Genomic DNA, 113,401 nt, shown 5'->3' with positions numbered 1-113,401 from the left:
CTGTGCGATCATGTCCGCATCGATTCGACGTCGGAAATACGTGAGGGAAGAGACATCAAATGGACAGGTCTCCTGATATTCCGCCAGACCAAGAAAGTACTGCAGGTAGGGGTTTTCTGCGATCTGCTGGACCGTTTCCTGATCGCTTGTTCCCAGCAGTTCTTTGATGACAAGTGCCCCAAGCGCCATCCGGACCGAATAGGCATGCGCTCCCTGCGTGACATCTTTCAGCTTCTGTTTGTACATGCTTTCCGCTCGGTCTCATGGGATCAGTTGGGCCAGATGAACCCATCGGTTATCCGGGTTCAGGGAACCTTCGAAAGGAAGAAAGAAGTCACCAGACAGTAACAGCTGATTTTCCGAGTGATTGTACATGGATCATCGCCTTCAGATGCAAGGATTTTTGAACGCGGACGGTTTTTTCCTTGCATCTCTTTTCGATTAAAACGTCCAAAACCCTTGTGGCATAAGAAATTAACCGTTATTCAGTAGCCCCTAATTAGAATCGCTTCGGTGAAAGTCAGAGGGTTCTGCTATTTTTCTGGATAGAAGAAACTCTAACTAAAAGCTTATATTGATGTCATTCCTAAAACTAAATAACGCCTGGCTTTGGCCAATCGATACATCGATCGGTTATTTCTTTCTCGAGGAGTAAAATATATAAAGACAAGAAAGTATGTAAAACCTCCTTTAAACCAATGTTATGCCAATAGCCATTCACATTTAGTATAGAGAAGGTTGATGGGAAACTGTAAAAGGTGCAGAACCTCAACAAAACGTCTTAAAATAGGCTGAGTATTCAATGAATTGATGGCATCTAAAAAACATCTTAAATCCCTTGCATTAATTGTTGAAATTCCAAGATTTATATTCACTTAGGTCTTTACATGACTTCACGAACGTACTTAAATAGTCTCAACAAGTGTTTCTTGTTATCCAATCTCCATAAAAAGCCGTGATCTCTTACTTTATCGTTCTTTTTATGGATAGCAAAATCAACACCTATTTGGTTTTCTTTAATTAGATTTATAAATTCTTTAAATTGGACCTCTCTACAGTGGACTACTGTATCATAATGGAATCTCTCAATTCCATCAGGATCTTTTTTTGAATGAGCGGTAATAAATACTGTTTCCCCATGCTTTTGTTCTAAAGTGTTTTTTAGATCACTCATATCATAATTCACCACTCTCTCACCGTTGTTACATAAGAAAATCTTCTGTTGAATCTCATCAATCTCCAATTTCCAACCATAACTGTTCTCAGTTACTTTGATGGTGCAATATAGACCCTTTCTATTTCGATTTGGGTCGTTATGTCCATATATTTCCACAAGCTCTCTTCTATTTGAAAGCCTTCCCCAGTTCGGAACTAGTGCAAACAATGTTTGTTTTCCTTTAGAGATTTTTCTTCTTTCTTTTACTTGTTTGGACCGACCACATTTAATTTCAATCCCCTTATAGTCTGGATTTTTATTGCTATTAGACTGAATACCCAATTCTTCTTCAAATGTAAAACCAATAGCAGTATCTCCTTGTTTCGATGACTTAATATACCCTTTCGAATTAACTTTCTGGATCATGAACATTAATTCTTCAAAGACTTGTTTACCAGAAGGAACATCAATAACTTCCTCAAAAGGAAGTAGAGCTGAACCCACTACTTGGCTATTAAGGAAATTCAAACTGAACTTTTCAATAACACGATAATAGTCTTTGTCCTCGGGAGAAAATACATGACACTCATACTCGAATACTTCTTTGTATTTTCCAAATACAAGAATAGTGCCTTCCATCTTGTTATTTAGAAGTTCTGGAGATAAACTTGTCATCCTCCTCTCTGGGTATCGATGGTAGTGCTTCCATTTACTATTCTTTTTTTTCCATCCAGTTGATTCATTCCAATAAGTAACTATTGATTCTTCATAGTTTTCTTTTTTATCGGGTCTGAAATCAACAAAATCAGGAAATAAGTGATATGCATATACAGGAATTAAAACCCCATGCCTACCACTGTCATCATTCTTCGTTAGCACTTTACAAAAAACATCCTCAATTAAATTTTCATTTGAAAATTTCATTTTATCACTCCTGGAATTTAATCTGTGTCTAACAGATCTTTTGGAAGTATTCTTAAACCACTTGCGAGTGCTTGTATTGTTGATATTTTAGAGTTAGCTTTTCCATGTTCGATTCGGACGATTGTTGTTCTGTCAATTTCTGTAATTCCTGCAAGGTCCTCTTGAGACATTCCTAACTCTAAGCGCCTGTTATAAACATTCAAGCCAAAATCTTTAGATAGCGAATTCACCATTTTGTTCCTCCTTATTCTTTTCTAAATAGTAACAACAAAAAAACCATTATAAAGTAGCGTACATACAACATTTTAATGGTGTAATTCAACTATGTATTTCATTCGTAGAAGATTAATGATTCTGGGAGTATCGAACATCAAAAATCTCCTTAACTGTCTAATATATTAGTAGTCAAGGAGATTTTTATTGTGATCTTTTCACATGTATAGACACATTGTAACCCTCAAGTAGTAGAGGCTCTTACGGAGTTTTGGGAAGACTATTTTTCATCATTATCTGGAAATTGAAACAAAAAGGAGTTTTTCATGGTGGACATCCTACTGTAACCGTCAAGTAGAAGAGGCTCTTACATGGTTTTGGGGAGACTGTTTTTTATCATTATCGGGAAATAGAAAAGAAAAGGGGTTTTTTATGATGGACACCCTACCTCCTTTCTACCAACCAATCGAAGGCATGGACGTTGTTTCTTGGCAGGAAAGCCCAGAAGAAATCGAAGTGGTTGCTGTTTCATCAAAGAAAACGGGGAGGTGTCCTCACTGCGATTCGATCAGCTGCAAAAAACACAGCCGCTACGTCCGCTCGTTACGAGACCTTCCGGTCTCTGGAAAACGAGTCACCCTTGTTCTTCAAACGAATAAATGGTTCTGCTTCCAACCAACATGCCATGTCAAAGTGTTTACGGAACGACTTTCCGGCATTTCTTCATCTAAACGATATACGGATCGTCTGCATTTGGTGCTGCAAGAACTCGCTTTTTCGATGAGTGCCAAAGCGGCTGAGCGATGTAGCAAAGCTATAGGTGCCCCACTTAGTCATGATGCTTTCCTATATTTGATACGTGCGATGCCGGAAAGTCCACCGAAAGAGACTCCCTTTCGTCGCCATAGATGACTTTGCCCTGCGAAAAAGATTTCACTACGGGACGATCGTCGTTGATTTACTGACGCATAGACCGATCGATCTGTTTCCGGGGCGGACAGAAGAGCAGGTCAAGCATTGGTTGATGCAGCATCCATCGATTCACACGATCAGCCGAGACGGATCGAGAGCCTATGAAACGGCCATTGCATCCATACCACCCTTCATCATTCAAGTGACCGACCGCTGGCATATTTTAAAAGGGTTGATGGAAGCAACGAAAGAAGAAGTGTATGACCGCTTCCCTGCGAAATTGAAGCATCCACCGGTCGTACACCACCCCTCTGTTCCTTCCTCGAAGAGGAAAAGCGATCAGCAACGAGAAGAAAACGAAAAGAAAACGAAAAGAAGCATTGGCAGACGATCCAGCAGGTTCAGCGACGTCATCAACAAGGGGAGTCAATCTCTGCTTTAGCTCGTGCCTTTCATCTATCTCGCGGAACGATCTATCGTTATGTACAAGTGCAACAACCTCCAAGTCATCAACGGTCCTCTCCTTATGATGGGTATCGTTCGTTCTCTTATTCATACCCTCCTTCTGCAAGGCAAGAAAGGAGATGACATTGAAACCGGTTGTAGACAAGCCGGTTATCAAGGGTCCCGTTCTACCTTGAATACGATGATTGCTCAGGAAAGAAAACAATGCCTCCAGCCCTCTTCTGTTATTAAACCGAAAGAGGTGCTCAGCGCGCTCTGGAAGATGTCTCATCCGAACCGGCCCAGCGGAGAAATAGAAAAAGAGTGGGAGGCCTCATGGCCTCCGATTCAAAAGCTTCTAACCTTACTAGTGACTTTTCGTCAAATGTTTGTGAAAAAAGACGACACCTTGTTTGATTCTTTTCTTCAGATAGAAACCTGGGCTGGATTCCCTCGAATCCAGCGCTTTCTGCGAAGACTCAACCATGATGCTGTTGCGATTCGTCATGCCGTTCTTCTTCCGTGGAGCAACGGTGTAGCGGAGGGCCATGTGCATCGATTAAAAGTACAAAAGGCCATCATGTATGGAAGAGGTTCCTTCGACTTATTACGGAAACGTGTATTCCATCGATCTATTATGTCATAAGATGTCGTCATATAATTATCGTAAAAGAAGAATGACAGACATTATTACTAGAAGAGGTATCTGTTCCCCAAAACCACGTAAGAGCCTCTACTACTTAATGGTTACAACTGTCGGATCGCTGAATCTATCGCGGTTTTTTTCGTGTGAAAGTTAGGGCACGCTGCATGACTGAATGGATATCACTGCTTGGAGACTTAGATAAATTTTTATTTCGACTAGTTAGACCTAAGCGAAGCAATAGAGAGGAAAGCCTCGAAATCCTTATTATTATTATTAATATGCAGATTTTTGACACTTACTTTTAATAATATTAAGTTATATTGGCTTTTGAATACTTGAAAAGTAAGGTTATATAATTGTATGGTTGGTTAAATATACTATTATTATCTATAAATAAAGATGATAAGAGGAGTTGTTGTAAATTTATGAATCATTTTGAGGTCCACAAGCGGAATATTAATGAAGTTTTCAACTATACTTATAATGTACCATTTTACCAAAGAGGATATTCTTGGAAAAAAGAAGAGGTTAGTCAGTTTTGGGATGACATAATTATGGCATTTAATGAAAATCATCAAGAATACTTTTTAGGCTCAGTGGTTTTAAAAAATGGGATTAATACATTTGAAATTATAGATGGTCAACAAAGAATATCAACCTTAACAATTTTTTTATGTGCGGCTCGAGATTGTTTCTTTAATTACGGTTATGAAGATAATGCGATGAATATCCATACAACCTATATCTCCGAGAGAGACTTGCGTTTGCAAGAGACTTTCCGGCTAACACTATCAGAAGTTAACAAAGAGGTGTTCCAAAAATATATTCAGCACCCCTTAGACTCAACTGAAAGAAAAACAATTGAAGATTTTAATGAGAAACCCGCTTCATCCAAGCATATGTCTAATATTAATCTGATTACGGCTTATCAAATTTTCAAAGAAGAAATAGAAGATTTTTTGAAACAAAGAGAGGACAAGAAAAAAAATCTATTAGATTTAGTTGAAATAGTACTAAATCGTTTTTTAATAGTAAATATAACCGTGACAAATGATGTCGACGCTTATATTATTTTTGAAACATTAAATGATAGAGGAATGGAACTTTCAACTTCAGATCTTCTCAAAAACCATATTTTCTCTAAAGCTTCAAGTTTTCAATTGGAAGAAGTAAGAAAGAAATGGAGTAACTTGAATGACGAATTAACACAAATGAATTTGACAGTATTTTTAAGACATTATTGGTTAGCTAATCATCAAAGAGTTACCGAAAAAAAACTCTATGAAAAACTAAAGCAACACTTAAATAAAAGCGATGTAAATGTAAATGAGTTTATGGACGATCTATTATTTATGGCTGATATTTATGTGAATATTATTGAACCAAAGAAAAATTATTGGGGAGACTATGAAGTAGTTGACAGCATATCAAATATGGTCAAATTGGGTTATAGAGCTTCTTATAGTATAATCTTAATAGGAAAAAAAGAGTTAAATCAAGAGAACTTTTTAAGACTTGTTAAGACATGTGAGAATTTCTTGTTTAGGTATTTAACAATTGGAAGCAATAATCCTAGTGATATTGAAAAGTTTTTTGATCTTATTGCAAGCAAAATACGAAACAAAGGAAATGCTGCTATAGAAGAATTAGTTTCTATGTTTGTTAACCAAGCTGCTAGTGATGAAAAATTCAAAGCTGATTTTGAGAATACATCTATAAAAAAGGGGAATCTTCAAAGATATATTTTAGAAAAAATTAATAATAGTATGGGTACCAAAGAAAATGTTATTAATAACGCTCAACAAGTTCATGTAGAGCACATCATGCCGAAAAAACCTAATAATATAGAGTGGGAAAATATTATTAATGCAAGCGATGAAGATTTTGAACAATATATAAACAAAATTGGCAACCTAACTTTACTTCAGAAAAAGCTAAATCAGAACGCTTCCAATAAAAACTTTCAAGAAAAGAAAAACAACTACTATATATATTCAGAAATAAAAATAACTAAAGATTTATGTGATTATACTCATTGGGATTTTAATCAAATAAACGCGAGACAAAAATATTTAGCAGAAAAGGCTGTTAAAGTTTGGAAATTCTAAATACTCGTTTTGCGAGTTTTAAATAATGGTTTATAGAAGATATAGATTCTTGCAACTTCATATTTATCTTCAAATCAAGAAACTCTCTGTTTAATGTACAAACGAAAGTTATTAAGTGCTGTATTCAATCTCTAAAGATAGTAAAAGCGGTTTGTCCGCTTGTACTAGAGAATGAAATCACCGATGAAAAAAATCGAGCAACTAATGAAGAAAACATAGTAGTGTTAAGTTAATCTTAAAGGATATTACTTTTGAAAATTTCATGCCCTGCTGCCGATGTGCGGGGTTGAAACGTGCTTCTATAAGATGGCTTTTCCCTGCAGGGCTGAGCCATCTTCTTTGTTGTTAATTAGGTTTGTTTCACTATTTCTTCTCGTATTTCCTCTCAAAATATGTCTCCAGTCGATACCGGCTGATCTGCTCGGTCCAGTCGTACAGGATATCGGCGGAGGTGTCGTCTGGCTGGATATCGATGGTCAGCGTCGTGCCATCGAAGGTGGTCGGGCCGCCGAGTTTCGGGAAGGGCATGGTTTTCAGAGTGCGTTCGACAGCTGGCAGGTCCTCGGTGGTCCAGTCTTTGTTCGATTTATCCTGCAGGTCCTGTTTCCGGTAGGGCGTGGCCGTAAGGTAATCGAGGAAGAAGGGTGCTGCTTCTTCCGGTGTGATCGGATCGAGCCAGTGGCTGCTGCCTCGCTGGAGGAGGCTCTGGATGACGACCATTTTGTAGCTTTTGCTCATGCTCGTCTGCTCCACCATGCGGATCCAGTCTTCGCCTTCCTCTAGGGCCGCGCGTTCCGCTTCGTTAAGTTCGCCGGCCCAGAGGAGGAAGTGCGGGTAGGACGGGAACGAGGGACGGATCGTGAAGCTGCCCTGGAAGCGGAGGCGGTACAGCTCCAGGTATGTCGGACGACGGCCAAGTTCTTCTTTCAAGTCCCGGTATAAGTGGAGCATCCGCTCCTTTTTTGGCTGCAGGCGGCGCTTCATTTCCTGGATCATGTCGATGACCTGCGTATCGAGCTGCACGCTGCAGGCGTCCGGCACGGTCGGGATAACCTGCTTCGGGCTGCTGCTGCCGCCTGTTGGGTCCAGCGCCTGCAGCTTCGTGTCGGCGTTTTTGTAGTTCCCGATCAAGTCGATGACGTGGCAGTGCTCTTTCTTGTCTGCGAGCCGGAGCCCGCGGCCGATCTGCTGGGTGAATACCGTCAGCGATTCGGTCGGTCGCGTGAAGAGGAGCGTATCGACTTTCGGAATGTCCGTTCCTTCATTGAACAGATCCACGGTGAAGACGATATCGAGCCGGCCGTCCTGCAGGAACTGGACGGCGTCGTGGCGGTCCATGCTGTCCGCCCCGGAGTGGAGCGCTTCAGCACGAATGCCCTGGTTCCGGAAATGGTCGGCTAAAAAGACGGCCTGCCGGATCGAGGAGCAAAAGGCGAGCGTGCGCGTCTGTCGGTGTCGCTCCCAGGCAGCATAAACCTGCTCGGCAACAGAAGTTTTCAGCTGGACGGCGGCGAGTTCGTCCTCATCGTAGCGGCTGCCGAGCCACGTCACCTGCGAATAGTCCGTGTCGTCGTAGATACCGTAGTAGCGGAACGGCGTTAAGGCGCCGATGCGGATCGCTTCGGTGAAATCCATCTCGAACGCGACGTTCCCGTCACAGAGGGCGAAGACGTCGCTGCCGTCGAGCCGGTACGGCGTTGCGGTGAGGCCGATGAGAAAGGACGGCTCGAAATAGTCGAGCATACGCTGGTAGGATGCAGCTGCGGCGTGATGGAACTCGTCGACGATAATCAGATCGAAGGCGTCCGGATCGAACTGGTGCAGCAGCTTTTCGTTGGCGAGCGTGAACACCGAGGCGAACACGCTGTCCGCGTCCATTTCCTTCTGCCGACCGTTCACGATGCCAGTCCGCTTCTCCGGCATCACCTCGTTAAACGACGCAGCGGCTTGATGGAGAATTTCTTCGCGGTGAGCGACGAACAGGATGCGCGAATACTGACGGGCGAAGAAGGCGGCGAGGTACGTTTTGCCGAGACCGGTGGCCATGACGACGAGGGCCCGGAGGTAGCCTTCCTCCACAGTCGTCTCGAGCGCCTCCAGGGCATCGAGCTGCGGCCCGCGCGGTGATAGGGTCGTTGTATAAGCCGAGGCTGGCTCTACCGACGGCAGCGGCTGACTCGTCGCCTCGCTCCCGTACATCAGCTGCTGTTCTTTTTCTTCTGTATGTTCCTTGGCCCACGGCGGAAGCGTGGCGCGGTGCTGTTCGTAGAGCGCTTCGTAGCGTTTGAATGTCTCCTGGTTGAGCGGAATCGTCTGCTCATCATAGAACAGGCGGAGGAAGCTCTCCGAGGCTTCTTCCACGGCCGCTTCCGCTTCCGGACCGGAGACGCCGAGGTTCCATTCGATCCCGCCGGACAGGGCGGAGCGGGACAGATTTGAGGAGCCGACGTACAGCGTCCGTTCTCCGTCGTCGTCAAAGAAGTACATCTTCGGATGAAACGACGTTCCGCGGCTTTCCCAGAGACGCAGTTCGGCATGGTCCTCCAACTCCAGCAGCAGTGCGAGCGCGTCCGGCTGTGTGACATAAAGGTAGTCCCCGGTGCAGATTTTGATGTCTGCGCCTTTTTTGGCGGCTTCTTCGAGTGCGGGCAGGAGCATCTTCACACCGGAAGTCATCGCGAAGGAGACCATGATGTAGATGGTATCGGCTTTCTCTGTTTCATGCCGGAGCGTATCGATGAACCGGTCCTGAATGAGTGCAATGCGTGTCATGGTCGTCCTCCTAATACTTCTGCTTCTCCGGGATGACGCCGCGCACGCCACCGGCCGGATCGTCCATGTCGCCGGAGCGACGGGGAATCAAATGCATGTGGACGTGAAAGATCGTCTGACCGGCGGCCCTGCCGCAGTTGATGCCGACGTTGAACCCGTCCGGGCGGAATTGGAACAGCAGGCGCATCCGCATTGCTTCCAGCAGCCGCTGCATGCTTTCTTGTTCCATAGGGGTTAAATCGAAATAATCCGCCGTGTGCCGCTTCGGAATGATCAGAACGTGGCCTTCTGTGACCGGGTACTTGTCGAAAATCGCCACCGCGTGATCATTCTCCATCTCATATGTATCCAGTTCACAGAATGCGCACATGGACTTCCGCTCCCTTCCTTTTCTCTCTATATTGTCCAATGCCAGCGCCAAAAGTGCAAGCACTGCTTTCCCAGTCCACCTATCCCGATCGGAAAAGAAAAGGAGAAAGAAAAGTACTAGAAAGAAAAGCGGGAAAGCGGTTCATCGGTGAAGCGAATGTGTGCTATGCTTACACGTATATAAGTCGAAGGGAGCACGCCCAAAGGTGCTTCGATGAGGGAGGGGTCTCAAGATGAAGTGGTACGACAAGTTATCGAATCGGATACTCGGGATGGCGGTGGCGATGATTGTTCTGGCCGTCGCCGTGCTCGGTGTCGTGAGCTACCTGATGGCGGATCGGACGCTCACCGAAGCGGGGGAGCGCGACCTGCAGGCCCGGGTGCAGAGCGCCGGCGAGATGATGGAAGCGCTCGATGAACGCGTCGAAGCCGGCGACATGGAGCTCGACGAGGCACAGGAAGAAGCGCGCGTACGGCTGTCCGGCGAGGTGACCGGCGAGTCGGACGGCGGCAATCCGATCCGCGATTATGAAGCCAGCCCGTTCACCTATGGCGCGGAAGGCTACTTTTACGCCTTCGAAGACGACGGCATGACGGTGCTGCACCCGGTCGGGATCGAAGGCGACGAAGTCTACGATCTGCAGGACGAAGACGGGGAGTACATGATCCAGGGCCTCATTGCTGCGGCGAATCAGGACGATCCCGATGACCGCTACTACACGTACATGTGGACGAACGAAGGCGAGACCAACGCACGCGAGAAATATGCCTACATGGAACACTTCGAGCCGTGGGGCTGGAATTATGGGCTCGCGGCCTATACGGAAGAGTTCAACGCTGCGGCCTCCTATATCGGGGGCATGGCGGTACTGATCGGCGGACTGTCCGCGGGGGCAGCAGGGACGACGTTCTTCTTCCTGATGCGCCGGGTGAACCGGCAGATCGCCCACGTGACGACCGCGTCGGAAGAAATCGCCGCCGGGGATCTGCGCGGCGAGGCGCTGCCGGAGACGGGGCGGACGGAGCTCGCGGTCCAGGCAGCGGCGGTGAACCGGATGAAGGCGCGGCTCACGTCGATGATCCACCGCATCCACGATACATCGAACCACGTCGCAGCCTCCTCGGAGGAGCTGACGGCGAGTGCACAGGAGAACACGTCGTCGAGTGAACAGACGGCGCACGAGATCCAGGGCGTGGCGGAGAAAGCGGAAGCGATGCGCCAGCAGAGCGACAAGAGCCTCGAAGCGGTCGAAGCGCAGGAACAGGGGCTTGAGCAGATGCGGGGAACGTCGGCGGAGCTGCGGCAGACGTCCGAGTCGTCGCTGGACGTGAGCCGCCAGGGCGCAGAGGAAGTCGAAGCGACGTCCGGCCGCATCGCTTCGATCGAAGCCTCGGTGGAAGAGACGATGGCCGTCATGAAGCGGCTCGAAGGACGCTCGCGAGAAATCAACGAGATCGTGCAGACGATGACCGACATCAGCGAGCAGACGAACCTGCTTGCCTTGAACGCCTCGATTGAAGCGGCGCGTGCCGGCGAGGCGGGCAAAGGCTTCGCCGTCGTCGCCGACGAGGTGCGCAAGCTCGCCGAACAGTCCGGTACGTCCGCCGAGAAAATCACCGGCATGATCCACGACGTGCAGCATGACACCGACACCTCGGTCGATGCGATGACGAAGGTCCAGGAGGAAGTGCAGGCCGGCGTCTCGTCGATGCAGTCGGTGCGCGGACAGTTCGAAGAGATGAAGACGCTGAACGAAGACGTCGACGGCCGCATCGTGGAACTCGATGGCATCGTCGGCCGTATGAACGAACAGGCCGCGTCCCTCAAAGAGACGATGGAGACGTTCGGCAGCTGGACAGACGACATGACCGACAGCACGAGCACGGTCGCCGCGACGTCCGAGCAGTCGCTCGCGGCGATGAACGAGATCGCGGACACGTCCGAACAGCTGAGTGCGACTGCCGTCGAACTGCAGGAACAGATACAGGAGTTCCGTCTGCGTGACGCCTAAAGGAAATCGACAGCAGATTCCGGTATAATGAGAACCGGAAGGAGAGATGCCGCATGCGGTGGCTGCTGCTGCTTGGTTTGCTTATAGGATGCCAGTCCGACGAGGTGGATGAGATCGACGGGGTGAGCCTCGGCACGGCGGGGGAGGGGCGTCCGCTGGTGGTGTTCGTGGAGGATGATCTGCACGGGGAAACGGTCGATGCGCGCCAGGATAGTGCGGGGGACTGGTCGGACTATGAGGTGGAGGCGTATCAGGTAGTTATCGATGAGGAGACGCGTGTGGTGACGGCGTCCGGGGAGGAGCTGGCGTTTGCGGACAGCGGCCTGGAGCGTTACATGGAGCAGGAGGTGCTGGTGCGCACGTCGGAGCCGTTCGAGCGGGAGGTGCGGTCGGACCGGGATGGCTACATCATGCGGGATCAGTCGCTGCTGCCGGCGGTGCGTGCAGAAGAGCTGGTGGTGGAGGAGCTTGGGATGGAGCATTTTCATGCGTTCGTCACGGCGAACCTGCTGCCGTCCGGGGAGTCGCCGCTGCTCGGTTTGATTACGGCAGAGGCGGGGAGCGGCCTGGATCGTAACTATGGCGTGAACCGGTCGCATTTCCACCGGGAGATTGCGGCTGCTGCGTCGGATGATACGGCGCGCGCGTCGCTGCTGCTGGAGGATAGTGTGGCGTTTTTCCAGGTGGAAGAGGAGCTCGATCCGCTGCCGCAGTTCCTGCTGTATGATGCGGATGGCTTTATCGAAGCCTACGGCAACTGGGAGGACCTGCTGGAGGCGGTCGCGGCGCGCTGATGTTTGCTTTCAGGGATTCGCGGGGAATGGAAAGGATAGATAAACCATTCCTGAAGGAGGAATTCCAATGAATACGAAGATTATCGGAGTCTACGGACAGAAAGCAGACGCCGTGGAGAAGGTGCATCACCTCGACAAGCAGCATCAGGAACCGGCGAAGATCACGATCATCGTGGATAAGGATCATTATCCGGAAGTGGATACGCGGACGTTCAAGTACGGCGTGAACGTAGAGCGCTTCAGCACGAAGCCGACGGAAGGCGACGGCCTGTTTTCATCGCTGAAGACGAAGCTCAATCTGGACGACAAGGATGAGCAGAAGGACCACCGCATGGCGATCATGAATCAGCTCGGTGTCTCGAAGGAGAAAGCGGAGGAGCTGATTGATGATGTGGCCGACCAGAAGTTCGTCGTGCTCGTACACGACGATGCGCCGCATCCGGAGAAGAAGCTCGACCAGGACGGCCGTCCGGTGGAGGACAAGCCGGTCGAAGAGATGACGCCGCAGGAAGAGATGCAGATCGTCCAGCAGGAGCAGCAGTACATCCGCGATCCGGAAGAAAACGAACGGGCGAAAGCGTACCGCGATGACAAAATTGTACGAAAAGACAACCAGTAAGAGGAGAGGAGCATGCCGATCGGGCGTGCTTCTTTTTAGCTGCTGAGCATGTGTGCTTTTTTATACGAGGTGACGGCGTGGCTGTCATCTAACAAGAAGAGGCTGCCGGCATGGCAGCCTCTTTACGTTTCTTTGAAGGACGAAGGTTCTGTTTTTTTCGAGCGTCTGATAAGAGGAAGGACAAGGATCAGCACGAGTGCCAGCGAAAAGAGAACGGCAAGCATCGTATTGCCGCCGAAGACCGTCGTGAGTAAAGCGTCAAAACCCGGGATGCCGAGGGCGGATCGCAGGGGAGCTAGAAGGAATAGGGTGAGGAGCACTGCTCCGAGAAACCAGAGCCATTTTTTTCTTTTATCCATCGTAACCTCCTTTGTGGGGCGTGACGTTTTCCTATGCCGCCTTGGCGGACGATTTCCGCGAGAACGGTAGTTTCTCCGAAGAGGGTTTCGATCGTCTCTAAACTCGGTATTTCGAGCAGAGAGAGGAGAGGGGAAACGATGACGCTGCTGAGGAGCAGGGCACCGAAAATCATCAGCGATCGTTTGATGGTAGTCTTCCTGTGCCCCTCTTGACTTGGTCTTTTCGGAAAAACGTCTTGCCTTTCGTGGTTTTACTGTATCATAGGTTTTTCCAAATGGGAATGGATTTCCTTTTCGTTGTCAGTATTTTGGCAAAATAGCTGCTGGGGTTGGTTGTGGAATGTGGACCATAGGGAGGGCTGCGTGGAGATGTCCTTGGTGGGGGGCGACGCTCGGACGTTCAGGGAGGGAAAGCGGCGGTTCAGCGGCTGGGAGCGGACGTTCAGCGGGCCTGGGCGGTCACTCAGCGACGAGCAGCGGTCATTCAGGCGCTGGGCGGACGTTCAGCAAGGCGCAGCGGACGTTCAGCGGGGCAGAGCGGTCACTCAGAACCTTGCAGCGGACACTCCGCTTCGCGCGAGCACAAGCACAGGGAACGGCCCCTATGAACGAAAAAAAGCACCCGACCCCTTTTCAGGGCGGGTGCTTCAAGGCGTGCGGGTTACTTCACTGCTTCTGGACGGCGTCTCATGAGCATCACACCGCCGGCTGCTGCTGCGAGCAGGCCGAAGAGTGCTGCTGTCGGATAGGATGTGGCTGTATCCGCCATCGCATTGCCGTCATCGTTGTGGTTGTTGTCGGCATAGCCGTTGTTATCGTTGTGGTCAGCGTCGTTGTTATTGTTGTTGTTGTTGTTATGATTATCGTTATTGTTGTTGTTTGCGTCGTTGCCAGCATTGGCTTCAGCTTCTGCGCCGCCGGTCATTTCATCGTCGTGTGCAAGAAACTGTCCTTCCAGGCCAGCATCCAGCGTCAAGCCTTCACAAGGGACACCGTCGCTGTCGCCATCAAGGCCGTTCGGGTCGTTTTCGGAGCTATACCCGTTCTCTTCCCAGAATTCCCAGACTTCTTGACCTGTGTCAAAATCATCACAGTTGTACGTGTCTGCCTGAACAGCGGTCATACCTCATTTAAATAATGGAGTATTAGAATCTGGTTCACATCTGGGTTTTGAAACTTTCAACGTAAGTGGTTGTTTAACATCAATAGAAGATAGAATAACTTCTCCTTGGCCTAACTCGGGTAAGGAATTTATAATATCTTGATTTGATACTGGTAATGAATTTTGTATTATCTCTTTATCCCTTTGGTTAATAAGTCGATGCACAATAAATGTACCTATTTGACTTAAAGTTCGAAAAGGAATGTCTCTCGGTAATTGAGTAGTTAAACACAGGAATAATCCATATTTCCTGCCTTCTTTTGCAATGATATCGAAGCCTTCTAGCTTAAAATTATCAAAATCATTAGATACAGATTTATTCATGAACTGGTGAGCTTCATCTACAATCAGCAAACATGGCCTTTCTTTCATCCGTCCTTGTCTTGCTATAGATAATGTTTTTTGAGCTAGTGTGTCTGCTACAACTTCTCTAAGATCAAAAGAAAAAGGGACATTTTGAATGTTGACGTAAAGTAAGTTTTCATCATTATCTAAAAAACCATCAAATTTTTCGAATAAATCACTCAAATTGTCATCCTCGATAAAATTGAATATTTTCTTGAAATATTGATTATTAAGCAATGCATTGATTCTTGTGATTAATGTTGTACAAAATCCAAGACTATTATTATCTATACTTCCGAAAAATTCTCGACGATGAAGGTCAGTATCGTAAACGCATTCATTTTCCATTTGTTCTGGCAGAGCTCTTATATCAAAATTTAAATCGTTTAATTCTAAGCGATCGGCATATCTATATTCTATTTTATTCAAGGCCTCTTTCTGTTTACCGCGCTTAATTATAATTTTACGGCCATCTGCTGTTTCTTCTACGTAATTTTCAGCATTTAATTCGTTTTCAGCCATTCTTAACAATTTTAAACTTTTCACAGCGGCTTTTAATTTAGGGAATTGTACACTTGCCGAAGGTTTCACTAAATAAAATAGATCTTCTAAAGTTAGTTTTTTATAATCGATGTAATGGTCTTGCCCCAGTTCTGCAGCAATAGTAGTGTTATTATGAAATTGATTCGCTATATTATCGTATTCACCGGTAGCATCTAATAAAATGATCTTTTGACTATTAGCTATCAGATTTTCAACTAGAGTAGCAGTTGTCCAGCTTTTTCCGCTCCCTGTAGTACCAACGATAGCAGCATGACGACTAAATATATTCTGCAAAGAAAAATCTACTGCACTATTTTCATTACTAATAAGAGTAGAGAAATTACTTGTTCTTAAATCGTATTTTTTGAATTCTACCTGTTCGAGATAAAGATTTATTACTTCTTCACGGGCAATGTAAACTTTTGCTCCGACATTTGGATGGTCACTTAAAGACTTTATAAAGTTTAAATTATTGTAACTGAACATACTTTGTACTTCCAGTTTTAATAAGGGATGAAAATCTTGCTGTTTAAGAGCTTCGGTTGAGATTTCTAATCTTTCTTTCTCAGGGATCTCAATACCAAGAACTCTACAAATAAAGCCATACTGTTCTCCCTCTACCACAACAAAACTATTAATAAGACCCCCATGAAATTCATCTCCAAGATCAATAAATTTACTGATATATTTTGAAGATGGAATATGTGCTGTAATCATAGTCGTAGAAACTTTAGTAACGAATCCTAAGAATAATTTTTGTTCGAAAATATACTTACTCATTCTTGTCACCATCTTTGATGAATAGATCATTGCTATAAGCTTCTTGTTTGTGAAAGCAATCAACAAAATCTTCAAACGTTTTATTCACTAGCATTACATTGTTATAAGACTCTGCTCTTCTGATAAATTCATTGTACCCATCTGTTTCTATAGACGGATTCACAATTAGAATACTAAGCTCAGAGTTAGTAATAACGGCGTTTTCAACTATGGATTTTATATGTTTATCGGCAAAACTAAAACCAATTACTATTAATAGAGTTTTTGATTTTCTGAGCTCCACTTGAAATCGTGCAAACAAGTCGAAATAAGGAGACTCGTACGATTGTTCAAATTTTGCTCGTCTAGGATAGATCATTAACGATTCATCGTTTTGTGTATCTTCTTCTTTAACTATTTGGTCTTTCTCATTTTGCTTCCAATCGATGGACCCATGTATTTTATAAAGATGGACTACCTTGTCGACAAAATTCGGTTCGTCAATAACTTTATTATCACCTCTAATAACGAAGTCATAGTCATAGTATTTCGAATTAAATGTCCGTGGAAATTCATATGAGAATCCATCTACAAGAATAAATCCTTCTTCTTTTAGGGCTTGTTCAAATAGAGTATCATAATTAGTAGTGAAAATTTTAGCTCTACTATGTGAATTCTTTTTGGCTATTAATTTGTTAGCAAATTCTCCATGTTTGTGATGTTTTGACAATTCTATTTGACACAATTGTTTAATGTTTTTCTGTATTTCATCTACAGTCCTATCAAATTTGTCCTTTTTTTCATCAGGGATAAAATCTCTTGCTTGAGATACTTTTGATAATAAATCTTCGATATTAATCCCATATTGATCGGGAGAATACTTGGCCAATTCTGCTATTTCATTTAAATCATAAACTTTTGGTTCGAAGTCTAAACAAGCTTCTATAGTTTTTCTAATTTCATAGACCGTTTTACCAGAATTTTTTTCAAGATTTAATTCTTGTTTAGAATCATCTTTAGATAAAATAGAGCTCCCTGCACCAGTTAAAACTAGTGTATTCTCATATTGTTTTCCTAGAAACCTGTTTACAATCTCACTGATTTTATTTTCAGCTTCCATATTCTTCTGTTCTCTTTCTTTATCATTTGAATCTAATGCTTTACCATTGAAATAATATTCATTTTCAGCTTCGCTATACTCTACGATATCTGAGTTCGAAATTAATAATTTTTTTGTCAACAGTTTTCCTCCTAAAAAAGTACATGCGCATATTTTACCAAACAATTGTTTTTTTACCAAATATGAACTGTAGAACAAAACATTATTACATGAGTAGTAACGGAAGGTAAGTTAAACCCAGAAATTTCAGTTCACTCTATTCATGCTTTATATGAATCGGTATATGAATTTAGTGGGATGTTAGAATATACAGTTGCTTTAACCGCTTATTCATGAGAACATCAGCGACTTACAGAGGGTGATCTTGAGGTTACGCGAACCAAAGCCTGCCAGGGACTTCTTCCACTGACAGGCTGTTCTTTATTATTTCATATGGTAGTGCCTTGTTTGAGATAGCTACTGATATTGAATAAGGTGTCTCGGAGACCGTTATTCTTTGTCGTACTTCCACTTCACGGTCTGGCCGCCGCTGTATTCGACGTCGACGTCGATGTCTTCGATGTCGTCCGGATCGAGGTCGAGCGCTTCGGTGATCTCCTGCTTCATGTCGGAGATAGTGCGGTCTGTCGTGATGGAGATGTTCTCCAGCAGGGCTTCGATTTCTTCGACGGCGCTGCTGCCTTCGACTTCGGATCCGTCGCGGCGCTCGATTTCTGCTTCGCTGCCTTCGTACTCAAATTCAAGGTCGTCGCCGCTGAAGAAGTCGATGTCGAGGTCGAATTCCTGAATGTCTCCGCCGCTGTCCTGGTGCCGGCCTTCGTGATCGATGACGATTTCTTCTCCGCTCGTATACTGGATCTCGATGTCGACGTCTTCCACGTCATCCAACGGAGCTTCAGCCGCTTCGAGTACGTCCGTGATGATGTCTTCCAGCGGACGCTCCGTCGTGATGGAGACCCCGGCGAGCATCTCTTCTATTTCCGCCTGCGCGGCTTCGCCTGTGGTTGTCTCTCCAGCTTTGTCGATCTCCATGTCCTCGAGATCATCCCGTTCAAATTCGAATTCCCACTCGGTATCGTCGGTGAATTCGATGTGCAGATCGAACTCATGGACGTCGTCAACGCTTCCCGCGTCTGCATCATCCGAGGCGGTGTCGTTCGTCTCTTCCCCCTCGTTCGCCGGATCCTCGTTGTTTTCTTCTGCTGGTTCTTCATTCGTTTCTTCCTCATCGGTCTCGTTCGCGTTCTCGTTCACGTCCTCATTCGTGGTATCCGCTGCCGTTGACGTCTCTGTATTCTCTTCCGGATCGACTTGCTCCAGTCCACCGCAGGCGGCGAGGAGCGTGACGACCGTAAGTCCAGTAATAACTTTCTTCATGATATACATCCTTTCTTGTGTTGGGATAGTTTCATTGTATGCCGCGGAAATAAGAAAATCATGAACGCAGTATGAGAATTCAATGAGAACTTTTTTGAGGGAAATGGCGATGCCGCTCTTCCATCAAAGGAAGAGTGAGGTTTGTATGGATTTATTTAGGGGAAGAACAATAATTAGTTATGAAAACGCAACTAGATATCAGCGAGGCTCCGGATGGAGGGGGCATCGAACAGAAAGGCGTGTCGACGATTAGAAAAGCAGGCATCTCCGCAGCAGTGCTGCTTGCCCTGGCCGCCTGCGGCAATGAGAATACGAATGAAAACGACAACGGCACAGGGAATGACGGAGTCGAGGATCTGCCGTCGGCGGAGACGGTCGTCGACGAAGCGGCTGCGCTGTATGAAGAGATCGACGGCTTCTATGTGGAGAGGGAAACGGTGCATGAACGGGAGGAAGACATGGAAGATATGAATGGGGTCCAGAGTGCAGAAGGCATGCCGGAAGGAGGGACGGACCTCATGATTGAAGAACGTGTGTGGATGATCGAGGAGGACGGGGAGGTCTGGGAACGGCTGGAGGTTCAGGACACGATCTATGGTGAAGAAGACGGGGAACCGGTGGAAATCGAAGGGCCCGAAGCCGTCCGCTTTACGGACCAGGAGGATCCTGCCTATCAAATCAGCTATAACCGGGGCGAAGCGGAAGCGAGTCGCGGGGAACCCTTCGCGCAAGGGGACGTGGCCTCGGAAGCTGACACGTACGACAGGCTGCTGGACGAAGCCGACTTGACGCTCGACGGCGAAGAGGAAATCAACGGCGTGGACACCTATCGCATCGACGTGGAAGAAGAGGACCTCGTCTCGACGTACTGGTTCGACGCGGACACCTTTTTCGAGGTGAAGCGGGAGTCAGCGGAAGAAGAAGGCGGAACCGGTATGGGCGGCGACCCTGGCAGTCGGGAGGTGCTCGACTATGACCTTGATCCGGCCTGGGAAGAAGATCTATTCGAGCCTCCGGAGGACGTGGAAGTCATAGAAGAAGAGGACGCACTGGACGACTAGTCGGTGCATACGTAACAAACAACGAAAATGAAGGAGCTGGACAGCATGAAAAAAATGGGAATATCCGCAGTGGCACTGCTTGCCCTGGCTGCGTGCAGCAATGAGAATACGAATGACGAGAACGAAGGCACGGTAAATGATGGTGTCGAGGTGAATGAAGAGAATGAAGAGAACGGAGAAGATGAGGAAAACGAGCAGGAGAACGACCCGGAAAATGAGGACGAAGAGGAGAACGAGGCAGAGAACGGCGGCAACATGAACGAGGAAGAGAATGACGAAGCTGCTAGCGACGCCGGAGGAGATGAGATGCTCAACGCCGAGGAGATCGTCGAAGAGGCGATCGCGCTGTACGACGACCTGGACAGCATCTATTTTGAAATCGAAGGGGAAATCGATCAGGAGCTGGAAGCAGAGGACATGCCGGACGGGGAAATCGAGATGACGACGTGGGAGCGTCAGTGGGATTTCATCGAGGATGGAGACTTCTATAACCGGCTGGAATTGGAGATGCGTTCGGAAGGCGAGGAAGAGGGCGAGGACTTTGAGACGGAGGAGCCTCGTTCGTATACGTTCACGGATGCAGACGACCCGGATCATCAGATTTCCTATGAGGAAGGGGATGAGGAAGCCATCCGCTATGAGCAGCCGATCGAGGGAGATCAGGAAGATCTGTCTGCCGGGGCTGTTCAGTACGAGATGCTGCTGGACGAAGCGGATTTGACGCTTGACGGCGAGCAGGAAGTGAACGGCTTCGAGGCATACCGGATTGAGGCGGAGACGGACGGTGCGGTGACGACGTACTGGTTCGACGTGGAGACGTTTTACGAGGTGAAGCGCGAATCCGAGGAGGAAAGTGATGCCGAGGATCTCGATGCGGAAGTCGGTGCCGGCATGGGGAACACGGTGGTGATTGAGTACGAGCTCAACCCGGACTTTGATGAGGAGCTGTTCGAGGCTCCGGACGACATCGAGGTTGTGGATGGTACATTTGAAGATACGCTCGATACCGGGGACATGGAAGACGAGGAGATCGACAACTAAAAGGAGGCGGATGCAATGAGCAGCTATTCAATGGAGGAATTTTTACAGAAAACGCGACAGGAGGAGCAGCCGGCGGACGTGATGGGGCTGCAGTCGGAGCGGATTCTCGAGGTGAACCTGGACGGGCAGATCTGGGCGAAGATGGGGAGCATGATCGGCTACCAGGGTGACATTCGCTTTGAGCGGGAGCGTGCGTTCGAGCACGGCGTGGAGCGGGCGTTCAAGAAGACGTTCACGAGCGAAGGCGGCGAGCTGATGAAAGCGAACGGGAACGGCCGTCTGTTCATGGCAGACCAGGGGAAGCGCGTGACGATTCTCGATCTCGGTGGCCGCGCGATTACGGTGAACGGCAATGACCTGCTGGCGTTCGAGCCGTCGGTGGACTGGGATATTGAGTTCATGCGTAAGATCGCCGGCATGATGTCGGGCGGCCTGTTCAACATTACGCTCCGCGGCGAAGGAAAAGTGGCGATCACGACGTACTTTGAGCCGTTGACGCTGCCGGTCAGCGAAGGAGCGCCGGTCTACACCGATCCGACGGCGACGGTCGCCTGGTCCGGGGAGCTTTCGCCGGAATTCCATACAGATGTAAATTACAGGACATTCCTCGGGCGCGGCAGCGGGGAGTCGGTGCAGATGAAGTTTGAAGGCGATGGCTTTGTCATTGTGCAGCCGGGATTTGAAACAGAATAGGTAGTCTTTATGCTCTGTGTCTAAAGTCTTGCATTGTGGTTTCTTTTTGAGTCAGAAGGGGTATATACTTCATAGATCACCAATCAACCAGGAAAAAGGGGATGCGCCGATATGAGTGTATATGACTACAAAGTGAAGACATCAAGTGGATTGACCGCCAAGCTGGAGCGGTACAAAGGGCAGGTGCTGATTCTCGTCAATACGGCGACGAAATGCGGTTTCACGCCGCAGCTGGATGATCTGCAGAAGCTGCAGGACAAGTATGGCGAGCAGGGGCTGCAGGTGCTCGGCTTTCCGTCGAATCAGTTCGACGGTCAGGAACCGCTCGGCGACGGAGAGATTACCGAATTCTGTTCGCTGAATCACGGCGTCAACTTCCCGCTGTTCAAGAAAATGGACGTCCGCGGCGACGAGGCGCATCCGCTGTACCGCTATTTGACGAGCGAGCAGCCGTTCCGCGGGTTCGACATGCATCACCCGACGGCGAAGCTGATGGTGTCGATCATTGAAGACAAGCACCCGGAATACCTGCACGACAACGGCATCAAGTGGAATTTCACGAAGTTTCTCGTCGACCGGGAAGGGCAAGTGACGGCGCGGTTTGAGCCGACGTCCGAGCCGCTCGACATGGAAAGCGACATTCAGGCGCTGCTGGAACATAAAGCGGCTGTCACTGAATAGCAGATGGTTATGCCCGCACCGGGATTCCTGGTGCGGGCATGTTTTGCGTCGTCGTTTCCGTCGGGCGCTGTTTCGTATCCGGATGGAGGTCGGAGGGGTGTGGGGAGCAAGTGCGGACAATTGGCGGAGGTTGTGACCATGCGGGAGGAAAGTGCGGACAATTGGAGCCGATTGTGACCAAGTGCGGCGAAAGTGCGGACAATTGCCTGTTCCGAGGGGAAGGCAGCCGCCCGATTATCAAGAGGTTGTGCAGCAGCCAAGTGCGGCCAATTGGCGGAGATTGTGACCAAGCGGGAGAAAAGTGCGGACAATTGGAGCTAATTGTGACCAAGCGCAGCGAAAGTGCGGACAATTGCCTGTTCCGAGGGGAAGGCAGCCGCCCGATCATCAAGAGGTTGGGCAGCAGCCAAGTGCGGCCAATTGGCGGAGATTGTGACCAAGCGGGAGGAAAGTGCGGACAATTGGGGCCAATTGTGACCAAGCGCGGCGAAAGTGCGGACAATTCCCGGCTCCGCGCCTCCCGGCTTGGTTTCCGTAGGGCGGCCGCTCTCGCTCATCAAGAGGTGGACTGCTGTTCGAGAGCCTCTTCGATCGCCTCGATGTTTTCCATCATGAGGGAAGGGTAATCCACGCCGGCTTCCTGCTGCTCTTCGGAAATCGTCTCCATGTTATGAAGCGGCCGCTCTTCGATCCCGGCATCTTCCAGGATGGTTTCCGCCGCTGGGACGGTATACGTGTTTTCCACGAACAGATACGCCGCTCCGGCTGCCTCGATGTCGGCAAAGACGTCCTCGAGCTGCTGGATCGACGGCTCCTGTTCCGGGGAGTAGCCGGTCACTGGATACTGCTCCAGGCCGTAAGCATCTTCCCAGTAATCATAGCCGGCGTGGGCAGTGAAGATCCCTTCGCCTTCATGTGTCTCCATGACTCTGCGGAAGGCGTCATCAACCTCATCCAGGGAAGCCTGATATGCTTCGGCATTGTCGGTGAAAACGTCGTCGAGTTCCGGCTCCAGTTCGGCTAACGCGTCGGCGATTGTGTCCGTCATGATTTTCATGCGGTTCGGATCGATGAAGACATGCGGATTGTCTGCATGAGCATGGCCGTGATCGTGGTCATCGTCATGATCATGGCTGTGATCGTGCCCGTGGGAATGAGCGCCGCCGGCAAGAAACGGGACGTCCTCGGAAGCTTCCACGAGCAGGATGTCTTCCTTGGTGAGGACGTCGACGGCATCTTCGACAAAGCCTTCCATCCCACCGCCGCTGTAGATAAATGCATCACTTTCGTTGATGTCGAGCAGCGCGCGCATCGACGGTTCGTATGTATGAGCATCGACGTCAGGCGGGATGATGTTCTGGACAGTGACGGCGTCTCCACCGACGGCGCGCACGGCATCTTCCAGCGCAAAAATGGTCGTGACGACGTGGAGGGTGTCTTCCTCCGGTGCTTCCTCCGCAGCAGGCTTGGCCTGCAGCTGCTGGGACTCTCTACCTTCTTCCTCCGATTGACAAGCGGCGAGCAGAAGCGCTGGGATAATAAATAGCAGGATTCTCATAAGGGCCTCCATGAACGTTGATGGTTGAAACGAATACAAAATTGAAAAGAACCGATGGAAAATTTGATATCGTTTTCAGCTTTACATTAGCACAGAATGTTGTAAAATGAAACTACTGAGATGTTTTAAAATACAACAGGAGGTGGTCCTGTGCATATACTGGTGATTGCGCCTTATACCGGCATGGCGGACGTATTCCGGCAGGTGCAGAAGAAAACCAACGCCTCGGTGGACGTCGTCATCGGGGACCTGGAGCAGGGAGTGGCCCAGGCAGCGGAAGCGGAAGTGCGTGGATACGATGCGATTATCAGCCGGGGAGCAACGGCGAAGCTGATCCGGGAGCAGAGCAGCCTGCCGGTCGTGAACGTCCGCATCACCGGCTATGACATTCTCCGGACTCTCGCGCTCATGCGGGGATACCGCGGAAAAGTCGGCATCATGAGCTACTTCAACGTCATACAGGGCGCCGATTCCATCGGGAAACTGCTGGACTTTGACTTGACGTTTTATCAAATTGACAGCCAGCAGGACATTGAAGGTGAGCTCAAGAAAGCGATGGCCGATGATGTGCAGGTGATCATCGGGGACGTTATTTCCACGAAGGAAGCGGAGAAGCGCGGCATGCACGGCATTCTCATCAACAGCGGGGAAGAGGCGTGCATGGAGGCGATCGAGGAAGCTCAGCAGGTGCTCTACCATAAGAAGCGCGAAGCCGTGAAGATCGAGACGCTGATTGCCCTCGTGGAGGAGCCGGCGGCGGTGATTAACGCGCTCGGACGATTCGAAGAACAAAACGACCGCTTCGCCGAGCTCGTCCGGCAGATGAACCCGACGAATCCCCCTTCGGCGCTGCAGGATCTCGACGACACGTTTTACCAAAAACTGCTCACCGACGGAGCGCCGGAGGAGCGGTCGCTGCTTCACGTACAGGGGCGCCCGTATGAACTCGACGTCGAGCCGTTTCAGACCGGGGAGGAAGGGGGCTTTATCCTCCGCCTGAAAAAGCGCAGCCGTCCCGTGGAGGGAGACCGGTCCAATCTGGTGCTTCAGCCGAAAAGCCGTGTTTTCTTCAATCAGCTCGTGACCCATTCTGAAGCGATGAGAAAAGCTGTCGATGAAGCAGCGAAGCTTGGGGAGACGAGCTCCTCGGTGCTGCTGCAGGGGCCGCCCGGCGTCGGCAAGACGTCCCTTGCTCATGCGATGCATTATGAATCAGGCAAAACGCCGGCGCAGTTTTTCTATATTTACTGTGATTCGAGAAAAAACTACTTTTCCGAAGCCCTGCAGGAAACCCGCATGGAGCTCGGCAGAAGCGGAGCGGCGGCCGGGACCCTGCTCCTGGATGAAGTCGGGAATCTGGAATCGGCGGATCAGCAGGTGCTGCGGCGGTTTCTGGAGGAGTGGCTGCGCCAGGGGGATGTGGAGCTGAAGCTGATCGCGACGCATTCCGGCGTGCTGGAGCACCTCGTGCAGGAGGAAGGGTTTGACGAGAAATTGTACAAACTGATCAGCACGTATGTCATCCATTGTCCGGAGCTGCGGGAACGCCGCGAGGACATGGAGGATTTGATCCGCTGGTTCATCGTGGCAGCGAACACCGTGCTCGGCAAGCAGATCACCGGGCTGTCGGAAGAACTGCGGGAGTACTTTTACCAGTATTCCTGGCCGGGCAACTTGACGCAGCTGAAGAACACGGTGCACCAGATCTGCATCGCCAGCCATGGGCCGATCATCCATATGCACGAGGTGCAGGATGTGCTCAAGCAGCTGGATGTGCTGGAACAGCGTGAAAAGAAGCGGCCGGCCGATGATCAGATGATGGTAGAGATCCGGAACCGGTCGCTGCCGGAAATCGAAGAAGAAGTGATACGGAAAGTGATGGAGCTCGAGGATCACAACCAGTCCCGGGTGGCTGATAAGCTCGGCATGAACCGGACGACGCTGTGGAGAAAGCTGAAGGCGATGTATCAACAGTCGTAAGGCATAGCTTCTTTCGCGCTTGGACCCTTTTCTTGAAAGAAATAGCGGAAAACAGGAGAAGGGAAGAGAATCCCACTCCGGACCATGTGTGCCGGGGTGGGATACTTTTTGGAAGCATAAGCATGTATACGTGTTCATATAGGGTGACGGCCCAGCTGCTCGGGAAGCAGGAAGAACGATGCTTCCCTCAAAGAACCTGCGGTACACGCCGTTCCGACCAAAAAGCGCTGCCCGCTTTTGTTCAGCATAAAGAAGCATACAATGTTGAAGCGGGCAGACGGCGGCTGTCCGCTTTTTTCGATGACGAAAAGGCGGTGCCGGGGTGGAACGTTTTCGTTTCTGCTCGCTGGCGCAATTGACGAAGCAGACGTCGCCCTTTCAGGCTGAAGCGGCGCAATGTCGTGGCGAGGTGGCTCAAAAAAAGCCATTTGTCTCTAAAATATCGGGAAGAGACCCGCATCCGGACGCAAGGCGCCCGCCGGCGAGATCGAAGGAACGCAAAAAGCGCGCAGACTGTCCCGCTTTTCCTCCTTCTGCTGGCAGCACGCAAATCAGGCCCCTGGAGCCACCGGCGACATGGGGAGGATGGCTCAGCGCCTCCCTTTGAATCGGAGTGCTTTCTGTTCGAAACGTCCTCCTTACAGGAGCAAGGCCACGATCCTTGTCTCGGCGGTGGAGATTCCCGCCATCGACCCCACTGCCGGCGGGTGGGGAAAGGGCCTCCAGGTTTCTGCTTGTGAAAAATGAAACACAAGCTGACCGTTCAGCAGATTAGTTGTTGCATATATGTTTCCATTTAAAACATTTATATGACAAATTTGAATGAAATGCGGAATAATTCTCAATTTGTTTCAAAATGAAACAAAATATTTTTAAAAAGGGATTGTATAATGAAACATGCCTCGGCTATACTAAGAATCACATTGACAGCCGAGGAGGTGAATCAGATTACAAAAGTAAATATCATCGCGGACGATTTAACTGGAGCGAACGACACTGCATTGCAGTTCTACAGACATGACTTTCCGACGCAGATTGTTGCACAGTGCAGCGGAGAGGACGTGCCGGAAGAACATGTAACCGTATTCAATGCAGAGACGCGGTCCATTTCTTCTTCCGAAGCTATGAAAACGGTCACATCTCTAGGCAGGCAGCTTGGAAACGGATCGACGATTTTGTATAAAAAGATCGATTCGACGATGCGGGGTCATATTGGAGGCGAAATTGATGCATTACTAGATCATTCCAATTATGATATCGCTTTCGTGGCGCCGTCCTACCCCCAAAACGGACGGACAACGGAAGCGGCGGTGCAGTATATTGACGCCGTGCCGCTGGCAGAGACACAGTTTGCCCGCGATCCCCGGTTTCCGATCCGGACGTCTCGGCTCGATGAGCTGCTCCGCTCGCAGTCGTCCAAGCTGGTCCACCATATCAGCAGGCAGGATGGTCTTTCCCCCTTGACCATCACGCAGGCGGTGGATGCTGCCGCAGCAAAGGGTGTCCGTATTTTCAGTTTTGACGCGGTGACGGAAGAAGACATGCAGGCCGTCGTGGATGCAGGATTGACGGCCTCTCACCAGATCATGTTCGTCGGTTCGGCCGGACTTGCCGGTGCACTCAGCTCCAGACTGCGGAATGATTCACCTCCTGCTGCCAATCGCAGCGCGGCAGCACCGCCTCCTGCGGAGAAAACCTTGTCTCTTGTCGGCAGCCGCAGCGAGAAAACGGCGGCGCAGCTGACGCATTTTATGAAGCAGGCGGACGGCAACGCGGTGAAACTGCAGGCAGATGAACTGCTCGACTTTTATGAAAGCGGCAGGGTGCCGCCCAAGATGGAAAAGGCAGAGGATGCGTGGTTTGAAGTGTATTATGTAAGCGGTGACAGTCCGGATCCCGATCGGCTGACGGCCGTGCACGCACAGGATCCAGGCACGGCGATAGCCGAGAGCCTCGGCCGGCTTGGGAAAAAGCTGGTGGAAGCGAAGCGCCCGGGCACTCTCTTTTTGACCGGAGGGGATATCGCCTATGCGGTCTGCCGGGCATGCGGCATCGATATGCTGCAGGTTACCGGTTATTTGGAAGAAGGCATTCCGGTCTGTACGGTGAAAAGCGGGCCCTGGCAGGGCATGCAGGTCATTACGAAAGCGGGCGGATTTGGATCAGAAGCAGTTCTGACGTCCCTTTATCATATGAACGATAATAATAGGAGGGTTTACGAATGAAAAAAGCACTGATGATCAGCGGAATTTCAGCAATGGCGGTAGCACTCGCGGCATGCGGCAACGACGACAACAACGGCGAAGCCAATGCAGGCGGCGACAACAACGGCAATAATGGAAACAATGGCAGCAACGAAGCATCCGGTGATGACGGCGAAACGTACACACTCAGCATCGGCCATACATTAGCAGAAGCGTCCCACTACCAGGAAGGCCTGGAAGAATTCAAGGAAATCGTCGAAGAACGCAGCGACGGACGCCTGCAGATCGATATTTTCGCAGACGGCGCCCTCGGCGGGGAGCGGGAAATGATCGAGAGTCTGCAGATGGGCGACCAGGAGATGGTGCTCACGTCGACCGGACCGATGAGCGGGTTTGCGGAAGAAGTGACCGTCGTCGACCTGCCGTTCCTGTTTGAGAACCACGACCACGCGCACACCGTGCTGGATGGCGACATCGGGCAGGGGCTATTGGATGAACTCGAGCCGCACGATCTGCACGGCCTTGCATGGTGGGAAAACGGCTTCCGTCACGTGACGAACAACAACCACCCGGTTGAAGGACCAGAAGACATCGACGGCCTGTCGCTGCGTACGATGGAGAACGACATCCACATGGCAGCCTTTGAAGAAATGGGCGGCGATCCAACACCGATGTCCTTCACGGAACTCTTTACGTCCCTGCAGCAGGGTGTTGTAGACGGGCAGGAGAACCCGATTCCGGTCATCCACAGTTCCCGTTTCTACGAAGTGCAGGATCACTTGAGCCTGACGAATCACGTGTACAACCCGTCCATCATGATGATTTCGCAGGAAGTGTACGATGAGCTGCCGGAAGACCTGCAGGAGATTCTTCGTGAAGAAGCGCAGGCAGGTGCCGAGAACGAGCGTGAAATCGTGCAGCGGATGGAAGAAGAATTCATCGGTGACCTCGAAGACGAAGGCATGGAAGTCGTCCAGGATGTGGATCTCGATCCATTCATCGATGCGGTGCAGCCGGTGTACGAGGAGTATGAAGACACGTTCGGCGCTGACTTGATTGAAGAGATCCAGAACTACGACTACTAAATAGAAGAGAGAGTCTAGGCGGGCCGAGTATTTTACAATGCTCGGCCTTTTGCAGAACAGGAGGAGAAGTGTATTGGATGCTATCGTCCGCAGCATAGATACCGTCAACCGTTTTCTCCGGTACACGATCGCCATCATTCTCGGAGTGATGGCTGTGGTCATCGCGTATCAGATTTTTTCGCGCTTCATTCTGGGGACGTCCCTCGGATGGTCGGAGGAATTGACCCGGTACTTGATGATCTGGCTCGTGTTTCTCGGAGCAGCGGTCGCGCTGAGAGATAAAAGTTTAATAGGGATTGATATGTTCGTCGATAAACTGCCAGGGAAAGCGCAGCAGATCGTCCGCAACTTCACGTATGGACTGATGCTCGTCTTTTTCGGGTTTCTCATGTGGAGAAGTATCGGCGTCATTGAAGGAGTGACAGGACAATTGTCGCCATCCATGAGGGTATCGATGGCCTATACGTATGCGGCTATTCCGGTCGGCGCCTTTTTTATGATGATGAATGCGGTCGTCGTCCTGATTGAAATGAACCGGAAGGAGGAGGAAGGCTGATATGCTCACTATTCTTGTTATTACACTCATACTGCTTTTCGCCCTGGGCCTTCCGATCGCTTTCGCGTTAGGTATCTCCTCAACGATAGCCGTTTGGCTCAGCGGTGCGATGCCGCTCGAAACCATCATCACACGGATGGTGACGGCAATCGACTTGTTTCCGCTGATGGCGATTCCGTTCTTTATTCTGGCGGGGAGCCTGATGGAAACCGGCGGTATTTCGCGCCGGCTTATCAACCTGGCAAGCGCTATCGTTGGGGAAATGAAAGGTGGACTGGCGGCCGTGGCGGTGGTCACGTCCATGTTCTTCGCTGCGATTTCCGGTTCCAGTCCAGCAACAGTAGCCGCAATCGGATCGATTCTGATACCGGCGATGATTGCGCGCGGGTACGACAAAGACTTCGCAGGTTCCGTGCAGGCGGTCTCCGGCGGGATCGGGGTCATCATCCCTCCGAGTATTCCGCTCATTCTTTACGGGGTGGTCGCCCAAGTGTCGATCGGCAGTCTCTTTATTGCCGGGATTCTACCGGGGATTCTGATCGGGTTCGTCCTGCTGCTGACGGTCTACATCATTTCGAAGATCCGCGGCTATTCCGGCGGCACGAAGTCGACGTGGAGGGAAAAGCTCACGTCCTTAAAGGAAGCGGGACTTGCCCTCATGATGCCGGTGATCATTCTCGGTGGTATTTACGGCGGGATCTTTACGCCGACAGAAGCCGCGGGTGTGGCGGTCGTGTACGCCTTTGTCGTTGGATTCTTCGTATATAAGGAAATCAACCTGAAAAACATGATGAATATTTTCACACGTTCGGCGATCACGACGTCGATCATCATGATCATCATTGCCAACGCCGGTGTGTTCGCCTACATTCTGACTCGTCAGCGCGTACCGCAGCTCGCCGCGGAAGCATTTACGAACTTCACGGACAGTCCGCTCGTCTTCCTCTTGATCGTCAACGTCTTCCTGCTGCTCGTCGGCATGATTTTTGAGACGTCGGCTGCTATCATCATTCTCGCACCGATTCTCGTGCCGATTGCCATGACGATGGGGATTGATCCGGTTCACTTCGGTATTATCATGACCGTGAACCTGGCTGTCGGGATGGTGACACCGCCGGTCGGCGTCAACTTGTTCGTGGCAGCGCAGATTGCCGATACGAAACTGGAGAAGATAGCCTGGGCGGTGCTGCCGTTCCTTGCCGTCATGATCATCAGCGTGCTCGTGATCAGCTACGTGCCGGCTATTTCCACATTCCTGCCATCACTGGCGGATTAAGGAGAGGGTACTATGTCGAGTCCATTTCGCACAGCGAAAATCAGACAGCATTTTCCGGATGAAAAGATTGAAGATATTCAGGCGGAGGTGCACAAACAAATCGCTCAGCCGTTCGTGCGGGACGTGATCAAGCCGGGAGACCATATTGCGATCACCGCCGGCAGCCGCGGCATAGCCAACATCGCTGCGATCATCAAGTACACCGCAGAGGAATTGAAGCAGCTCGGGGCCAACCCGTTCATCGTTCCTGCGATGGGAAGCCATGGCGGAGCGACCGCGGAAGGGCAGATCAAGGTCCTCAACAGTCTCGGGATTACCGAAGATTACTGCGGAGCACCGATCCTGTCTTCGATGGAGACGGTCACGATCGGCGAAACCAAAGAAGGACTGGCCGTGTATATGGACCGGACCGCCTACGAAGCAGACGGGGTCCTCGTCATGGGGCGGATCAAGCCGCATACGGATTTCAAAGCAGAGATCGAAAGCGGCATCTGCAAAATGGCGAGCATCGGTCTCGGAAAACACGACCAGGCGCTGGCGCTGCATACGCTCGGGATCAAAGGGATCCGTGATGTCATGCCCGAAGCGGCCCGCATCATTTTTGACAGTGGGAAGGTCAAGCTGGGCGTCGGGATTGTCGAAAACGCCTACGAACATACGGCGGTGATTGAAGCGATCCCGACGGAACAGATCATGGACCGGGAGAAGGAACTCCTCGCCGAAGCACGGAGCTACATGCCGTCACTGCCCGTCGAGAACGTGGATATTGTGCACGTGGATGAAATCGGCAAAAACTTCAGCGGGACCGGGATGGATACGAACATCATCGGCCGGATCCGGATCCTCGGGGTGGAGGAGCCGGCTTCCCCGGACATCAAATACATCATCGTCGGCGATATCAGTGCCCCGTCCCACGGCAATGCCCTCGGAATCGGGCTGGCGGATTTGACGACGCGCCACGTGCTGGATCAGATCAATTACCAGGCGATGAATGAGAACGTCGTCACGAGTACGTTCCTCTCGCGGGCGGCGGTCCCGATTGTCCTAGATAACGACAAGAAGGCGCTCGAAGCGGCCATGCGGAGCAACTGGGAAGTCGATGATGCCGATACGCGGTTCATCCAGATCCCGAATACGCTGGACGTGGCAGAGATGTACGTGTCGGAAACCATCCTGAATGAGATTCAAGATAACGAGCATATCGAAGTAATCGAAGCGCTGCAGCCGATCACCTATGATGAGCACGGCCGCCTGGAAAAAATCGGCGCTTCCCACGAATAGGAGGAGAACCAACGTGACAGACGTGATGACCCATTACCCGCATGTGATCCATGGAGAAAAAAGAGAATCGGAAGAAACGATTGATGTGATGCATAAGTTTGACCAGACGGTGTTTGCCCGGGTCGGACGCGGCACGGAGAGCGACGTGGATGCCGCTGTCGTTTCTGCGAGGCAGGCGTTCAAAGAAACCTCTTGGAGTGCCGAAGACCGTGCGCGCATCCTGCGGCGGGCCGCAGAGCTCTTTCTGGAAAGAAAGGACGAGATCGCCCGCGTGATTACGGCGGAGGTCGGCAAAGTGTACCGCGACGCTGCGCTCGAAGTGCAGCGCGGCATCGACACGCTGCTTGTCTCGGCCGATGAAGCCGGTCAGCTCACCGGACACACGATTCCGATCAACGCGAAAAGCGGACAGGAGAATCGTCTTGCGTTTACCGTCCGGGAGCCGGTCGGTGTCATCGGGGCGATCACGCCGTTCAACTTCCCGTTCAATTTGACCGCGCATAAGCTCGGTCCTGCGATTGCGTCAGGGAATGCGGTCGTCCTGAAACCAGCGGAAAAAACGCCGGTGACAGCCATGCTGATGGCGGAAGTACTCGAAGAAGCAGGGCTGCCGGACGGCATGCTGAACGTCGTCAACGGCTACGGCCATGAAGTCGGCAGCGCCATGCTCGCGCACGACGGGATCGACATGTTCACGTTCACCGGCAGTCCCGATGTCGGCCGCCGCATCAAGGCGGACAGCGGGATCCGCAAGGTGACGCTCGAACTCGGCAGCAACGCGCCGAACATCGTCTACAAAGATGCGAAAGGGCTGCAGCAAGTAGCGGAAGCCTGTGTCGGCAAAGGGGTCATGCACAATGGGCAGGCCTGTATTTCCGTCCAGCGGGTGTACGTCCATGAAGAGATCTACGACACTTTCGCAGCCCATGCAAAAGCCGCGGCAGAAAACCTGAAAGCCGGTGACCCGATGGATCCGAAGACGAGCGTCGGTCCGATGATTGACGAAGCGAGCGCCGCCCGTGCCGAAAGCTGGATCCAGGAAGCCGTGGCTGCCGGGGCGGAGATCATCGCCGGCGGCACGAGGGAAGGCGCACTGCTGCAGCCGACGGTCGTCGGCCGGGTGGAGAATGACATGAAGCTTTCCTGTGAGGAGGTCTTTGCGCCCGTCATCGTGCTGCAGACGTTCAGCAGCATCGAGGAAGCTGTCGAGAAGGCGAACGATTCCCGCTACGGCCTGCAGGCTGGGCTTTTTATCAGCGACATGGACCTTGCTTTCCGCTCGGCACGCGCGCTGGCGTACGGCGGCGTGATTTTAAACGATGTGTCCACGTTCCGGGCCGACATGATGCCGTACGGCGGTATCAAGGACAGCGGCATCGGCAAAGAAGGACCGAAATATGCGATGGAAGAAATGACGAATGAGAAGGTCATCGTCATGAATATACAGTAGGAGGGTCAGCATGAGAACATCATGGTCAGTGAATAGTACCGAGGAGATCCGCTTCGGCGCCGGAGCCGTGCAGGAGCTGCCGGATCTGTGCCGCAAGTTCGACGCGGAGAATATTGTCATCGTCACCGATCAGGGGATCGTGAATGCCGGCATTCTGGAAAAAGTCGAAGCCGTGATGGCGGAGTTTAAGGTCTTCGTCTATGACAAAGCCCTTCCGGAACCGCCGGTGGAGAGTGCGGTCGAATGCCTCGAGGCAGCGAAGAGCGAGATGCATCCGGACCTCATTATCGGTCTCGGCGGCGGCAGCAGTATCGACCTGGCGAAAGTCGTCGCGCTGCTGCTGGAACACGGCGGGGCGCCGGAAGATTATTACGGGGAGCATCAAGTACCGGGACCGGTTGCGCCGCTGATTGCCATTCCAACGACAGCTGGCACCGGCTCGGAAGTGACGTCGGTCACCGTGCTGACAGATAAAAAGAAGCAGATCAAAACGGGCATCTCTGCGAATGAACTTCGTCCGAAAGCGGCTCTGCTCGATCCGGAGCTGACGCTCAAGCTGCCGGCGTACGTCACGGCCTGCTCCGGCATTGACGCCCTGTCGCATGCGGTTGAAGCGTTGACGGCGAAAGAAAGCAGCTATATCGAAGCGGAAGGGAAGCTTCTCTTCCAGGGGGCGAACCCGATCAGCGATGCGCTCGCCTTGCAGGCGATCAAGCATATCGTGCCGAACCTGGCGCTGGCCGTGCATCAGGGATCCAACCTGGAAGCACGAAAAGAGATGATGCTCGGCAGTCTCTTGGCAGGTCAGGCGTTCTCGAACGCCGGCACGGCCGCTGCGCATGCACTCGCCTATCCGATCGGCGGACGCACATCGTCGCCGCACGGGGAACTGACAGGGCTGCTGCTGCCGTACGTTGTCGATTTCAATCGTCCGGCAGCGAAAGGCAAAATCGCGGAAGCCGAACGTGCCGTAAATCCGCAGAGTGCGCTCATCGATGACGACGAAGCAGCGCTGCTGTTCGTCGAACGCCTCTTTGAACTGCTCGAGGATATCGGGCTTCCAGTCACACTCGAAGAGATCGGTCTGGACGAAGCGGCGCTGCCGGACGTGGCCGAGCAGGCACTGAACGTCGCGCGTCTGGTGCGCAACAACCCGCGCAAGCCGGACGTGAAAAGCTTCACTGCACTATTGGAACGAGCTTATCGAGGGAGGGAATATGCATGAAACCGACCGTATGTATCACCATGGGCGACGCAGCAGGCGTAGGCCCGGAAATCATCGTCAAATCCCTTCAACATCCGGACGTGCACGACATGGCCCGGCACGTCGTTGTCGGCGATAAAGCCATTCTTGAGCGGGCCGTCCGTCTGCTCGACGCGCCGCTGACGGTACAGGCAGTAGAGTCGCCGGCTGATATTGTCGAAGACACGAGCGTCATTTCATGCATCGATCTGCAGCTGCTCCCGGCAGACCTGCCGCTCGGCGAAGTCTCTGCCGCAGCTGGAGACGCCGCATACCGGTATATCGAGAAAGCCGTCACGCTCGCGGAGAACAAGGACATCGACGTCATCTGCACCGCTCCGCTCAATAAAGAGGCGATGCAGAAAGGCGGTCACATGTATCCCGGGCACACGGAAGTCCTCGCGGAGCTGACCGGCACGAAGGATTACGCGATGCTGCTCTCGTCGCCGAAGCTGAAAGTCATCCACGTGACGACGCACATCGGATTGATTGATGCCGTGAACAAAATCGAACCGGAGCGTGTCTACAACGTTATCCGCATGGCGCACGAAGTACTGCGCCGGGCCGGAAACGACGCCCCTCGGATTGCCGTCTGCGGCATCAACCCGCACGCCGGAGAAAACGGGCTGTTCGGCTATGGCGAAGAAGCAGAAAAAGTCGATCCGGCCATCGTTCGGGCGCGTGAAGAAGGCATCGATGTGACGGATGCCCTTCCAGCGGACACGCTGTTTTTCCGTGCCGTACGCGGCGATTTCGACATCGTCGTCGCGATGTATCACGACCAGGGCCACGGACCGATCAAAGTACTCGGCCTGGAATCCGGTGTGAACATCACCGTCGGACTGCCGATCCTGCGCACCAGCGTGGATCACGGTACCGCCTTTGACATCGCCGGGACCGGGATTGCTGATGAAGCGAGCATGATCGAAGCGATCCGGCAGGGTGTCGAGATGGCGCCGACGCATCGGGCAGAGACCCGCCCGGAATAGCAGGAAACGGCTGGAGCAGCCGTGGGGTGCCCAACGCCGGCAGCGCGGGGCACCCCTTTTTGTCACATGATAGGAATGTATAAGTTTCCATTTAGGAGGACGGCGCAGCCGGCTGCACGGGAAGAAAGAAAAACCTTTTCTTCCCTCGAAGAGCATGCAGCGACGCCGCACGCCGTTCCGAACAACTGGCGATTTGCGCTGTTGTTCTTCATTCGAAAGCATAAGAGGTCCTGGCAGAATCAAGGTGGCGCAAAAACGGAGGGAAGTGTCTGGTTCAGGAAGAAATCAGGCGCAAACGAGACGCGGACCGGCTCGAAAAGAAGAGCGTGGCTCAAAAAAATCACGGGCCGCCCGCCTGCACGTTCAGGCCGCCCGCTACTCGCTGTGAAGTGTCGCGAACATGCAGCGAACCGACCCGCTTTTTCGACGGCAGCAGAAAGGTTCTGCTGCCGCACGTCGGCGCAGGCACTGGATGTCCGGAGAAGCACGAAGCGTATCCCCTGCCGCCGGATGATGCAGCGTGATGGAATACTTTGGCTGCAGGCAGGCGCGTGATATAGTTACATCAAGGAGTGATAACATGAGTATCGACAGAAAAGAAGCGCATCTGCAGGAGCTCCTCCGCGAGATGGGGGATGTCGTCGTCGCCTTCTCCGGCGGGATCGACAGCACCTACCTGCTTTATGCAGCCCGTGAAACACTCGGCCGGGAGCATGTGCTCGCCGTCACCGCCGATTCCGAAACCTTTCCAGATAAAGAAATGGAAGAATGCCGTACGCTGGCAGCCGAGCTGGATGTGCCTTTTCAGGAAATCTCGGTCTCCGAACTCGCCATTCCGGGCTATAAAGAAAATACCGCAGATCGGTGCTACCTGTGCCGGGATAACTTATTTGAAAACTTGAAGCCGCTGCTGGAGCAGCAGGCTTTCTCCAATATCGTATTCGGCCTCATCGCCGATGACATGGGGGAACACCGCCCCGGCGTCATCGCCGCCAAAGAACACGGCGTACGCGGGCCGCTGCAGGAAGCAGATATGTATAAAAGCGAGATCCGCAGCCTGGCACGGGAAGCAGGGCTCCCGAACTGGGATAAACCGTCCTACGCATGCCTCGCTTCGCGCATCAGCTATGAAGAGACCATTACGATCGAGAAGCTGAAAATGGTCGAACGAGCAGAGGATTTCCTGAAAGATCACGGCATCACGCAGGTCCGTGTACGCATGCAGGAAGAGACGGCACGCATCGAAGTCCTCCCGGCGGAAATGCCGCACGTACTGGAGATCCACGAAGCGGTCCACGCCCGCTTGAAGGAACTCGGATTCACCTACATTACGCTCGACTTGAAAGGCTACCGCAGCGGCAGCATGAACGCGTCGCTGGAGAAACAGACAGTAAAGGAGTAACCGCCATGTCTATACTATATCTTGACTGCCTCTCCGGCATCAGCGGCGATATGACGCTCGGTGCCCTCATCGATGCCGGCGTGCCGCTCGCCCGGATCGAAGAAGAACTAAACAAACTTCCCTTCGACGAAGGGGAGTACGCGCTGTCGCAGGAAACCGTGGTGAAAAACGGCATCACCGCGGTTTCCTTCCGGGTGAAGCTCGCCGATGCGTCCGGGGAACATAGCCATACGCATGAACCGCTGCACAGCCACAGCCATCATCATCGTACATACCGGGATATTAAGCAGATGATCGAAGAGAGCTCCCTGGACGAAGCGGTGAAAGCAACGGCTCTCGAGATGTTCCTGCGGATAGGGGAAGCGGAAGGGAAAATCCACAACATGCCGCTCGATCAGGTTCACTTCCATGAAGTCGGCGCCGTCGATTCCATTATCGACATCGTCGGGACGGCCATCGCCGTGCAGGAGCTGAAGCCGGAGGCGATTTATGCATCGCCGATTCCAGTCGGAGGCGGCAAAGTATGGATCGACCACGGACTGTATCCGGTGCCGGCCCCCGCAACGACTGAAATACTAAAGGGGATCCCGCTCGCTTCCTCCAGCGTCCAGTCCGAATTGACGACGCCGACCGGAGCCGCTATTGCAGCGGTGCTCGTGGAGGAGTTCTGCCCGCTCCCTTCCATGACGATCGACACGATCGGGTACGGCGCAGGGACGAAAACCTTCCCGAATCAACCGAATGTGCTGCGGGTGCTGCTCGGCCGGCCGCACCACCTGTCTTCCTGAATGGACATGCAGGACATTCTCCGTCGGGTCCAGGAGGGCAGCCTGGATCCGGCGGAAGCAGAGGTTCAGCTGAAGGGCTATGAAGAAAAAGGCTATGCGAAAATCGATCACGCGCGGCGCGGCAGGCAGGGTTTTCCCGAAGTAATTTTCGGCGAAAATAAAACGACCGAACAGCTGAAGGGGATCGTGGACAGCCTGGTCGCTCATGAAGAAAACGTGCTGATCACGCGTCTCGACGACGACAAAGCAGCCGAGCTCACCGCAGCTCGGCCGTTTCTGACGTATGATCCGGTTTCCCGTCTCGCGGCATACCAGCAGCGGCCTTTCGCACAGAAAGAAGGCTATGTCGCCGTCGTCTGCGCGGGCACGTCCGATCTGCCCGTGGCAGAAGAAGCAGCTCAAACGCTGGATGCTTTCGGCGTGCCGGTCCGGCGCATTTATGACGTCGGTGTCGCCGGACTGCACCGGCTGCTCGATCACGTGGAAGAGATCCGCGGGGCGGATGTGACGGTGACGGTTGCCGGCATGGAAGGGGCGCTGACGAGTGTCGTCGGAGGCCTGGTGGATCATCCGGTCATCGCTGTGCCGACGAGCGTCGGATACGGAGCCCACTTCAACGGCCTCGCGCCGCTTCTGTCGATGCTCAATTCCTGTGCGTCCGGCGTCAGCGTCGTCAACATCGACAACGGCTTCGGTGGTGCCTACAGCGCTGCCGTGATCTACCGGGCCATAAGGGAGGAACACCATGCCAAGTGACCACGAACACATCGATACCGACATGATCCAGATTGCTGTTAACCTGGACGATATTTCCGGCGAATGGCTCGGCCACGTGCTCGACAAGCTGCTCGAAACCGGAGCCGCTGACGTCTGGTATACGCCGATTTTCATGAAAAAGAACCGCCCGGGCTACAAGCTGGAGGTGCTCTGCCGGGAGACACTTCTGTACGACGTCCGGACGATCCTCATGAATGAAACGACCACGCTCGGCTTCCGGTGGTTCCCGCTCAGCGTCTACCGGGCCGAACGGTCGTACCGGGAAGTCCAGACGATGTATGGAGCCATCCCCGTCAAGCAGGGATGGCTCGAAGGACAAATCGTCCAGGAAGCACCGGAGTACGAGGCCTGCATGGCCGCAGCCGAACGGGCCGGTGCCCCGCTGAAGCAGGTGTATCAGGAAGTGTGGCGCCGCCTCGCCGACCGTTAAAGGAGCGGAGCCACCACGTCCCGCACCGTGTCCTTCGTTCCGACGTTGCCGGGGAAGACGATGTAGGCCGTATGCGGGAATTTGCTCGACGCATCGGTCAGCCAGACCGGAACCCCCGGTGCCGCCTGGCCGATCACCGTCGCCCGGCGTACGCGCAGGCCGCGGCTCCCGATATCGCTCGAGGTGATGCCGCCTTTGGCGAGAATAAATGCCGGACGGCAGGGGAAATCCTGCACGAGACCGGTGAGCGCATCGGCAATGTTCGTGGAAATACGAAGCTTTTCCTCACGGTCGACTCCCGTGAAATCAATCAACTCCCGGCGCGTGTACACGACGGCCGTCTTGCCGCTTTCCACCGCCTCGACCGCTGCTGCGCGCACGCGGTTTTTTTCGTCCGCAAAAGCCTCCTCGTCAACCACGAGATGACAGTCCAACTCGACCGGCTCCACGTCGAGCGTCAACAGCTCCTGCAGCTGATCCGTCGTCTTCTGCACATGCGATCCGACCACGACCAGCCCGCCGCGGCGGCTGTCCTCATGCCGGAGCTCCCGCCGTGACAGCGGTTCCTGCGACGGCACGTCCGCCAGCACCTTCGTCAAACTCGCCCCCGACCGGAACAAGAACGTCTTCCCGGCCGCCAGCGCCTCTGCCAGCGCGAGGCAGAACACCTGCACATCCCGCTCCTCGACCGCATTCACGACGATTTTTTGAAAATCGGATGCCTGCATCAGCCTGGATGCGGCGTCGTTGACCGCTCCGCTCCGCAGGACGTCAAGCGGAATGGAGAGGACCTCTCCGGCACGGACCGCACCGCCGGTCTTTTCTTCGATATAGTCCGGCAGGCGGCTGGAAGTGAAGGCGAACGTCGGATCGTTGGCGAATTCCGTCTCCCCGACGGGCACAAAACGGTCACCGTCCTGCGCGTAGTGAACATCGTCGACCGTCCAGCGGCCGCCCTGGGCGAAGAATGGCAGCAGCACTTCCCCGTCGAAAGGCGGATGCCCCTCTGCTTCCAGTGTCTGCCGCAGGGTCTCCGTTTCCAGTGGATAATGCCCGCGCATCGTCGAATCGCTGCGGCTGATGAGAAGAAACGGCTGGTCGAGCTCGCGGCTGAGCTGCTGCAGCCGCTTGGCGATCGTCGTGTGGACGTCCTTCGTTTCTGCAGAGGCGAAGGAGCGCGAATTGGTCAGCACGAAAAACATGCGCGCTTCTTCCGTCATGCCTTCGCGGAGCGAGGCTTCATCCCAGTCAGTGAAAACAGAGATGCCATGGACGGTCTGCACGCCGGTTGGGTCGTCGTCGAGGACGACGATTTTCCGGCCGAGCGCCGCAGCGGTCTCTGTCCACCTGGGAGCTGGATCCTCGCCGGTGAACGGAGGGAGGAGCTGGTGAAGTTCCTGTGTCGTCAAGGTTTTCATGGACGCTCCTCTCCTTTCTCCTGCAGGGTGTAGTAGGCGTGCAGCGCCGCGTGATCGCTGCCGGCACGTCCATGATCCATCAACGCCTGGAACATGGAGAGCACCTGATCCGAGACAGGCAGGTCGAGGCCGAGCTGGTCGGCGGCTTTTTTGACGTTGGTGAGATCTTTGGCGTTGATGTCGATTCTGCCGCCCGGTTCATAGTTTTTGGCTGCCATCATCGGCAGTTTCGCTTCCAGCACAGTACTGCCGGCGAGGCCGCCGCGGATCGCGGTAAACATTTGTTCCACGTCCAGTCCGGACTGTTCCGCGAAGTGGACCGCTTCGCCGACGGCGGCCATCGTACCGTTGACGATGATCTGGTTGGCGAGCTTCGTCGTCGTTCCGGCGCCCGCCGGTCCGAGGTAGACAGAGGACGCGGCGAACGTGTCAAATACAGGCTGCACTTGATGGAAGGCGTCCTCGTCGCCGCCGATCATGAGCGAGAGCGTGCCGTCGATCGCTTTCGGCTCGCCTCCGCTGACCGGCGCATCGAGCCACCGCCCGCCGCGGTCGTGCACGGCGGCAGCGAGGGACTTCGAGACTTCCGGCAGAATCGAGCTGAGGTCGGCGATGATTGTGCCGGCCTGCAGGGCTGACAGGATGCCATGATCGGCGGTCAGGACGTCCTGCACGTGATGCGAGTCCGGCAGCATCGTCAGCACGAGGTCCGCCTCGACGGCCGTTTCCGCGGGCGAGGCTGCTGCGTGCGCCCCGGCGTTCTCGAGGTACTGGACCGTCTCTTGATTCAAATCGAAGACGGTGACCTGATGACCTGCCTTCAGCAGGTGAAGCGCAATCGGTTTTCCCATGATGCCTGTTCCAACCATGCCTATGTTCATGTTCATTCCTCCTAGATTGTTGAAAGCGTTCTCGTATATAAGGTTATTGTACACATAATAAATAAAAATGTATACATTATTTGTGTTTCACTGTGCAACAAGATACAATAGAAAAAAACAACAGGGGGGATGCAGATGAAGAAACAGTTTGCGGCGGATCAGGCGTATGAACGGATCCGCGATGCGATCTACGACGGCGTGTATCCTTCCGGTGAGCGCCTGACCGAAGTGCAGATGGCCGAAGAGCTGCAGATGAGCCGCACCCCGGTGCGGGAGGCATTGAAACGCCTCGGCGAAGAAGGACTGCTGAAGAACAAGCGGGTGCTGGCCCCGACGGAAAAAGAGTTCATCGACACGTTCGACGTGCGCCGGCTGCTGGAAGGGCATGCTGCGGCCAGAGCTGCAGCCTACATGACGATCCCGGAAAAGGAGGAGCTGCGGGCATGCGTGACGCACGCCGAGAACGGGCAGCTGGAAGAGCGGATGTACTGGAACAAGCAGTTCCACGAAAAGCTGGTCACCGCGAGCGGCAACGAGGTGCTGATCGAGGCGGTCTCCAGGATGGAAGCCATCGTATACTTGTTCCGGCAGACGGTCGTCTACGAACAGCGGCCCGGTCTCCTCGAGGAGCATCACGCCATCTGTGATGCCATCGACGCAGGGGACAGGGAGCTCGCCGACACCCGGATGAAAGACCATCTCGATAACGACCTGCAGTTCGCCCTGCGCATGCGGAAATAAGCAGAGCCACCTGCCATTACCTTCTTCTTACAGCTGAGAAGCTGCCGGAATTTCCGGCAGCTTCTTTTGCGGTGCAGGAAAAAAATCATGCAAAAAGTGCTCAGGGGAAGTGTACGAAGGGCTGCGGCATGTCCATCTTCGTTGAACGATTGGGGGATGTAGCTTTGTGTGGTCGTGGTTTGGGTGCGGATCGGTCACTCGCGGTGCCGGCTCGGACGCTGCGCGGCGGTGGGCAGTCGCTAGACGGGAGCGGGCAGTCGCTCGAGGAGGAAAAGCGGTCACAACGGTGCTGGGCGGTCACTTAGGCGGACGCAGCGGACGTTCAGGAGCCGCGCTCGGTCACTCGGCGCCACGCAGCGGCGCTTTGGCCGACCGCACCGGCGACGTCATCGGAAACCTTAAGACCGTCAATGACCCAAGCCCTTCTGGTTTACGGCTGCCGGGGCAGCCGCGGAAAAAAGGTGGATTGGGGGTTGGAGGTTTTTGATGTGTGCGTGGATCTGGTGCGGAGCGGTCACTCGCGGCGCCGGCTCGGACGCTGCGCGACCGGGAGCAGTCGCAAGGCGGGAGCGGGCAGTCGCTCGAGGAGGAAAAGCGGTCACAGCGGTGCTGGGCGGTCACTTAGGCGGACGCAGCGGACGTTCAGGAGCCGCGCTCGGTCACTCCGCGCCACGCAGCGGCGCTTTGGCCGACCGCACCGGCGACGTCATCGGAAACCTTAAGACCGTCAATGACCCAAGCCCTTCTGGTTTACGGCTGCCGGGGCAGCCGCGGAAACTTCGTAAAAAAGCATCAGATGTCCTGGAAGAAGTCGAAATTGCGCACTTCTCGGGAAGAACGAAGGCCCCCTTTTTCTCTTCAACAACCTGCGGCGCAAGCTGTTCCGACCAAAAGGTAAGCCGCGCTTTTGTTTGTAGCAAGGTATACGTTTGGGTGAAAAGGGGCGCGGCTTCGTTCAGATCACCTTTCGGTTCTGGGGTGCTCGTGGAGCCCGTAACGGACGTTCAGCGCTGAAACGCAGACCGCCGCCGGACGGAAGCGGATAGGCAGCACGAAAAAGCGGACCGTCAGCCACCGGGCAAACGGTCCGCGGCGTTCCGGGCACGGCGTTTTATTCGCGGTCGGTGGCAGTGCGACCGTTGGCCTGGACATAGAGAACCGCCAGTTGAAACAGACATTCATGCAGGGAGGCCGGATCTCCAGCGTAGGGCTGCAGCAGCTCGAGGAACTCCAGCTGATCGTCGGGTGGAGAGTCGAGCAGTTCCTGCAGGAGAAAATCGCTGTCGATCCGGTGGTACGTCCCCCCGATCCAGAACGTGTACGTCCGCTCGGGAACCGGATGTTTCAACAAAAACGGCTGTAGGTCGGTGTAGGAGTGTGGCATGAGCAGCACCTCCTTACCAGCTTGCTTTTTTGACGCCGGGAATCTGGCCTTTGTGCGCGTAGTCGCGGAAGGCGATCCGGGACATGCGGAACTTTCTCATGTAACCGCGAGGGCGGCCGGTCACCTCACAGCGGCTGTTGAGCCTGGTCGGGGAAGAGTCCCGAGGCAGCTTTCTAAGGGCTTCGTAATCCCCTTTTTCCTTCAGTTCTTTCCGCAGTTCTGCGTATCGTGCGACCATGTCCTGGCGTTTTTTCTCTTTTGCGACTTTGGACTTTTTCGCCATGTGCTCATCTCCTTATGCTGGAATGATTCGTAAAGGTGGACAGAGAAAGGGGGAGCTCTCTGTCCATCGAACAAATCGTAATAATAACGATTTACATAAGTTAATATATCGTAATCGTTACGATTTGTAAAGCGTCGTGTCATCATCGTGGCTGTCTTCCACGTGATTTCCGGGAAGAAATGGGTTCCTGCTCAGCTGTCTCCTCGGCTATAATAAAGAATAGAAGGGGGTGCTGTCGTGCGGCTTTTTTTCATGCAGGGGAGTCTGCTGCTGGTGGTATCAGCAGTAATTGCAGTATCAACGGAAGTTCCGTTTGATCAGCCGCTCTTCTTCGTCGGGGGCAGTGTCTTTTATGGACTGTATGCGTCCCTGATGCTTTGGCGGCAGCGCACGATCCCTCTTGTTGCAGCGCAGCTTGTGTGGGCGGTTCTGTACGGGACGATGATGTCGGACGGCGCGCTTCCTCTACTGATGGGACTGCCGCTCATCACATCGGCCCTGCTTGATATGCAGCGGCCGGGGGTGACAGCTGCAGCCGGTGCGGCCGTCGTGCTCGTTCCTGTATATGTCCACGGGACTCTCGCATGGGAATGGCAGCTCGTGCTGACAAGTATGTACGCCGCTTTTGCCGGGGCGGTATGGCTGTACATGCGGGAGAGAATCAGTACGAATGCAGCAGCAGAGCAGGTAGTGGAAACCGAATGGGAAAACAGACGCCTGCGCCGCAGTATCGACATACAGGAACAGGAAGTCCGGGAAGAGGAGCGTCTCCGAATCGCGAGGGACATCCATGACTCGGTCGGACACCAGCTGACAGCGCTGCTCATGCAGGCAGGGGTCCTCCGGCGTTCAGTAGAAGGCGAGGCGCAGCAGCACGCGGAAATGATCGAACAGACCGCCGGCGAAGCGTTGGAGCAGACGCGGGATGCCGTCCGGCAGATGAGGCAGAAAGAGATTCCGGCCGGAGTGCATGCCGTTATTCATCTGCTTCGCAAGCTGGAGCGGGAATCTCAGATGGTGATCCAGTGGAAGGCGGAGGACGGATTTTTATCGGCTGCCTTTACGAACGATCAGCATACCGCCATCTACCGTTTCGTGCAGGAAGGAATGACGAACGCGATGAAGTATGGAAGAACACGCGAGGTGATGCTGCATGTCCAGATCCGTGGAGGAAGGCAGGCCGTGTTGAAGATGGAAAACCGAACCTCACAGGAGATGATGGGGCCCGTCGGAAGCGGTCTGACAGGGCTGCAGGAGCGCTTCGATGCACTCGGAGGGGCGTGTACATGGGAGCATCACGGAGATCGTTTCACGATGGAAGGGGTTTTCCCGCTGGAAAGGAGTGAAATCAATTGAAAAAGGTACTGCTTGCAGAGGACCAGCGGATGGTGCGTCAAGGCCTCCGGATGATGATCGAAGAGACAGGGGAATTCTCCGTAGCAGCAGAAGCAGGCACGGGAGCCGAGGCAGTCGAACAAGCCGGACGTATCCCGATAGATGTTGCTGTCCTGGATATCCGCATGCCGGGGATGACAGGGCTGGAAGCATGCCGCAGGTTGGTGGAGATGCAGCCGGATCTGCCTGTGCTCATGCTGACGACATTTGATGACAATGCCTACGCGATAGAAGCGCTGGAGAGCGGCGCCAAAGGGTTCATGCTGAAGGATGCTGACGCGGCCCGCCTGATCACAGCGATGAAAAAAGCGCTCGAAGGCGGCATCACTATTGATGAGGGCACCGCGGGCAGAATCATTCCTGACCTGATGAAGCGGGAGCGGCATGAGCCGGCAGACGTCCCGTTGACGAAACGGGAAAAAGACATTGCGGCCCTCGTCGGAGAAGGTCGGACCAATCAAGAGATTGCGTCCGAACTGTTCTTGTCGATCGGCACTGTCAAAAACCACATATCGGTCATTCTCGACAAACTGGATCTCCGGGACCGGACGCAGCTGGCGATTTTTGCGATCCGGCATCATCTCGTGTAGCACATGCTGCACGGGATTTTTTGTTGGTCCTTGTTCGAGGATAGACGCCTGCTTCGGCGGCGTCCAGCCGAGTGTCTTCCGTCCTTCGACACGGTGTCCGCTGCGCCCCGGTCTGTCACGGATGCTGCCTGCATAGGTGACGCAGGTCATGGGTAAGGGACCGGAATTCGTTACTGCAGCTACGTCCACTGCTCTGAAAGATACGATACACTTGATGTACATAAGAAAGGAGGCGGAGCGGATGCTGGAAGTGATGGATGTAACAAAGACATTCAAGGAACGGACCGCGGTGAGCCGGGTGAATGTGTTTATTGAAAAAGGTGAGATTGTCGGACTGCTCGGACCGAACGGCGCCGGTAAGTCGACGACGATCTCCATGATATCGAGTCTTGTTGCGCCGACGGAAGGAGAGATTTATGCAGGGGGATACTCGGTCAAAAAAGACCGGACGCATATCCGGCGGATGATCGGCGTCGTCCCGCAGGAAATTGCGCTGTTCCAGGACCTGACTGCAAAAGAGAATCTCCGTTTTTTCGGACGAGCCTACAAGCTGAAAGGAAAACTGCTCCAAGAACGGGTCCGTTACGTGTTGGACATCGTCGGTCTCACGGATCGTGCTGGGGAGCTCGTCAAGACGTATTCCGGTGGGATGAAGCGGCGGCTGAACATCGCCGTAGCGCTGCTGCATGAGCCGGAGCTGTTGATCATGGATGAACCGACGGTCGGCATCGATCCTCAGTCGCGGAGCTATATTCTCGAAACGGTACGGGAGCTGAACCGGACGAAGAACATGACCATCATTTACACCAGTCACTACATGGAAGAGGTCGAATATTTGTGTGACAGGGTGTATATCATGGACCACGGCGAAATTATCGCGGCGGGAACGAAGCGGGAACTGAAGGCGATGCTCATGGAAGAAGACAGTATCGTCGTCACCTTGAGCCGAAGCGCCGGAGATATCGCGGAGGTACTCGAGAAACGCGAAGACATCACACGTGTATACACTTCCGGAAATGAAGCCGTCATTGCGGCGAAAAAGGACGCACCTGTGCTCGAGGCGGTGATTCAATGGACGCGAGACGCCGGTGTTGATATCCAGTCTGTAGAAGTCCGGTCGCCGAGCTTGGAGGATGTCTTTTTGCATCTCACAGGCCGGACACTGCGGGAGTAAGGGGGGAAAGCGATGTTCTGGACGATGCTTGCAAAAGAAATCAAACAGCTGCTGCGGGAGCGGAGCGAACTGCTGACGCTGCTGCTCATGCCGATCATTCTCATCACCATCCTCGGAAGCGCACTGCAGGGGATGATGTCACCGGGAGCTGCGGGAGCCGGAAACCTGGAAACAGCTGTTGTGATGGAAGGAACACTGGACGAATCCCTTCTTCAGCTGCAGGAGCATCTGGCCTCGGAGGGAATGCCGCCGGAAGCGCAGGAAGCACTGCTCGAGGAAGCGGAGCAGGTCTCCGTTCCAGAGATGTTCGCCGAGATGCTGGCATCCCTTGAAGCAGAGGGAGTGCTATCTGTGGAAGTGCTTGACGAAGCCGGGGCGTCGACTGAAGCATATGACGGGGTCTGGTATTTTGATGAGACCTACCGGGAGCAGACGTGGCGTCAAATGTTGCTGCAGGAAGAGCTGCCTGATCCTGTCGCAGTGGAAGCTTCCGGTCAGTTCGGTATCATCGAGGGCATCACGGATGCTTTTTTCAACGAGCTGAATTGGCAGAAGGAAGCCGCCTATCTCGCTTCTCTGGAAGAGGAAGCGGTACCCGAGCCTGTGCAGACCGAGGTGGAGATCCAGCAGCTCGATAACCGCTCCGCTATCACGTCTTTTGACTATTATACAGCCGGCATGGCCGTGATGTTTGTCCTGTATACCGCGACGTTTCTGGCGAGTACCGCCCATACCGAGCGGCGGAGCTACGTCTTTCACCGGCTGCTCACCTCGAATGTGCCGATGTGGATGTACCTTGCCGGGAAAGGGGGTGCCGGCGTCCTTCTGGCGCTCGTCCAACTCGCGGTGATTTTCAGTTTTTCTTCGCTTGTCTTCGGTGTTTCTTTTCAGCATGCCGGTCTGACGGCGGTGATTGCAGCTGGACTTGCGCTGACTGTCGGCTCGCTGGCGATGCTGCTGACGGCTGTGAACTATCGTCTCCGCAATGAACAGGCGAGTGCTCTGTTTGCCAGTGCCGGTATCACGATGCTCGCTTTTCTCGGAGGCAGCTTCTTCAATGTCAGCCAGCTGTCGGAAACGGTAGCTGCGATCGGTCGTCTTCTTCCGAACGGGGCAGCTATGCAAAGTCTGCTGGCGGTGATGGGAGGAGCTGGAGCCGGATTGATCTATCCGATGCTGCTGTCGATCTCGGTCTTCTGTCTGCTCTGTGCCGGTGCGGCACTGCTCGTATTTCCAAGAAAGGAGGGACTCTAGCATGAGTGCGGTTCTTTATCAGTATGTATGTACCATCCGCAGACGTCCGCTCGCCTTTTTTGGAAGTATGGTGCTCACCATTTTGTTTGCTGCCGTGCTGGGTGCAGGGGGCGGGCAGCTCACTGTTCCTGCCTCGTCCGACACACTAGAAGAAGAAGCACTTGCGGACACCGCCGAGGAGTTGTCGGCACAGGCGGGAGAAAATATTGACTTGGTGCCGTCCAGTGTGACGGACATGGAAGAACGTATCCGTCGCAGCAGTCCACCGTACGGGCTGATGCTCGACGAGTCTGGAGCAGCTGTGCTGCAGGTGTACGAAGCACCGGAAACAGCGCTGCTGATGACGGAGCTGCAGTCCTATTACCGGGAGCGGAGCATGGAAGCGGCCGTCGCAGAGACGCTCGATGTATCGGCGTGGCGCGATCGTGTGTCGGAATATGGATTCGGATACGAGGTGGAACAGACAGAGGAAGGCTTTGCTTATGATCAGGCGCTTCATCCGCTGTTCGGGTTCATGCTCTTTTTTACGATTTATTCGATTGCGTTCAGCATTTCCACCATTGTCGCCCAACGTCATGATGGCACATGGGACCGCGTCATTCTTTCCCCGGTGACAAAGGTGAAGCTGTACCTCGGTCATGTGCTGTTTGCTTTTCTATTCGGCTTGCTGCAGATGTACGTCATCCTGTTTTTATTCCGTTTCGCTTTTCAAGTGGATTTTCACGGAGGGTTCTGGCTGACGCTTCTCGCGGTTCTGCCATACGTGCTTGCGATCGTTTCGCTCGGTGTTCTGCTAAGCGGGATGGTGAAGTCCTACAAAATGCTCGATGCCGTCATACCGCTGACCGGGGTGACGATGGCGATGCTCGGCGGGGCTTTCTGGCCGATTGAAATCGTCCCATCAGCCTTGCTGCAGCGGATCGGAGAATTCACGCCGCTCAAGCACGGCATGGACCTGCTGATCGGCAGTACGTACGGCGGTGCGTCCATGGATGCCATGCTGCTCTCGGCTTCCATTCTGCTGCTCATGAGCGTCCTCTTTGCCGGGATCGGCTTCAACTTGATGGAGCGGCGATAACCCAATCATCAACCAGTCGTCTCACGGCCTGTGCCGGAGGCGGCTGTTTTTGTCGTGGCTCGGACGTTCGCGGCGTCGGCTCGGTCGCTGCGCGACGGTGGGCGGTCGCAAGGCGACAGCGGGCAGTCGCTCGAGAAGGAAAAGCGGTCACAGCGGCGCTGGGCGGTCACTCGGGAGTACGCAGCGGACACTCAGGAGCCGCGCTCGGTCACTCGGCGCCACGCAGCGGCGCTTCGGCGAAGACCGGCGACGTCCCCTTCAGAAACCTTAAGACCTCCAATGACCCAAGCCCTTTTGGTTTACGGCTGCCGGGGCAGCCGCGGAAACGAGGGTATCATGGTCCGCTCTGGTTGGGCATCGGGCGCAGAGCGGTCACTCGCGGCGCCGGCTCGGTCGCAACGCGGCGGTGGGCGGTCGCTAGGCGATAGCGGGCAGTCGCTCGAGGAGGAAAAGCGGTCACAGCGGCACTGGGCGGTCACTCGGAAGGACGCAGCGGACACTCAGGAGCCGCGTTCGGTCACTCGGCGCCACGCAGCGGCGCTTTGGCCGACCGCACCGGCGACGTCACCTCCAGAAACCTTGAGACCTCCAGTTACCCAAGCCCTTCCCGTCCTTTCGGCTGCCGGGGCAGCCGCGGAAAAGAGGTAAATGGTGGATTGGCGATCTTATCTTTCAGCATAGAAAATCCCCCGCCGGTCGCAGAGCCGGCGGGGGATGGTCTATTCGTTTTCTTTGAACAAGCCGAGGCGGCCGATGCGCTCGACGGCTTCGCGCAGGCGGTCTTCGCTCGTGAGCAGCGCCGCTCGGACGTAGCCTTCGCCGTACTCGCCGAAGCCGGCGCCGGGGGCGGTGACGACGTGGGCGCTTTCCAGCAGTTCTTCGGCGAAGGCTTCGGACGACCAGCCGTCCGGCACGGGGAGCCACGCAAAAAACGATCCGTCCGGAGCGTCTGCTTCCCAGCCGATCCCGGCAAGCGCGTCCATCAACGCTTTTCGCCGGGACTGATACGTCTGCCGCAGTGCTTCTACGTCATCGGCTCCATCGTCCAGCGCTGTTGCTGCGGCGGATTGAACGGCGCCGAAGAGGCTGACGAAATAGTGGTCCTGAATCAGGTTCAAGTGGGAGATGACGGAGGCATTGCCGGCCGCAAACGCGACGCGCCAGCCGGCCATGTTGAACGTCTTCGACAGCGTGTAGACTTCAATGCCGACATCTTTCGCTCCCGGCGTCTGCAGAAAGCTCGGCGGCTTCTTTTCGTCGAACCCGATGGCGCCGTAGGCGAAATCGTGGCAGACGCAGATGTTGTTCGCGGCCGCGGTGCGCACCGTGTCCTGAAAAAAAGCCTCGTCCGCGCCAGCGCCCGTAGGATTATTCGGATAATTGAGGAACATCAGCTTGGCACGGGAGAGAAGATCAGAGCCGAGCATCCCGAGATCAGGCAGAAACCCATTTCCCCGAAGCAGTGGCATGCGGACCGCCTCCGCGCCGGCGATGGCGGTACCGGAGAGGTAGTCCGGGTACCCGGGGTCTGGAAGCAGGGCGGTGTCGCCGGGGTTGAGCAGGCACTGGCTCAGCTCGACGAGGCCGGTTTTGGCGCCGGGGAGAATCGCGATCTCGGTCTCCGGGTCGAGGGTCACGCCGTATTCGCGTTCATAGAAACGGGCGGCGGCCTGTTTGAGGAACGGATACCCCTGGAACGGGGAATATTTGTGGAACTTCGGGTGCTCGGCAGCTTCCTGAAGGCGTTCGACGACGGCGGGCGGGGTGGGCAGGTCGGGATTGCCCTGACCGAGGTTGATGATGTCCGCGCCGGTGGCGGCTTTCGCCTGGGTCTGCTTCACGAGTTTGGCAAAGAATTGCTGCGGCAGCCGTTCGAGCTGCCGGGAAGGTGGGAAATAACCGGTCATTGGGATGCTCCTTTCAGAATGGTCAGCCACATCTCGGGTCTACATTCGTTTCAATGAAATCGCGCGCCGCATTTTGTCGAGGGACTGCTCCATCTGTTCCTGACGGACGACGCTGAGGTGGATGTAGAGGGCGTCGATCAGGCTGAGCTGGGCGATGCGGCTGGCGAGGGCTTCCGATCGGTAATCCGTCTCCATGGAGATCGTGCGCAGGACGACGTCTGCTTTTTCGGAGAGGGGGGATTTGGCGAAGTTCGTGATCGCGATGATGCCGGCCCCGTTTTCTTTTGCTATGTCAGCTGCTTCGAGAATGTCTTTGTTTGTACCAGAGTGCGAGACCAGGACCACGACATCGTCCGGCTGCAGCTGGGAGGCAGACATCACCTGCAGGTGGGAGTCGGTGTAGACGGTGCTCGGCATGCCGGAGCGGAGAAATTTATGGTGGGCGTCCAGAGCGACGGCGCCAGATCCGCCGTTGCCGTAAAATTCAATCCGGCGCGCCCGCAGGAGCATTCCGGCGGCAGCTTCAAAGGCCTCTTCGTCGAGCAGGCTGATGGTTTCTTCCAGGGTGCGGATGTTGGACTGGAACACTTTTTCTGCCATGACTTTCGGTGCATCGTCGGCGTTGATGGCTTCGTGGATGTTTTCGGTTCCAGTGACAAGCTCGGAGGCAAGCGCAATCTTGAGCGCCTGGTAGCCTTTAAAGCCGATCGACTGGCAGAATCGGAAGACGCTCGCTTCGGAGACGCCGATCCGTTCGGCGGTCTGGGTAATCGTGGAATGGACAATTTCTTCCGGATGGGCGAGGACGTAATCCGCTACGGCTTTTTCTTTGCTGCGCAGGGACTGATACATGCCCCGGATCCGGCTCAGGCAGTGCGATGTTTCTTCTTTTTTCATGCTGATCTCCCCCTTTTGAAGATGACACGCCCTACAGGCGCTTAGCGCGAAAGGTCTGTACTGTCTTGATTATACACAAGGAGGGTGATCTCCTGCTTACAGAACGTATTTTCGATGATAGGAATGTATACGTTTTTATACAGAGGGGCGGCGGGTTTGTCGGCTACCCGGGAAGCAGGAAGCTCCCATGCTTCCCTCCAAGAACCTGCGCAGTACGCCGTTTGCAGGGATGTCGATCGGAAAAAGGCCGTCTCACAAAGAGTGTGAGACGGCCTCGGGCTGCTGGGCATCGGCTGCTCGGGAAGAACGAAGAACGCCCGCTTTCCTTGAGAACCGTCCGTTCCGCGGCGCTTCGAGAAAATGGCACAGGCCATCACGAATGAAGGGCGGGGTAGAGCTGACGGTAGCGGCGGAAGCGTTCCTGAAACCGGGCATGCCGTTCCGGATCCGGCTCGGCCGCCGGCTGCATTGGGATCGAATCCCGGATGCTGCTGTAGCTGTCGACTTCTCCGCGTGCGAGCCGCACGCACCAGGCGGCTCCCCAGGCAGAGCTCTGATGGCTGAGCGGCAGTTCCACGGTCCGGCCGAACACATCGGCTGTCATCTGCAGCCAGAGCGGGGATCGGGCGAAGCCGCCGCCCGCCCGGATGGAGTGGCTCTGCTGCGTCTGCGCTTCGACGGACAAAAAGACGTCGTACACACTGAAAAGAACGCCTTCCATGACGGCGCGCACCATCTCCTGCTGCCCGTGTTCAATGGACAGGCCGGTGAAGGCACCTCTAGCATTCGGGTCCCACACAGGTGCTCGTTCTCCCTGCAGGTAGGGGAGGAAGAGCGGATCGTCTTCGGCGGGCGGCCGGTCTTCAACGAGGGCGATCGTCTCTTCCACGGTCTTTCCCATCAGCCGGCTCAGCCACTGGAGGGCAATGCCGCCGTTGTTCGTCGGTCCGCCGACGAGCCACATGCCATCATCGAACGCATAGCTGAACGTCTGCTGCGCCGGGGAGAGGCTGGGGGAGCTGCTGAACTGCCGGACGGCTCCGCTCGTTCCGATGGTGAGCGCGGTTTCGCCCGGCAGCAGGGCGCCGATGCCAATATTGGCGAGCGCGCCGTCGCTGGAGCCGATGGCAAACACCGTCTCCGGCGGAAGCCCGCAGCGTGCGAGGCAGGCTTCCTTCATTGGAGGGAGCAGGTACGTCGGTTTGACGGGCACGCCGAACTGCGTGTCCGTGAGACTGAGAGAGTCGAGCAGCTCCGGATCCCATGCCCAGTTCGTCACCGAAAACAGTCCGGAGGCTGCTGCCGTGGCATAATCGATCACCGATTCCCCGAACCAGCGGCGGAGGAGAAATTCTTTGATGGATACGACCGACGACGTCCGTGCCAGAAGCGCCGGCTCCTGTTCCCGGAACCATTGCAGCTTGCTGATCGGGGACATCGGATGCACGGGCGTTCCGGACGCCTGATACATGGAAGCCGCTTTCCCGTCTGCATGCCAGGCTGCGGCAGCGTCGCTGCTCCGGGTGTCTGCCCACGTGATCACGTTCGTGAGCGGTTCGTCGTGTTTATCGAGCAGCAGCAGCGTGTGCATCGCGGTGGAAAAGCCTGCTGCGGTGACGGCCCCTTCCTGCGGCTGAGCCTGTCTGATGGCTTCCAGCGCAGCGGTTTCGATGGCGTAGGGATCCTGTTCCGCAAAGCCGGGTTTTGGGTGGAGCAGGTCATATCCGACTTCGGCCTCTGCTGCCTGTGCGCCTTCCCGCGTGAAGACGACGGCCTTGGCACTGGTGGTTCCGATATCAATTCCCATGACGAATTCTTGTACCACGATGATCCCTCCTACATCCGTTTCAGCGAAATGGCGTTTCTCATTTTATTCAAGGACTGCTCCATCTCTTCCTGCCGGGCCACGCTCACGTTGACATACAGCGTGTCGATCAGGCTGAGCTGGGCGAGGCGGCTGGCCAGGGCTTCCGATCGGTAATCGGTTTCGGCTGACACGGTGTACAGCGTCACGTCGGCGCGTTCAGAGAGCGGAGATTTTGCCAGGTTCGTCAGCGCAATCAACCCCGCGCCCTGTTCGGCGGCGACATCGGCAGCCTGGAGGATGTCCTGGTTCGTACCGGAGTGGGAGATGAGCACGACGGTATCCGCCGGGGTCAGCTGGGAGGCAGACATCACCTGCATGTGGGAATCGGCATAGGCCATCGTCGGAATACCTGTACGGAGGAACTTATGGTGCGCATCGGAAGCGATCATGCCGGAACCGCCGTTGCCGTAGAATTCCACCTTTCTGGAATGAAGCAGCATGTGCACGGCTTTCTCCAGGGCGCCCTCGTCCAGAACGGACACTGTCTCCTCGAGCGTGCGGGCATTTGTCTGAAATACTTTTTCCGCGATGGTTTTTGCATTGTCGCCTTCTTTGATCGATTCATGAATGTTTTCGACCCCGGTCACCAGCTCGGATGCGAGGGCAATTTTCATCGCCTGGTAGCCTTTAAAACCGATTCGTTTACAGAAGCGGAAGACGGTAGCCTCGGCGACTTCCAGCTGCTCGGCCACCTGGCTGATCGTCGAATGGACGATCTCCTCCGGGTACTCGAGAATGTAGTCGGCAATGCGGCGTTCTTTGTCTCTCAGATTATTATAAATACCGCGGATGCGGTGCTTGCAGTGCGTGGATTCCACTATGCTCATAAGGCCCATCTCCTCTTCCGTCATTTCTTTCAGAACATATCAAGAGAACATACGACGTTGATGCAGGGCGGGTGTTTCCTGCAGGTGGTCCGCCCGCAGCGGGGAAAAACGAAGCACCTGTTCTTCCATCTGACAGCCTGCAGGACGGCGCCCGTGCTTCCGCCCAAAAGGGGGGTGGATCTTCTAGTCTGACACCCATTATAAGGGAAACACGAAAATAAAAAAATATTTTTTTATTATTTCCCCTTGAAAAAGAAATTTTTTATCCTATAATGAAACATAACAAGAAAATAAATTTCACGAACGGAGGGGTGCATGTGCATATTGGTTTGATCGGTCTCGGCAAGATGGGGTATCCCCTGGCGTTAAATCTGCTGGATCATGATCACACAGTGACAGGAACGGATACAGCAGCTGAGAACAAGAGCGCGCTGGAAGACGCAGGTGGTACATCCGCCGCTTCCATGAAAGAGGTCATCGCCTCCCTGCCGACACCGAGAGTCGTCTGGCTGATGGTGCCGGCTGGTGACATTACCGACCAGGTGATTCAGGAAGCGTCAGCGCTCATGGAAGAAGGCGATATTCTCGTCGATGGAGGCAACTCCAACTATGAGGTATCCATGAATCACGGCATCGAATTGAAGAAGAAAGGGATTTATTTCGTCGATGTCGGCACGTCCGGCGGCGTCGATGGTGCCAGAAACGGTGCCTGCATGATGGTCGGCGGCGAAGAACCAGCCATTGCCCAGCTGGAGCAGGTGCTCGAAGATGTCACGATTGACGATGGCTATCTTCACGCAGGACCTCCCGGCAGCGGTCACTTTTTGAAAATGATCCACAATGGCATTGAGTACGGCATGATGCAGTCGATCGCAGAAGGGTTCGACATTCTGGAAAAAAGTCCTTTTGACTACAATTATGAAAGCGTAGCCAAGGTGTGGAACCACGGTTCGGTCATCCGATCCTGGCTGATGGAGCTGACGCAGGAAGCCTTCCGCAAAGACGAGCGGCTTGAGAACATCCGCGGCGTGATGAATTCATCCGGAGAAGGCAAGTGGACGGTGGAAACCGCACTGAATCTGCAGGTGCCGGCACCGGTCATCTCCCTGTCGCTGATGATGCGGTATCGTTCCTTGGAAGACGATACGTTTACAGGGAAAGTCGTAGCCGCACTGCGAAATGAATTCGGCGGACATGACGTCGTGAAAAAGTAAGCGGAACTGCTTGAAGAAGGGAGGTGGGGAAGATGCGCAGTTCCATCGTGATCGGGATCATCAGTATCATCTTTGCGGCGGCCGCCTGGACGATGACGACAGATCTTCCACCGGAGTCCGCGCTGTTTCCAAGATTGATTTTAGGAAGTATGGGGGTGGTTGGCCTTCTCATGACAATCGACGGCGCAAGGAAGCTGAGGACAGAGAATATCGAGGACGAAGAGCCTGGACTCACCAAGAACATCGTGATTTTCCAGCTGGTGATTCCGGGAGCCATCATGCTGTTTGCTTATGGACTTCTGCATCTGGCCGGATTTTTCATTACCGCGTTTGTCGTTATTAATATTCTTTATTACTACCAGCGCTACAGGATGCTGGAAGCTCTGCCATCCGGCCGGGATGCCCTGACAGGTGTCATTCTGTCCGGGAGTGTCACGCTCGTCACGTACCTGGTGTTTTCGGTACTGCTTGGTCTTCCTACACCGTCAGGAGAATGGTTTTAGGGTGAAAACGTAAGCGTTTACGAGAAAGCATGGATTTCAAATTTATTAAAGGGGTGTCTGAATCATGAAAAAAGTAATTGGTCTTTCCAGTGTCGCGCTGCTAGGGTTTCTGGCGGCTTGTGGTGACAACAATGACGACGCCGTCAACGACAACAACGGCGCAGCGGATAACAACGGCAACACAAACGAAGTGAACGATGTGGACAACAACGATAATAATAACGACATGAATAACGACATGGACGACGACAACGACATGAACAATGATGACAACAACAACGACATGAATGACGACGACGGCGAAACGGCAGAAGCCGACCCGGACTATCCGGAACAGCCGATTGAAATCATTGTCCCGTATAGTGCCGGCGGTGGTGGTGACACGGTCTCCCGTATTCTGTCCGATGCCATGTCGGATGAGCTCGGCGAGCAGGTGAACGTCGTCAACCGAGAAGGTGCCGGCGGGGAGATCGGCATTGCGGAGATGGCAAACGCGGAGCCGGACGGCTATACGCTCGGTGTCTTCGGTTACCCGGATAACTTCGTTCTGGAAAACACGACCGACACGGACTTTACGTTCGACAGCTTTGAATATATCGCTTCCTTTGACGACGTGCCGCACGCCCTCTTCACGTCTCCCGGGAGTGGACTGGAAACGACAGAAGACGTGATCGAGTACGCGGAGGAGAACCCTGGAGAGCTGACCATTGGGGAATCCGGCGCACTCGGGCTGTTGAAGGTACTGGCATTTGAAGACGAAGCAGGTATTGACGTATCACCGGTGAACTACGACGGCGGTGGCGACCTCGTCAACGACCTCCTTGGTGATCATATCGATGTGGCGTCTTCGTCCATCACTGCAGCTCCGGAAATCACCGATTCCGGTGGAACCCCGATCGGGTACGCAGCAGCGGAACGTCTGGATATGTTCGATGACTATCCAACCTTTGAAGAGCAGGATCTGGACTTGAACATGGGTGTCCGCCGCGTCGTTGTAGCGCCGGAGGAAACACCGGATGAAATCATTCAGGCGCTCTCCAACGCTATGGATCAACTAGGTGAATCGGAAGAACTGGAGCAGGCCTTCAGCGATGCGGAGCTTCCGTACGAGTACCTCGATTATGAAGAGCTGAACGACTACCTGGATGAACAGAACGAAACGCTGCAGCCGATCATTGATGAAAACGAGGACGACTTCTAAGCAAGCCGCTCCTTGATTCACCGGGAGAGAGTGTATCCCCCTCTCTCCTCCCGGTTTGATACATGCAGCGGGAAAACGAACTGCCGGTAAGGAGGTTAATTTATGGGTGCATTCGACTTAGACATACTGCTCGGCACATTATCCCCGGACGTCCTGATGATTGTCTTCATCGGTGTTCTGATCGGCATCATTGTCGGTGCAATTCCGGGGCTGAACGGCGCGATCGGTATTTCCCTGCTGCTCCCTCTGACATTTGCAATGGACCCGCAGAACGGCATCCTGCTGCTCGGTGGTATTTATATGGGCGGCATGTATGGTGGCTCGATCACCGCGATTCTGCTGAATGTGCCGGGAGATGTGGTCGCTGCACCTGCCGCCATGGAAGGGTATCCGCTGACGAAACAGGGTCGTGCGAAAGAAGCCTTGTACTACTCGATCTTCTCCAGTATGGTCGGCGGCTTTCTCGGTGTGCTGACACTGATTCTCTTCACGCCTCCACTGGCGAATCTTGCGTTGATGTTCGGCCCCGCTGAAATGTTCTTCATTTCCTTGTCCGGTTTGGTCGTCATCGGTGCTATTGCAGGAAACAACGTCTACAAATCGATTTTTGCGGCCCTGCTCGGGCTGTTTATCAGCACGATCGGAGTGGACATGGCAGCTGGTGCAGAACGGTTTACCTTTGAGGCCATGACGCTCAGACAGGGAATCAACCTGATTCCGATTGTGCTCGGGTTGTTCTGCTTTGCAGAGATGTTCTTGAATATCGGAAAGAAATCGAACGAAGTGATGACATACAAAGATCAGTCCATTAAACGGATGACCGTCATCAAGGACGTCATTAAGCATAAATTCCTCGTCGTGAAGTCCAGCCTGATTGGAACGTTTATCGGTATCCTGCCGGGTGTCGGCACGACGCTGGCTGTCTTTATGGCTTACGGCGAATCCAAGCGGACGTCCAAACGCCGCGATCAGTTCGAGAAGGGCAACACGGAAGGCATCATGGCCGCCGAGTCTGCAAACAACGCGACGGTCGGAAGCTCGATGGTGCCGCTCCTGGCCCTCGGTGTCCCGGGAAGCCCGACGACGGCGATCATTGCCGGTGCGTTGATTATTCACGGGATCGTGCTCGGACCGAGCCTGTTCGAACAGCGTCCGGATGTCGCCTACACGTTCTTATACGGGATGCTGCTGACGGTCGTCGCGATGGGTGTCATCGGAGCGTTCGGTATTAAATACTTCTCGTACATTCTCAAGGTACGGCAGGAATTCATCGTACCGACCGTGCTGATTTTCGCCCTGTTCGGCGCCTACAGCATCCGGAACAGCCTGTTCGACGTCCTCATTGCGATCATCATCGGTCTGTTCGGGGTTATCTTCAAAAAGACAGGCGTCCCGCTTGCCCCCGTCATTATCGGTGTCGTGCTCGGGCCGCTCATTGAACGGAACTTGACCCGGGCGATGACCATCGCAGAAGCACAGAATGTCCCCCTCATTCAATATATGCTGACCAATCCGCTGTCGATCGCACTGCTCGGATTCGTCATCCTGCTTCTTGTCATTGTCCTGAAAATGCGCAAAAAAGATTTCGGCGCATAACAAAAACGATCCCCTTCCCCCGGGGGATCGTTTTTTGTCTGTTCGGTCATAAGAAGGTATACGTTTTCATCGAGGGAGACGGCCTCGCAGCGCATGAGCCTGTCGTTTCGAACAACAGGCGCTGCGCCCTTGTGTTCTTTCCAGGAGAAGAGAGGGTCTTCGCTCCATGGTATACGGGTTGGGGCCGGAGCGGACGCTAGGCGCTCGTGCTCGGACACTCCGCGCTTGGCAGCGGTCACTCGCAGAGCTGGAGCAGTCACTCAGCCAGGAAAAGCGGCTGTTCAGGAGCTGGGCGGACACTCGGAAGAGCGCAGCGGACACTCAGCGGAAGTCAACGGACACTCACTAAGGGCGAGCGGTCACTCGTCGCTGATGCGCCGTCCCCCCTGTATGAAAAGTTATACATGCTTATCACACAAAAACCACGCCGGAGAAGAAACCTTCCGGCGTGGTTCTGATCACGTACCACATTGTTCGACTGCAGCTGCGTCGGCTGGGGGGCACGCCTTGCTGGCAGTAGTCTGCCTTGATTGGTTCGAGCGGGTTTTTGCCCTGAATCAGATCGGCCGCTTTCTCTGCCGGCATCCGTACCGGCGCAGTCTGCTCTATACTTCCCCTGTTACATACGGAATGGTCAGCGGTCCCTGCGGCAGGACGGCGACACGCATCCCGCTTCCGTGCTTGGTACGGAGCTGTTCCAAGGTTTCGGCGATATCCCCGCAGTAGTGCAGCATGGCCTGTTCGACCTGCTCGGCGCTCAGCTTCGAGTGGACGTGCACATCTGCCCACGTCTGGATGACGGCCTGTTTCTGCACCTGCCACTGGTCGAACATGCTGAATTCCGGGTTGTTGATCATGTCCAGCAGCTCCTGCGGGGAGGAGGCGAGCGAGAAAATATGCGCGAAGTTGCCGTGATCGGGAATCCCATCTGCACATTCGGCAGCAACGATGATATCGCCGCCTTCTTTCACGATTTTCTGCGCGGCACTCATGCCTTTTACCGCCTGGTACAAATTCTGGTCGAGCGGGTAGCCGGAGTTGGAGGTGATGACGACATCGAAGCGGTCCTCGCACGGCGCCATCGCATGCTCCTTCGTGTAGGTACACCCCTCGGCGTGCGCTTCCTCCCAGTCGCCGGAGAAGACGTTCGTGATTTCTTTCTTTCCATTCAGCGTGACGTTCAGCAGGAAATGCGGCGGACAGAGGTGATTGACTTCGCGCGACATCTCCTGCACCGGATTGCCTTCCATCAGGCCCCATGTGGCGTTTGGATCCCCGATCATGCGCGCATTGTGGAAAGTCAGGATCGTCTCAATCCCGGCAATGCCCGGCATGTTCCCCTTCGGTCCGCCGGAAAAACCGGCGAAGAAGTGGGGTTCGATAAAGCCGGTTGTGATGCGAAAATCGGCCTCTACATATTCTTTATTCAAATACACGTCGCAGCCGAAACGGCTCTCGCCGACAAGCGCGAGCTCGTCCTTTTCATGGCAGTGGTGGTTGATGATGCGCAGATGCTCGTATGCCCAGTCACCGACCATGACGCGGAACTCTTCGTCGGTCTGATCGCGGTGGGTGCCGGTGCCATTGATAACGACGAAGTTCTCGTGCGGCACGTGGGGGAGTTCCGCGACGATCGCTGGAATCATGATATGGTCCGGCGTCGGACGGGTGATGTCACTGATCACAATGGCTACTTTATCCTCGGCCCGCACCCGATCGCGAAGAGGCTTGGAGCCGATCGGCTGCTGCATGCTTTCGCGGACAGCGGCCATTTCATCCGGGAGCCCCGGCTCGTCTTCGGGTTCGATGACGCGCGTATGCTCTGGTAGTTCGAGCGGGATATCGTCTTTCCCGTATAAAATCGATACGTTCATAAATAAGGCCCCTTTCGATTCTTGCGGACTGGTGACTGCTGGACGAAAGCAGCCATTTTCTGCTCGATAAGTTTGAACGCTGTCTTAGTTTATGTTTTCCAGCCAGTCGGCGATAACAGCTTGTGCACGTGGATCAGTCAAGGTCGAGAAGTGTGTCATTTCTTCTTTCTTGATGACATCAGCTTGTGAGTGTTTTTCGAAAAGTGGTCTATATTCCCCGGCTTGAAAAGATTCGTCGGCACTACCGACCAGAAGAAGGGTGTTTTCAGGCAAGGCTTGCAAATCCTGTTCATAGTCGTCTCTGGGATGCATGGATAGTTGTAAGTCATAATCGTACGTCAATGTTTCCGTTCCATCACGCATGCTGGCGGGCATGTTAAACGAAATGACATCGAGATTGTTGAATAAGCTGATACCGAGCGTATTACTGATTTCCAAGCCAATGATACGTGGAATATTCGGGTTGGACCAGGTGTCCTCAGCTTGGTTTGTCGGAGCATCATGATGAATGTATGGGGCGATGAGCACATATCCCGAGAGCTCTTGTTCATGCTCTCCTCCGGCAAAACGAATCGCTGTGCCACCTCCGCTGGAATGTCCGCCTAGAAACAGGGAGGCTTCTTCATGATCTTGACGAATGTGAGTGATGAGATGTTTTAAATCGTCTTCCACCTGTCCGATATAATCGGCTGATCCCCGGGATTCGGTTTCTGCGCCGTGACCCCGCAAATCAGGCGTATATACATGAGCGATGTCTTGGTTTGCCAGGTGGGTTGCCATGGGGGACAAATATGCACTGTGGTAGCCTGAGCCGTGCAGCAAAATGAGCACGTTCTCTTCGGACGATGCCGGATAATGCCGATAACCCAACTCTTCTCCGTCGGCTGAATCATAAAATTGTAGGTCAGGCACTCCATCTGTTTTCAAACGAAGGTCTTCAAAGGCGAGGCTTTCCAAATCCTCTTGTGCTTGTTCAGTAGGGATGAGCAGGGCGATACCGAGTAACAAGACAAAGATGAAAAAGATACTCAGGGTAGTGATGCCCGATATCATCCATATTTTTCTATTCAAGGTGAGGCACCTCCTAGAAAGACAGCAGTAGGCATAAAACTCCTTCCTGCTTTCATGAGCCTGAAGCCGCCGCAATCAGGCAGCTCAAACAAAGGTATTTTACAGCGGTGATCAATCGTCTTCCTCTGTTCCAATGATACCACGCTTCCGCTGCCATCGATCAATCATAATGAAGGCAATAGGACAGAGGATTGCTGTGACCAGAACAGAGAGGGAGAACTGTGCCGTAGCGAGGTCGGTCATTTCTGTATGGCCTGCGCTTCTGCTTCCGATATCCCCATCAACAGCCGCGGTATCGACCTTGATTTTCGGGGTGTTTTCCCTCTTTTAACTGCATGCGGTAGCGGAGCGGCTGCTTTTCTGATTCAATGGAAGTAGAGAAGCAGCGGCATCTGCCGACCGGAGGGGAGAACATGGAACGCATACAGGAGAAGACGTTTCACATCATCAAGCTGGCCCCGCCGAAACGGCTGCCGGGCAAGGTGTTTGATTTATTCCTCGTTGCGCTGATCCTGCTTAACGTCTTTATCGTCGTGCAGGAGTTCACGCATCCGGAGGCGTATGCGGCGATGTATGAGCCGTGGCAGGTGGTGCGCTGGTTTTCGCTGACGTTTTTTACGGTGGAATATGTGCTGCGAATTTGGACGGCGGTGCAGAAGTATGCGTACCGCGATCCGGTCACCGGACGGCTGAAGTACATGACGACGCCGTTTATGGTGATTGATTTTCTGGCGATTGTGCCGTTCTATCTGTACCAGATTGATACGCTCGTCGTGCGGATTCTCAACATCTTCAAACTGCTGAAACTGGTGAAAGCGACGCGCTACGTGCGGCGCATCCTCGCGTATGAGCGGTGGCGGTTGTTTGGACGGAAATAAGAAGGAACGCCTGCAGGGGGTCTGCAGGCGTTTTTTGGGTGGGGTGATCGTGCAGAGAGGGGAGGGCGAGTCCGGACAATTGGTGGCGATTGTGACAAAGTGCAGGCGAATTTCGGACAATTGGTGCCGATTGTGACCAAGCGCCGCCAAAGTGTGGACAAAGCCTTTTTTCCTCGTTTCCGCGGCTGCTTCGGCAGCCGGGGACCAGAAGGGCTTGGGTAACTGACGGTGTAATGGTTTCTGGACGAGACGTCAGCGGGATCGGCCGAAGCGCCGTTGGGAGGCGCGGAGTGACCGAGTGTGGCTCCTGAATGTCCGCTGCGCACGTCTGAGTGACCGCCCAGCACCGCTTTGACCGCTTTTCCTCCTGGAGCGACTGCCCAATCCCACCTAGCGACCGCTCACTGCCGCGCAGCGTCCGAGCCGAGGCCGCGAGTGACGGCTCTGCACCCAATCCACGCACGCACCAAAAACCTCCAAGCCCCTTATGACTTTTTTTCCGCGGTTGCTTCGGCAGCCGGGGACTAGAAGGGCTTGGGTAACTGACGGTCAAATGGTTTCTGGAGGTGACGTCGCCGGTGCGGTTGACCGAAGCGCCGCTGCGTGGCGCGGAGTGACCGAGCGCGGCTCCTGAACGTCCGCTGCGTCCACCTGAGTGACCGCCCAGCACCACTGTGACCGCTTTTCCTCCTGGAGCGACTGCCCGCTCCCACCTAGCGACCGCCCACGGCCGCGCAGCGTCCGAGCCGAGGCCGCGAGTGACGGCTCTGCGCCCGATCCACGCACGCACCAAAAACCTCCAAGCCCCTTATGACCTTTTTTCCGCGGCTGCTCCGGCAGCCGTAGACCAGAAGGGCTTGGGTAACTGACGGTGTAATGGTTTCGGGAGGTGACGTCGCCGGCCTTTACCGAAGCGCCGTTGGGAGGCGCGGAGTGACCGAGCGCGGCTCCTGAACGTCCGCAGCGCCTTCTAGAGTGACCGCCCAGCACCGCTGTGACCGCTTTTCCTCCTGGAGCGACTGCCCGCTCCCACCTAGCGACCGCCCACGGCCGCGCTACGTCCGAGCAGGCGCGCTGAACGTCCGATCCGCGCATGATGCACAACCAGAGCGGACCATGATACCTTCGTTTCCGCGGCTGCCCAAGCAGCCGTCATTCATGAGGAAAAGGAGCGTCTCCTTTGAGAATCCATGCTTATCCAACAACGACCGATCGTACCGAACCGGACGCCGCTTCTAAAAAAGTTGTCGAGCAAAAACAGGTGCCGCTTCCCTGACTGTGGGAGGCGGCACCTGCTGTAAGTGCTGGCTTATAATTTGAACGTACGGACGGTATCCTGTAAATCTTCGGCCATGCCGCTGAGGGTCTCGGCAGCTGCGGAGATCTCCTCCATCGACGCATTCTGCTCTTCTGCAGAAGCGGCGACCGTCTGTGTGTGCTCCGAAGAATTTTCGGCGATTTTCCCAGATTCTTCGACGGATCTGAGCATCGCTTCCGTACTGGATGAAATCTGCTGCACCGCTGCAGAGACTTCCTGCACTTCGGTGGTGACGGCTTGAATAGAAGCAGAAATCCCTTTGAATGTCTCGCCTGCATTGTCACCATAAACGAGGCCTGCTTCCACGGTTTTTCTGCCGTCTTCCATGGAATGGACGGATTCTTTCACGCCATCTTGAATGTCGTTGACCAGCGTCCGGATCTGCCCGGCCGACTGGCTGGACTGTTCGGCAAGTTTGCGTACTTCATCGGCGACAACGGCGAAGCCTTTGCCGTGCTCGCCGGCTCGAGCCGCTTCAATCGCGGCGTTCAACGCGAGCAGGTTCGTCTGTTCAGCGACATCGGTAATGAGCGAGATGATATTGCCGATTTCCTTGGACCGCTCTCCCAGCTCTTCCATGATAGCGGACGTGGAACGGGTCTTTTCGTTGATCAGATTCATTTGTTCGACGACCTGCTGGATGACCTCGGCGCCTTCTTCCGACTTCCCGCTGGTAGCAGTGGCCGAATTGTTCACCTGTTCCATACTTCCGGTGATCTGAACCATCCCATTGGAAATGTCGTTCACCGTATCGACGGCGTTCTGAGAACTCTTCACTTGTTTCTCTGAGCCTTCGGCGACTTCCTGTACGGACGTCGCGATGCTTTCCGTCGCCTTGCTTGTCTCTTCTGCGCTGGCGGTCAGCTGCTCCGAGGAGGCCGCGACCTGCTCGGATGCTTGAGCCACTTTTTGCAGCAGCGCGTTCAAGTTTTCCTTCATTTGATTATAACTCTGGGTGAGCTGGCCGATTTCATCCTGGGACTCATCCTGAATATCGGCAGTGAAATCTCCCTGTCCGGCCTGTTCCAGCGCACCGGCGAGCTTGGATAATCGCTTGTTCATCTTTTTTGTAAACAGCATCGTCAGTCCGATTGAGAGGAGAGAGACGACGGCAAGCGCTAAGAGAAATCCCTGCATCGTCTGTGCAATCGTAGCGTCAATGAATTCCTGCGACGCCCCGACGTACCACATGCCGAGCACGTCGCCGTTTTCATCATAAATAGGCTGGTAGGCGGTTTGATACATCGTGCCTTGTACGTCCGCTTCCCCGATGTACACCTCTTCGTCCTGAAGCACGGCCTGTGCGACTTCCTCGGACACCTGCGTGCCGACCGCGCGCTCTCCTTCGCTCAACACATTCGTCGTGGCCCGCGTATCTCCTAAAAAGATGGTGACGGTCCCACCGGTCATGTCGCCAATATCGTCGACCAGATCAAAGTTCCCGCTGATCTGCTCGTCGCCTTTATACAACATGTCCTCCTGCACGTTCCATGGTCCAGGATAGCGTTCATCGACGTAATTGTAGCCAATATCCAAATCCGACTCGACTTTATCGATCGCTGTTTCCTGCACTCCGTCGGTGACCTGATTGTGGACAACCACTCCGAGTATGACGGAGAGGCCTGCAATAATCGAGATCACCAATACATTCAGCTTCGTCCCGAATTTCCACCGATTCACGATATTCTTCATATACATCCCCACTATCCTTTATTTAGATCTAGCTGCTGTGTGATCTGCACGGCGGTTGGATGGACGCTCCGTCCCGATGGAGCGCATGCTCGTCTGACCGCTGTCTCGGATGTTATCTCCACTTTCTATGTATGGTGTCACGCATCTTCCTGTATGTTCCCTGTCATGAAGGGGCCTTCTCTTTGGTGTATGTTCCGTCATCGCAGCAAGTGAACGCATGACCTTTTCATAGTAAATGGATCCTCTTAGTACACATATCGACGAAATCTCATAAAAGTTAATACATAAAAAAACGAAAGCATGAATAGTCATAGGAAGAAGGTTGATGCAAAGCAGCGACGGCTTCTTCATTGCTGTCAGCATCGGAAGAAACATGTCGGCCTTCAAATGAAGAACAACAGCGTTGCATCAACCGCACGGCGAGCTTTTAGCGGGAAACAATTTTCGAGAGAAGAGAGGAGAAAATGAATATTGACCAATCTGGTCAATTCAGCATATACTAATAGTGACCAGGTTGGTCATCAAGAGGAGGCTGACACCATGACAGATAAATTTCACGAACTCGACCGGGCGAAGCAGGAGCTGATCATCAATGCGGCGCTGCGCGAATTCCGGTCGAGTGGATACGAGAAAGCCTCGACCAATGCGATTGTGAAAGAGGCCGGCATTTCCAAAGGATCGCTGTTTGTTTATTTTCAGCATAAGCGCGGGCTGTATGACTACCTGCTGGACCATGCGGCAGGCGTACTGGAGGAAGTATACGCCGCGCTCGATCCAGAGGAGGGGGATTTGTTCGAGCGCATGGAGCAGATCGGGAGGCAGAAGCTGCTCGTCCAGCAGCAATGGCCGGACGTGTTCGATTTTTTATGGAGCCTGCAGGAAGAAGGCAGTGCCGAAGTAGGAGAAGAAGCGCGGCGGCGGCTCGCGAGCCTGTATGAACGGGGCTACGCGAAAATGTACGAGAACATGGATTACTCGCTGTTCCGGGAGGATATCGATCCGCAGAAAGCCGTTGAAGTGGTCCACTGGACGATGAACGGCTTCGGCAGCAAGCAGCTCGCGCAGATGGAGAGTTTCGCGGATATGGATCCCGAAGCCTACATGGCCGAGTGGCGTGCATACGCTGCGCTGTTGAAACGAAGTTTTTACCGATGAGGAGGAGGGGGAACCATGCTGAAAACGGAGCATATCACAAAGACATTCGGATCTTTCCAAGCGCTGCAGGACGTGTCCCTGGAAGTGAATGAAGGAGAGATTTTCGGCTTTATCGGGCCGAACGGATCGGGGAAGTCCACGACGATCCGGATCCTGCTCGGCGTGCTGCAGGCAACGAGCGGCCGCGCCGAGATTTTCGGGAAGGACGTCTGGAAGGACGCGGTCGAGATTCACAAGCACCTTGCCTACGTGCCGGGGGACGTTCACCTTTGGCCGAATTTGACCGGCGGGGAAGTGATCGACTTATTCGCACGACTGCGGGGCCATAAAAAACCGGTCGACAAAGACAAATGGCTGGAGCGCTTCGATCTGGACCCGACGAAGAAGTGCCGCACGTATTCGAAGGGAAACCGGCAGAAAGTGGCGCTCGTTTCCGCGTTTACCTCCCAGGCCGACCTGTTCATCCTCGATGAACCGACGTCGGGGCTCGATCCGCTTATGGAGCGGGTGTTTCAGGAAAGCATCCGCGAGTTGAGCCGGGAGGGCAAAAGCGTGCTGCTCTCGAGCCATATTTTATCCGAGGTCGAAAAACTCTGCGACCGGGTGGCGATTATTCGTGAAGGTGCCATTATTGAAACCGGATCGCTCGAGGAACTCCGGCATTTAACGAGAACGCAGCTGCTCGTCGAAGCGAAGCAGCCGGTCACCGGACTGGAGGCCTGGGCGCATGAGCTGGAGGAGACTGACGGCGGCCTGCGGATCCAAGTGGACACGGAGCAGCTGGATGAAGTCGTGCGGCATCTCGCCGGCTTCGGTATTACGAAACTGGAGAGCGCGCCGCCGACGCTCGAGGATCTCTTTATGCACCATTACGAAAGGAGAGGAGGCGGGGCGTCATGAAGGAACAGGCTTCCCGTCATACGCTGGAGCTGCTGCGGTTCTATCTGCGGCTCGACCGGATTCGTCTCGGCATCTGGCTTGTGGCGCTCACTTTTTTCACCGTGATCGTGCCGCCGGCCTTCCTCGGCCTTTATGAGTCGGACCAAGAACGCCAGCTTATGGCCGAAACGATGGAAAATCCAGCGATGACCGCCATGGTCGGAACAGGAGCACTCGACGACTATACCATCGGCGCGATGACTGCCCATCAAATGCTGTTAATGACGGCGGTCGTCGCGGGAGTCATGATCATCCTCCTCGTCACCCGGCACACCCGTACGGATGAAGAAGACGGCCGGACGGAACTGATCCGGGCGCTTCCTGTCGGCCGACGTGCCGGCGTGCAGGCAGCCCTGCTCTACACCATCATCACGGCGGTCCTCTTGGCGCTCTTCACCGGCTTCGGCCTGTACGCCCTGCAGATCGACACGCTCGACTTCGAAGGCTCGCTTCTTTACGGCGCAGCGCTCGGCGGCACCGTCCTCGTGTTCGGCGGCGTCACCGCCGCTGCCGCTCAGCTTGCAGACACCGGGCGGGGGACCATCGGATTGTCCATCACCGTTCTTTTAGGTGCCTACGTCTTCCGCGGGGTCACGGATGTAACGAACGAGACGCTGTCCTGGCTCTCGCCGCTCGGCTGGGTTTCCAAAACCGATGCCTACAGCAGCAACGCGTGGCTGCCCATCCTCGTCATGATCGCCGCGGCGCTTGCCCTCGCTGTTGCTGCGGGAATACTGCAGGAGCGGCGGGACCTCGGCGGCGGGCTGCTGCCGCATCGAGCGGGGAAAGCGAATGCGGCGTCGTACCTTGCCCATCCAGCAGCACTCGTCTTCCGGCTGCAGCGCACCGCCCTCATTACCTGGGGCGTGGGTATGTTCGTCCTCGGCGTCAGCTACGGTTCTGTTTTGGGGGACATGGAGGCCTTTATTGAAGGAAACGAGATGATGGCTGCCGTGCTGGACCCGACTTCCGACCTCTCGATGACCGAGCAGTACCTGCCGATGCTGATTGTCGTCATGAGCATGATGGCGGCCATCCCGCCGATCATCGCCATCAACCGGATGCGCGGCGAGGAGCAGAAGGGGCGGCTCGACCCGATCCTCGCCCGCCCTGTTTCACGTGAAACAGTATTCGGCTCCTATGCCGGCTATGCCGTGCTCAACATGCTGCTCATGCTCACGGTAGTCGGCAGCGGTCTCTTCGCCGCCGCAGCCGCATCCATGGATGACGCATTTCCCTTTACGATGATCTGGCAGGCCGTTCTCGCCTACGGAGCTGCGACAGCCTTGCTCCTGGGATTATCCCTCTTCCTGCAGGGATTCTTTCCCCGGCTGCTGCCGCTCGTCTGGGGATACCTGCTCTACTCCTTCGTCGTCGTCTATCTCGGCTCCCTGTTCCAGTTCCCCGAATGGGTCATGAACCTGTCCCCATTCGCCCACGTCCCCGACTACCCGGTCGAGGAAATGGCGTTCCTGCCAATCCTGCTGTTGAGTGGGCTGGCCCTCCTCCTTGGGGGTGCAGGCTGGGCCGGATTCCGTAAGCGGGATCTGGAAGGGTAAGGCAGCAGCGGGATTAAATACCGATGAGAACGACCGGCGCCCGTCAGACGAATCCACGTCTGACGGGCGTTTTTTACATGATAGGAATGTATAAGTTTTCATACAGTGTGATGGCGGCTCCATGCGATGCTCGGGAAGAAACAAAGAACGTTTTCTTCCCTCAAAAAGCTTGCAGCGCTTCCGCACGCCGTTCCGACCAACAGGCGTTCCAGGTTTCAGAAGGGCGCGATTTATACACCTTTTCCGGTACACAGGAAGAGCGGAAGTCGCTGAAAGGACCCTGTTCGGATGCATGACGGTATTTGGAAAATTCCTGTACGTACGTGACGACTCTCTTCAGGATCCGGTTCAATTATTTCGCCTCTGAAATGAACTACGGTATCATAGACGGCAGACGGAACGAACAAAGGAGCGCTCAGTGTGGTCGATAACATTCGAAAAGGACCTCTGCTTGCGGTGCTGCTGACCGGAGCGTTTGTGGCGATTTTGAATCAGACGCTGCTCGTAACGGCGATCCCTCCCATCATGGAGGATCTCGGCATCACAGCGAATACCGCGCAGTGGATCAATACGATCTTCATGCTTGTCAACGGGATCATGATTCCGATTACAGCATTTTTGATTGCAAAGTTTACAACGAGAAATCTCTTCATGACGGCGATGGGCCTCTTTGCCCTCGGCACGCTCATTGCCGGTATTTCTCCGACGTTTGAAGTACTGCTTCTCGGCCGGATCGTCCAGGCGAGCGGGGCGGGGATTCTGCTGCCGCTCATGCAGACGACGATCTTCTTGATTTTCCCAAGGGAGAAGCGGGGACAGGCAATGGGCCTGGTCGGGCTCGTGATTGCGTTTGCGCCGGCGATCGGTCCGACGCTGTCCGGCTATGTCGTTGACCAGTTTCCATGGCGGACGCTTTTCTACATCGTGCTGCCGATTGCGATTATTGATTTGATTGTGGCGTACTTTATTTTGAAAAACGTCACGGAGCGGACGTTCCCGAAAGTGGATTATCTCTCTATTATGCTCTCGACGCTCGGGTTCGGCGGTCTGCTGTATGCCTTCAGTATTGCCGGCACCGCCGGCTGGGCGAGCTTCGAGGTCGGCATCTCGAGCATCATCGGTTTCCTCTCACTCTCGTGGTTTATTGTCCGGCAGCTGCGGCTGCGCGAGCCGATCCTCGAATTCCGCGTGTTCCGGTATAAAATTTTCGCTTTGACGAACGTGATTGGTGTCGTGCTCTTCATGTCGATGATCGGGGCTGCGACGATTCTGCCGATCTACATGCAGGACATGCTCGGCTTCAGCGCGTTTGAGTCCGGCTTGATGCTGCTGCCGGGCGCCGTGATCATGGGAATTATGAATCCCGTGACCGGACGCATCTTTGACAAGATCGGGGCCCGGTGGCTCGCCATCAGCGGCATGGCCATGCTGACGGTGACGACGTTTTTATTCACACAGTTGACCGAAGCGACGTCGTTCACCTACCTGGCGACGGTCCACGCGTTCCGCATGCTCAGTCTCGCGATGGTCATGATGCCGGTAACAACCGCCGGCTTGAATCAGCTCCCGGAAAAATGGATTCCGCACGGAACGGCGATGAACAACACCCTCCGGCAGGTCGGCGGTTCTCTAGGCACGGCCTTCCTGGTGACAGTGATGACTGTCGGCGCCCTCGCTTCCTCCGACGGCATGCTTACCAATGAGGCCTGGGTCCAAGGCGTGAACGTCTCCTTCGGGGTGGCGACAGGGCTGGCATTTGTTGGATTTTGTATCGCTTTATTTGTTCAATCACCCTCCAAATCTTCCGATTGAACGAGATACTCGTCGTTGTTTCTATGTAAATCCGTGAAAAACGCGAAAATGAAGAATTATTCCTTTTTTTGCGCTTATATGCCTGTTATAATGCAATTATCATGTTTTGATACGTCATCTCATGGGAAATGGTCAGGTACAACCTGATATACAGATCGTCGCTTGATTTTGGGCTTAGCCGACCAGGCTTATAAAAAAGGAAAGAGTAGAAAGGAGCGAGGGAGAATGGCTGATTACAAGCATATTCTTGTAGGTCTTGATGTTTTGGAGGATGGAGCAGACCGTGTATTTGAACACGCCTGCCAGGCTGCGGTGGAGAACGATGCCCGTTTGACGATCGCATATGTGATGAATGTACCTGAATTTACAACGCTGGAGCGCATGGACCCACAAGGCGCAAAGGAACTGAAGCAGGAGGCGCGCGAAAACCTTCAGCAGTTCCATGCGAAAGCAGAAGAGCGCGGCGTCAACAACGTCGCCAGCATTGTAGATAAAGGCGTTCCGAAGAAGCGCATCATTTCTCATCTATCCAAAGAACACAATCCGGACCTTCTCGTCATTGGACAGACTCGCGGATCCCGCTTCTATCAGCTGCTGGACGGGAACACGTCCAACGCGGTGAAAAAGAAAGCGAACTGCGATGTCACTGTGGTTCAGATGAATGACGAACCAGTAAAAGCATAATAGCAGCGGCTAACAAGTGCACAAGCTGTTTTCCAACATCCCGCCGGTAGATGGAGAACAGCTTTTTTGTGTGTCGGGGTGTTCGTTTGTTACATGCGTTCCTCCCGTGCGCTGACGGTCCATCCGCCTTCTTTGAACGTTTGCTCTTTACTCAAACGGTGCTCAGGCAAGAAAGGTCCGCCGTTTTATCCACCTTGCTTCTGTGGATTTTTCTTCCATGCATCGTTGGCTCCCACAAAAAAATCTCGCCCCCATACCCTCGTGAAAGGGGGCGGGAGCGAGATTGGCAGCGGCACTGCCGGACAGGATGCGGCAGGTTCGCTGGTGCAAGAAGCTCGGCATACAGCTGTTTCCGCAGTATCAGGTATCTGTCTTTTCCGGTACGACCTCTACATAAACGAGTTCGCTGCGGGAACCTAGGCGGACGGGCGGGCCCCAGAAGCCGAAGCCGCAGGAAACGAACGCGTGCATCTGCTCGAAGCGGTGGTAGCCCCAGTCGAGTGGGAACATCCGCTTCGTGATGTAATTGTACGGCCAGATCTGGCCGCGGTGGGTGTGTCCGCTGAGCGAGATGTCCGCGCCGGCGGCGGCCAGTTCATGGAGGCTCGTCGGCTGGTGGTCCATAACGAGCACCGGCTGCGCCGACGTGTCGAGCAGTGCTTCCGGAGTGGATCGGCTTTTGTTTGTTTTATCGGAACGGCCGACAATTGTGACGAGCTCGTCGATCCGGCGCGTTTCGTCCTCCAGCAGCTCGATACCGATGTGATGCAGCATCTCCCGGAGCGCAGGGATCGCCTGGCCGTAATACTCATGGTTGCCGGTCACCGCATAAATGCCTTTCGGGGCATCCAATTTTCCCAAAATACGATCTTGTCCCTTATCCGCGAAGACGTGCGGGTCGTCGTCGACGATGTCGCCACAGAGCAGAATCATGTCCGCGTGCAGTTCATTCAGGTGATCGACCAGCCGGTGGACGTGCTTCGTGTTCGATAAGCCGCCGAAATGCATGTCGGAGGCGAAGGCGAACGTGAACGGCTCGCTGGCTCCCTGAATGTGGATGGTGTGGCGTCGGACGACCGGTGAATAGGCGTTGTAGAGGCCGACGCCCCAGTAGACGACCATCAGCAGGACACCGGCCGCCGTGGCTGCGGTGACGGTGCTGTCCCACGGAAACCAGCGGGAGGCAACAAGCACCGCCAGATGGAGCAGGGGCAGCGCCAGCACGAAAAAGTGCAGGAAGGCGAACCAGATGGCGCCTGCCGTCTTCAACACCGGAAACCGGATCCCGGCGACGTACACATAGGCAGCAGCCTGCAGAAGCAGGACGAGCGGCAGCAGCGGAACCGGAAATACGTAGGCGAGTACCCAGGCAATATAAACATGAATGCCGCTGTACACAACAAAGAACAGCGCACTCATCGCAATTTGAAGCAGTTTCATCACAGTCGAATCTCCTTTCCATCTGACGCAAGTATAGCACTGCTGGGGGTGCCGCCGCATAATCGATGCATCCTGCAGCAGGAAAACCCCGCCGCTCCGTCGAACTGGAGAGGAAATGGAAAGAGAAAGGCTGGCTGTTCATGGCACTGTTCTACATTCTCCGGGACATCATCGTACCTGTCTTTATCCTTATGACCCTCGGGTTCGTCCTGCAGCGGAAATTCACGATGGACCTCGGCACTCTCGCCAAACTGAATATTTACTTCTTCGTTCCGGGCTTTATTTTCGTGACCCTCTATGAATCGGATGTCTCCCCGGCGCTGTTCGGTGCGGTGACAGGATTTTTCTTTCTCTTCGTGTTCCTGCTTTTCTTCGTGTCGGCGTTTACCGCCAGGCTCCTGGGACTCGAAACCGCGAAGAAAACGACCTTCACGAACAGCGCGCTGTTCTTTAACTCCGGCAACTACGGCGTCCCCGTCAACGACCTCGTTTTCCGCGGGGACCCGTACGCGATGTCGATCCAGGTGGTTGTCCTCACGCTACAGAACATGTTCCTCTTTTCCTATGGGATTCTAACCATGCGGGCTGCCGGAGAAGGACGGCTGCGCGCGCTGGCCGGCTACTTGAAAATGCCCGTCCTGTACGCCATGCTGCTCGGCATCGGCATGAACCTGCTCGAGCTTCCTGTCGCTCACTACGTCTGGGTGCCGGTGAACTACGTCGCCGACGGCATGATCGCCATCGCGCTTCTGACCCTCGGCGCCCAGGTCGCCCGAATCTCCTGGAGTACCGGCCTCGGCACGATTTACGCGAGCCTGGCCGTCCGCCTCGTCGTCGGCCCGGTCCTTGCGCTCGGCCTGATTCTGCTGTTCCGTCTCGACGGCACGACGGCGCAGGCTCTCCTGATTGCTTCCGCCATGCCGACGTCGGTCAACAGCGCCGTGATCGCCCAGGAATACAACAACCATCCGGATTTTGCGGCCAAAATCGTGCTCTTTTCGACGTTATGCAGCGCCTTCACCGTCACCGTCGTCATTTACGCCGCACGTGTCCTATTCGGCTGAAGCCCTCGTTGTCCGGACGAGAGGCCGCTGAAGATCGTACAATGTTTCATGACGATAGGCCATGATAGACGGTCACTTTTATAATAGTGATGAGAATCACCATTTTAGAAAGCGCTGTTAAATCTTGATGTTGTTATTTGATGAAAGCAGCGATAGGCGGCGACGCTCAAGGGATAAGCGCAGTCCGAAAATCCTCCTTCGCTTCGCGAGGGATAGTTGAGGACAAGCCCCTGAGCAAGCGTCCGCCGAAAGCGGATGAAATCAACAACGAACGATAACATAGCCTTTTAGAAAGGAAGATGAAGATATGGATGGAATTCAGCAAGGCTTGACTTTGTTACTTTTGATAGCTGTCGCTGCTATTTTCTTTTCTGCTGTGAGGCTTTTTATTTTCACCTTTTTAAGCGGTTTTTATCGCAGAGTTTATCAATGTTTAAAGAGAATACGCCTCTCTAATCAAAAATAGAAACCGGTCCTTCATTCAAAAAGCATTCTCGATCTTCAATGACTGGTACGACGAGGGTGGGAACATCTCTTTCCCTATGGTGGAAAGAGATGTTCCCAAGACGGTGACGCCTGCGGGAAAGCATGAGGGGAAGACCCGCAGAACATCCAAAGGAGGTTCGAGGAGGCTGAAGCCATGCCTGCGGCAAGCTTCCGTCTGTCGTGCAGTCGAGGCTGCTTTTCATTCATCCAATGCTGCTATAAAAATGCCCTCCATGTAGAGAGTGTCTGTCATAAGCGACGCTTTCAGTGGCCTCTCTGACGACACGTGCGATTGAAGACAGAGCTGCAGGGTTCATGGCTTGCCCCTGGGAGAAAAGGACAGGTAAGATGGACGAATGAAGGAGGAGTTGCAGATGACAGGTAATCAGAAAGAAGCATCCATAGAAGAGATCCACCGCGCGATGGAGGAGGGAACGCTGACCTCAGCCGGTCTCGTGGAAACGTTGACGGCGTGGATCGAAGAAATCAACGAAGCTGGACCGGAGCTGCGGGCCGTCCGCATGCTCAATCCGGACGCCGCAGACGAAGCCCGGGCGCGGGATGAAGAATGGCAGAACGGCGTGCGCCGTCCGCTGCAGGGCATTCCCGTGCTGCTGAAGGACAACATAGAAGCGGGCACGATGCCGACGACGGCCGGTGCTGAAGCGCTGCGTGGAAACGTCACCGGACGCGACGCTTTTCTCGTGAAGCAGCTGCGCGAAGCCGGCGCGGTCATTCTCGGCAAAACGAACTTGAGCGAATGGGCCTTTTTCATGACGGATGGAGCCCCGAGCGGCTACTCGACCGTCGGCGGTCAGGTGAAACACCCGCATGGACCGGAAACGTTCGAAGCCGGTTCGGTCGGCGGTTCGAGCTCCGGCTCCGGGGCAGCCGTCTCGGCCGGCATGGCGCCGATTGCTGTCGGTACGGAGACATCCGGTTCGATTTTAAGCCCGGCCAGTGCCAACAGCCTTGTCGGACTGAAGCCGACCGTCGGCGCCGTCAGCCGAAACGGCATCATTCCGCTTGCAGAGAGTCAGGATACGGCCGGACCGATGGCACGCACGGTCCGTGACGCCGCGCTGCTGTTCGGAGCGATCACGGGAGAAGACGAATCGGATGAAATAACAAAAAAAGGTGAAACCTCCAAGGATTATACATCGTATCTAGACACAGAAAGCCTGACCGGTGCTATTTTTGGTATCGATTGGGACTACGCCGGCAAAGAGGGAAGCGAGGAACGGCGCCTGATCGAAGAGGCCGTATCCACCCTGCGCCGCAGAGGAGCCGTCGTACGGAATGTCACGATTCCGAAGGCGGAACCGCCGCACGTGCTGTTTTATGAAATGAAGCGGGGCACGGATGCTTACCTTTCCGCGTCCCCGGCCGAGATTCCGGTGCGGTCCCTCGACGAACTGCTCGCTTTCAACCGGGAAGATCCCGAAGGCCGGATGCGTTTCGGACAGACGCTGCTGGAGCAGGCAGCCGAAAAAAGCAGCGATCCAGATGATGCGGAGTATGTGGCTTTCCGGGAGACCGATGTCCGCACGTCCCGTGAGGAAGGGGTGGACGCCGTGATGGCCGAACACGCGCTGGACGGAATGTTATCCGTCAACAACCACGGTGCTGCACTGCCGGCCAAAGCCGGCTACCCGTCGATCACGATTCCGGTTGGTGCCCAGGAAAACGGGATGCCGGTTGGACTGACGATCACGGCGCGGGCCTGGGAAGAACCACGGCTTGTCGCCTTCGGCAGCGCGGTCGAAGCGCATGCCGGCCACCGGGTCGTGCCGGCGCTGGCAGTGGAACAGCCGAACTAATCAGAGGAGGAGAGCAGCATGCTGACCAAGTTAAGGAACCTGGAGTCCGATACGATGACCCCGTACGTATTGACGACCGCTCCGCTGCTGCTGCTCCTTGCTTTTTTCGTGCCGCCGGCAGTCATCATGCTCGGACAGGACACGCTGTTCTTTTCCTATGATCACTGGTCGTTCATCCGACCGGATGCGGCGTTCCAAGGAGTAGGGGCAGCCATGATCTGGCTGGCAGTCGTACTCGTTTCCTGGTGGGCCACGAAGATTGCCGCTGAAAAAAGGGAGCGTCCGTACAAGTTAACCGGGCTGCACCTGACTGCTGCCGTGCTGACGCTGCCGGCAGTCGTGCTCTCCCTCTCGCACTATGCATACCTGGATGAGTCGGCGGCGGTGGAAAATAAATTCTTCGCTGTGGGGGAAACACGGGTTGCCTGGGACGACGTGGAGCACGTTGTGAGAGAGGCTGAGGCCGGATCACGCCAGGTGACGGCGTATTCGTTTGAGGGCCGGGAAGATACGGTCACTATTCCTTACGACAGCAGCGACTATCAGACCGTCCAGGCGATCAGCCGCGTGCAGGATATGTATGCATGGGACGTGGAAGAACAACGAGACGAATAACGAAGCCGCCTTCCGACCGGGAGGCGGCTTTGTTTTCGGCGTGATGAAGAGCTTCGATGTGTTGTACGGCTGGGGCAGCCGCCTGTCTGTTCATGCATCAACATTCGAAAAGAAGAGCTTGCCTGGCCCCGTCCAGCGAGGGTGCCTTCCCTTTCAGTCAGCAGGCCGCTGGCTGGTTCGGTTGATCAAAGGCAGTGTGATGAGGAAACGGAGCCCGCCTTCAGGTCTATTTTCCGCTTGGATGTCTCCGTCGTGCAGGTGGATCAGCTGTTTGACAATCGAGAGGCCGAGCCCGCTTCCAGGCGTTTTACTGCTGCGGGCATCATCCCCGCGGTAAAACCGGTCCCAGATAGAAGAGAGCTGCGATGCAGGGATGCCGGGTCCGTTATCATCAAACACGAGGACCGCTGTCTTGTCCTCCTGGTATACGTGCAGGTGTATCCGGCAGCCAGGACCGGTGTAGAGGACCGCGTTTCTCAGCAGGTTGTAGAGCGCCTGCTCTAATCGGTCTTGATCCAGGTGGACGTGTAACTGCTGAGAAGAGCGGGAAAACGAGAGGGTGCAGTGCTCCGCTTCGGCCGCAGCCTGGTAATTGTTGCAGAACTGCTGCACCGCATCAGACAGATCCAGGTTCTCCAGACGGAGGCTTCGTTTTCCTTCCTCCATATTGGTCAGTTCCACAAGATCCTCGACGAGCCGCTCCATCCGCACGGCTTCCCGGTGAATCACCGATATCTGCCGGTTCGCCTCTTCGGGAGCCTGAGGTTGATCTTGAAGCAGGGAAGCGTAGGCTTTAACGTACGTGAGTGGTGTCCGCAGATCATGGGAAATGCTTGATAAGAGCTGCTTTCTCGACTGCTGGTAAGCGGCCAGTTGACTCGACATCTCGTCAATGCGGGAGCTCAGCAGACCAAGTTCATCCTGACGACGCCAGTCCAGGGTCTCGCCCCAGTGACCATCTGCAATGTGGGCAGTGGAATCGGCGAGTTCACGCAGGGGACGGTGCACACGCCGGTGGAGAAACAACAGAAACAGTGCTCCGAGAAGCAGACTGCCGCCGGCTGCTGCAAGGGTCAATCGGAACAGCGCCGCGGTCGTATCGGCGAGGGGCTGCATCGATTGATCAATGAAAAGGTACCCCGCGGTCTCGCCGTTTTCTGCAAAAGGAGAGACCGCAAAAATACGATCGCCTCCCGGGCTGTAGGCGACCTCCGAAGGGGAATGAGATTGAATCCACGCTTGATAGGCGGCAATCTCGTGCTCGTCGGCACCGTCTGAGATCCGGACTGGATGCAGGTCCATGTCGAACTCGACGTAGTTTACGCCTTCTTCGCGTTCCTCCATCGTTAATATATGATTGAATGTGCCCGGATGAAAATTTTGATCGATTACGTCCGCATGGGCTGCCAGGCGGCTTTCTAAATCGGAAAAGGTCTGCTCTTCGTAAAACGACGTGGAAGCGGCATAGTAGCTTCCTGCCAGGACCGCAATGATGACGAGCATCATGACCCCTGTCATGATGCTGATTTTGGTTGTTACATTCACGGGCTTTCCCTCATCCGATAGCCGACACCCCACACCGTTTCAATCCACACGCCTTCATCGACTGCCTGCAGTTTTTCCCGGATATTTTTAATATGAGTATCAATCGTTCGGTCGAGTGAAACAGCAGGACGCAGGGTCAGCTGCTCGAGCAGCTGGTCCCTGGTGAACACCCGGCCGGGTCGCTGCAGGAAAAAGGAGAGCAGGTCGTATTCTTTCTTCGTCAGTTCGAGTGCATGACCATGAAAATAGATTTTTCGAGCCGCCTCATCCAATGCGAAAGGCAGCGGGGACTGCGGCGTCGCCAGCCGACCGCTGCGGCGCAGCACGGCCTCTACTCTGGCGCGGACTTCTGCGGGTTCAAAAGGTTTGGTGATGTAATCATCCGCCCCTTGTTCCAGCCCTTTGACAATGTGTTCTTTGTCCGTGAGGGCAGAGATCATCATCACTGCCGGAGGGTCTTTCCTCGTACGGACGGTCTGAAGAAAACTCCAGCCGTCCTCCCCCGGCATCATGATATCGAGCAGCAGCAGGTCTGTCTCCGGCAGCTGCTGCTTGGCTTCTTTTGTATTTGAAGCGGTACGGATATCATATGCTTTTTCAGCAACACAGGCGCGCAGCAGCGTCTGCATTTCCGGCTCATCATCGACGATCGTAATCACTGGTTTCATGGGAGGGGCTCCTTTCCTATGATGTTGAACGAGAAGATGTAACTATGTAGGGAGACTGACTCCGGAAAAGGGAGCCAGCCTTGCTGCGTAAAGCTTGAGAACCTATTAGGAGGATCCGTTGTTATTGTTATTTGAGTGCGGCATGTCGTCATTATCATCATGAGGCATGTTGTTGTTATTGTGCGGCATGTCGTCATTATCATCATGAGGCATGTCGTTGTTATTGTGCGGCATGTCGTCATTATCATTATGAGGCATATCGTTGTTATTGTGCGGCATGTTGTCATTATCATTATGGGGCATGTCGTTGTTATTGTGGTTATTCATCGTATTGTCATGGTCCATGTCATGATTCTCGTCGTTATCATGGTTCATTTGATTGTCTTCTTCCTCATGATTGTCTCCGCCATGGTCATCGTGATCTTCTCCATGATCGCCGTGGTCATCGCCGGTGACAGATTGGATTTCCATCAGCTGATCAAGCACGCCCTGGGTCTGGAAGCTGATATTCTCTTCGGTTCCCAGGAGGTAGCTGTGGTTGTAAGGTCCTTCCATCGGGGCTTCTTCAAAAGAAGGCTTGATCTGCGCCAGATAATCCGCATGCGCCTGCTCCGCTTCACCATCTTCCATCCAGAGAAGGGGTGCATGTTTACCCAGGTGGGCAAAAGGAGCGCCGGCCAGCACGAGGTCTGGATTTTCGGTGGATGCAAAGACAAAGCCGTGACCAGGATCGTTGATGTCCCAGCCGAAGCCGTCATGCTCGTAGGAAGCGAATGCAATGGACAGCTCGACAGGATCTTCTTCATCGATGCGTTCCACATTCCCATAGGAGGAAAGGGTTTCTTCGACTTCCTCAGAAATGATGTTTTCTCCGCCGAGCACGTACATCTCTACGTCTCCATCCCGGGCTTCCAGCGCGTCGATGGTGGCGTCCGGTACCTCGTCGTCTACATACAGCAGGGGTTCGTCCATATGAGAAATCCAGCTTCCGGCTACAGAGGAATGAAGGCGGTGGTCGTCATTGGAGGAACCGATCAGAACGGCTTCCGGATACGAACCAATGGTATCGGCAAACAGGCTGTCTGCTTCGGCAGCAAACGCAGCGGGTTCTTCCTCAATCAGGGTGTCGACTTCAAAATCGGCGAGCATGTCCTCCTCCTCGTCTGTCAGCTCCATGGCGGAGAGGACTTCGACTCCATCGTCATTCCCGAGGGGAGCCAGCCGTTCAATCTCGGCAACGAGGTCGTCATTCAAGCCGTCTTCTGCGAGCAGCAGCGGTCCGTCATTCGGGTGATGTACGAGGGTCAGCACGCTGAGGGCCTGCTGCCACTCGTTCGGGTCGGCAAGAATAACGGTACCAGGCTGGTTATGTTCATGGGTGGCCGGCCAGATCGTCTGAGACGTCTCGATGGAAACATCGGTGAGGTTGTCCTGATCGATGCGGGTGATGTTCTTCGTGTTACGTGTAAGCAGATTTTCCGAGGCTTCTTCACGTTCTTCCTCCGGGAGAGCAGCATGCTCCTCCTCGAATGCCTCACGGTCGTTATTACCTCCGGCTCCCGCGTTGTCATTCCCATCATGGTCCATTCCGTTTTGGTCGTCCTCATCTTCATTGTTCTCTTCTAGATTTTCGACATCTTCTTCCTCGTTCATCTCATTGTTCTCTTCAGCCATATTGTTGTTGTCAGACTGATCCTGAATCTCTACTGTATCATTGTTGTTCTCGTTGGTACATGCAGCCAGGGTCAGCAGGACAGCGCCACTGAGCATCCATGTTTTTTTCATGATGAAGCCTCCTTCTTAAAATAGGGTGCTTCCTCTTTATACCCGGGAGGTATGAAGAAAGTGTGTGTTTTTTCTCTAAAAATAAGGGCAGCCGGCGATGAAGGTCATCGTGTTGTGATGCCGCCCCATTAGGGAAGGCTGCCGGAGAAAGGAGAAGCGGGGAGGTTGGAAAGCTGCTGTGGAATGGACACTCAGAGAGGACGGCGGTTCGGCCCAGGCCGCCGTCTGCTCTTCAAAACCCGGCAGCGATGACGCACGCCATTCCGACCAAAAGGCGCTCTGCGCTTTTGCTTGGAACGGATGCCGGAAAAGAGGGACGCTGTTTCTGCGATCGTCCTATTCGGCTTTCAGCAGTTTGGCGTTGATGGCAACAATGATCGTGCTTAAGGACATGAGCACCGCGCCGACCGCTGGCGTGAGGAGGATACCAGCCTGATAGAGGACACCGGCAGCTAACGGGAGGGCGACGATGTTATACCCTGCGGCCCACCATAAGTTTTGAATCATTTTCCGATAGGTGGAGCGGGAGAGCTTGATGAGAGCGACGACATCCAGAGGGTTGCTGCGGACGAGAACGACATCAGCAGATTCAACGGCGACATCTGTACCTGCACCAATGGCGACACCCAAGTCGGCGGCAGCAAGCGCTGGAGCATCGTTGACACCATCCCCGGTCATTGCTGTTTTTTTGCCGGATTCCTGAACTTTTTTTACAATATCCGCCTTCTCATGCGGAAGAACCTCCGCATAGATATGATCAAGCTCAAGCTCCGCTCCAACCCAATGTGCTACGGTATGGTTGTCCCCGGTCACCATCATGGCTTCGATCCCCATCTGATGGAGCACGGCCACGGCTTCTTTGGAATCATCACGGACTTGATCGGCTAAAGCGATCATCCCGTACAGCTCGTCCTCTACGACAAGGAAAATAACCGTTTTCCCATCATCGGAGAGTTGTTGGAAGGCTGCTTCATCAAATGACATACCGGCTTCACGCACATAGCCGGGGCTGACTGCGAGGACGTCTCGCTCGTCTACCTTTCCCTGCAGGCCTTTCCCTGTGAGAGACTCGACCTCGGTTGGTTGTGAATAGGAGATGTTCTCTTCTTCTGCAGAGCTGACAATGCCATGTGCAATCGGATGAGCCGATGAAGATTCGAGGGACGCCGCGTAGTAAAGAATGGTCTCCCGATCTGCCGCGGCTTCTATCACATTCGTGATGCCGAACGCTCCTTTCGTCAACGTCCCGGTCTTATCAAACAACACTGCGTCAAGATGCCTTGCTTCCTCGAAGCTGGTCCGGTTGCGGATCAAGAGGCCTTTTTTAGCAGAGTGCGAGGTGGAGACGGCATTGACCAGCGGAGTAGCGAGGCCTAACGCGTGCGGGCAGGCGATGACCATCACGGTCACCATCCGCTCGATGGCAAAGTTGGTCGAGAACCCTGCAGCCAGCCATCCGGCCAGTGTCAAGAACCCGGCTGTCAGCGCAACATAAAACAGGAATTTTGCAGCCCGGTTTGCCAGGTCCTGTGTTTTGGATTTCGATTCCTGCGCTTCCTGAACCAGCGTGATCACCTGGGACAGGTAACTTTCTTCGCCCGTTTTTTCGACTTCCACATGAAGAATGCCTTCGCTGTTGATGGAACCACCAATCAGGCTGTCCCCCCGTTTCTTTTAAGACAGGAACTGCTTCGCCAGTGACGGCGGATTCATCCACATCCGAACGGCCGTCTGTCACTGTGCCGTCCACGGGAACCTTCTCTCCAGGTTTCACGAGTACGATCTGGCCTGGTTTCAACTCGGCTGCCGGGACATCGACGGTCGTACCGTCATTCATCTGCAGATGAGCGGTGGAGGGCATAAACTTCACGAGTTCTTCCAAATCACCGGAAGCCCCGGCAATGGATTTCATTTCTATCCAATGACCTAAAAGCATAATAACGATCAACGTGGACAGTTCCCAGTACATTTCGTGGCCGGGAACACCAAATACGACGGCGGAACTGTAAAAGTAGGCGACGGAAATCGCCAGAGAGATGAGCGTCATCATCCCGGGACTGCGGTCTTTGATCTCGCTCCCGGTCCCTGATAAAAATGGCCATCCGCCGTAAAAGTAAACAAAACTGGAGAGGGCGAACAACAGATACATATCCCCGGTGAAGCGCCAATCGACTCCGATGAAATCCTGAATCATCGGAGAAAGTGCAAGAATCGGCACCATGAAGATCAACGAGATGTAAAAACGACGTTTGAAGTACTCGATATGACCGTGGTGCTCCCCGTGGCCATGGTGACCTTCCTCTTCCTGGGCATGATGCCCGTGTTCCTCGTGATGGTCCATGTCTATCTCCTCCTTATCACCTACCACTATAGAGGTAAATTGTGAAGAAAGTATGAAGAACCACTGATGGCTTCTTCCTTTTGTAAATGCATTCAAGGGCGAGGGACAGAATGTGGGGGAAGGCGCGGTGTGTCCATGGATATGTCGCAGAGCGGTCTTTGCGGCGCTGCGCTCGGACGCACGGCGCTTGGGAGCGGTCATTCAACGAGGAAAAGCGGCGGTTCAGAGGGGAAGCTCGGTCACTCAGGCGCCGGGCGGACACTCCGCGGGCTGCAGCGGACGCTGGGGCGCCTCGCTCGGACGTTCAAGCGGACCGGGCGGCGCTTTTTCCGCTCCTCGAGAAAACCTGCAGCCCCTGATTTACCCAAGCCCTTCCGGTTTACGGCTGCCGGAGCAGCCGCTGAAAAAGGTAATTGATGGGCTTCCAGGTTGGGATGGAAGACGCGGTGTGTCCATGGATATGTCGCAGAGCGGTCTTTGCGGCGCTGCGCTCGGACGCACGGCGCGTGGGAGCGGTCATTCAACGAGGAAAAGCGGCGGTTCAGAGGGGAAGCTCGGTCACTCGGGCGCCGGGCGGACACTCCGCGGAGCCTGGCGGTCACTCAGAACCTTCGCTCGGACATTCAGCACGGCCGGGCGGCGCTTTGTCGACGGCCGCCGGCAACGGGAGACATCCATCCAGAACTTCATCCACCTAAACCCTTCCCGTCCCCGGCACAGCAGGCCGGGGAAACGTCTCCGATCGAAAAGAAATTTTCCCATCCAGCAGGAATTCCTTTCCTTGTGTCGAAACGAAGATAAAGAAGAGCAGAAGCCATGGTCAGTCGTGCGCATTTCATTTTTGAAGGAGGATGAACATGACAACGACAGCGGAACGTTTAGGAGACAAGGCGGCATATTATCTGGAGCACACGTGTGAGACGATCCCGAAAGAGCAGATTTATGCGCCGGGGCCGGACATGGTGGCGCGGGTGTATCAGGCGACGGATCGCTCGCCGGCGGTGCTTCGGAACCTGCAGAGTCTGTTCGGGCACGGCAGGCTGGCGGGAACGGGGTATTTGTCGATTCTGCCGGTGGATCAGGGGATTGAGCATTCGGCGGGGGCGTCGTTTGCGAAAAATCCGGCGTATTTTGATCCGAAGGCGATTGTGGATTTGGCGCTGGAAGCGGACTGCAGCGCGGTGGCGTCGACGCTCGGAGTGCTCGGCGCGGTCGCGCGGGATTATGCGCACCGGATTCCGTTCATTGCCAAAATCAACCACAATGAGCTGCTGACGTACCCGGAGACGTACGACCAAATCATGTTCGGATCGGTGGAGAAGGCGTGGCAGATGGGTGCGGCGGCCGTCGGAGCGACGGTCTATTTCGGCTCGGAGCACAGCGGCCGGCAGATCCAGGAGGTCACGGAAGCCTTCGAGCGGGCGCATGAGCTCGGCATGGCGACGATCCTCTGGGCATATCTGCGGAATCCCGGTTTCAAAAAAGACGGGGAGGATTATCATACGTCGACGGACCTCTCCAGTCAGGCGGTGCACCTGTCCGCGAGCATGGGAGCTGATATCGTGAAGCAGAAGCTGCCGACGAACAATGGCGGCTACACCGCCATCGGCTACGGGAAAACGGATGAGCGTGTCTACAGCGAACTGACGAGCGAGCATCCGATTGACCTGACGCGCTACATGGTGGCAAACTCGTATATGGGACGGGCTGGATTGATCAATTCGGGCGGCGGTTCGGCCGCACGAGATCTGGAAGAAGCGGTCGAAACGGCCGTCATCAATAAACGAGCCGGCGGAATGGGGCTGATCCTCGGACGAAAAGCGTTTCAGCGGCCGCGCAGCGAGGGGATCGAACTGATCCGCGCCGTGCAGGACGTTTACGCAGATTCGGAGATCACCCTGGCTTAAATTGAAGGAGAGCTGGGCAGGTTATGATCACGTTCGTCAAATGGATAGGAGCAGCGGCGGTGCTTGCCGGCGTGCTGCTCCTGCTGATTTACTGGTTTCAAGATCGCCTCGTCTTCTTTCCGTCGACGATCGACGAGACACAGGGCGACCAGACGGCATCGGTTCAGGAGGATGCCGAACGGGTCTCGTATGTCATGGAGGACGGGACGACCGTAGCCGGCTGGAAGCTCAATCGGAGTGACGAGCGGCTGCTGATTTACTATGGCGGGAACGGGCAGGAGCTGTCCGGACAGGTGAGGGACATGGACGATTTTGACGACTGGTCGGTGCTCCTCGTGAATTACCGCGGCTACGGGTTGAGTGAAGGCGATCCGGGCGAAGACGTGCTCTACAGCGATGCGCTCGAGGTATACGATCAGGTAGCTGAGGAGTACTGCGAAACGGCTGTGATCGGGCGGAGCATCGGTACCGCGGTGGCGGCTAACACCGCCGTGGAGCGGGATGTAGATCAGATGGTACTGATTTCACCTTTTGACAGTCTAGCCGCCGTCGGGTCGGAAGCGTACCCGTTCCTGCCGGTGGAAACGCTGCTGCGCTTCGAGTTTGATACCGCTTCGAGGATCCAGGGATGGGATGGTCCGCTGATGGTCGTCTACGGCGAAGACGATGCCATCGTACAGCCGGAAAGGACCCGGGCGCTGCTGGAAGCCTGGGATGGCGAAGCGGATGAAGTGAGGTCGATGCCAGGCCGCGGTCATAACGACCTGCAGCTGGAGCCGGATTTTTATTCGGCGATGGCAGACTTTCTGCGTGAGCGCAGCACGACTATGGAATGAACAGGACGACCCTCGTACCACCGATCCGCAGCCTTTGGATCCGGGTGGGGCGGGGGTTTTTTGTCGCGATGAGGTACTTGTACGTTTGCCTGGAGGTGGCTCAAAAGTGTCATGAAGTGACGTCATCTGCTTCATGGACAGGCTCAAATGTATCCAGATGTGGCTCAAATCCGGCGAAGTGGCTCAAAAAAAGCGGCAGGCGACGCGCTCCCGCTGCCCGGCCGCCCGCTTCATGCCAGGAAGCGACGCCTTTTTTCGCTCAAGCGACCTGCTTTTCCTCTGTGAAACATCCTCGTACATCGGTGTTCCTCTCGCAACAAGGTCTATCACAAAAAAGGCTTCGGAAGGGTCACTTCCGAAGCCGTCACGTCGACTGGATGAACGATGGTTACGCGCGCTCCCAAATGTCCTGGAACTGCACGTCCGCGGCTTTCATCATCGTATAAACCGGGCAGCGCGCTTCGACTTTCTCCTGCAGATCGCGAAGCTGTTCTTCCGATGCATCGGCATCGACCTTCGCCTGGATCTGCACCGTTTCAAAATACGGGCGCACAGAGGTATCGCCCATGAACCCCTTCGGATTAAAGCTGCCTTCGATTGTAAACTCGATACCTTCGAGCTCGAGGCCCATCTCCCGGGCGACCATGTTCGCGGTAATGTTCTCACACGCGGCGAGCGACGCAAGCGCCGTCTGCATTGGGTTCGGCCCCTGATCCATGCCGCCCATGCTGCTTCCCTCATCGAACACCAGCTTATGGCGTCCTGCCTCGGCATCCAGCTTCAGTCCTTCACTCTCGGCGTGTACGTTAAATGTCATCATGTGTTCATCATCCTTTTTTTATAAATGGTGTGCGTCCTTTCCCGGACGCGGGGAGTATAGCAACGGGAAAACCCCGGTACCTGCATTATGCGGCTTTTCCCTCTGGCTGAAACCAGCGGGTCATGCTGAATTTGGCGTAGTACGTAATCATCTGGTACTGAATTAAAAAAGCTAGCGTCAATAGCAGAGCAGCTTCGCCCCCGAAAGAGGTGGCGGCGATCCCGAGCGCTATCGACAAGTTGCGGAGCGCCGTACCGTTCACGAGTGCAATACCCTGCTCCCGATGGAAGAAGCGCTTCGCCACCCAGGTGCTGAACGCGAAATTAATCAGATAGAACAGCAGGACAGCGGCGAGGGCGGAACCGATAATGCCGATGTTAGCCACAATCATGTCTGCCCGGACGCTCGTGCTGACGAAGACGACCCAGAGCAGTCCCCAGACGCTGAGCGGCGGGAAGTTCGGTTTGATCTTCTTTTGAAACTCCGGTTGAGAATATTTTTTCAGCAGGATAAAGGTCGTCAGCTGTCCGAGCACGAGAGGGATGAAGACGACCATCAGGATGGTGTGCAGTATCGCCATCACGTGAATCGGCACAAACTGTCCGATCATTGCGAGCAGGTACCACGGCGTCAGCAGCGCGCCGGCGATGAGGCCAAATACGGTCAGCTTCACGGCTGCCGGGACGTTCCCTTTTTGGATGCCGGTCCACGAAATGGTCATGCCGCTCGTCGGCAGCAGTGCTGCGAGCGCCAAACCGGCAAACATGAGCGGCTGGTCGGAGAAAAACAGGATGCCGAGCAGAAAGGCGACACCGGGAATAAAGAGAAAATTAATCGCGAAGGAGGCGCCGATCAGCCGGCTGTCTTCCTTGATTTTCGTCAGTTCTCCGAGCTTCAGCCCCACCATCGTCGCGTAGATCATGATAATCGTCGCCAGCATGATGGTCGGCATCAGAAAGGACGTATCGACAAGCAGGCCGACGATAAAACTCAGGATAAGAATTCCAGGGACCGCAATCATCATATTCTTCTGCGGCCACTGGTAGATTTTCATGAACATGGTTGCACCTCCTTATGTAAATACCGTACGGGGTATGAAGAATACTATACTGGGTATATATACAAAAGTCAATATACATGTTTTTCGATGGAAAAGCAGATGTCTAAGGTGGACAAACGGACGGCTGCGAGGAACAATAGAAGGAAACGTTCAAAGGTGGGAAAACTTATGAAGGAAGGGAAAGGCAACCAGCAGCAGCGCTGGGAACGCGCACTGGCAGGGCAGCCAGACAAGTTCGGGACCGAGGCGAGCCCGGCGGCTGTGCGTGCAGCCAAGGCATGGAAAGAAGCCGGCATCACGCACGTTCTCGAGCTCGGAGGCGGACAGGGGAGAGATGCGTGCTACTTCGCATCGCAAGGCTTTCACGTCACGGTGCTCGACTATACGGAAAGCGGTACGGCCGCTGTCAGAGAGAAAGCAGCAGCACTCGGTCTGGAGGATCGTGTGCATGCCGTTTGTCATGACGTGAAGACACCGCTGCCCTTTAAGGAAGCGGCGTTCGACGCGTGTTACTCGCACATGCTCTTCTGTATGGCGTTTACCGGAGAGGAGCTGGAGAGACTGGTCCAGCGGCTGCACCGCGTGCTCCGTCCTGGAGGAGAAATCGTCTATACCGTGCGGCACACGGGCGATCCCCATTACGGCACCGGCAGTCACCATGGCGGAAACATCTACGAAAGCAGCGGCTACGTCGTTCACTATTTTGATCAGGCGATGGTCCAGCAGCTGACAGCAGGCTATGACCTGCACGTCATGGACACGTTTGAAGAAGGCACGCTGCCGAAAAAGCTCTACTATGTACACATGCGAAAAGCCTCCACGTGAGTTCGAGAGCAGGCAGCACCGGAAAGGATTCTCCCTCCGGCGCTGCCTGCTGTTATCGTGTTTCTGCTTCTCACAGGTGGCGCGGACGGCGAGGCGGATTCAACCTATCGGGACGAAGCCGGGCGACGGGAAGCAAGCAGAGGCTGTCGCGCGGGCCGCCGCAGTTCACGTCAATACCCGTGCCCGGCGGTGGAGGCGGAACAAGCATCGCTTATGCGAGCGGCGGAGTTTTCGGCGGATTTCCATTCTGCTGTATCGTTCCGACACGTAATCCGTTCGTTTCGGCACGTCGGACACGGGCGGGCTTCCCGGCGGCGCCTGCAGAGCCCCTAACGATTGCAGCACCTTGAAACCGAGGTCTGCGCGCATCGCTCCGGCCCACATTAGCATGCCGATTTCGATATCGTGGAACCGGTCGAGGTCGGTTCGAACCCTGGCGAGCATCCGCTCGATCTCCTCGTACTCCTCTGAGTACTCTGGCAGCTGCAGCTGATTCGGGAGCGACCGTTCTTGCAGGTACTTGACCCAGTACGTTGTCTGGAACTGTTTGTTTTCGTTGATCGTTTCTACGTTAAGCAGCTGGACGCCGATGCCGGTGTGCTTTCGGATCAGCCGTTTACGCAGCTCTGCGACCTGGTCCATGCTCACGTTCATGATCCGCAGCTGCCGCTTCCCCCACCACTGCCATTCTTTCGGCGGCCACAGGCTCTGACGGGCGGAAGCATCGAACATCATATACGGTACCCGCTCTTTTCCCTCACCTTCTGCATCGAGAAGAAGCTCCTCGGAGCCGATGTTGTCGTATACTCCGCCGTCTGTCAGAAGAAAATGGCTGTAGTCTTCGCGCATGAGGGAAAACGGACGTTCTTTGATGTTTAAGCGCACAGGTTCAAAGAGAAGGGGAAACGCCGAAGAAGCAGCGACGGCATCCGCCACGGTAATACCGTCCACTTCCTTACTCGTGCCAAAGACCTCATCTGCGAGCGTATCCCGGCTGAACGAAAACCGCTTCAACGTCTGCAGGTTCGTCGCGTTGCAGATCCACTTCGGCTCCTCAGGCAGATCGTGGAGTTCCATGGACCGGCGCCCGGTGTCATCGAGCAGTTCTCTTCCGAGCAGCCGCTGATCAAAGACGATGGGGGATGTTCTGCTGAATCTGGCGCGTGGCAGGAACGGCCGGAGCGGACTGCGGAAAGGAGTATACGCCTGACGGAGGACGCGGTTGCGGAACCCTGCTTTGCCGAAACGGACGAGCTTCCGGCCGACGCGGGCGTCAAAGTCAGCCGTGTCGTGAAACGTCCCCTTCGCCAATTCCTTCATGATGAGCGCGGCAGTAATACTGCCGCCGGAAACCGAGCTGATGAGCTTCACCTGATCATGGACCCCCAGTTCGACAAGCCTGCGGTAGGCACCAAGACAGAAAAACGCGGCACGGAATCCACCGCCGGAAAAGGCAACCTGGAATGCGCTCATGATGCTTCCTCCTCTGATATTTGGTTGTTTTTTACATGATAGGAATGTATAAGTTTTCATACAGTGTGACGGCGGCTCCATGCGCTGCTCGGGAAGAAACAAAGAACGTTTTCTTCCCTCAAAAAGCTTGCAGCGCTTCCGCACGCCGTTCCGACCAAAAGGCGCTTTGCGCTTTTGTTCTGAGCTGGCAGGATGGCTGCGGCTTTGCGTACGTGTTTTTGGAAGGAATACAGGCTTTTACCTAGCTGATCAGGATGACGCCGAAGACTTCTTTTCTGGAGAAATCAGCTACTTTTACCCATAAATAAACAACCTCAAACCTCTTTTGGAAGGTGTGAAGCTTTCTCCTCTTCCGAAACTCAACGCATACCACTTGTTTCACCAGGAAAATGAAAGCGCTTTTAAAAACAGGTATTTTTCACTGGATACGCGTGAGAAGGTGCTTTACACTGGAAGTAGAACGAGATTGCAGACAGGGTATGGTTCGGTTCAATTTGAGAGGGGGATTGGCTCGTGCTGGATGCGAAGTATTTGGATCTGCTCGCGCAGAAGTACGGAAGTGAAGAGAAGGTAGCCAACGAGATTATCAATCTGGAGGCCATTCTGGACCTTCCGAAGGGGACGGAACATTTCGTGAGCGACCTGCACGGGGAGTACCATGCGTTTCAGCATGTGCTCCGCAACGGGTCCGGCAATGTGAAAATGAAAATCCAGGACTTGTTTCAGGAGGAGCTGGATGAGCACAAAATCAACGAATTCGCTACGCTGATTTACTATCCGGAAGAAAAGCTCAAGCTGGTAAAAAGCCATTTCAGCCAGAGAGAGGATCTCTACGCCTGGTATGAGGATACGATCAGCCGCATGCTGAAACTGATTACGCATGCTTCGTCCAAGTACACCCGCTCCAAGCTCCGCAAAGCGCTGCCGGAGCAGTTCGCCTACATCACCGAGGAACTGCTGTATAAGAAGGAAGGATACGAGGATAAGACCGCCTACTATACGAAGATTCTCGAGCGGCTCATGTCGCTCGGCCAGGCGGACAAGCTGATCATCGGTCTTGCCTATACGACCCAGCGGCTTGTCGTCGATCACCTCCATGTCGTCGGAGATATTTTTGACCGGGGACCGGATCCGGATAAAATCATGGATACGCTGATTGACTACCACTCCGTCGATATTCAGTGGGGCAATCACGACGTGCTCTGGGTCGGCGCCTATGCCGGATCGAAGGTGTGTCTCGCGAACATCATCCGCATCTGCGCCCGCTACAACAACCTCGATATCATCGAAGACGTGTACGGCATTAACCTTCGCCCGCTGCTCAACATTGCTGAAAAGTACTACAGCGAAAACCCGCCATTCCGGCCGAAGCGGATGGCCGGCGACAGCCTGACCGAGCAGGAGGAGCTGCAGATCACGAAGATTCACCAGGCGATTTCCATCATCCAGTTTAAGCTCGAGAGCCCGATCATCAAGCGCCGCGAGTGCCTCAACATGGAGAGCCGGCTGCTGCTGGAGAAAGTCGATTACGACAAGCAGGAGGTCACCCTTCAGGCCGGCACGTATGCGCTGAAAGATACTTGCTTTGCCACGATCGATCCAGAAGACCCGGCGGCGCTGCTGGAAGAGGAGCAGCAGGTGATCGACAAGCTGCTGTTTTCTTTCCAGCATTCGGAGAAGCTGATTCGGCACATGGACTTTTTGATGAAGAAAGGGAGCCTGTATCGTCGTTATAACGGCAACCTGCTCATCCACGGCTGTATTCCGCTGGAAGAAGACGGGACGATGAAGGCGATGGACATTGAAGGGACGTCGTATGCCGGCCGCGAGCTGCTCGATGTCTTTGAACACTACGTGCGCTACGCCTACGCTCATCCGGAAGAGACGGATGATTTCGCAACAGACATGGTCTGGTACTTGTGGACCGGGGAGAATTCGTCCCTTTTCGGAAAAAGGGAAATGACGACCTTCGAGCGTTATTTCATTCAAGAAAAGGAAACGCACAAGGAGCGAAAAAATCCGTATTATCACCTGCGTGAAGACGTAGGTGTGTGCCGACAGTTGCTGGAGGATTTCGGCTTGGACCCGGATCAGGGGCGTATCATCAACGGCCATACGCCGGTTAAAGAAATCGATGGGGAGGACCCGATCAAAGCGGAAGGCAAGATGATCGTCATCGATGGCGGCTTCTCCAAAGCCTATCAGTCGACGACGGGGATTGCGGGCTATACGCTGCTGTATAACTCCTACGGCATGCAGTTGGTCGCCCATCAGCACTTTGATTCGCAGGAAGACGTTCTGATGCAGGAGGCGGACGTCCACTCCGTGAAGCGGCTCGTGAACGAGGAGTTGGAACGTAAAAAAGTCCGGGAAACCAACACCGGCCGCAAGCTGCAGCAGGAAATTGAAGGATTGCACAACCTGCTCCAGTACCGCTACATGAAGTAACGTTGGGAAGCACCGCTCCGAACAGGAGGAGCGGTGCTTTCCTGTGTCATGTGAGGGGACGGTCAGCAGGCTTTCGTTACACCGCCGCAAAACCGCGGGATACCAAGGCCCTCCGGTTTACGGCTGCCGGGGCAGCCGCGGGAATAAGGGGATGAAAGGGGTGGAGGGTTTGGTCCTGTCTGCCATTTAGGTCCAGAGCGGTCACTCATGCCGACGGCTCGGACGTTGCGCGGCCGGGAGCGGACGTTCAGCGGGAGCGGGCGGTCTCTCCGACGAGAAAAACGGTCGTTCGAGCGCTGGGCGGTCACTCAGAACGACGGAACGGACACTCCGCACCGCCCGGCAGTCACTCCGCGAAGCCGGGCGGTCACAGGAAGCGGATCCGGCCTATCAAAAAAGGAACAAAACCGCCGGGCATCTAAGCCCTTCCGGTTTACGGCTGCCGGGGCAGCCGCGGAAATAAGGTCTTATGCCTCACGGGTTAGACAGAAGCCGTCGGTGAAGCTGCCTGCGTTGCCGAAAGAGCAAAAAAAACGCGCCGGGAGCGATGACTCTCCCGGCGCGTTGGCTTATTCTTCTACGGTGGCGGCTTCGGATTCGGTTCCGTCTTCGGTGACGGCGGTGATCGTCAGAGCAGCGTCAGGCAGGTCGCCGAACGTGTGTGTTTTCCGTTCATAAGTGGCGATGCTTGCTTCAAGCGTTCGTTCGTCCTCCTGGCCGCTGTAGATGCGGTAGCCGACCACGCGTTCATCTTCCACCGCGTGGAAACGGAGCGTACTGCCGCTCAGCTCCACATTGGTTGGCGCTGGCGGAGGTTCTTCTTCTGCGCTTTCTTCGACAAGTTCTGTATAGACGACAAGCCGATCATCGTGTGTACCTTCGGCCTGATTGAACGTACCGGTACAGGTAATCAGATTCATCTGCCGACGTGAACTGGGCCCGAAGATGTCTTCGATCGGTGCTTCCCGCCGGTCGTACTGCACCACGCTTGTCACCTGAAACGTCAACGTGTTTCCTTCTTCGTCATCGACATGGACCTCATCGCCGGCTTCCAGCTCATCCAGATCGTAAAAGACGGCAGGACCTTCCCGGCTGTCGACGTGCCCGGCGAGGACGGCATTCCCCCGCTCCCCCGGTTTTACGCCGGGCTCAAACCAGCCAATGTTTTCCGCTGCTTCCGGAACTCCCATTTCGCCGTTATCGAGAATTCCCACCTCTTCGACAGGTCCTTCAATATCTGCCGATGGTGCACGCAGCCCCGTAGGTGCATGAAACGTCTGCTCTTCTTCTTCCGCTGACTCCGTCTCTTCCGGATCACTGCGGGAAGGGTGGGCCTGGAACTCATGCTCTGCTTCGGTTAATCCACTTGTACGCAGATCGATTCCAAGATCCTCTCCACTTTCCTCGAGTTCCGACATGACCTGCGTCTCGGACGGGGAGGAGAGGACCGGCACGAGCATCGTACCGGCACCTGCCAGGCCCGCCGCTGTCAGGGGAAGCAGGAAGTAGTAAAACAAACGTTTCATGCGGACCGCTCCTTTCTCGTCATCAACGTGTTACTGTTTGACAGATGTTACTTTTCTGCGTCCGAAGAGCAGGGCACCAGCTGCTGCCGCGAGTGCTGCGGTCAGCGACCAGACGATCGTGGAGTTACCTGCTGTACCACCAAGACCGGTAGCAGGCATTTCTTCAGGCATGTCGCCCTGCTGGAACGCTTCCGGCATTTGATCGACAAAGGCACCGCTCAATACTTCGCCCAGTACGAACATGTGGTGGTGGCCGTGACGGTATTCGTCGCTCCACTTGCGTTCAAAGTCTCCGGCAACGTAAGCGTCAAACGTGTTCGTGACATCTCCTACGTGGGATCGGATCTCTGTTTCACCGGCTTCTTGTGGAATGCGGCCTTCGGTAGCTTCATCCAGGAAAGTGGAGAATTCAACGACGTAGTTCTCCAGGTTTTCGTCCGCCTGCATGCGGGCTTCGTCGTCATTTTCAACGGCTGCGCCTACCATGTCACCGAAGAAATCGATGTGGCTCTGCCAGATTGGTTCGAACGCTGCAGCGCCTTCATCTCCGTAAATATCGCCCATCGCTGCGGTCAGATCCGCTGTGTTTTCATCCAGGGCCCATGATGCTTCATCGAAGTCTTCTGCCCCGTCAAACCCTTTCTGCATGCTGAAGGCAGCAAGGAAGAAGTGCTCGGAAAGCAGGTAGTTCAAATCACTGCGCAGATCCGATGCTGGTGTGGAAAGATCGGTGTTATCAAATTCTTCCGGCATCTGCTCCACAATCGCGCCGCCGAGGTTTTCCCCGATGCCAAACATGTGGTGGAAGCCGTCACGGAAGTTTTCGTACGTTTCCATGTAATCGCCATCCGTGTAGGCATCGAACGTGTCGGTAACGTCCGCGACGTGGGCAGTAACCGCTTCTTCTGCTGCTTCCTGCGGCAGGCCGCCTTCCGTTGCGCCGTCAAGGAACACGGAGAATTCCTGAATGTAGTTCTCCAGGTCCGCTTCTGCCTGAGCACGGGCTTCTTCGTTGCCTTCTGCTTCTGCGGCAACCATATCGCCGAAGAAGTTAATGTGGCTCTGCCAGATGCGGTTGAATTCTTCCGCTCCTTCTTCGCCGTAAACCGATTCAATGGCGGCTGTGAGCTCTGCTGTATTTTCATCAAGTGCCGCTCCGGCCTGCTCGGCATCCGGTTCGCCGTCATGGGCCTTCTGCATGAAGGCGACCGTCAGGGCAAAGTGTTCGGAGAAGAGTGTGTCCAGATCCGCCCGGAAGTCCGCCGCAGGTGTGGATACCGTTACGTCTTCTGCATCTCCCATTTCGTCGTTTTCGTACGCATCGTTGTAGCCATTGTCATCGTAGTCATTGTTTCCATGGTCGTTATGATCATCGTGATCTTGAGCCATGGCGGCTGTCGGTAGAAAAACGAGGGCGGCACAGGAACTGAGTACGGTCTTTTTCATCTTGTTCATAATAGGTCACGCTCCTTGAAAGTTTGTTTGGATGGGACCTGTTCCGCAGCTTCCAGCTGAAAAGCGGGGAACAGATGAAACCAAGGATTATCACCGCGGTTGATTTTCCTTTGTATCCTAGTAAACGAGGAAGGTTCACGATTGGATCACTTTTTTTCGAAAAAAATTAAAAAACTTTTTAGGGAAGGGGCAGAAAGCGGGACACACCGCACGTTGAGAACGGTATTCGTTAAAGGTTTTCCGCGGCTGTCGATGATGTCGGTCGCATGGTGACTTCTCAATAGAAAGCTTCCTGCAGTACGTTCCTTTATAATGAACAGGAAGGCTGCGAGCAGTCTTTAGACGTTTCAAAGGAGGTTGTATGATGGCAAAAACAGCAATCATCACCGGAGGCGGCAGTGGACTCGGACAGGCGACGGCGCTGCACCTGGCGGACAAAGGCGTGAACATTGCGGTCGTGGACATCGGGGAAGAAGGAGCCCAGGAGACAGTGCGGCTCGTGAAGGAGAAGGGACCGGATGCGATTTTTATTCAAGCGGACGTGTCCAAGCATGATGAGGTGAAGGCGTATGTCGATCAGACGCTCGATCATTTCGGTACGATTGATTATTTCTTCAATAATGCAGGCATCTCCGGCAGCGGCGGCTATTTCCTCGATACGGACGTCGAAGAAATGGAGAACATCATCGGGATCAACCTGCTCGGGGCGATGTACGGCCTGCGCTACGTTGCGGATGTCATGGTCAAAAACGGCGGCGGGGCTATCGTCAATACGGCTTCCAGCGCCGGAGTGATCGGCCAGGCGACCGTCGTCACCTATGCCGCAACGAAGCACGCCCTCGCCGGAGTGACGAAAAGCCTCGTCGCGGAATATGCGAAAGACGGCCTGCGGGTCAACGCCGTGGCACCGGGACCGACGGAGACACCGATGGTCAAGCAGTACTTTGATGCGAATCCGGAGATGAAAGCAAGCGCAGAGCAGGGGATTCCGCAGCGTCGTCTTGGCACGTCGGATGAAGTCGCCGAGCTCGTCACCTTCCTGCTGACGTCGAAAGCAGAGTACATCAATGGAGAAATCATCCGCATCGACGGCGGATTTACGAACACGAAATAACGATATGAAGAAAAGCTGTCTCTCCTTAGGAAGGAGGGGCAGCTTTTCGTATGTCAGGGAGTTTTTTTAGAAGAGGAAATTCAGGTGGTGTTCGCGGTTTGGGTGCGGCTCGGACGTTCGGCCGGGAAAAGCGGTCGGAAGGCGGCCGCGGACGGCGCTTCGGAGGAGGTGAGCGGTCACATCGAAGAGCAAAGCGGTCACTCCGGCGCTGGGCGGACACTCCGCCGGCCGGCTCGGACGTTCATCGTGGAAAAACGGTCGCAAGGAAAATGCGGGCGGCGCTTTGGAGGAGTCCGTCCGGCACAAAAGACGGCTGCAGTGAAGCAAAGGAAGTCAGCCCATCCGTCACCCAAGCCCTTCCGGTTTACGGCTGCCGGGGCAGCCGCGGAAAGAAGGTGGATATAAGGGTTGGGGGTTGAAGGTCCTGTTCGCCGTTTCGGTCCGGCTCGGACGTTCGACCGGGAAAAGCGGTCGGAAGGCGGCCGCGGACGGCGCTTCGGGGGAGGTGAGCAGTCACATCGAAGAGCAAAGCGGTCACTCCGCCGCTGGGCGGTCACTCCGCCGGCCGGCTCGGACGTTCAGCGTGGCAAAGCGGTCGCAAGGCGGCCACGGGCGGCGCTTTGGAGGAGTCCGGCAGTCAGAAGCGCCGGCTGCAGCGAAGCAAAGGAAGTCAGTCCATCAGTCACCCAAGCCCTTCCGGGTTACGGCTGCCGGGGCAGCCGCGGAAAGAAGGTGGATATAAGGGTTGGGGGTTGGAGATCGTGACTGCGGTTTGGATCCGGCTCGGACGTTCGGCCGGGAAAAGCGGTCGGAAGGCGGCCGCGGACGGCGCTTCGAAGGAGGTGAGCGGTCACATCGAAGAGCAAAGCGGTCACTCCGGCGCTGGGCGGACACTCCGCCGGCCGGCTCGGACGTTCAGCGGGGAAAAACGGTCGGAAGGAAAGCGCGGACGGCGCTTGAGAGGAGTTCGTCCGTCACAAAAGCCGGCGGCAAGCGAAGCAAAGGAAGTCAGTCCGTCCGTCACCTAATACCAAGCCTGCCGAGGAAACCACCCATCCTGGTCCCCACCAAAAAGAACTGCCGGAAGAATTTCTCCGGCAGTTCTCTCTCTCCATGTCTACGGCGAGGCAAGCACCATCTGCCCCTGCGGTTGTTCGTTGTTCGGCTGAGGTTCGAGCGTAATCGCAATCTGATCGACCTGGATGTCGTCCATGTCGCTCAGCCGGTAGCGGACGGCGCCGTTGCCGTCGTCATCAATCGTGAAACTCCCGGCAGAGATCGGCGTTTCGCCTTCAATGACCCACGCCTGAAAGGCTTCTTCTCCTTCCAGCTCGGGCATGCCGCTCACTTGTACCAGGAGGTCTACGTGACCGTCCTCGGCAATGATGGTAGCCGAACCTTCTCCCGTGAAGAGTTCCTCGTCTGTGGAAGCAAGGTTGGACGCAAGCAGCACATCAGCGACGCCGCCTTCCTCGTCTTCCTGTTCCAGGAGGGCTTCATAGTCGGCTTCAATCACATCTCGTTCAAACGCCAGCTGTTCGGCTTCTCCGGCGAGCTGCTCCCGATCTTCCGCCAGCTGCTGGTTTTCCATGAGCAGGTACCCGTTTCCTGCGAGCGAGAAAAGGAGGGCGGCAGCCGCTGCGCCAACGAACCAGGTTGCAAGCGGGCCTTTGCGTGAACGCCGTTTTTCGTCTAATGCCGGCGCCGACGTCTCGGGCGAGCTCGTGTCGTCGCTGTTCCATACGTTCGTCAGCACGCGTTCTTTCATGCCTTCCGGCGGTTCTTCCGCTTCGCTTAGAAACGGGAGTTCGGCAGAAAGAGCTTCCCATTCTGCGAGTTCTTCCCGGCACGAAGGGCATGCCTGCATGTGCTGTTCAAAGGCTTGTTTTTCTTCTTCTGACAAATGTCCGTTGAAGTAATCAATCAACTTGTCACATTCCTGATGCGCCACTACCAATCCCTCCTTTCTTCGTAAAGTTCCTGCTTCAAGTGATTCAGGGCCAGCCGGATCCGGCCTTTCACCGTTCCGATCGGAAGGTCCACTTGTTCCGCAATCATTTTCTGAGAGTATCCTTTGAAATAGAACAGGTCGATGATCAGCCGCTGCTCGTCTTTGAGTACCCGCATCGCTTCGCGGACCCGTTCGCTCTGCTGCTTCCATTCGACCAGCTCTTCTGTTCCGGGCTGGGTGTCCGCATGCTCGACTTCCTGATGGATCACCTCATCGGTATGTTTCTTTTGTCTGCGGAGGTAGTCGATGGCGGTGTTCCGGGTGATCGACAGCAGCCACGTGGAAAATTTCCCTTTGTCCGGAGAATAGACGCCGTTTCCTTTCCATAGCTTGATCAGTACTTCCTGTACGACTTCTTCAGCGGCATCGGAACTGTGGACGACTTTATAGGCGAAGGAAAAAAGCAGTCTGCTGTACTTGTCGTAGATCATTTCCATGGCAGCCTGATCCTTTGCACGGAGGCGCTCGTACAGCTGTACGTCATCGTGCATGTCCATGTAACCCTCCTTCTGCAGAAACAAGCTTGTACCCTAATAAACGAACGGAATCCGGAATTTGATCACTTCCGAACAGTCTTTTTTTCAACCTTGTACAGACATCCTGGATGAATCGAGCTGGATGGTTTTATGTACCGGTTCGTTTTTATGGTGTCAAAGCAGTTCCCGGCGTTTGGTGTGACTATCTTTATTCTCGTAAGGACGTCGACGCCCATGAAACACAAAAAACGGGGCAAAGACAACCTATCCCCATCCTATCAGAATTGTTCTCAAGAGGAGAAAAGAATAGATCGTCCAGTGCGAAATTGAAAAAAGTGCACTGACACGCACTGACGTTCACTGACGTTCACTGAACGAGGTAGCTTCTTCTTATCGCCGGTCAGTGAGTTTTGAGGGGGAATTTCCCTGTGCTACGCTACTAGGCAGACATGGAGAAACAACCAATCAGGAGGAATGACAGATGAGCACCAAACAACAGAAGAAGCTTCATTTGATTGATACGGACATTCACGAAAAAGTAACGTACGAGGATTTAATGCCGTATTTAGAACAGCCGTACAAACGATACATCGAGGACTGCCACTGGATTCAGGAAAAGCACATGCCGTTTACCCAACCAGCCGTGGCGGGTGTGAACAGAGCGGATGCGGAAGTGCCGGATGGCCGGCCTGCTGGGTCAGACCTTCCATTCATGCAGTATCAGCTGCTGGATGACATCGGTCATGAGGTCGGCATCCTGACCGGGGCGTTGGATCCGTCTCCCTCTTCCATGCACGGGTGGTACGAGATGGCGACGGCGTTGGCCCGCGCCTATAACGACTGGCAGATTGAGCACTGGCTGGAGAAAGACGAGCGGCTTTACGGCTCGGTGCACATCGCTGCTCAGGAACCACACGAAGCAGTGAAAGAGATTGAGCGTGTCGGCAGTCACGAAAAAATGGTGCAGATCCTGCTCCCGATCGACGATATCATGTGGGGCGATCCTTACTACCACCCTATTTTTGAAGCGGCAGAAAAACATGATCTGATGATCGGCATGCATCACAATGAGCCGCCGGTCTATTACGGCAAATGGCCGCGCTACTTCATTGAGTGGCATACCCTGATCCCGACCGCCCACATGATGATCGTCACGAACATGGTGTTTAACGGCGTCTTTGAGAAATTCCCGAAACTGAAAATGATGATGATTGAGGGTGGGTTCACCTATGTTCCTTTCCTGATGCGCAAAATGGACCAGCAGTACCGGGATCTGCGTCATGAAGTGCCGTGGATTCAACGCATGCCGAGTGACATCATCCGGGAACACATCTGCTTTACGACACAGCCGCTGGAGGAAATGTCCAAAAAGGAATTCCTGCAGACCTTTGAACAGATGGGCAGCGACGATATGGTTTCCTTCTCAACCGATTATCCTCATTGGGATTATGATAATCCATACGAGGCACTGCCAAATGGCTTGGACGAAGAGCTCATGAGGAAACTGTTGTCCGAGAATGCACGGAACTTTTATCCGAAGCTTCCGAATCGGAAGGAGGAAGACTAAATGGAAGAAGTAGTCTGCAGTAAGGAGGATCTTAACCCGGGAGAGATGATGGAGAGCACGTTTGGCCGGCACAGTATTGTCGTCTGCCGCGCATCGGACGGGCACTACTACGCTTTCTTAAACCGGTGTATCCATCAAGGAGCTCCCTTGTCCAAAGGGAAAATCTGTGGTGCGCCGGAGCCGACAGATACATTAGGCGAGTATAACTTTGACCGGGAAGGGGACATCCTCCGCTGCCCATGGCACGGTCGGGAGTTCGATATACGGAACGAAGGAAGAATGCTGGCAAACGAGAAATTCAAAATTAAAAATTTCAACGTCATGGAAAAAAACGAGCAGGTAATTGTATATAAATGATGAAACAGCAACGCAGAGCCCCGGTAAAATTGGCATCGTGTTAGCGGTGATTGGATTCTGGAGCAGGATTGGTTTGTTGTAATGGAGTGATATAGATGAAGAACATGTTGATCAATGGCGCATGGGTCGAAGCCCATACGAAAGCGGAGCGGGAGATCATCAATCCGTTTAACCAAGAGGTCCTCGCTGTAGCAGCAGAAGGGGATACGACAGACGCACAGCTGGCCATTGAAGCAGCACGCGCAGCGTTTGATCAAGGGGAGTGGCCCTCCGTTCCAGCAGCGGAGCGGGGACGTCTTCTTGAGATCACGGCTTCTTTCATCGAGCGGGATATCGATGAACTGATGAAGCTGGAAACGCTGGATACAGGAAAAACGCTCATTGAAAGCGAAGCGGATATGAAAGACATTGCCGGTGTGTTCCGCTATTATGCAGGACTTGCTGACAAGCACGGCGGAGACATCATCGATTCCCCGATTCCCGACTCCACCAGTAAAGTGGTCCAGGAGCCGGTCGGCGTATGCGGACAGATCACGCCGTGGAATTATCCACTTCTGCAGGCAGCGTGGAAGCTCGCTCCGGCGCTTGCCGCGGGAAATACGCTGGTGCTGAAACCGAGTGAAATCACCCCGCTGACGACCATCAAAGTATTCGAACTGATGGAGGAGGCAGGATTTCCGGAAGGTGTCATCAACCTCGTGCTGGGACCGGGCCACACCGTCGGCCAGGAGCTCGCGGCCAGTGATGACGTAGACCTCATCTCGTTCACGGGCGGCATCGAGACCGGCAGGAAAATCATGCAGACGGCCAGCGGGAATATGAAAAAAATCGCCCTGGAACTCGGTGGGAAAAATCCGAACATCGTTTTTGCAGACTGCGACTTTGACATCGCGTTAGACCAAGCGTTGAACGCTGTCTATTTTCACGCCGGACAGGTCTGTTCTGCTGGTGCCAGACTGATTGTGGAAGCATCGCTCCACGATGCCTTCGTCGCAGCATTGGAAGAGCGGGTGAAGGCGATCCGGCTCGGAGACGGCATGGAGGAAGCGACCGAGTCCGGACCGATGATTTCCGCTGAACATCGAGAAAAAGTGAGAAAGCTGGTGGATATCGGTGTAGAAGAGGGCGCGAACCTGCTGATTGGCGGCAAGTATCCTGAAGATCCGGCGCTTGCAGATGGCTTCTTCTTTCTGCCGACCATTTTCACGGAATGCCGGTCGGACATGACCATCGTCCAGGAAGAAGTGTTCGGACCTGTGCTCACGGTGGAGACGTTCCAAACTGAAGAAGAAGCAGCGAAGATCGCCAATGACTCGATATATGGTCTTGCCGGAGCTGTCTGGACAGAGGATATTGCCAAAGCCGAGCGCATTGCCGGCAAGCTTAGAATGGGTACGGTGTGGATCAATGATTTTCATCCGTACATCCCGCAGGCACCATGGGGCGGGTATAAACAGTCCGGAATCGGCAGAGAACTCGGGAAAGCAGGACTCGAAGAATATACCGAGCAGAAGCATATTTTTCAAAATACAAAACCAGCACCACTCCACTGGTTTTCAGCAGCAAAGGGGAGGTGAAAGCAATGAAGGAAGACATCTACGATCTGACGATTGTCGGCGGTGGTCCAGCGGGGCTATTCGCGGCTTTCTACGGTGGAATGAGGCAGATGAAGGTAAAAATCATTGATAGTCTGCCGGAAATCGGCGGACAGCTCGCTACCCTGTATCCGGAAAAATACATTTACGATATAGCCGGGTACGAGAAGGTGCGTGCCAAGGACCTGGTGGACAATCTTGTTGCCCAGTCTGCGCAGTTCGAGCCTTCGATCAAGCTGGAAGAAGTCGTGCAGCAAATTCACAAGCACGACGAGGGGATGTTCGAATTATCAACTGATAAAGCGAGCCACTTATCCAAAGCCATCATTATCACGTCTGGAGCGGGAGCATTTGAACCGAGGCGGTTGACGCTCGACGGTGCCGATTACTATGAAGGGAAAAACCTGCATTATTTCATCAATGACCTGGAGGCTTTCCGGGATCAGAAGGTCCTCGTATCCGGCGGCGGAGACTCCGCCGTAGACTGGGCGCTGATGCTCGAGCCCATTGCAGCAGAAGTCACGCTGGTTCACCGGAGAGACAAATTCCGCTGTCATGAACACAGCATGGATCAGCTGCGCCAGTCGAGTGTGAACATCAAAACACCGTATACGATGGAGCAGTTGGAAGGAAATGACCTCAAGATAGAACAAGTAGTGCTGCAGGAGAAAGATGGAGAGCAGGAGAGAATCGACGTCGATGCGGTTATCGTCAACCATGGGTTCACTTCTTCTCTTGGTCCGATCAAAGAATGGGGGCTGGATCTGGATAAAAACACGATTCCGGTAAACTCCAAGATGGAGACGAACATCAAAGGCATTTATGCTGCTGGAGATATTGCCTCTTATGAAGGAAAAGTCAAATTGATTGCCATCGGTTTCGGGGAAGCTCCGATTGCCGTGAATCATGCGAAATCGTATATCGACCCTGCTGCCAAACTGCAGCCGAAGCACAGTACAAGTATGTTTTCATAAAGGGCGGAACCTCTTCGCCCTTTTCAGTCATCTAGAATTAGTATGAACCGGCCGACAGGCCAAATCTAAACCCTAAAGGAGATAGATATGAATTTCAAAAAGAACCAACTAGTCGGAGCCATTGGTATGACAGCATTGTTAGCAGCAGCAACCGCCTGCGGAAATGAGAACGATAACACGGCGGAAGAGAACACGAACAACAACGGAGAGGCGGAAGCTTCCGGTGAGTCTATTGGCGAACAGGTTGATTACGAAATCGTTGGCATCGATCCAGGAACAGGCATCATGGATAATGCAGAGATCGCCATCGAAGAGTATGATCTGGATGAAAACTGGTCGGTGCTCAGCAGCTCCGGTCCCGTCATGACAGCAGAACTCGGCGAAGCGATTGATAACGAAGAGCCGGTCGTCGTCACAGGCTGGCAGCCGCACTGGAAGTTCATGGAGTATGACCTAAAGTTCCTTGAAGATCCGGAACTGGTATTCGGCGAAGGGGAAGACATCCATACGTTGACGCGAACGGGACTGGAAGAAGATATGCCGGGAGCGTTTCCTGTCATCGACCAGTTTTCCTGGGAGATGAGTGATATGGAAGAGGTCATGATGATGGCCGAAGAAGAGGATACTGAAGTAGATGAAGCAGCGAGACAGTGGGTAGACGATAATGAAGACATGGTTGCCGAGTGGACAGAAGGCGCTGAAGAAGGCGACGGAGAATTGATCGAATTCACGTTGGTCAACTGGGCCGATGCACTGGCGGCGACGAATGTGGTCAGCGAAGTGCTCAAAGACCTCAACTATGAAACAGATCTCGTTGAAGTGATGATTGATGCGATGTACACCGGACTTGCTACGGATGGAGCGGATGCGATGTTTGCTTCATGGCTGCCGGGACAGCAGCAGTATTACGATGAATACGAAGAGGACTTCGTCGATCTCGGACCGAATACAGAAGGCACCCGTCTCGGGCTGGTCGTCCCAGAGTACATGGATATCGATTCGATTGAAGACTTGAGAGAACTCGAAGAATAAAAGAAAGTGTCGCTGACGCATGGCTGCTCCTGCACGAGTCAGGAACGCGCCGCAGCGAAAACGCTGTAGGACACCTGTCCTGCAGCGTTTCTTGCAGAGGAAGCATGGATCAGGTTTCATGGGAAGAAGACGGCGGTTCTGTCCGCTGCTCGGTAAGATCGAAGCGCTTGTTCTTCCCTTTAAAAACCTGCAGCGACGCCACACGCCGTTCCGACCAAAAAGCGCTGTGCGCTTTTGGTCTATGATAGGAATGTATAAGTTTTCATACAGCGTGACGGCGGCTCCATGCGCTGCTCGGGAAGAAACAAAGAACGTTTCCTTCCCTCAAAAAGCTTGCAGCGCTTCCGCACGCCGTTCCGACCAAAAGGCGCTGTGCGCTTTTGGTCTAGACGCCGTTTTGACGTGGCTCGGTCACTCGAGGCGTGCGCTCGGACGTTCAGCCGTCGCTGGCGGTCACTCAGCGGCACAGCTCGGATATTCAAAGAGAAAGCTCGGTCATTCGGGCTTTGCTCGGACACTCAGGAGAAGCGCTCGGACGTTCAGAAGACCCGCTCGGTCACTCAGAGAGAATACGCGGACGTTCAGCGCTGAGTCGTGACTTCCTCAATAAGAGCGCCACACCTCAATCACCCAAGCCCTTCTCGTCTGCAGCTGGTTCTGCAGCTGCAGAAAAGCCTGGTATCACCCTTGGCATGGGACGGGATAACATATTCACAGGCTGTGGCTGCTCACACAAGTAGTATGATGAAACACGTCGCAGCAGCGAACCTTCCATAAAATAAAGCGGCCGGTGTTGTTGGATCGTCTCACGCAGGATATGCTGTAGAAAGGAAAGCGCAGACGTGAAAAGGCACTGGTGTGGATTGCAGGCCGTGTCAGATCGACGTCACACTGGAGGTGAGGACCCGTGCTTCAAAAAATGCGAAACGGCTTAAATCTGCCGGATGACTATACTAGTGCTGCCTTGAAGCAGGATGCGATTGCCGGCATCACCGTCTTCGTGATGCTCGTGCCGCAGGGCATGGCTTATGCTGTATTGGCGGGACTGCCTCCAGTGATGGGGTTGTATGCGTCGATTCTGCCCCTGTTGATCTATGCCTTTGCCGGGTCATCCCGGCAGCTGGCGATCGGACCGGTGGCGATGGCCTCGATCCTCGTCTTCGCCGGCGTATCGCTGCTGGCAGAGCCGCAGAGCCCGGAGTATGTGTCGCTTGTCCTTCTGCTCACCTTGATGGTAGGCGGCATTCAATGTCTGCTCGGCCTGGTGAATGCAGGCACGCTCGTCAAATTCATTTCGCAGAATGTGATCAACGGATTCACGTCGGCCGCAGCGATCATGATTGGACTGAGCCAGGCTGGAAACTTTGTCGGAGTAGACGTCTTAACCCAGACCCAGTTCATCCCGCTGCTGATGGACCTGTTGACGAACCTCTCGCAAATACACCTGCCGACTGCAGCCATTGGTCTAGTCAGTCTGATTGCCTTAATCGGAATGAAAAAAATACATACGAAGCTGCCAGCCTCGCTGTTTGTCGTTGCAGGGAGCACGCTGCTCGTTTACGTGCTTGGCCTGGATGAAGCGGGGGTGGCCATCGTTGGCGAGGTGCCGCAGGGACTTCCTGCTTTCTCTCTTCCGGAAGTAAATCCGGCTTCGATGCAGCTCCTGCTGCCGACAGCGCTGACGATTGCTTTGATTGCGATGATGGAATCACTCGCTATTACGAAAACACTCGCAGATAGAGACAGCCCGCCGGTGAACATCAATAAAGAGCTTCGTGGAATCGGTCTCGCTAATATCGGCAGCTCGTTGTTCTCCGGCTATACGGTGACGGGGAGCTTCTCAAGAAGCGCGGTGAACCACGCCACAGGAGCCGTCTCGCAGGTGTCCATGGTCATCGCCGCGCTCGGGGTGCTGGGCACGCTGTTCTTTTTGACCCCTCTTTTTTATTACCTGCCGCTTGCCGTTCTTGCGGCGATCATTCTCTCGGCCGTCACAGGATTGATCAGCTTGAGGTCGGCGACTCATGCCTTCCGTATCAAACCATCGGATGGCTGGGTCTGGGTCGTTACCTTCGTGTCCACGCTCGTTGTGGGCATTCAGTGGGGGCTGTTGATCGGAGCAGGGGTTTCTTTATGTATTTTGATCAACCGCATTTCCCACCCGCACGTCACAGAGCTCGGCTGGCATGCCAAAACCCAGACGTACCGGGACGTCGAGCGTTTTCCTGATTCCGTCGTGATCTCGACAATCAAGCTGATACGAATCGATGCAAGAATCCACTTCTCGAATGCGGCCTATCTTGAGGACTATTTGGAAACGAAAATCAAAGAGCTCGAACAGAAAGAAGCGGAGCCGTCCCATGTTATTGTCGATATGGCAGGAGTCAACGACATCGATACGATGGGAATCACCGCGCTGGAGCGAGTAGTGGAGAAATACGAAACAGACGGAGAACTGCACATCTGGTTTGTGAATGTAAAAGGACAGGTGCGCGAACTGCTGGAGCAGGCAGGCTGGGAAAGACGCTTCCCGGAGAATATCAGACCCTCCACGCTCAGCGGACTCATGAAAGAAATCAAACCGCCGATAGATTATATGATTTAACAGCATCAGCTCCAGTCCCTGCTTCATACAGGTCTGGAGCCGTTTTTGTCTTTCTTTCCATCTTGAATGATAGGAATGTATACGTTGTTATACAGAGTGACGGTGGCTTTGTCGGCTGCGCGGAAATCAGAAAGCCCCATGCTTCCCTCCAAGCACCTGCGGTACACGCCGTTTTCCTCTAATGAAAAAGAATCATTCCTTCCTCTTTCAAGAAAAGCGTAAGCCTTTCATGTTCTCTTCTTCCTATGAACGCTGCCTCGACAAGCATAAGCTACATCTACTGAGTTATGAATGTTCTGATATTTAATAATTCCTTAAAAAGGGTATAGTAATAAAAGGTAATCGTTTACTTGCACACGATGAGAGGGTGAATCGTTATGATGAACGACACGCATGACAATCTGATTTCCAGAGTAAAACATAGATCCCATCTTCATCCCGAAGATGGACTGCAGATCATTCAAAAGGTCTTCCCTGAAAATGAAGTGCAGGGTGGACTCGATCCGAGAGTAAAAGCATTGCTAGAAAGCCGTGAAGGCCCTGCTTCCCGCAGGCCAATGGAAATGAATGATCTGCAAGAGGTCCGCAACAGCACTGAATGTAATAACGAAGATATCAGCAGCAATGTACGTATTGAATATAAAACGATACATTTACCTGACAGAAAACTGAACATCAGAATATATAATAGAACAAAAGAAGAAAAGCCCGGTATCGTTTTTTATCACGGGGGAGGATTTTTCGATCAAGACACACTCGTGATGGAGAATTTATGTAAGTATATGGCACAGGAAGCGGATGCAGTCGCCGTGGCGGTAGAATATAGGCTCGCACCAGAACATCCATATCGTGCGGGACTCCATGATTGCCTGGAAGGGCTTCGGTACGTGTATGAATTTGCCTCGGAACTGGGTATCAATGCAAAGCAGATCGGGCTGATCGGGGACAGCGTTGGAGGGAATCTCGCACTCGGCGTGCACCATTTAAGTAAGGAGGAACCTTGGGACATCTCTCATATAGGACTTCTCTGTCCGCTGCTCGACTTATCCGATTTTTCAAGAAAGGCGTGGAGTATAGAAGATTACGACTTGCGCATGCAGCCAGAGCTCATTCGCGAAGAACTCATTGCGATGAGAGAGTCGGTCTATTTCATCCAATCTCTGTATTTAGAGAACCTGGGAGATGTGTTCCTTTCCTTAGTATCCCCATTGCTGAGAGAAAACAAAAAAGAGTTCCCACCGATCACGATGATAGCGGCTGAATTTGATTTTCTGCGTATACAGGCTGAGGAATTTTCTGAAGAGCTGCAGCAAGCGAATGTACCTTTACGACATGTAGAGTATCAAGGAATGGAGCACGCCTTCGTCAGGAAACTTGGCCACTATCCACAGGCGGAAGACGCAGTAAAAGAAATCGTAAAAGACTTTTGGCGGGTGATTTCTTCATAATACTGCAGAAGGCGGCGGGTTTTGATGTTTTTTCTGCGTTCATCATCACATTTTTACTGAGGGTATCCGGCGGCTTCGTATGCTGAGCAGGAAACATGAAGAACCCATGCTTCCCTCCAAGAACCTTCGGTACACGCCGTGCCGGCCCAAAGCTGCCCCGCGCTTTTGGACAGTGCCCAGGATATCAACACCTGCGATGGCTAGGTCAGGTCTGAGAGTATCTGGGAGATGGAGGACGCTTGATCGAGGTATATATAGAGCAGCGGAAGCAGCAGCAGGCTCCCTATCACGAGCCAAGCCTTCGTGTACGGGGGGCTGACGGATCGAAAAAGGAGCGCGAGTATCAGGCTGAAGCCGACCGTCAGCATCGCGAGCGCGGTGCTGCGCATGCTGCCTATTTCATGAACCAGCAGGGCATGCCGAAGTTCGTCATCGATGTTCGCTGCCTCCAGCATGTACGCGTCCGTACCCGGCAATCGCTGCTGCACAGCTAATCCGTCCGCTGTTTCTTGATACCAGTACAAGTAGGGAAACAAAGAGTTAAAATAGAAGGCCGCCATTAAGGTACATAACAGAACAAAGGTGATGACCACGTAGGCCAGCTGTTTCTTCAAAAAGAATCTCCTCCTTCCTACGCGTTCCTCTCACAGTCGGAGCTGCTATAGTAATACAAGAAAAAAAGAGCAGAGCACTCCAGACAGAGGAAGCGAGGGCTGCGTAGGTGTTTTCTCTTTGAGTAGTTCTCCAGAAGCGCTTGAGACACGAAAGCGATCGAACAGGTGCCGGATAACAGAAGGGCGTTCCACGGATATCCGATGGCAAACACGTTGAAGAGGATCAAGATCAGCACAGCTGCAATCGAGGTGTAGACCGCCATGGAAGGGAGAATCCCCTCTATATAGCGGAGCGAAAGCGGATCTTCATGGATCAACCGGCGTTGAAGCAGGCGGTGCAACAGGACAATCAGCACGAAGCGAACAGCGTCATGTTCATTGAGGATGTTCCTTTCCTTTTCATGCGGGCACTTTCATCGAGCTCTTGTATCAGAGTATACTAATCGTAACATGAATGGAAATAATAGGGTTTGGGCTTTTCGTCTATTATTTTTATAGAAAGAGATGGCTGGGTGAGCATGGTGGCGAGGATGCCGATGTGGGGCGACGAGGTTCCGTGTAGACCTCGACGTACCTCTCGCTTCTTGTGGCGGGGTTCGCATCGTTTGGCGAGCTTTTTCTCTGGGGCGACGGGCTTTCGCGTCCAGGCGTCGCGGATCAAGGGGGATGCCGACGAGGTTTGCTTGTTGAGTCGACGAGGTTGTCGTCGGAGGAGAAATGCTGCCGAAAACATGGCAGATAATCAGGGAAACGTATTGCCTTTTGGCATACCATTCGATTCAAAAAGGAGGCAGCCAGCGTGAATATCGAGATGGTGATAGATGCGCTCGTGCAACAAGGAATCCTGCGTGCCGAGGAAGCAGCACTGCAGGAGATGAGCGGCGGTACGGTCGGCCACGTCTATCTGCTCAAAAACAGCAGCAGGGAGCTTGTCGTCAAAATCAGTCCGCCGGAGATCTTGGAACCGGAGGTAAAGTTTCTTTACTTTTACCGTGAAAGTCCCTATGTGCCGCATCCTGTCTATGTTGATCCGTCGTTTCGTTACCTGGTATATGAGCCCCTGCCAGGGACTTCTTCTGTTCCAGTCTCGATGAAAAAAAGCGAGCTGCTGTCCACGCTGTTGACCGCTTTCGTCTCTCAGTATGCAGGCGTTCCGAAAGAGCGGGGGTGGGGGGCGACGGACGAGCCATCTGCCTCGTGGCAGGATTTTCTCCTGGAGGAAATCGAAGAAGCACAGCGCGTGATCGGAACGCACCTGGAAGAGTCAGACGCGTCGTTTGTCCGCAACCTGGTACTGCAGACAAGCGAGAAGAAAGAGCCGCACCTGCTTCATGGAGATTTCGGTGTACATAATTTTCTGTTTCACGAAGGGAAGCTGTCGGGCATTCTTGATCCTGCTCCGGTTCTCGGAGATCCCGTTTACGACGTCGTCTATGCGTTCTGTTCCTCCCCGGAAGAACTCCACCTTCAGACGTTAGAGGAAATCGAATCAGAACTGTTCGAGCAGACCGGCTGGAATCTGCCGGATATCTTCGGTCAGGTCGTGATCGGCTTGTACCTTCGGCTCGCTATCTGTTTGAAGCACCATCCGGACGACTTTCCCACGTATCTGGAAGCATGGAGATACTGGAAAGACATTGTCGAAGGCCCTTCATTTCGGTCATAATGCTTGTCCAAGAGGATTGAGTTATCCCCATTACTTTTTGATACAATACAGAAAAGAAATCAAGAAACGAAAAAAGAGAAAGAGGTTTTTTTTATGCCGCTTGGAAAAAAAGAATCAAAGCGGGTGTCGATTTCGGATAAGCGTCAAATCACCATTCCTAAAAAATTTTTTGATGAGGTTGGATTTGATAAGCAAGTAGTGGTCGAAAATCGAGGCAATCATTTGGTGTTGAAGCCAATAAGAGAGGGTTTTAACCACGTCTGTTGATTAACCAAAATTTAGGTTTGATAAATAGCCCTTGGTTCTCCGTTCATACAACCAGGTGGCCAGGGCGCTTTTCCATTCTAAAGGAAGCGTATGATGCAGGAACATGCGCAGAAAACCCTTTAGAGATAAAGGTTTTCGGACGATTTTTTTAACGGATTCAAAGACCCATTTCACAAGGATATATGCCATCAGTGCCGCAAACAGCTGAGAAAAGACCGCATTTTTCGTCGTGCCAAACAGAACCGGTACATTCAACTGCCCCTTGATCCATTGAAAGAACGATTCGATCTGCCAACGCGTCTGATACATGGATGCAATCGCTTCTGCTGAGAGATCGCGTATGTTTGTTGCAACACGGATCGGGTGACCTTTGTGGTCATGAAATGTAACCACCCGAAACCGGTGCGCGGTTCGGGATTGTTCCGTTCCAAGTTGACAGGTGATGTCGTCTGTCACGTTCGAATGGGTTGGGACAAAACGTTGAAGCCCGTGAGGGCGATGGTATTTGACGTTCTCTCTTAGGCGAATGACAAAACGCTGATCTTGTCTTTCGTACTCATCCAACTGGGCATGTTTGCCGTATGCACGGTCTGCCACAAGAATAAATGAGCGATTAGCTAAAGATACGCCTGCGGGTCCATCATGGACCCGTCCAATCGTTTCTTTGACTTCAAACGGCATGCCGGTCTCGGGTGTATAGGCGACATGCAGTTTGATTCCTGAACGTTTTCCGTGAAAAGGAGCCCAGGGGAGTCGAGTTTCTCCAACCGTCATCGTTGTAGAATCGATCAGAAGTAACGCATGTTTGATTGGTTTTGATCGACGCTGAGCCCGATTACATCGGGTTACCAAGAGATGAAACAGATCCTTGATCACTTCGTATGGCAACTCCGTTGCCTTCTTACTGATCGTAGAAAAGTTCACAGGAGCAAGATCGGAAGCAGCCATCTGATCGGCGCCATCCCGGTAGCCTTCCCATTTCTCGAGGGCGGCAGCTAAAAGAAAATCAATCAGATCTCGAACACGAAATTTACGGGCAACATCCTCGTAGCCGTATGTTTTTAAGCATTGTTCAAGCTCTTCTTCGGCAATCAATTGATCAAATAAAGCGGAAATTGTGGTAAACTGATTCATGGGAGACACCTTCTCTGATGATGTTGGTTTAGACGCTTTACATCTTATCAGGTCGGTGTCTTCTTTTCTATTTTTTGTGGTAGTTATTGGCTAATCAACAGACGTG

95 protein-coding genes and 1 pseudogene are annotated in these 113,401 nt (G+C 54.2%); 59 read left to right on the top strand and 37 right to left on the bottom strand.

From position 1 onward, the window contains the following. The 3 genes from G477_RS19105 to G477_RS0108400 form a co-directional block, all read right to left on the bottom strand. The coding region (locus G477_RS19105) for a transposase (protein WP_170203860.1) at window positions 1–246 on the bottom strand (246 nt) is incomplete at its 3' end. A 637-nt stretch (window positions 247–883) separates the two neighbouring features. After that, window positions 884–2,080 (bottom strand): MvaI/BcnI family restriction endonuclease, encoded by a 1,197-nt coding sequence (locus G477_RS0108405; protein WP_026697579.1) that lies wholly within the window; start codon window positions 2,078–2,080, stop codon window positions 884–886. Window positions 2,081–2,097: 17 nt separating this feature from the next. Continuing rightward, window positions 2,098–2,313, bottom strand: a complete 216-nt coding sequence (locus G477_RS0108400; protein WP_026697578.1) for a helix-turn-helix domain-containing protein — start codon at window positions 2,311–2,313, stop codon at window positions 2,098–2,100. Between the two features lie 412 nt (window positions 2,314–2,725). Between G477_RS0108400 and G477_RS20915 the strand changes: the two genes are divergently transcribed. From G477_RS20915 to G477_RS0108385, 5 genes are all read left to right on the top strand, one after another. Then, a complete protein-coding gene (locus tag G477_RS20915; protein ID WP_084406182.1) occupies window positions 2,726–3,205 on the top strand; it encodes a transposase family protein in 480 nt (159 codons plus the stop codon). Continuing rightward, window positions 3,153–3,647: a transposase gene (locus G477_RS0108395; protein ID WP_084406181.1), complete on the top strand. Its 495-nt coding sequence runs from the start codon at window positions 3,153–3,155 to the stop codon at window positions 3,645–3,647. Before G477_RS20915 ends, G477_RS0108395 begins: the two co-directional genes overlap by 53 nt. Further along, window positions 3,596–3,793 (top strand): helix-turn-helix domain-containing protein, encoded by a 198-nt coding sequence (locus G477_RS21705; RefSeq protein WP_415783262.1) that lies wholly within the window; start codon window positions 3,596–3,598, stop codon window positions 3,791–3,793. The genes G477_RS0108395 and G477_RS21705 overlap by 52 nt, the downstream gene beginning before the upstream one ends. Continuing rightward, window positions 3,732–4,295, top strand: a complete 564-nt coding sequence (locus tag G477_RS21195; protein WP_170203858.1) for a transposase — start codon at window positions 3,732–3,734, stop codon at window positions 4,293–4,295. Before G477_RS21705 ends, G477_RS21195 begins: the two co-directional genes overlap by 62 nt. A gap of 425 nt (window positions 4,296–4,720) precedes the next feature. Further along, window positions 4,721–6,403, top strand: a complete 1,683-nt coding sequence (locus G477_RS0108385) for a DUF262 domain-containing protein (protein WP_026697575.1) — start codon at window positions 4,721–4,723, stop codon at window positions 6,401–6,403. A gap of 363 nt (window positions 6,404–6,766) precedes the next feature. Here the strand turns inward: G477_RS0108385 and G477_RS0108380 are convergent, their stop codons facing one another. Beyond that, a complete protein-coding gene (locus G477_RS0108380; RefSeq protein ID WP_026697574.1) occupies window positions 6,767–9,175 on the bottom strand; it encodes a DEAD/DEAH box helicase family protein in 2,409 nt (802 codons plus the stop codon). 10 nt (window positions 9,176–9,185) lie between these two features. After that, complete coding sequence (locus G477_RS0108375) at window positions 9,186–9,545, bottom strand: HIT family protein (RefSeq protein ID WP_035211578.1); 360 nt, start codon at window positions 9,543–9,545, stop codon at window positions 9,186–9,188. Window positions 9,546–9,777: 232 nt separating this feature from the next. Between G477_RS0108375 and G477_RS0108370 the strand changes: the two genes are divergently transcribed. The 3 genes from G477_RS0108370 to G477_RS0108360 all read left to right on the top strand — a co-directional run bounded on the left by G477_RS0108370 (window position 9,778) and on the right by G477_RS0108360 (window position 12,969). Further along, complete coding sequence (locus tag G477_RS0108370) at window positions 9,778–11,556, top strand: methyl-accepting chemotaxis protein (RefSeq protein WP_026697572.1); 1,779 nt, start codon at window positions 9,778–9,780, stop codon at window positions 11,554–11,556. A gap of 104 nt (window positions 11,557–11,660) precedes the next feature. Further along, on the top strand, window positions 11,661–12,350 hold the full coding sequence (locus G477_RS0108365; RefSeq protein ID WP_156897319.1) for a hypothetical protein: 690 nt from the start codon (window positions 11,661–11,663) through the stop codon (window positions 12,348–12,350). A gap of 67 nt (window positions 12,351–12,417) precedes the next feature. Then, window positions 12,418–12,969 carry a general stress protein gene (locus G477_RS0108360; RefSeq protein ID WP_026697570.1) on the top strand — a complete coding sequence of 184 codons (552 nt, stop codon included), beginning with the start codon at window positions 12,418–12,420 and terminating at the stop codon, window positions 12,967–12,969. Window positions 12,970–13,091: 122 nt separating this feature from the next. Here the strand turns inward: G477_RS0108360 and G477_RS0108355 are convergent, their stop codons facing one another. From G477_RS0108355 to G477_RS0108330, 5 genes are all read right to left on the bottom strand, one after another. Beyond that, entirely contained in the window at window positions 13,092–13,328 is a 237-nt protein-coding gene (locus G477_RS0108355) for a hypothetical protein (RefSeq protein WP_026697569.1), read from the bottom strand. Between the two features lie 661 nt (window positions 13,329–13,989). After that, complete coding sequence (locus G477_RS21370; RefSeq protein WP_026697567.1) at window positions 13,990–14,451, bottom strand: hypothetical protein; 462 nt, start codon at window positions 14,449–14,451, stop codon at window positions 13,990–13,992. Between the two features lie 3 nt (window positions 14,452–14,454). Then, window positions 14,455–16,158 (bottom strand): ATP-binding protein, encoded by a 1,704-nt coding sequence (locus G477_RS0108340; RefSeq protein ID WP_026697566.1) that lies wholly within the window; start codon window positions 16,156–16,158, stop codon window positions 14,455–14,457. Then, window positions 16,151–17,377, bottom strand: coding sequence for an SIR2 family protein (locus G477_RS0108335; protein WP_026697565.1), 1,227 nt, complete (start codon window positions 17,375–17,377; stop codon window positions 16,151–16,153). Before G477_RS0108335 ends, G477_RS0108340 begins: the two co-directional genes overlap by 8 nt. Window positions 17,378–17,746: 369 nt before the next feature. After that, window positions 17,747–18,634: a YusW family protein gene (locus G477_RS0108330; protein ID WP_026697564.1), complete on the bottom strand. Its 888-nt coding sequence runs from the start codon at window positions 18,632–18,634 to the stop codon at window positions 17,747–17,749. Window positions 18,635–18,813: 179 nt separating this feature from the next. On the opposite strand from G477_RS0108330, the gene G477_RS0108325 reads away from it, so the two are divergent. The 4 genes from G477_RS0108325 (at window position 18,814) to G477_RS0108310 (ending at window position 22,110) form a co-directional block, all read left to right on the top strand. Further along, a complete protein-coding gene (locus G477_RS0108325) occupies window positions 18,814–19,695 on the top strand; it encodes a hypothetical protein (RefSeq protein ID WP_026697563.1) in 882 nt (293 codons plus the stop codon). Window positions 19,696–19,740: 45 nt separating this feature from the next. Then, the gene (locus G477_RS0108320) at window positions 19,741–20,736 is read left to right on the top strand and encodes a hypothetical protein (protein WP_026697562.1); all 996 of its coding nucleotides are present in this window, start codon (window positions 19,741–19,743) and stop codon (window positions 20,734–20,736) included. 15 nt (window positions 20,737–20,751) lie between these two features. After that, window positions 20,752–21,429 (top strand): AIM24 family protein, encoded by a 678-nt coding sequence (locus tag G477_RS0108315; RefSeq protein WP_026697561.1) that lies wholly within the window; start codon window positions 20,752–20,754, stop codon window positions 21,427–21,429. A gap of 111 nt (window positions 21,430–21,540) precedes the next feature. Beyond that, window positions 21,541–22,110: a glutathione peroxidase gene (locus G477_RS0108310; RefSeq protein WP_026697560.1), complete on the top strand. Its 570-nt coding sequence runs from the start codon at window positions 21,541–21,543 to the stop codon at window positions 22,108–22,110. A 556-nt stretch (window positions 22,111–22,666) separates the two neighbouring features. Here the strand turns inward: G477_RS0108310 and G477_RS0108300 are convergent. Continuing rightward, complete coding sequence (locus G477_RS0108300; protein ID WP_026697558.1) at window positions 22,667–23,668, bottom strand: metal ABC transporter solute-binding protein, Zn/Mn family; 1,002 nt, start codon at window positions 23,666–23,668, stop codon at window positions 22,667–22,669. A 150-nt stretch (window positions 23,669–23,818) separates the two neighbouring features. Between G477_RS0108300 and G477_RS0108295 the strand changes: the two genes are divergently transcribed. The 13 genes from G477_RS0108295 to larC2 all read left to right on the top strand — a co-directional run bounded on the left by G477_RS0108295 (window position 23,819) and on the right by larC2 (window position 39,129). After that, window positions 23,819–25,648, top strand: a complete 1,830-nt coding sequence (locus G477_RS0108295; protein ID WP_026697557.1) for a sigma-54-dependent Fis family transcriptional regulator — start codon at window positions 23,819–23,821, stop codon at window positions 25,646–25,648. Between the two features lie 890 nt (window positions 25,649–26,538). Further along, window positions 26,539–27,873: a four-carbon acid sugar kinase family protein gene (locus G477_RS20520; protein ID WP_051287826.1), complete on the top strand. Its 1,335-nt coding sequence runs from the start codon at window positions 26,539–26,541 to the stop codon at window positions 27,871–27,873. After that, a complete protein-coding gene (locus G477_RS0108280) occupies window positions 27,870–28,937 on the top strand; it encodes a TRAP transporter substrate-binding protein (RefSeq protein WP_026697555.1) in 1,068 nt (355 codons plus the stop codon). Before G477_RS20520 ends, G477_RS0108280 begins: the two co-directional genes overlap by 4 nt. Before the next feature lie 73 nt (window positions 28,938–29,010). After that, window positions 29,011–29,493 carry a TRAP transporter small permease gene (locus tag G477_RS0108275; protein WP_026697554.1) on the top strand — a complete coding sequence of 161 codons (483 nt, stop codon included), beginning with the start codon at window positions 29,011–29,013 and terminating at the stop codon, window positions 29,491–29,493. 1 nt (window position 29,494) lies between these two features. Beyond that, window positions 29,495–30,769 (top strand): TRAP transporter large permease, encoded by a 1,275-nt coding sequence (locus tag G477_RS0108270; protein WP_026697553.1) that lies wholly within the window; start codon window positions 29,495–29,497, stop codon window positions 30,767–30,769. 12 nt (window positions 30,770–30,781) lie between these two features. Next, on the top strand, window positions 30,782–32,050 hold the full coding sequence (locus G477_RS0108265; protein WP_026697552.1) for a nickel pincer cofactor-dependent isomerase, group 22: 1,269 nt from the start codon (window positions 30,782–30,784) through the stop codon (window positions 32,048–32,050). A 13-nt stretch (window positions 32,051–32,063) separates the two neighbouring features. Continuing rightward, entirely contained in the window at window positions 32,064–33,500 is a 1,437-nt protein-coding gene (locus tag G477_RS0108260) for an aldehyde dehydrogenase family protein (protein WP_245575444.1), read from the top strand. A gap of 10 nt (window positions 33,501–33,510) precedes the next feature. Continuing rightward, window positions 33,511–34,725: an iron-containing alcohol dehydrogenase family protein gene (locus tag G477_RS0108255; RefSeq protein ID WP_026697550.1), complete on the top strand. Its 1,215-nt coding sequence runs from the start codon at window positions 33,511–33,513 to the stop codon at window positions 34,723–34,725. Beyond that, entirely contained in the window at window positions 34,722–35,732 is a 1,011-nt protein-coding gene (gene pdxA / locus G477_RS0108250; RefSeq protein WP_026697549.1) for a 4-hydroxythreonine-4-phosphate dehydrogenase PdxA, read from the top strand. Before G477_RS0108255 ends, pdxA begins: the two co-directional genes overlap by 4 nt. A gap of 580 nt (window positions 35,733–36,312) precedes the next feature. Then, window positions 36,313–37,134, top strand: a complete 822-nt coding sequence (larE, locus tag G477_RS0108240; RefSeq protein ID WP_026697547.1) for an ATP-dependent sacrificial sulfur transferase LarE — start codon at window positions 36,313–36,315, stop codon at window positions 37,132–37,134. A 5-nt stretch (window positions 37,135–37,139) separates the two neighbouring features. Beyond that, the gene (larC, locus tag G477_RS0108235; RefSeq protein ID WP_026697546.1) at window positions 37,140–37,922 is read left to right on the top strand and encodes a nickel pincer cofactor biosynthesis protein LarC; all 783 of its coding nucleotides are present in this window, start codon (window positions 37,140–37,142) and stop codon (window positions 37,920–37,922) included. Then, window positions 37,923–38,678: a nickel pincer cofactor biosynthesis protein LarB gene (larB, locus tag G477_RS0108230; RefSeq protein ID WP_026697545.1), complete on the top strand. Its 756-nt coding sequence runs from the start codon at window positions 37,923–37,925 to the stop codon at window positions 38,676–38,678. Beyond that, the gene (gene larC2 / locus G477_RS0108225) at window positions 38,668–39,129 is read left to right on the top strand and encodes a nickel pincer cofactor biosynthesis protein LarC2 (protein WP_026697544.1); all 462 of its coding nucleotides are present in this window, start codon (window positions 38,668–38,670) and stop codon (window positions 39,127–39,129) included. Before larB ends, larC2 begins: the two co-directional genes overlap by 11 nt. Here larC2 and G477_RS0108220 read toward each other — a convergent pair. Together G477_RS0108220 and G477_RS0108215 are read right to left on the bottom strand one after the other, a co-directional pair. Further along, on the bottom strand, window positions 39,126–40,547 hold the full coding sequence (locus G477_RS0108220) for a four-carbon acid sugar kinase family protein (RefSeq protein ID WP_026697543.1): 1,422 nt from the start codon (window positions 40,545–40,547) through the stop codon (window positions 39,126–39,128). The genes larC2 and G477_RS0108220 overlap by 4 nt on opposite strands. Further along, window positions 40,544–41,428: an NAD(P)-binding domain-containing protein gene (locus tag G477_RS0108215; RefSeq protein ID WP_245575443.1), complete on the bottom strand. Its 885-nt coding sequence runs from the start codon at window positions 41,426–41,428 to the stop codon at window positions 40,544–40,546. Before G477_RS0108215 ends, G477_RS0108220 begins: the two co-directional genes overlap by 4 nt. Before the next feature lie 135 nt (window positions 41,429–41,563). On the opposite strand from G477_RS0108215, the gene G477_RS0108210 reads away from it, so the two are divergent. Further along, window positions 41,564–42,169 carry a GntR family transcriptional regulator gene (locus G477_RS0108210; protein WP_035211575.1) on the top strand — a complete coding sequence of 202 codons (606 nt, stop codon included), beginning with the start codon at window positions 41,564–41,566 and terminating at the stop codon, window positions 42,167–42,169. 1,111 nt (window positions 42,170–43,280) lie between these two features. Here the strand turns inward: G477_RS0108210 and G477_RS0108200 are convergent. Beyond that, a complete protein-coding gene (locus G477_RS0108200) occupies window positions 43,281–43,553 on the bottom strand; it encodes a hypothetical protein (protein ID WP_026697539.1) in 273 nt (90 codons plus the stop codon). A gap of 13 nt (window positions 43,554–43,566) precedes the next feature. Beyond that, window positions 43,567–43,836: a 30S ribosomal protein S14 gene (gene rpsN, locus G477_RS0108195; protein WP_026697538.1), complete on the bottom strand. Its 270-nt coding sequence runs from the start codon at window positions 43,834–43,836 to the stop codon at window positions 43,567–43,569. Between the two features lie 237 nt (window positions 43,837–44,073). Here rpsN and G477_RS20515 point away from each other — a divergent pair, with 237 nt between their 5' ends. From G477_RS20515 to G477_RS20510, 5 genes are all read left to right on the top strand, one after another. Continuing rightward, entirely contained in the window at window positions 44,074–45,192 is a 1,119-nt protein-coding gene (locus tag G477_RS20515) for a sensor histidine kinase (protein WP_026697537.1), read from the top strand. Continuing rightward, window positions 45,189–45,821 (top strand): response regulator transcription factor, encoded by a 633-nt coding sequence (locus G477_RS0108185; protein WP_026697536.1) that lies wholly within the window; start codon window positions 45,189–45,191, stop codon window positions 45,819–45,821. The genes G477_RS20515 and G477_RS0108185 overlap by 4 nt, the downstream gene beginning before the upstream one ends. A gap of 241 nt (window positions 45,822–46,062) precedes the next feature. Beyond that, window positions 46,063–46,995: an ABC transporter ATP-binding protein gene (locus tag G477_RS0108180; protein WP_026697535.1), complete on the top strand. Its 933-nt coding sequence runs from the start codon at window positions 46,063–46,065 to the stop codon at window positions 46,993–46,995. Between the two features lie 12 nt (window positions 46,996–47,007). Beyond that, window positions 47,008–48,249, top strand: coding sequence for an ABC transporter permease (locus G477_RS0108175; RefSeq protein WP_026697534.1), 1,242 nt, complete (start codon window positions 47,008–47,010; stop codon window positions 48,247–48,249). Between the two features lies 1 nt (window position 48,250). Further along, on the top strand, window positions 48,251–49,327 hold the full coding sequence (locus G477_RS20510; RefSeq protein ID WP_051287825.1) for an ABC transporter permease: 1,077 nt from the start codon (window positions 48,251–48,253) through the stop codon (window positions 49,325–49,327). A 719-nt stretch (window positions 49,328–50,046) separates the two neighbouring features. Here the strand turns inward: G477_RS20510 and G477_RS0108160 are convergent. The 4 genes from G477_RS0108160 to G477_RS0108145 all read right to left on the bottom strand — a co-directional run bounded on the left by G477_RS0108160 (window position 50,047) and on the right by G477_RS0108145 (window position 54,825). Then, on the bottom strand, window positions 50,047–51,234 hold the full coding sequence (locus tag G477_RS0108160; protein WP_026697532.1) for a pyridoxal phosphate-dependent aminotransferase: 1,188 nt from the start codon (window positions 51,232–51,234) through the stop codon (window positions 50,047–50,049). A 39-nt stretch (window positions 51,235–51,273) separates the two neighbouring features. Continuing rightward, window positions 51,274–52,131, bottom strand: a complete 858-nt coding sequence (locus G477_RS0108155; RefSeq protein WP_026697531.1) for a MurR/RpiR family transcriptional regulator — start codon at window positions 52,129–52,131, stop codon at window positions 51,274–51,276. A gap of 373 nt (window positions 52,132–52,504) precedes the next feature. Continuing rightward, complete coding sequence (locus tag G477_RS19085; RefSeq protein ID WP_051287823.1) at window positions 52,505–53,956, bottom strand: gluconokinase; 1,452 nt, start codon at window positions 53,954–53,956, stop codon at window positions 52,505–52,507. 11 nt (window positions 53,957–53,967) lie between these two features. Beyond that, window positions 53,968–54,825, bottom strand: coding sequence for a MurR/RpiR family transcriptional regulator (locus G477_RS0108145; protein ID WP_035211572.1), 858 nt, complete (start codon window positions 54,823–54,825; stop codon window positions 53,968–53,970). A gap of 317 nt (window positions 54,826–55,142) precedes the next feature. On the opposite strand from G477_RS0108145, the gene gnd reads away from it, so the two are divergent. The 4 genes from gnd (at window position 55,143) to G477_RS0108125 (ending at window position 59,339) form a co-directional block, all read left to right on the top strand. Beyond that, window positions 55,143–56,039, top strand: a complete 897-nt coding sequence (gene gnd / locus G477_RS0108140; protein ID WP_026697529.1) for a phosphogluconate dehydrogenase (NAD(+)-dependent, decarboxylating) — start codon at window positions 55,143–55,145, stop codon at window positions 56,037–56,039. Window positions 56,040–56,071: 32 nt separating this feature from the next. Continuing rightward, a complete protein-coding gene (locus G477_RS20505; RefSeq protein ID WP_051287820.1) occupies window positions 56,072–56,542 on the top strand; it encodes a tripartite tricarboxylate transporter TctB family protein in 471 nt (156 codons plus the stop codon). A gap of 64 nt (window positions 56,543–56,606) precedes the next feature. Further along, window positions 56,607–57,743, top strand: a complete 1,137-nt coding sequence (locus G477_RS0108130) for a Bug family tripartite tricarboxylate transporter substrate binding protein (RefSeq protein ID WP_051287818.1) — start codon at window positions 56,607–56,609, stop codon at window positions 57,741–57,743. A gap of 102 nt (window positions 57,744–57,845) precedes the next feature. Continuing rightward, window positions 57,846–59,339, top strand: a complete 1,494-nt coding sequence (locus G477_RS0108125) for a tripartite tricarboxylate transporter permease (protein WP_026697527.1) — start codon at window positions 57,846–57,848, stop codon at window positions 59,337–59,339. Window positions 59,340–59,944: 605 nt separating this feature from the next. Here the strand turns inward: G477_RS0108125 and larA are convergent. Together larA and G477_RS0108105 are read right to left on the bottom strand one after the other, a co-directional pair. Beyond that, on the bottom strand, window positions 59,945–61,213 hold the full coding sequence (larA, locus tag G477_RS0108110) for a nickel-dependent lactate racemase (RefSeq protein ID WP_026697525.1): 1,269 nt from the start codon (window positions 61,211–61,213) through the stop codon (window positions 59,945–59,947). A gap of 84 nt (window positions 61,214–61,297) precedes the next feature. Continuing rightward, on the bottom strand, window positions 61,298–62,284 hold the full coding sequence (locus G477_RS0108105; protein ID WP_156897317.1) for an alpha/beta hydrolase: 987 nt from the start codon (window positions 62,282–62,284) through the stop codon (window positions 61,298–61,300). Window positions 62,285–62,697: 413 nt separating this feature from the next. Here G477_RS0108105 and G477_RS0108100 point away from each other — a divergent pair, with 413 nt between their 5' ends. After that, window positions 62,698–63,162 (top strand): ion transporter, encoded by a 465-nt coding sequence (locus tag G477_RS0108100; protein WP_035211568.1) that lies wholly within the window; start codon window positions 62,698–62,700, stop codon window positions 63,160–63,162. A 1,309-nt stretch (window positions 63,163–64,471) separates the two neighbouring features. Here the strand turns inward: G477_RS0108100 and G477_RS0108095 are convergent. Beyond that, window positions 64,472–66,178 carry a methyl-accepting chemotaxis protein gene (locus tag G477_RS0108095; protein WP_245575441.1) on the bottom strand — a complete coding sequence of 569 codons (1,707 nt, stop codon included), beginning with the start codon at window positions 66,176–66,178 and terminating at the stop codon, window positions 64,472–64,474. A gap of 534 nt (window positions 66,179–66,712) precedes the next feature. Between G477_RS0108095 and G477_RS0108090 the strand changes: the two genes are divergently transcribed. From G477_RS0108090 to G477_RS0108065, 5 genes are all read left to right on the top strand, one after another. Beyond that, entirely contained in the window at window positions 66,713–67,327 is a 615-nt protein-coding gene (locus G477_RS0108090) for a TetR/AcrR family transcriptional regulator (protein ID WP_026697521.1), read from the top strand. Between the two features lie 15 nt (window positions 67,328–67,342). Further along, complete coding sequence (locus tag G477_RS0108085; RefSeq protein ID WP_026697520.1) at window positions 67,343–68,227, top strand: ABC transporter ATP-binding protein; 885 nt, start codon at window positions 67,343–67,345, stop codon at window positions 68,225–68,227. After that, window positions 68,224–69,825 (top strand): ABC transporter permease, encoded by a 1,602-nt coding sequence (locus G477_RS0108080; RefSeq protein ID WP_026697519.1) that lies wholly within the window; start codon window positions 68,224–68,226, stop codon window positions 69,823–69,825. The genes G477_RS0108085 and G477_RS0108080 overlap by 4 nt, the downstream gene beginning before the upstream one ends. A 420-nt stretch (window positions 69,826–70,245) precedes the next feature. Next, window positions 70,246–71,637, top strand: coding sequence for an MDR family MFS transporter (locus G477_RS0108070; protein WP_026697517.1), 1,392 nt, complete (start codon window positions 70,246–70,248; stop codon window positions 71,635–71,637). Between the two features lie 225 nt (window positions 71,638–71,862). Further along, window positions 71,863–72,321: a universal stress protein gene (locus G477_RS0108065; RefSeq protein ID WP_026697516.1), complete on the top strand. Its 459-nt coding sequence runs from the start codon at window positions 71,863–71,865 to the stop codon at window positions 72,319–72,321. A gap of 360 nt (window positions 72,322–72,681) precedes the next feature. Here G477_RS0108065 and G477_RS0108060 read toward each other — a convergent pair whose 3' ends face one another. Continuing rightward, window positions 72,682–73,761, bottom strand: coding sequence for a metallophosphoesterase (locus tag G477_RS0108060; RefSeq protein ID WP_051287816.1), 1,080 nt, complete (start codon window positions 73,759–73,761; stop codon window positions 72,682–72,684). 140 nt (window positions 73,762–73,901) lie between these two features. Between G477_RS0108060 and G477_RS0108055 the strand changes: the two genes are divergently transcribed. From G477_RS0108055 to G477_RS0108040, 4 genes are all read left to right on the top strand, one after another. After that, entirely contained in the window at window positions 73,902–74,825 is a 924-nt protein-coding gene (locus G477_RS0108055) for an AEC family transporter (protein WP_035211592.1), read from the top strand. Between the two features lie 307 nt (window positions 74,826–75,132). After that, window positions 75,133–75,291: a hypothetical protein gene (locus tag G477_RS21185; protein WP_156897316.1), complete on the top strand. Its 159-nt coding sequence runs from the start codon at window positions 75,133–75,135 to the stop codon at window positions 75,289–75,291. Window positions 75,292–75,685: 394 nt separating this feature from the next. After that, window positions 75,686–77,131 (top strand): amidase family protein, encoded by a 1,446-nt coding sequence (locus tag G477_RS19080; protein ID WP_245575440.1) that lies wholly within the window; start codon window positions 75,686–75,688, stop codon window positions 77,129–77,131. A gap of 18 nt (window positions 77,132–77,149) precedes the next feature. After that, window positions 77,150–77,746, top strand: coding sequence for a hypothetical protein (locus tag G477_RS0108040; RefSeq protein ID WP_026697513.1), 597 nt, complete (start codon window positions 77,150–77,152; stop codon window positions 77,744–77,746). A 153-nt stretch (window positions 77,747–77,899) separates the two neighbouring features. Here the strand turns inward: G477_RS0108040 and G477_RS0108035 are convergent, their stop codons facing one another. From G477_RS0108035 to G477_RS21660, 5 genes and pseudogenes are all read right to left on the bottom strand, one after another. Further along, window positions 77,900–79,291: a sensor histidine kinase gene (locus tag G477_RS0108035; protein ID WP_026697512.1), complete on the bottom strand. Its 1,392-nt coding sequence runs from the start codon at window positions 79,289–79,291 to the stop codon at window positions 77,900–77,902. Next, window positions 79,288–79,959 carry a response regulator transcription factor gene (locus G477_RS0108030; protein ID WP_026697511.1) on the bottom strand — a complete coding sequence of 224 codons (672 nt, stop codon included), beginning with the start codon at window positions 79,957–79,959 and terminating at the stop codon, window positions 79,288–79,290. Before G477_RS0108030 ends, G477_RS0108035 begins: the two co-directional genes overlap by 4 nt. A 105-nt stretch (window positions 79,960–80,064) precedes the next feature. After that, the gene (locus G477_RS19075; protein WP_205622332.1) at window positions 80,065–81,744 is read right to left on the bottom strand and encodes a cell wall-binding repeat-containing protein; all 1,680 of its coding nucleotides are present in this window, start codon (window positions 81,742–81,744) and stop codon (window positions 80,065–80,067) included. Between the two features lie 336 nt (window positions 81,745–82,080). Then, window positions 82,081–83,370, bottom strand: a complete 1,290-nt coding sequence (locus tag G477_RS21665) for a heavy metal translocating P-type ATPase (RefSeq protein ID WP_483756938.1) — start codon at window positions 83,368–83,370, stop codon at window positions 82,081–82,083. Between the two features lie 109 nt (window positions 83,371–83,479). After that, window positions 83,480–83,581: pseudogene (locus G477_RS21660) on the bottom strand (P-type ATPase actuator domain-containing protein); the annotation flags it as partial. Window positions 83,582–84,942: 1,361 nt separating this feature from the next. Between G477_RS21660 and G477_RS0108010 the strand changes: the two are divergent. Beyond that, window positions 84,943–85,992: a class I fructose-bisphosphate aldolase gene (locus tag G477_RS0108010; protein WP_026697509.1), complete on the top strand. Its 1,050-nt coding sequence runs from the start codon at window positions 84,943–84,945 to the stop codon at window positions 85,990–85,992. 23 nt (window positions 85,993–86,015) lie between these two features. After that, window positions 86,016–86,828, top strand: a complete 813-nt coding sequence (locus G477_RS0108005) for an alpha/beta hydrolase (protein WP_026697508.1) — start codon at window positions 86,016–86,018, stop codon at window positions 86,826–86,828. A 388-nt stretch (window positions 86,829–87,216) separates the two neighbouring features. Here the strand turns inward: G477_RS0108005 and G477_RS0108000 are convergent, their stop codons facing one another. Together G477_RS0108000 and G477_RS0107995 are read right to left on the bottom strand one after the other, a co-directional pair. Then, the gene (locus tag G477_RS0108000; protein WP_051287812.1) at window positions 87,217–87,648 is read right to left on the bottom strand and encodes an OsmC family protein; all 432 of its coding nucleotides are present in this window, start codon (window positions 87,646–87,648) and stop codon (window positions 87,217–87,219) included. An 85-nt stretch (window positions 87,649–87,733) separates the two neighbouring features. After that, window positions 87,734–88,708 carry an arsenic resistance protein gene (locus G477_RS0107995; protein ID WP_026697506.1) on the bottom strand — a complete coding sequence of 325 codons (975 nt, stop codon included), beginning with the start codon at window positions 88,706–88,708 and terminating at the stop codon, window positions 87,734–87,736. 168 nt (window positions 88,709–88,876) lie between these two features. Here G477_RS0107995 and G477_RS0107990 point away from each other — a divergent pair, with 168 nt between their 5' ends. Further along, window positions 88,877–89,533, top strand: coding sequence for a class I SAM-dependent methyltransferase (locus G477_RS0107990; protein WP_035211564.1), 657 nt, complete (start codon window positions 88,877–88,879; stop codon window positions 89,531–89,533). 165 nt (window positions 89,534–89,698) lie between these two features. On the opposite strand, the gene G477_RS0107985 is transcribed toward G477_RS0107990, so the two are convergent. Further along, window positions 89,699–91,006: a patatin-like phospholipase family protein gene (locus G477_RS0107985; protein WP_026697504.1), complete on the bottom strand. Its 1,308-nt coding sequence runs from the start codon at window positions 91,004–91,006 to the stop codon at window positions 89,699–89,701. Window positions 91,007–91,522: 516 nt separating this feature from the next. On the opposite strand from G477_RS0107985, the gene G477_RS0107980 reads away from it, so the two are divergent. Continuing rightward, on the top strand, window positions 91,523–93,454 hold the full coding sequence (locus G477_RS0107980) for a fructose-1,6-bisphosphatase (protein WP_026697503.1): 1,932 nt from the start codon (window positions 91,523–91,525) through the stop codon (window positions 93,452–93,454). Between the two features lie 569 nt (window positions 93,455–94,023). Here the strand turns inward: G477_RS0107980 and G477_RS19065 are convergent. Together G477_RS19065 and G477_RS0107970 are read right to left on the bottom strand one after the other, a co-directional pair. Further along, window positions 94,024–94,980, bottom strand: a complete 957-nt coding sequence (locus G477_RS19065; protein ID WP_051287810.1) for a class F sortase — start codon at window positions 94,978–94,980, stop codon at window positions 94,024–94,026. A 30-nt stretch (window positions 94,981–95,010) separates the two neighbouring features. Further along, window positions 95,011–96,435, bottom strand: a complete 1,425-nt coding sequence (locus tag G477_RS0107970) for a hypothetical protein (protein WP_026697502.1) — start codon at window positions 96,433–96,435, stop codon at window positions 95,011–95,013. A 364-nt stretch (window positions 96,436–96,799) separates the two neighbouring features. Between G477_RS0107970 and G477_RS0107960 the strand changes: the two genes are divergently transcribed. Beyond that, on the top strand, window positions 96,800–97,549 hold the full coding sequence (locus tag G477_RS0107960) for an SDR family NAD(P)-dependent oxidoreductase (protein WP_026697501.1): 750 nt from the start codon (window positions 96,800–96,802) through the stop codon (window positions 97,547–97,549). A 1,117-nt stretch (window positions 97,550–98,666) separates the two neighbouring features. Here the strand turns inward: G477_RS0107960 and G477_RS0107945 are convergent. Next, entirely contained in the window at window positions 98,667–99,500 is an 834-nt protein-coding gene (locus G477_RS0107945) for an anti-sigma factor (protein WP_026697498.1), read from the bottom strand. Continuing rightward, window positions 99,500–100,057 (bottom strand): RNA polymerase sigma factor, encoded by a 558-nt coding sequence (locus tag G477_RS0107940; RefSeq protein WP_026697497.1) that lies wholly within the window; start codon window positions 100,055–100,057, stop codon window positions 99,500–99,502. Before G477_RS0107940 ends, G477_RS0107945 begins: the two co-directional genes overlap by 1 nt. A 460-nt stretch (window positions 100,058–100,517) precedes the next feature. Between G477_RS0107940 and G477_RS0107935 the strand changes: the two genes are divergently transcribed. The 7 genes from G477_RS0107935 to G477_RS0107900 all read left to right on the top strand — a co-directional run bounded on the left by G477_RS0107935 (window position 100,518) and on the right by G477_RS0107900 (window position 109,614). Beyond that, window positions 100,518–101,603, top strand: a complete 1,086-nt coding sequence (locus G477_RS0107935) for an amidohydrolase family protein (protein ID WP_026697496.1) — start codon at window positions 100,518–100,520, stop codon at window positions 101,601–101,603. Beyond that, a complete protein-coding gene (locus G477_RS0107930) occupies window positions 101,604–101,960 on the top strand; it encodes a Rieske (2Fe-2S) protein (protein ID WP_026697495.1) in 357 nt (118 codons plus the stop codon). Window positions 101,961–102,055: 95 nt separating this feature from the next. Then, window positions 102,056–103,537 (top strand): betaine-aldehyde dehydrogenase, encoded by a 1,482-nt coding sequence (gene betB / locus G477_RS0107925; RefSeq protein ID WP_026697494.1) that lies wholly within the window; start codon window positions 102,056–102,058, stop codon window positions 103,535–103,537. A 5-nt stretch (window positions 103,538–103,542) separates the two neighbouring features. After that, window positions 103,543–104,529, top strand: a complete 987-nt coding sequence (locus tag G477_RS0107920) for an NAD(P)/FAD-dependent oxidoreductase (RefSeq protein WP_026697493.1) — start codon at window positions 103,543–103,545, stop codon at window positions 104,527–104,529. An 87-nt stretch (window positions 104,530–104,616) separates the two neighbouring features. Beyond that, the gene (locus G477_RS0107915) at window positions 104,617–105,561 is read left to right on the top strand and encodes a glycine betaine ABC transporter substrate-binding protein (protein ID WP_035211559.1); all 945 of its coding nucleotides are present in this window, start codon (window positions 104,617–104,619) and stop codon (window positions 105,559–105,561) included. Between the two features lie 907 nt (window positions 105,562–106,468). After that, entirely contained in the window at window positions 106,469–108,166 is a 1,698-nt protein-coding gene (locus G477_RS19060) for a SulP family inorganic anion transporter (protein WP_156897314.1), read from the top strand. A 377-nt stretch (window positions 108,167–108,543) separates the two neighbouring features. Continuing rightward, window positions 108,544–109,614 (top strand): alpha/beta hydrolase, encoded by a 1,071-nt coding sequence (locus G477_RS0107900; protein ID WP_026697491.1) that lies wholly within the window; start codon window positions 108,544–108,546, stop codon window positions 109,612–109,614. Between the two features lie 200 nt (window positions 109,615–109,814). Here the strand turns inward: G477_RS0107900 and G477_RS0107895 are convergent, their stop codons facing one another. Further along, entirely contained in the window at window positions 109,815–110,228 is a 414-nt protein-coding gene (locus G477_RS0107895) for a hypothetical protein (RefSeq protein ID WP_026697490.1), read from the bottom strand. Window positions 110,229–111,027: 799 nt separating this feature from the next. Between G477_RS0107895 and G477_RS0107885 the strand changes: the two genes are divergently transcribed. Both G477_RS0107885 and G477_RS21180 read left to right on the top strand, forming a co-directional pair. Then, entirely contained in the window at window positions 111,028–111,894 is an 867-nt protein-coding gene (locus tag G477_RS0107885) for a phosphotransferase family protein (protein ID WP_026697488.1), read from the top strand. A 93-nt stretch (window positions 111,895–111,987) separates the two neighbouring features. Then, the gene (locus G477_RS21180) at window positions 111,988–112,161 is read left to right on the top strand and encodes an AbrB/MazE/SpoVT family DNA-binding domain-containing protein (protein WP_156897313.1); all 174 of its coding nucleotides are present in this window, start codon (window positions 111,988–111,990) and stop codon (window positions 112,159–112,161) included. Here G477_RS21180 and G477_RS0107875 read toward each other — a convergent pair whose 3' ends face one another. Beyond that, the gene (locus G477_RS0107875) at window positions 112,162–113,295 is read right to left on the bottom strand and encodes an IS4 family transposase (RefSeq protein WP_026697487.1); all 1,134 of its coding nucleotides are present in this window, start codon (window positions 113,293–113,295) and stop codon (window positions 112,162–112,164) included. Between the last annotated feature and the right edge of the window lie 106 nt (window positions 113,296–113,401).

Origin of the sequence: Alkalicoccus chagannorensis DSM 18086 (assembly GCF_000429725.1) — a bacterium.
Taxonomy (GTDB): domain Bacteria; phylum Bacillota; class Bacilli; order Bacillales; family Salisediminibacteriaceae; genus Alkalicoccus; species Alkalicoccus chagannorensis.
This window is presented reverse-complemented; position numbering and strand designations above follow the sequence as displayed.

Bases quoted from the DNA above. Each gene is read 5' to 3' on its own strand.
- G477_RS21180 (WP_156897313.1), top strand. From the start codon at position 111,988: ATGCCGCTTGGAAAAAAAGAATCAAAGCGGGTGTCGATTTCGGATAAG.
- G477_RS0108065 (WP_026697516.1), top strand. From the start codon at position 71,863: ATGGCTGATTACAAGCATATTCTTGTAGGTCTTGATGTTTTGGAGGAT.
- G477_RS0108125 (WP_026697527.1), top strand. From the start codon at position 57,846: ATGGGTGCATTCGACTTAGACATACTGCTCGGCACATTATCCCCGGAC.
- G477_RS0107940 (WP_026697497.1), bottom strand. From the start codon at position 100,057: ATGGACATGCACGATGACGTACAGCTGTACGAGCGCCTCCGTGCAAAG.
- G477_RS0108385 (WP_026697575.1), top strand. From the start codon at position 4,721: ATGAATCATTTTGAGGTCCACAAGCGGAATATTAATGAAGTTTTCAAC.
- G477_RS0108255 (WP_026697550.1), top strand. From the start codon at position 33,511: ATGAGAACATCATGGTCAGTGAATAGTACCGAGGAGATCCGCTTCGGC.
- G477_RS0108380 (WP_026697574.1), bottom strand. From the start codon at position 9,175: ATGACACGCATTGCACTCATTCAGGACCGGTTCATCGATACGCTCCGG.
- G477_RS0108160 (WP_026697532.1), bottom strand. From the start codon at position 51,234: ATGACCGGTTATTTCCCACCTTCCCGGCAGCTCGAACGGCTGCCGCAG.
- G477_RS0108315 (WP_026697561.1), top strand. From the start codon at position 20,752: ATGAGCAGCTATTCAATGGAGGAATTTTTACAGAAAACGCGACAGGAG.
- G477_RS0108215 (WP_245575443.1), bottom strand. From the start codon at position 41,428: ATGAACATAGGCATGGTTGGAACAGGCATCATGGGAAAACCGATTGCG.
- G477_RS0107985 (WP_026697504.1), bottom strand. From the start codon at position 91,006: ATGAGCGCATTCCAGGTTGCCTTTTCCGGCGGTGGATTCCGTGCCGCG.
- G477_RS0108355 (WP_026697569.1), bottom strand. From the start codon at position 13,328: ATGGATAAAAGAAAAAAATGGCTCTGGTTTCTCGGAGCAGTGCTCCTC.
- G477_RS0108330 (WP_026697564.1), bottom strand. From the start codon at position 18,634: ATGAAGAAAGTTATTACTGGACTTACGGTCGTCACGCTCCTCGCCGCC.
- larE (WP_026697547.1), top strand. From the start codon at position 36,313: ATGAGTATCGACAGAAAAGAAGCGCATCTGCAGGAGCTCCTCCGCGAG.
- G477_RS0108370 (WP_026697572.1), top strand. From the start codon at position 9,778: ATGAAGTGGTACGACAAGTTATCGAATCGGATACTCGGGATGGCGGTG.
- G477_RS0108000 (WP_051287812.1), bottom strand. From the start codon at position 87,648: ATGATGACATTTAACGTACACGCCGAGAGTGAAGGACTGAAGCTGGAT.
- G477_RS0108090 (WP_026697521.1), top strand. From the start codon at position 66,713: ATGACAGATAAATTTCACGAACTCGACCGGGCGAAGCAGGAGCTGATC.
- G477_RS0108095 (WP_245575441.1), bottom strand. From the start codon at position 66,178: ATGTATATGAAGAATATCGTGAATCGGTGGAAATTCGGGACGAAGCTG.
- G477_RS19065 (WP_051287810.1), bottom strand. From the start codon at position 94,980: ATGAAACGTTTGTTTTACTACTTCCTGCTTCCCCTGACAGCGGCGGGC.
- G477_RS0107990 (WP_035211564.1), top strand. From the start codon at position 88,877: ATGAAGGAAGGGAAAGGCAACCAGCAGCAGCGCTGGGAACGCGCACTG.
- G477_RS0108200 (WP_026697539.1), bottom strand. From the start codon at position 43,553: ATGCCACACTCCTACACCGACCTACAGCCGTTTTTGTTGAAACATCCG.
- G477_RS19080 (WP_245575440.1), top strand. From the start codon at position 75,686: ATGACAGGTAATCAGAAAGAAGCATCCATAGAAGAGATCCACCGCGCG.
- G477_RS20915 (WP_084406182.1), top strand. From the start codon at position 2,726: ATGATGGACACCCTACCTCCTTTCTACCAACCAATCGAAGGCATGGAC.
- G477_RS0108155 (WP_026697531.1), bottom strand. From the start codon at position 52,131: ATGAAAAAAGAAGAAACATCGCACTGCCTGAGCCGGATCCGGGGCATG.
- G477_RS0107900 (WP_026697491.1), top strand. From the start codon at position 108,544: ATGATGAACGACACGCATGACAATCTGATTTCCAGAGTAAAACATAGA.
- G477_RS0108130 (WP_051287818.1), top strand. From the start codon at position 56,607: ATGAAAAAAGTAATTGGTCTTTCCAGTGTCGCGCTGCTAGGGTTTCTG.
- G477_RS0108085 (WP_026697520.1), top strand. From the start codon at position 67,343: ATGCTGAAAACGGAGCATATCACAAAGACATTCGGATCTTTCCAAGCG.
- G477_RS0107970 (WP_026697502.1), bottom strand. From the start codon at position 96,435: ATGAACAAGATGAAAAAGACCGTACTCAGTTCCTGTGCCGCCCTCGTT.
- G477_RS20505 (WP_051287820.1), top strand. From the start codon at position 56,072: ATGCGCAGTTCCATCGTGATCGGGATCATCAGTATCATCTTTGCGGCG.
- G477_RS20520 (WP_051287826.1), top strand. From the start codon at position 26,539: ATGAAACATGCCTCGGCTATACTAAGAATCACATTGACAGCCGAGGAG.
- betB (WP_026697494.1), top strand. From the start codon at position 102,056: ATGAAGAACATGTTGATCAATGGCGCATGGGTCGAAGCCCATACGAAA.
- G477_RS0108010 (WP_026697509.1), top strand. From the start codon at position 84,943: ATGACAACGACAGCGGAACGTTTAGGAGACAAGGCGGCATATTATCTG.
- G477_RS0108220 (WP_026697543.1), bottom strand. From the start codon at position 40,547: ATGAAAACCTTGACGACACAGGAACTTCACCAGCTCCTCCCTCCGTTC.
- G477_RS0108080 (WP_026697519.1), top strand. From the start codon at position 68,224: ATGAAGGAACAGGCTTCCCGTCATACGCTGGAGCTGCTGCGGTTCTAT.
- G477_RS0108400 (WP_026697578.1), bottom strand. From the start codon at position 2,313: ATGGTGAATTCGCTATCTAAAGATTTTGGCTTGAATGTTTATAACAGG.
- pdxA (WP_026697549.1), top strand. From the start codon at position 34,722: ATGAAACCGACCGTATGTATCACCATGGGCGACGCAGCAGGCGTAGGC.
- G477_RS0107930 (WP_026697495.1), top strand. From the start codon at position 101,604: ATGGAAGAAGTAGTCTGCAGTAAGGAGGATCTTAACCCGGGAGAGATG.
- G477_RS0107960 (WP_026697501.1), top strand. From the start codon at position 96,800: ATGGCAAAAACAGCAATCATCACCGGAGGCGGCAGTGGACTCGGACAG.
- G477_RS0108005 (WP_026697508.1), top strand. From the start codon at position 86,016: ATGATCACGTTCGTCAAATGGATAGGAGCAGCGGCGGTGCTTGCCGGC.
- G477_RS19075 (WP_205622332.1), bottom strand. From the start codon at position 81,744: ATGAAAAAAACATGGATGCTCAGTGGCGCTGTCCTGCTGACCCTGGCT.
- G477_RS0107920 (WP_026697493.1), top strand. From the start codon at position 103,543: ATGAAGGAAGACATCTACGATCTGACGATTGTCGGCGGTGGTCCAGCG.
- G477_RS0108055 (WP_035211592.1), top strand. From the start codon at position 73,902: ATGGCACTGTTCTACATTCTCCGGGACATCATCGTACCTGTCTTTATC.
- G477_RS0108340 (WP_026697566.1), bottom strand. From the start codon at position 16,158: ATGAGTAAGTATATTTTCGAACAAAAATTATTCTTAGGATTCGTTACT.
- G477_RS0108360 (WP_026697570.1), top strand. From the start codon at position 12,418: ATGAATACGAAGATTATCGGAGTCTACGGACAGAAAGCAGACGCCGTG.
- G477_RS0107915 (WP_035211559.1), top strand. From the start codon at position 104,617: ATGAATTTCAAAAAGAACCAACTAGTCGGAGCCATTGGTATGACAGCA.
- G477_RS0108180 (WP_026697535.1), top strand. From the start codon at position 46,063: ATGCTGGAAGTGATGGATGTAACAAAGACATTCAAGGAACGGACCGCG.
- G477_RS0107935 (WP_026697496.1), top strand. From the start codon at position 100,518: ATGAGCACCAAACAACAGAAGAAGCTTCATTTGATTGATACGGACATT.
- G477_RS21370 (WP_026697567.1), bottom strand. From the start codon at position 14,451: ATGACCGCTGTTCAGGCAGACACGTACAACTGTGATGATTTTGACACA.
- G477_RS21195 (WP_170203858.1), top strand. From the start codon at position 3,732: ATGATGGGTATCGTTCGTTCTCTTATTCATACCCTCCTTCTGCAAGGC.
- G477_RS0107875 (WP_026697487.1), bottom strand. From the start codon at position 113,295: ATGAATCAGTTTACCACAATTTCCGCTTTATTTGATCAATTGATTGCC.
- larA (WP_026697525.1), bottom strand. From the start codon at position 61,213: ATGAACGTATCGATTTTATACGGGAAAGACGATATCCCGCTCGAACTA.
- larC (WP_026697546.1), top strand. From the start codon at position 37,140: ATGTCTATACTATATCTTGACTGCCTCTCCGGCATCAGCGGCGATATG.
- G477_RS0108210 (WP_035211575.1), top strand. From the start codon at position 41,564: ATGAAGAAACAGTTTGCGGCGGATCAGGCGTATGAACGGATCCGCGAT.
- G477_RS0108030 (WP_026697511.1), bottom strand. From the start codon at position 79,959: ATGAAACCAGTGATTACGATCGTCGATGATGAGCCGGAAATGCAGACG.
- G477_RS0108175 (WP_026697534.1), top strand. From the start codon at position 47,008: ATGTTCTGGACGATGCTTGCAAAAGAAATCAAACAGCTGCTGCGGGAG.
- G477_RS0108325 (WP_026697563.1), top strand. From the start codon at position 18,814: ATGAAAACGCAACTAGATATCAGCGAGGCTCCGGATGGAGGGGGCATC.
- G477_RS20510 (WP_051287825.1), top strand. From the start codon at position 48,251: ATGAGTGCGGTTCTTTATCAGTATGTATGTACCATCCGCAGACGTCCG.
- larB (WP_026697545.1), top strand. From the start codon at position 37,923: ATGGACATGCAGGACATTCTCCGTCGGGTCCAGGAGGGCAGCCTGGAT.
- larC2 (WP_026697544.1), top strand. From the start codon at position 38,668: ATGCCAAGTGACCACGAACACATCGATACCGACATGATCCAGATTGCT.
- G477_RS0108145 (WP_035211572.1), bottom strand. From the start codon at position 54,825: ATGAGCATAGTGGAATCCACGCACTGCAAGCACCGCATCCGCGGTATT.
- G477_RS0107995 (WP_026697506.1), bottom strand. From the start codon at position 88,708: ATGTTCATGAAAATCTACCAGTGGCCGCAGAAGAATATGATGATTGCG.
- G477_RS0108320 (WP_026697562.1), top strand. From the start codon at position 19,741: ATGAAAAAAATGGGAATATCCGCAGTGGCACTGCTTGCCCTGGCTGCG.
- G477_RS0108100 (WP_035211568.1), top strand. From the start codon at position 62,698: ATGGAACGCATACAGGAGAAGACGTTTCACATCATCAAGCTGGCCCCG.
- G477_RS0108270 (WP_026697553.1), top strand. From the start codon at position 29,495: ATGCTCACTATTCTTGTTATTACACTCATACTGCTTTTCGCCCTGGGC.
- G477_RS0108265 (WP_026697552.1), top strand. From the start codon at position 30,782: ATGTCGAGTCCATTTCGCACAGCGAAAATCAGACAGCATTTTCCGGAT.
- G477_RS0108060 (WP_051287816.1), bottom strand. From the start codon at position 73,761: ATGAAACTGCTTCAAATTGCGATGAGTGCGCTGTTCTTTGTTGTGTAC.
- G477_RS0108300 (WP_026697558.1), bottom strand. From the start codon at position 23,668: ATGAGAATCCTGCTATTTATTATCCCAGCGCTTCTGCTCGCCGCTTGT.
- G477_RS0108405 (WP_026697579.1), bottom strand. From the start codon at position 2,080: ATGAAATTTTCAAATGAAAATTTAATTGAGGATGTTTTTTGTAAAGTG.
- G477_RS21185 (WP_156897316.1), top strand. From the start codon at position 75,133: ATGGATGGAATTCAGCAAGGCTTGACTTTGTTACTTTTGATAGCTGTC.
- G477_RS0108040 (WP_026697513.1), top strand. From the start codon at position 77,150: ATGCTGACCAAGTTAAGGAACCTGGAGTCCGATACGATGACCCCGTAC.
- rpsN (WP_026697538.1), bottom strand. From the start codon at position 43,836: ATGGCGAAAAAGTCCAAAGTCGCAAAAGAGAAAAAACGCCAGGACATG.
- G477_RS0108375 (WP_035211578.1), bottom strand. From the start codon at position 9,545: ATGTGCGCATTCTGTGAACTGGATACATATGAGATGGAGAATGATCAC.
- G477_RS0108280 (WP_026697555.1), top strand. From the start codon at position 27,870: ATGAAAAAAGCACTGATGATCAGCGGAATTTCAGCAATGGCGGTAGCA.
- G477_RS0108310 (WP_026697560.1), top strand. From the start codon at position 21,541: ATGAGTGTATATGACTACAAAGTGAAGACATCAAGTGGATTGACCGCC.